The following is an 86711-nucleotide window of genomic DNA, read 5'->3' as shown; positions in this document are numbered from 1 at the left end:
TTCGTTCGCGTCCGAGGTGACTCGTGTCGCTCGTGAGGTGGGGACCGAGGGGAAGCTGGGTGGCCAGGCGAACGTCAAGGGTGTGGCCGGTACCTGGAAGGATCTGACCGACAACGTCAATTCGATGGCCGACAACCTCACCAGTCAGGTGAGGAACATCGCCGAGGTTACGACGGCTGTTGCGAACGGCGACCTGTCGAAGAAGATCACGGTGGACGTCAAGGGGGAGATCCGCGAGCTGAAGGACACCATCAATACGATGGTGGATCAGCTTAGTTCGTTCGCGTCCGAGGTGACGCGCGTCGCCCGCGAGGTCGGCACCGAAGGGAAGCTGGGCGGCAAGGCCGACGTCCAGGGCGTTGCCGGCACCTGGAAGGACCTCACCAACAACGTCAACCTGATGGCGTCGAACCTCACCAGCCAGGTACGTGGCATCGCCCGGGTCGTCACCGCGGTTGCGAACGGCGACCTGAAGAAGAAGCTGACCGTGGAGGCGATGGGCGAGGTCGGAGCGCTGGCCGACACCATCAACGACATGATCGACACCCTCGCCACCTTCGCCGACCAGGTGAGCGGCGTCGCCCGCGCGGTGGGCGTCGAAGGTCGCCTGGGCGGCCAGGCAGAGGTTCCCGGTGCGGCCGGTACCTGGAAGGACCTCACCGACAACGTGAACCAGCTGGCGGCGAACCTGACCACCCAGGTAAGGGCGATCGCCGACGTCGCCACGGCCGTGACGAAGGGTGATCTCACGCGCTCGATCGGCGTTGCCGCCGAAGGCGAGGTGGCGGTCCTCAAGGACACCATCAACGAGATGATCCGCAACCTCAAGGACACGACCGCGAAGAACACCGAACAGGACTGGCTCAAGACCAACCTGGCGAGATTCACGCGGATGCTCCAGGGGCAGCGGGAGATGCTCACCGTCTGCCGCCTCATCCTCACTGAGCTGGCGCCGCTGGTGAACGCCCAGCACGGTGTCTTCTACATCAAGGAGGAGCAGGAGGGCGAGGAGATGCTGGCCATGAAGGCCAGCTACGCCTACCGGGACCGCAAGCGGCTGGCCAAGAAGTTCCGGCTCGGCGAGGGACTGGTGGGGGAGTGCGCCCTAGAGCAGGAGCGGATACTGCTCACCAACGTCCCCCCCGACTACGTCCAGATCAACTCGGGCCTGGGCGAATCGCCGCCGCTCAACATCGTGGTGCTGCCGGTGATGTTCGAACTGGAAACGAAGGCGGTGATCGAACTCGCCTCCTTCGAGCGTTTCAGCCCAACCCACCTCGCTTTCCTCGAGCAGCTCACCGAGAGCATCGGCATCGTCCTCAACACGATAGAAGCCAACTCCCGCACAGAGGCGCTCCTCGAGCAGTCGCAAGCCATGGCCCAGGAGCTGCAGGACCAGCAGGAGGAGCTGCAGCAGACGAACGCGGAGCTGCAGGAGAAGGCGCGACTGCTGGCCGAACAGAAGGCCGAGGTCGAAAGGAAGAACGCCGAAGTGGAGATCGCCAGGCTGTCGCTCGAGGAGAAGGCGAGACAGTTGTCGCTGCGCACCTCGGACCTGCTGGCGCTCAACAGCGAGCTGGAGAGCTTCAGCTACTCGGTTTCCCACGACCTGCGCACTCCGCTCCGGGGGCTCACCGGCTACACCCACATCCTCCTCGAGGAGTACCGCGACAAGCTCGACGACAAGGGGCGCCAGTACATCGAGCGGGTCGGCGCGGCGGCCGAGCGGATGGCCGAACTGATCGACGCCCTGCTGACCCTGTCCCGCGTAGCGCGCGGCGAACTGAAGCGGGAACCGGTAGATCTGAGCAACATAGCCCGTCAGGTCCTCCTCGAACTGGGAGAGCGCCATCCTGAGCGGGATGTTCACGCCCAGGTATCGGACAACGTCGTCGTAACAGGGGACGAGGAACTGTTGCGACTGGTGCTCGAGAACCTGCTAAGCAACGCCTGGAAGTTCACGAGCGCGCGCGAAGGCGCTCAGATAGTGTTCGGGGTCCGCAGGACCGGTGAACGCGAAGTCTACTTCGTGCAGGACAACGGCGCGGGCTTCGACATGCAGTACGCCGAGAAGCTGTTCGTCCCGTTCAAGCGCCTGCACTCACCCGGAGAGTTCCAGGGCACGGGCGTCGGCCTGGCTACCGTCCAGCGGATCGTCCACCGACACGGCGGCAAGATCTGGGCCGAAGGCGAAGTAGGCCGGGGCGCGACTTTCTACTTCACGCTGGATGAGGTGACGCCGCCGGAGGACCTGCGCAACGGCGACCTGGAGATGCTCGGTAAGAACTGAGCCGGCCGGCCACATCTGGCCGGCGCTACTTTGCATGAAGGCTCCGGGAGAACTGGACTGGGCCGGCCCTGCGGGCCGGCCCGATCCGTTCAGAAGCGCTCGGTGACGGTTTTCGCCAGCATGAAGAGGCGGAGGTAGTCGGGGCCGCCGGCCTTGGCGTTGTCGCCAGATAGCTTGAAACCGCCGAACGGCTGCACGCCCACGAGCGCCCCCGTGATCTTCCGGTTCACGTAGATGTTTCCCGCCTCGAGTTCGTAACGGGCACGCTCGATCCGCGCCCGGCTGCGGCTGCAGAGGCCACCGGTGAGCGCGTACGGAAGCGAGTTGGCGATCTCCAGGGAGTGGTCGAAGTCGCGCGCGCGCACCACCGACACCACCGGTCCGAAGATCTCCTCGCAGGCGATCACGGCCTCGGGTGAGACGTCGGCGAAGACAGTGGGCTGGATGAACCAGCCGTTGCCAGCTTCCTTCGCGGCTCCCCCTCCGGCCACGAGACGTCCTTCGCTGCCCCCTTTCTCGATGTAGTCGAGGATCTTCCGGTACTGCCGCTCGTTGATGACCGCCGCGACGTCGTGATTCTCCTCGGCCGGGCCTACTGACAGCTTCGCGACGCCCGCCAGCACCCGCTCGAGCATCTCGTCGTAAACCTCGTCGACCACGATCAACCGGCTCATCGCCGAACACTTCTGCCCCTGGAAGCCGAAGCCCGAGGCCACGGCCGCGTCGGCGGCGAGCGCGAGGTCGGCCGTCTCGTCGACGATGAGCGCGTCCTTGCCACCCATCTCGGCGTAGACCTGCTTCATATGCATCTGGCCCGGCTGCATCCGCACGGCCCGCTCATGGATCCGCAGGCCGGTCCGAAGGGAGCCGGTGAAGTTGATGAAGCGGGTCTGGGGATGGTCGACGAGGGCATCTCCCAGGTCGGCGTCGTCCCCCGTGAGGAGGTTTATGACGCCTGGCGGGAAGCCCGCCTCCTCGACGCACTCCATGAACTTCTGGGCGATTATCGGCGTGTTCGGGGAGGGCTTCACGATCACCGTGTTGCCCACGACAACCGGGCCCACCGTCGTCCCTACGAGGATCGCCAGCAGGAAGTTCCAGGGCGGGATGACCACGCCCACTCCGCGCGGGATGAGGAACGTGGTGTTCTCCTCGCCCGGGTAGTCGTAGGTGCGCAGGGGCTCAGCCAGTCTCAGCGCCTCGCGCGCGTAGTACTCGGCGAAGTCGATGGCCTCAGCTACGTCGGCGTCGGCCTCACGGTAGTTCTTGGCGGCCTCGAACGTCTCCCAGGCGGCGAGCTCGAACTTGCGGCGACGCATAACCGCCGCCAGCTTCATCAGGCATCGAGCCCGGTGCTGCATCGGCAGCTGCGACCACGACCCGAAGGCCTCCCGCGCAACGTCCATCGCGCGCTCTATCTCCGCCGCCTTCGCCTTGGCGGATCGGCCCACCACCCGCTCCACGTTGCACGGGTCGAACGACTCCAGGTACTCGTTCGTCGTCACCCGGTCGGCGCCGATGACAAGCGGGTAGTCGCGTCCCAGTTCGCTCCTGACCGCCTCGAGGCTGGCGCGGTAGGCGCGCAGGTTCGCTTCGTCCCCGAAGTCGGTGAACGGTTCGTTGCGGTACGGCTCGAATAGCTCGGTCATCGTTCCTCGTTCCTCCCGTTCCTGCTTCCCTGGCCCCGGGCATCCGCTGCCGAGGCTCCACTCGTTCAGCCGATGAGGCCCTTCAGCACGAACATCAGGTTGGCCGGCCGTTCTGCCAGCCGACGGCTGAAGTAGCCGTACCAGTCGTGGCCGAACGGCATGTATACCCGAACAGGATGGCCGCGGTCGCGCAGCGCCCGCTGAAGGCCCGGTTTGACCCCGTAGAGCAGCTGGTACTCGTACCGGTCGCTCCCCGATCCCTTGAGATATGCTTCCGCATCGCGCACGATGCGCTCGTCGTGGGTGGCGATGTTGGCGGTCCCGCCCGCTTCGAGCAGCCGGTAGAGCAACTTCCGGTACTGGCTGTCCACCTTGGCCTTCTCCTGGAAGGCGACCCCGGCCGGTTCCCGGTAGGCTCCCTTGACGATCCGCAAGGTCGGCTTGGGATCGAGTTCCAGCAGGGCTTCGAGGTCGTCCTCGCTGCGCCGCAGGTAGCTCTGCAGCACAGTGCTAACGTTGCGGAACCCCTCCTCGTGGAGCGTCCGGTAGAGCTTCAGGGTGCCGTCGACGTATGGGTGGTTCTCCATGTCCAGACACACGTGGGCTCCAGCCTCTTCGGCACAGCGAGCGATGGCCCGTGCGTTCTCGAGCGCGGTCGCGAACCCGATGCCGAGGCCCAACTGGGTCGGCTTGACGCTCATCGCCGGGCTCCGCAGCTCTCTGCCAAGCGGACCGAGGCCCGCAACGATCCCTTCGGTCGCGGCCCGGGCTCCATCCGGGTCGTCGACGAATTCGCCCAGCAGGTCGAGGATCACCTGCAGCCCACTGGCCTCCAGCTCTCGGGCCCTCGGCAGCGCCTCTTCGAGGGTGGCACCGGCGACGAACCTGCCGACACCCAGTTGCATCCCGCGCCTGCGCAGGAACCTCTCTACCGGTTCCGCGCCGGCGAGACCCAGTAGCGACCTTCGATACAAACCTTCCAGCACCAGTTCACACACCTCGATACGATGGGCAGAACCTGCCCCGGCCTGAGTTCGTGAACCAGTCTACCAACGCTCGTGGATGCGCCTTGGGACGCTTCAGGAGCCAACTACCTTAGTAAAACTTCGAACAACCGTGCCCCTGGCAGGCTTGCTACGCTTGGGCGCACGAGGGGGCAGCTCAATGGGGTATTTGGAGATCTCGATGCGTTCAACGTGCGAGCGCCAAGCTTGCGATCCGGTCCACTCTCACGACTCCAACGAGGCAAGTCGCATCCGCCCCGCAGCCGAGGCCCCGGCGTGAAGCTCTTCTTCGTCCGCCACGGCGACACCGACTACAGGCAGGTCGAATCTCGCGGCGTCAGGGGGTGGGCGACTTCGTTCGCGCCGCTCACGAATCTCGGCCGGCTGCAGATAGACACCATCGCCGGCGACTTCCGTTTGCAGGAGACGCAGGGGATACTCTGCTCCTCCTACGCTCGCGCGCTCGAGTCCGCCGCCAGGCTCAGCCGGGCCCTCAACAAGCCCCTCTACGTCGAATACGACCTCCACGAGTGGCTGCCGCAGAAGGACTCGCTCGCCGACCTCGATCCCCGGCTCCTGCACCGAGCCAACGAGCAGTTGCGCAATCAGATGCGTGGGGTCGGTTCGGCGGCAGACGCGCCCTGGGAGACCCTCGACGAGGTGCGCGACCGGGTGATAGGCGTACTCCGTCGCTACGGTCACATGTCCAGCGTGGTGGTCGTCACCCATGCCGTCGTCATCAGCGCCCTGGCTGGTATCGAGCGACTCGTCGAGCACGCCGAGATAGTCCCCTGCGAGATCGATCTGGACGCGCCGGCGGGCCAGGTGGTGGGTGGCTTGCAGCAGTTGCAGTGAACCGAGTCCCGCACCCCACCATCCTCGAGGGCAGGCTGATCCGCCTCGAGCCGATGGCGCCCGAACACATCGCACCACTGCTGGCGATCAGCAGCCGCTGGCCGGAGGAGTACGCGCTGACCTCGACGCCCGTCGACGAGGAACAGGCTTCCGCCTATTTCGCCACGGCGTTCGCCGAGAGGGAGGCTGGCCGCGCCTACCCCTTCACGATATTCGGACGTGCGAGCGGCGAGGTGATAGGCTCAACCCGTTTCGCCGACATCCGCTGGCAGCACCGAAATGCCGAACTGGGCTATACCTGGTTCCGGCCTGACCTGCACCGCAGTGGAACCAACGTGGAGAGCAAGCTCTTGATGCTCGATCTGGCGTTCGAGCGTCTGGGCTGGGTGAGGGTGCAGATACACACCGACACCCGCAACGTTCGCTCTCAACGGGCCATCGAGGCGCTGGGAGCGGTCTTCGAGGGTGAACTGAGGCGACACATGATCGTGAAGGGTGGCTTCATCCGCGACACCAGGGTCTACTCGGTCGTCGACCTCGACTGGCCCCGGGTGAGAGAGCGCCTGCGGTCGCGCCTGATCGCCCGCGGGGTAGAACCAACCGTTTAGCGAGCAGCCGGACCGGAGAACGGTGGAAGCGGAGGGGCGGGCCGCCAGGCGGGCCCGCCCCTCCGTTCGGATCGGCGGCGATCTTCAGCGGATGCCGTGCAGGATCTCCTCCAAACCCTCGGGATCGGTGATGATGATCTCTTTCGGCTTGGTCTGGATGACCCGTTCCCCTTCGAGGGCCTTCAACGCCCTGGTGACGGTCTCGCGGCTGGTTCCGGCGAGGTTCGCCAGCTCCTGGTGGGTGAGGCGCACGAGGGCGCTGCCCCCCTCGGCCAGGTCGATCACGCCGGCCCGGTAGAGCCGCAGCAGCACGTACGACACGCGTCCCTGTGCATCCTTGTAGGAGAGGATCTGCGCCTCGTCATCCATGCCCCGCAGCCGGCGAGCGAGTGTCGAGGTGAGGTTGAGGCTGATGGTCGGGTACTGCTCCATCAGCTTTCGGAAGTCGTCGTTGAAGAGCAGGTAGGCTTCGACCTTGCTCAGCGTCATGGCCGTGGCGCTGCGAGCCTGCTCGCCCAGGAGCGCCATCTCGCCGAAGAACTCCGGAGGCTGCAGGATAGCCAGCGTCTTCTCGTGTCCACCCAGGTCGATCTTGGACAGCTTCACAAGCCCGTTGGAGAGGACGTAGAGCGCTTCGCCCGTGTCACCCTCCTGGAAGATGGTCGTCTGCGGTTCGTAGGTCCGCCGTTGCATCGAGCCGGCGGCGATCTCCAGTGCGCGCTCGGGCGCGTCCGCGAAGAGCGGCACGCTCTTGAGGAACTCCTTCATGTCGGCCATGTGCCCCACCCGCTGTCCATCTGCAAGCCCGGGTCGTACCGGATTGGTAGTGACTGCTTCCGATCGTTCGATGCCCATTGTGATAGCCCCCTTCGATGAAGAACTCTTCGGAATTGCGTCAGAGTAACATGACCCACCTGCGTTTATAGTACCCGTATGGCCCCCGTCCTGAGATGCAGATCGCTCGTCCGGTCGTTCGTCGCCGGCGAAGAGCGCGTCGAGGTCTTGCGCGGCGTCGACCTGGAGGTACGCAGCGGCGAGGTGGCCGCGGTCCTGGGACCCTCTGGGTCTGGCAAGAGCACTCTGCTGCACCTCCTCGCCGGTCTCGACTCCCCCTCGGCAGGCGAGATCTACTGGGGCGATTTCCCGGTGCACGATTATCCTCCGCAGGCTCTCGCCGCCAGGCGGGCGAGCTTCCTGGGGCTGGTGTTCCAGCAGCACTACCTGCTCGAGGACATGGACGTGCTCGACAACGTCACGCTTCCCGGCCGTATCCACGGCCGCCTGGATCGCGCTCAGGGCCGGCAACTCCTTGACAGCGTCGGGCTTTCCGATCGTGCTAATTTTTTGCCGCGACTGCTCTCGGGCGGTGAGCGTCAGCGGGTGGCCGTAGCCCGGGCCCTCTACGGCGAGCCCAGCGTCATCCTCGCCGATGAGCCCACCGGCAGCCTGGACCGGGAGAACGCGCGAACCGTCTTCCATCTGCTCGTGGAGCTGGCGCGCAAGCGTGGAACGTCGGTCGTGATGGTTACTCACGATGCAGGCCTCGTCGCCGAGGTCGACAGTCGCTACCGGCTGGAGGATGGGAAGCTGGTACGTCTGGCCAACGAGGTGGTGAGCCAGGTCTGACCGCTCGGAATCGGGACCGAAGCCGGGTCGTGGTGAGGGCGGAATCCTGACGAAAACGTGAAGCACGCGCGAAAATGCGTGTGCTAGCATGACTCAAAGCTCAGGCCAAGCGGATTAGTCACAGGCAGCGGGCTCCCTGCGCCTGAGCGGTTCCAACTGGAGGTGTCGATGAAGAGGCTATTGGTTGCAATGCTCGCCCTGGCGCTGTTCGGCCTAGTGGGGGCGCAGACCCTGGTATACGGCGTGAGCGGTCCACCCTCGTCGCTCGACTCGGTCGACTCGCAGGACGGGAACTCACTGGTCGTTTCGGGTCAGATCACCGAGACGCTCATAGGCTTCGCCCCCGGCTCGACGGAGCTCATCCCCCGGCTCGCGACCGAATGGAGTTCGAACGAGGACGGTTCCGTCTGGACCTTCGAGCTCCGCGAAGGCGTCACCTTCCACGACGGCACCCCGTTCAACGCCGAGGCGGTGGCCTGGAACTTCAGTCGTTGGAACGACCCGGAACACCCCTACAGCTTCCGCGATCAGGGCAAGACCTACACGCCCTGGACCTGGGTTTTCGGTGGGCCCAAGGGTGACGGCAGCATCCTCGACGAGGTCGTCGCCATCGACGAGAACACCGTCGAGTTCCGCATGAACCAGCCCAGTCCCTTCCTCCCGGCGCAGCTGGCCGCCATCTACTTCCAGATAGACAGCCCTACCGCCGTCATGGAAGCCGGCGTCGACTACGGCACTCCGGCAGTCGGGAGCGTCGGTACCGGACCCTTCAAGTTCGTCGAGTGGCGTGAAGGACAGGGCGTTGTGGTCGAACGCAACGACGACTACTGGGGAGGCCCGGCCAAGGTCGAGCGGGTGTTCTTCCGACCGATCACCGAGCCCACCGCTCGTCTCGCCGAACTGCAGGCGGGCACGATCGACATCGCCGTCCTGCTTGCTGCCGACGACCTCCAGGCGGTCGAGAGCAACCCCGATCTCGAGGCGGTGACCGCCGAGGCCGAACTCAACGTAGGCTACCTGGCCTTCCACCAGGCCAACGAACCGCTCGACGATCCGCTCGTGCGTCAGGCGATCGCGCACGCGATCGACCGGCAAGCGATCGTGGACGCCTTCTATCAGGGCTTGGGCGTCGTCGCCGAAGACCACCTGCCGCCCACTCTCTTCGGCCATGGTGAGCCCTGGCCGTACGACTACGACCCGGAGCGCGCGCGCGAGCTGCTCGCCGAGGCGGGCTACCCGGACGGCTTCTCTACCCAGCTCTGGTACATGCCGGTGAGCCGTCCTTACTACCCGGCCCCGCAGCCGATCGCCGAGACGATGGCCAGCTACCTGGCCGACGTCGGGATCGACGCGCAGCTGATGACCGAGGACTGGACCACCTACCTCGCCGACTACTCGACCGGCAAGTTCCCGATGTACATGCTCGGCTGGAACGCCGACTACGCCGACCCGGACAACTTCCTGATGACCTTCTTCGGGCCGGACGCGCAGGAGAACCAGCTCGGCTGGGACAGCCCCGAGGTCACCGAGGCGCTGACCACCGCTCGGCAGGTCGCCGATCCTGATCGGCGCGCGGAACTCTACTCCCAGGTGGTCAACACCGTGGCGGAAGAGGTGCCTTCTATCCCGATGGCGCACAACCGCTCGCTCAACGCTGTCCGCTCCAACATCGAAGGGTTCGTGATGAGCCCCCTCGGCTACAGCTCGGTGAGCTTGCACGAGGTGAGCAAGGAGTAAGCAGGTCCCTTCCGGCAGGGGCGATCCGTCGCCCCTGCCGCGCTATCTTGCTGTCAGCACGTATATTTACTGCGGGCCGTGGAGCAATCGGGCGCCGAAGCGTCGACGTCAGGAGCAGACGATCCCGGCTTCTATTGGAGTGAGATGAATTGACCGGATATGCCATCCGGCGACTGCTCGGCCTCATACCCGTGCTCGTCGGTGTGACGCTCATCATTTTCGCCATCACCCGTGTCATACCAGGCGACCCGGCAATAGCCATGCTCGGGCAGCGCTCCTCGCCGGCATTGCGCGAACGTCTGCGGCAGGACCTGGGTCTCGAGCGACCGCTGTGGCTCAACATGGCGGCGGCCCGGGAGAGCGGCGATTTCGCCGACCTTTTCGACTCCCAGTACTTCGACTACATGACCGATCTGGTCCAGGGCGACCTTGGGCGCAGCATCTTCAGCAACATACCTGTCGCCACCAGTCTGGCGGCTCGTTTCCCGGCGACGGTAGAACTCACCATCTTCGCGATGCTCTTCGCGACGGCCGTTGGCATTCCGGCCGGCGTCTGGGCCGCTCTGCGGCGCGGCACCGCTGCCGACACGGCAGTCGTCACCCTGGCCCTGTCGGGCGTTTCCTTCCCGGTCTTCTGGCTGGCGATAATCCTCATCTACATCTTCTCGGTGAACCTGGGCTGGTTGCCGCCGGGGCACAGGCTCTCGCCGATAGTCCAGTTCTCGCTCGAGCCCATCACCGGCTTCTACGTTCTCGACTCGCTGCTCAGGTGGAACCTGTCGGCCCTCTGGGACGCCCTCAAGCACCTGGTACTGCCGGCCATCGCCCTCGGCACGATCCCGCTCGCGATCATCGTGAGGATGACCCGGTCGTCGATGCTCGAGGTTCTGGGTCAGGATTACGTTCGCACGGCCCGCTCGAAGGGGTTGGAGGAGCGTCGGGTGGTCAACAAGCACGCCCTGAGGAACGCTCTCCTGCCCGTCGTCACCGTGATCGGCCTGTCGTTCGGAACGCTCCTCTCCGGAGCGATCCTCACCGAGACGGTGTTCAGCTGGCCCGGCATCGGCCGCTGGGTTTTCGACGCCATCTCGGCCCGCGACTACCCGATCATCCAGGGCGGGGTCATCTTCATCGCCACCATCTTCGTCGTCGTCAACCTCGTGGTCGACCTCGCCTACGGGCTCATCGACCCGCGGATCCAGTACGAGTGAGAGGAACGACGTGAGCAGCGCGACCCTAGAAGCATCCACGGCCACCGGCAGCGGTCGCAGCCAGACCAGACGCGCCCTCAGCCGCTTCTTCCGTCACACCACCGGAGTCGTGGGCCTCGGTCTCATCGCCTTCATCAGCATCGCGTCGCTGATCGCGCCGGTCGTCCACCCTTACGACCCGGCGACCGACCGCGACCTGCGGGCTCGCCTCGAGGCGCCGTCGGCGGAGCACTGGTTCGGAACCGACGAGTTGGGCCGCGATCTGTTCACCAGGGTCTGGTACGGGGGGCGCATCAGTCTGCGTGTGGGCCTCATCGCCGTAGCGTTCTCCCTCGTCGCGGGGACTCTGCTGGGCCTTGTCGCCGGTTACCTCGGCCGCTGGGTCGACACGCTGGCAGTCTGGTTCATCGACATCCTCATGGCGTTCCCCGGGATACTGCTGGCTATCGCTATCGTCGCCATCCTGGGACCCAGTCTCACCAACGCGCTGATCGCGATCAGCATCACCCAGGTGCCCATCTACATGCGCCTCACGCGCTCGGTGGTCCTCTCTATCAAGGAGAGCGAGTACGTCCAGTCGGCCAAGGCGTTGGGCGCCCGCGCTCCCAGGGTGGTGTTCAGGCACGTCCTCCCGAACAGCCTCTCGCCGCTGATAGTCCAGCTCACCCTGTCGATAGGGGTGGCGATCCTCGACGTCGCCGCGCTGGGCTTCCTGGGTCTGGGGGCCCAACCACCGGTGCCCGAGTGGGGCCTGATGATCCGCGACGGTTTCGCCCAGTTCGTGCGGGCCCCCTGGATGTCGATCTTCCCGGGCCTCGCGATCTTCCTCTCAGTGGTGGGCTTCAACCTGCTCGGCGACGCGATCAGAGATATCCTCGATCCGCGCCTCCGCAATCTGTGAAGCTGGCTGCGCCGTGCCAGCAGCCGCGTTGTTCCGCTGGAGGTGGAGCAGCCAGGCCTGGATGCGGGGCCGCCATCGTCCTAGCAGGTAGATGGCCGGTATCAGGAGGAGAGCCAGGAGCAGGGCGTTGCTGTCGCTCACCAGCACCTCGTCGCCCAGCCAGGCGCTCGCGATCACCCAGGGGAGGCGCGTTACCATCGCGGCGATCCACAGCTGCCGCAACGACAGGGTGGAAAGGCCGGAGACCATGACCGCGAAGTCGAGATTGAAGATCAGGAAGATGAGACCCCAGACGTAGACGGAGCGGATGCCCAGGAGCGATTCCCACGATTCGAGCACGCTCGGCCTGACGAGTCTGCGAAGCAGGGGACGGCCAACGCCGCGTGCGAGCGTGAGACTGATGACGGCGCCGAGGCCCAGTCCGATGATGCCGTAGAGGACGGCGGGCACGAGGCCGAAGGCCGAACCCCCCAGCGCCGCCACGAGTGGCGTGGGCACCACCGGCAACAACGCCGTTACGACGTACGAGAGGATGTAGTAGAGCGGAGCCAGCAGGCCCGCGCCGTTGATGAAGGCTGTGAGGGCATCGAGCATCAGTTGAACCGGTCCCATCGTAACGCCTGCCCGTGCTCGCCTGATGTGGAGGGCGTGAAGATGAGGCCGATGGTGAACTGCCTCGAGAGGAAATGACGATGAACGAACCTTACCCGTTGCTGCTCGAGAGGCGCCTGAGCAGGCGGCTCTGGGGCGGCTCCCAGATGGCCGACTATCTGGGCATCGAGGATGCGGGGGGTGACGAGCCGCTCGCCGAGTCGTGGCAGGTATACGAGGGAAACGAGATCCGCAACGGCGAGTTCGCAGGCCGCACGCTCGCCGAGGTGGCCCACGCGACCGGCGCCTGGCTACTCGGCACCGCCAGCTTGAGCCGCTACGGGACGAAAGTGCCGCTGTTGGCGAAATTCATCGATGCCGCCAAGCCGCTCTCCATCCAGGTGCATCCCGACGACGAATACGCCCGGCGCTTCGAGCCGACCACCGGGCACCTGGGAAAAGCGGAGGCGTGGTACATCATCTCGTGCGCGCCCGGGGCGCAGGTCGTCTGGGGCTTCCAGGGGGAGATGAGCGAAGGGCGTGTGCGCCAGGCGGTCGCCGACGGCGATCTCGAGAGGTACCTGAAGCGGGTTCGGGTGGCGCCGGGGGACGTCATCTACAACCCGGTGGGAACGGTGCACGCGATCGGCGCAGGGATCCTCCTCTTTGAGATCCAGCAGGCGAGCGACCTGACCTACAGGCTCTACGACTACGGTCGACGGGACGCCCAGGGCCGGGAACGCGAGCTGCACCTCGAGCAGGCGCTGGCGGTGATGAACTACGACGAGGGCGGGATGCCCAAGGTGATGTCGCTCGATATCGAAGTCGGCAGGCGCCTACTGGTGGAGAGCGAGCATTTCGGGATGGAGGCGGTCGAACCGCAGGGTAGGCGGCTGCGGCTGGGGACCAGCCCGGCCTCGCTGGAGATCCTCACGGTCACCAACGGTCGCATCGAACTGGGCCACCCAACGGGCGCGCTCGAGCTAGCGACCGGCACGTCGGTGGTGCTGCCAGCCGCGCTGGGGGAGTACCGGCTGGAGGGCGAGGGGCAGATCCTTCGTTGCTACGTGCCGGTGGTTTAGATGGAGCGTCCGCCCAACGCCCTGCCCGCACTTGGAAGACTGCTCAAGCCGTACCGCTGGCGGGTGGCGGGACTATCCGTTCTCATCGCCATCTCCGCGGCATTGGCCCAGGTGACGCCACAGTTCGTTCGCTTCGTCATCGACACGGTGATACCCGACGGCAGCCTCCGGCTGTTCCTTCTCACCGGGGCAGCGATGGCTCTGTTCTACATCGTCAACGAGGCCCTCTCGTTCGCCGCCATGTACCTGAGCTACGACTTCACCCAGAGAGTCATCCAGGACGTGAGAGCCAACGCCTACAGCCACCTGCTGTCGCTGCCGCTCGGCCGCTTCACCCGCGAGCGATCAGGTTCGCTGGTGTCCCGCGTCGTCTCCGATGTCAATGCTCTCGAGTCGATGATCCAGGCTGGGGCGACTCGCATCGTGGGACAGCTCTTCAGTATCGTCGTGGTCACCGTCATCCTCTTCGTGATGAACTGGCTGCTCGCGACGATCAGCCTTCTGATCGTGGCGGTGATGGGCTTCTTCACCGTCTTCTTCCAAGGCCCTCTGCGCCGTCTCGCCCGTCAGGTCAGGGCGCGGGTGGGGGAGATGACCGCAGTGGCCTCGGAAGCGATAGGCAATATCGCCGTGGTCAAGATGTTCACCGGTGAGGCTGGCGAGTTCCGGCGTTTCGAGCAGGAGAGCCAGCGGTACCGGCAGCTCAACCTCAGGCGGCGCCGCCAGGTCGGCTACATGCAGGCGGGCGTGGGCCTCTCATCCGAGATGGGCGTGGGAGCCCTGGTCCTGGTCGGAGGCTGGCTGATCGCCAGCGGCGGCGGTGGCGGCGCAGCGGGACTGACCACGGGCGAACTGACGGCCTTCCTGCTCTACCTGAACAACCTCGTCGGTCCGGTCCGACTCGTCCTCAACTTCAACAACGTATTGCAGGCCGGAGTGGCGGCCCTCGATCGCGTCGACGAACTGCTGAAAGAGAAGCCGGAGTCCGGCGGGGGTGAGGAGGAGTTCGAGGGCGGAGAGATCCGCTTCCGATCGGTTCACTTCCGCTACCCCGAGGCTGCCGAGGGGGAGTGGGCCCTGCGCGGCCTCGACCTCACGATCCCGGCGGGCACGACCGTCGCGCTGGTCGGCCCCTCGGGCGCGGGCAAGACGACGGTGGGCCGGCTCCTTTCACGGCTCTACGATCCTCAACAGGGCAGCATCACCGTGCGCGGCACTGATCTGCGCGAGTACCGTCTGGAAGCGGTCCGCCGGGCGGTGGCGGTGGTGCCGCAGGAACCCACCCTCTTCTCCGGGAGCGTCCGCGAGAACATCCGTTACGCGCGACCGGTAGCGGAAGACGCAGAGGTGCGCCGAGCTGCCGACCTCGCCAATGCCAGCGGTTTCATCGAGGCGCTGCCCGAGGGCTTCGACACCGAGATCGGCGAGCGCGGGGTGAAACTCTCCGGCGGCCAGAAACAGCGGGTGGCCATCGCTCGCGCCATCCTCAAAGGTGCTTCCATCCTCGTGCTCGACGAGGCGACCTCCAGCCTCGACAGCGAATCGGAGTCCGTCATCCAGGACGCGCTAACAGGCTACTTCTCTCGCCGTCGTGAACTGACCAGCATCGTCATCGCTCACCGGCTCTCGACGATCAGGGGCGCCGACACCATCTACGTGCTGCAGGACGGCCGCGTGGTCGAGTGGGGCGACCACCAGACACTGCTGCAGCGCCGGGGGCTCTACCGGCGGCTGTTCGAGATCCAGACCAGGAGCGCGGTCTCCTGAACGTGGGAAAGCCCCTCGGTTCGATACCGAGGGGCTTCGACGTTCCAGCCGACGCGAGTGGCGACGCTGGCGGTGAGTCCAGGGCCGGCGCGTCGCTCTTCAGAGCCTGGCCGAGGGCGAGGCGCGATCCCCTTCGTCCCCCTTCGGGGGCACGAACGCGGCCTCTTCCTCCTCGGGCAGCAGCATTATCTGCAAGACCTCCTGGAAGTCCTTCACCGGGATCACCTTGAGGTCACCGAGGATCGCCTCGGGGACGTCCTCGAGGTTGGCCTCGTTCGCCTCGGGGAGGATGACCTCCTTGATGCCCGCCTGGTGCGCAGCGAGCAGCTTCTCCTTCACGCCGCCGATCGGCAGCACCCTGCCGCGCAGGGTGATCTCCCCGGTCATGGCCACATCGCCCCGCAAGGGTTGGCCGGTGAGGGCGCTTATCACTGCGGTCGCGATGGCGATGCCGGCAGAGGGGCCATCCTTGGGCGTGGCGCCCTCGAGCACGTGCACGTGGAGGTCGCGGGTCTCATGGAAGTCGGCCGGAAGGTTGAACCTGGCCGAATGATTGCGCAGGTAGGCGATGCCGGCCTGCGCGCTCTCCTTCATCACCTCACCCAGTTGACCGGTGAGCGAGACCTTCCCCTTGCCCGGAACCGAGACGGCTTCGATGTCGAGGGTGACGCCGCCGACCGAGGTCCAGGCGAGGCCGTGGGCGAGGCCAACCTGCGGCTGCTTCTCGGCCTTGTCGTCGCGGAACGGCGGCACGCCCAGGAGCTCGCGGATCTCGTCGGCTCCCACCTTGCGCACGCCCTCCCAGGCTTCGCTGAGGTACTCCTTGGCCGACTTGCGAGCGGCCTTCGCGATCATCCTGTCCATGTTCCGCACGCCTGCCTCACGCGTGTACTCCGTGATGATCCGCCGCACGGCGTCGTCGGTTATCTCCAGCTTCCCCTCGAGACCGTGGTCCTTGAGCTGCTGCGGCACCCGGTAACGACGAGCGATCTGCACCTTCTCGTCGAGCGTGTAACCGGGGATCTGGATGACTTCCATGCGATCGAGCAGGGGCCGCGGGATGCTCTGGAGCGTGTTCGCGGTGGTGATGAACATGACCTTCGAAAGGTCGTACGGGATCTCCAGGTAGTGGTCCGAGAAGGTGTCGTTCTGCTCCGGGTCGAGCACCTCGAGCAGGGCCGAGGAGGGATCGCCGCGGAAGTCAGCGGTCATCTTGTCGACCTCGTCGAGCAGGAAGACCGGGTTGATCTTTCCGGCGGTCTTCATCCCCTGGATGATGCGGCCCGGCAGCGAACCGATGTAGGTGCGCCGGTGGCCGCGGATCTCGGCTTCGTCGCGTACCCCGCCAAGTGACATGCGCACGAACTCACGGTTGAGGCTGCGGGCGATCGACTTGCCCAGGGAGGTCTTGCCGACGCCGGGCGGCCCGACGAGGCAGAGGATCGGCGCCTTGTAGCGAGACTCCTCCACATCTTTGGTCAGCTGCCGTACGGCCAGGAACTCGAGGATCCGCTCCTTGGGCTCCTCCAGCGCGTAGTGATCGTCGTTGAGGATCTTCTCGGTGTGAGAGATGTCGAGCCGCTCTTCGTCGGCTTCGCTCCAGGGCAGATCGAGCAGGACGTCGAGGTAGGTTCGCACCACGGTCGCTTCGGGCGAACCACCGGCCATCTTCTCCAGCCGTTCGATCTCCTTGAGGGCCCGCTCACGGGCTTCCTCGGGCATGTTCTTCTCTTCGACCTTCTTGCGAAGCTCCTCGCCTTCCGATGCCTCGTCGCCGCCCAGCTCGCGCTGGATCGCCTTCATCTGCTCGCGGAGGTAGTACTCCCGCTGGTTCGAGTCCATCTGCTGCTTCACCCGGGCGCTGATCTGCTTCTCGGTGTCGAAGCGCTCCAGGTCGCGGGAGAGGAATCCGAAGACGAGCTCGATGCGCTTGGTGGCGTCGGCTTCCTCGAGCACCGCCTGCTTGTCGGCTACCTCCCAGGTAGCGTACTTGGCGACTACGTCTGCCAGCGGACCCGGCTCCTTGAGACTGCGGAGGTTCTCGAGGTGGAAAGAGTCGAGGCGGAGGTTCTTGTTCTGCTGGGCGTACTCGGCGAAAGCCGACTTCACCTGCTCTATCAGGGCCCTGGTGCGCGCTTCGTCGGCCCCGCCCTGGGTCTCGTTGATGGTCGTGACCCGAGCACGCAAGGTCGTGCCGGGCAGGAAGGAGTCGATGGAGGCTCGTTCACGCCCTTCGACGAGCACCTGGAGGGTGTCGTCGGGCAGGCGGATCACCTGCTTCACCACGGCCAGGGTGCCAACCGAGTAGAGCTGCTCGCCACTGGGATCGTCGATCCGTGGTTCGCGCTGCACCACCAAGAGCACCCGGTTGTCCGCTGCCTGCGCTTCCTCGAGGGCCCGCTTCGACTTGGGCCTACCTACATCGACGTTCTCCAGGGTCCTCGGAAGCACTACCTGGGTACGGAGGGCAATGACGGGAAGTTCCCAATCCATGGCTTAGTAAACCCTGACGCCATGTGCCCTACCGTAAGATGGCTGACCCCGGTCTCAGGCACGGCCGCCGCTCAGGCACGCTCCATCCGGAGGCTGGCGACGAAGAAGCCGTCGAGACCGCCGATGGGCGGAACCACGCCTCCCGCGCCGGCGCTTCGCAGCGGCAGCGGTAGCGCGAGCGCCTCGGGCCGGAACTCCGGATGCCGCCTCAGGAACCGTTCGACCTGGTCAGGGCCTTCCTCGGGCGTGAGCGCGCAAACCGAGTAGACGAGGCGGCCCCCCGGCTCGGTGAGCTTCGCGGCCGTGTCGAGCAGGTCGCTCTGCAACCGTGCCAGCTCGGCTACCGCGGCTCCGTCGAGCCGCAGCTTGATCTCGGGATTGCCGCGCAGGGTGCCGGTACCGCTGCACGGCGCATCGAGCAGGACCTTGGGCGCAGCCTCGGCACCAGGGGGTTGCCGGAGGTCCGCCACATGATGCTCCACCTCGAGTCCCAGCCGGCGAAGGTTGGACCGGGCGCGCTCGACCTTGCGGGGATCGACCTCGAAAGCCTCGACCAACGCCCCGGCGGCGGCCAGCTGAGCCGCCTTGATACCGTTGCCGGACGCCAGGTCGAGGACCCTTTCTCCCTCCTTCGCCCCCAAGGCGATCGCCGGCAGGAGGGACGCCGGGTTCTGCGGTTGAACGAGTCCACCCGTGAAAGCTTCGAGTTCTCCGAGTGGCCGGGACGGGCGGACCGCGAGAGTTCCGGGCAAGGGTCCGGGGCGCACCTCGCAGCCCTGGGCGGCCAGGACCTGTGCCGGATCGTTCCGGCCGTCGCCCGGGAACGCCGTCAGCCAGAGCGGCTCTGGTTCGAGCATCCCCAGCCCGGCTGCGTCGGCCTCATCGCCGAGCAGCTCGCGGAACCGAAGGTAGAGCCACTGCGGTAGTGAGCAGCGGAGATGAGGCGGCAGCTCCTCCGGTATCCGGGCTCTGCGCAGCACGGCGTTGGCGAGTCCGGAGAGCCGGGTGGACAGCGACTTCACGACCTCTACCCACTCGGCGACCGCCGCATGCGGCGCGGTTTTGCGCACGAGCAGTTCGTAGCTGCCCGCCCGCAGCGCGTTCCGCACGTCGGCCGGCAGCCGTTCCGGGTTCCGGAGCAGGGGCGCCAGGCAGGCGTCGAGGAGGATCTCGTGGCGCAGCGTGCCGTAGACGAGGTCGGTGAGCAGAGCACGCTCACGACCGTCGGTGAGCCGGCCCAGCAGGGAAGAGATCGAGGGTGCAGCGAAAGCGCCGCGATGAACGCGGCGCAACGCTTCCACTGCCAATCTTCTGGCCGAACTCGTCGTTCCCGGTGCCGCCGCTACCTCCGGCTCGCGGTGATGAAGTAGAGGAGGTAGGCGATAGATGTCGCCGCCGCGGCCACGTAGGTAAGAGCTGCCGCCGTGAGGACCGACCGAGCGCCCCCCGAGTCCTGGCTGGTGACGATCCCGAGCTGGTCCAGTTGGGCGAGGGCTCGCCGGCTCGCGTCGAACTCGATGGGCAGGGTCACGATGTGGAAGAGCACCGCCCCGGCGAAGAGCCAGATGCCGATGGTGAGCAGAATGTTCGGCCCTCCACCTAGGAACAATCCGAACATGGCGAGCATGGGCCCCCACTGACTGCCGATGCTGGCGATGGGCAGTATCGAGGTTCGCCAGGCGAGCGGCGCGTAGCCCCGCGCGTGTTGCAGAGCGTGACCCACCTCGTGAGCCGCCACCGCCATGCCGGCGACGCTGGCGCGACCGTAGTTGGCCTCCGAGAGCCGCACCGTCTTGTGGGTGGGGTCGTAGTGGTCGGTAAGCTGGCCTTTGACCATCTCGACCTTGACATCCCGGACACCGTTCGCGTCGAGGATCGCCAGGGCCGCTTCGCGCCCGGTGAGGCCCGAGGCGTTGGCCCTCTTCATCCACTTGCCGTAGGTGTTGCGCAGATACCACTGCACCAGCATCGAGCCGATGAAGGCTACTATCGCAATAAAGTAGAATCCCACTCTCAGTCACTCCTCCTCAGAGGTAGAACTCGGTCGGGCTGCCTTCGCGGCCGCCCTCCCCGAGCCCGATATGACAATAGTATACTCAGATTTCCTGGTTCAGGTAGTCGACCGGACGGGTGGCCGCCCGCCACTCTCAAGGCCACTGCCTCGCGGCTGGCGGCGAACGACGCTGCCTGCTTCCCTCCGGCCCGAGCTCCCCTCGGCCTAGAGCTCGATGGGGGAGTGGTTCGCCTCCGACGGCTCCTCGAGGTCGACGCGCTGGACCGCGAAGCGCACCGCCGTACGCTCCTCGCTCTGCAGTTCGAGCTTGACGAACGACGGCCGGGTGGTCAGATCGAGCCCGTCCGCCTCGATATAGCTGCGAGCGATGGCGATCGCTTTGACGGCCTGGTTCACGGCATGCGGCCCGATGGCCTGCACCTCGACCTCGCCCTCGTTCCTCAAAAGGGCAGCGATCGCACCCGCGACCGAGTTCGGTCTCGAAGTGCCGGATACTCGTAGAGTTTCGATCGTCAACCTCCTCGGCTGCTGGACGCAAAAGAGCTACGCGCGACGCTGATCAATCGACGGCATTATGCTGCCTCGGTTTCCGCGAAACGTGGGAGAGGCCCACGAAGTGCCGCAGCGAAACGGGTATCCGGCAGCGTCCCGAAATCGGCAGAAAAGCCTCCGAAAGCGGGTCCGGAGAGCCGCGACTCCCCGAGAAACCGTGCTTGACACTCACATTAGCACCCCTTATACTCGCCGCCAGTGAAACTCGTACCCGCCACCAGGATCGCGCACATCCTAGGCCTAGCGCCGCGGGGTACCGTCGTCTAGTTCCACGACATAGAGACGTTTTCCACCCCGCCAACCACAGAGTTGGCGGGTTTTTTGCTTAGGCACCGGCCGATACGGGCGCCGGGCAACAGGAGGAAGTGATGGGAAAGAGCAGACCCCAGATGACCGGAGCGGCTGCCGTGCTAACGGCGCTCGAGAGGCAAGGTGTAGATACCGTCTTCGGGCTTCCCGGTGGCGCGATAATGCCCATCTACGACGCCCTGTACGACTCCAGGATCCGTCACATCCTCATGCGCCACGAGCAGGCCGCAGCGCACGCTGCTGACGCCTACTACCGTGCCAGTGGGCGCTGCGGCGTCACTTTCGCCACCAGCGGACCCGGCGCCACCAACCTGGTGACGGGCCTGGCCACGGCGATGATGGACTCCTCGGCCCTGGTGGCAATCACCGGCAACGTGGCCAACCCGCTCATCGGCACCGATGCCTTCCAGGAGGCGGACGTCTACGGCATCACCCTCCCCGTCACCAAGCACAACTACCTGGTCAAACGGGTCGAGGACATCCCCAGGATAGTCGCAGAGGCGTTCCACATCGCCACCACCGGCCGTCCTGGACCCGTACTCATAGATATCCCCAAGGACGTTCAGCAGGCGCCGTTCGAAGGCTCCTTCGACGTCACCGTCGACCTTCCCGGCTACCGGCCCACCATCAAGGGGCATGCGGGGCAGATCCGCCGTGCCGCGAAGGCCATCGGCGAGGCGAAGCGACCGGTGATGATGGTGGGTGGCGGCGCCCAGGCCTCCGCAGAGGAGGTCTCGGCCTTCGTGGAGAGGACCGGCATCCCCGTCATCACTACCCTGATGGGGATCGGCGCCTACCCCTACGGCGCCCCCAACTCCCTCGGCATGCCCGGCATGCACGGTACCGTCTCGGCGAACCGCGCCATCACCCACTGCGACCTCATCATCGGGGCCGGCCTCCGCTTCGACGATCGGGTGACCGGCAAGCTCTCGCGCTTCGCTCCCAATGCGACGGTCGTGCACATCGACATCGATCCGGCCGAGATCTCCAAGCTGGTGAAAGCGCACGTGCCCGTCGTCGGAGATCTGAAGGACGTCCTGCCCAGGCTCGCCGATGAGCTCGAGCCGCTCGAGATAGAGGAGTGGTGGAAGCAGCTCGACGAGTGGAAGGGCTCCTACCGGGAACGCTACAAGCGCGACAAGCCGCTGGTGTCGCAGGAGGTCATCGAGATGCTGCGCGACGCCGCGGGCGGGGAGTGCATAGTCACCACCGATGTGGGGCAGCACCAGATGTTCGCGGCGCGGCTCTTCACCACCAACAGGCCACGCTCGTTCATTACTTCGGGGGGACTTGGGACCATGGGCTTCGGGCTGCCCGCTGCCATCGGAGCCGCCTTCGCGCGTCCCGACGAACCGGTGGTCGTGGTTTCGGGGGACGGCAGCATCCAGATGAACATCCAGGAGCTGGCGACGGTCTTCAAGCACCAGCTGCCGATCGTCATCGCCATATGCAACAACGGGGTGTTGGGGATGGTGCGGCAGTGGCAGGAGATGTTCCACGCCCAGCGCTACAGCGAGGTATTCCTCGCCGACAGCAACCCCGACTTCGCCAAGCTGGCCGAAGCGTACGGGGTCGAAGGACACAACGTCTTCGATCGCGACAGCGCTCGCCAGGCCATCGCCGATGCGTTGGCCGCGCGCAAGCCCGTTCTGCTCAACTGTGTCGTCTACGAGTCGGAGAAGGTGTTCCCGATGATCCCTGCCGGCGCCGGCGTCGACGAGATGATCCTTGGCGACCAGGATCCCGAAGATCGTGAGAACGCGCAGGAAGAGGTGGTCGCCTGATGGTGCACCGCCACGTGCTGAGCGTCACCGTGCGCGACCAGCCCGGCGTGCTGGTCCGTATCGCCGGACTCTTCGCCCGCCGAGCCTTCAACATCGAGAGCCTCTCGGTCGCTCAGACCGAGCAGCCGGGCGTTTCCCGTACCACTTTCGTCGTAAGCGGCGAGGACGACACCGTCGAGCAGGTCGAGAAGCAGCTGCAGAAGCTCATCGACGTGATCAAGGTGATCGACCACAGCGAGGCTCCCTACGTTGGCCGCGAGCTAATGCTCATCAAGGTGGCGGTCCGCTCTCCTGACGATCGGGTCGAGATGAGACAGGTCGCCCAGGATTTCCGCGCGCGCATCATCGACGTCCACCGTGACGCCCTGATCTTCGAGGTCACCGGTGACGAGAACAAGATCAGCGCATTCATCGAACAGATGCAGCCGTTCGGGATCATCGAACTGACCCGAACCGGCCGGGTCGCCCTCTCCCGCACCAGCAGCGACAACCGCTCCCACCGCCCCATCCAGAAGGTCGCCTGACCCTCTCCGCCCCCTGAGCTCGCGACCGAAGCGAAGCTCGAACCGAACGAAGGAAGGAATCACACTACCGCGATGCCCAATATTTACTACGACTCCGACGCCAACTTAGAGCACCTCCAGGGACAGACGATCGCCGTCATCGGCTACGGTTCGCAGGGACACGCCCACGCGCTCAACGCCAAGGAATCGGGATGCGACGTGGTCGTGGGCCTGCGCCGCGAGTCTGCGTCGTGGAGGGAAGCCGAAGGAGCCGGGCTCAAGGTCATGGGGGTGTCGGAAGCCGCCAGGGCCGGCGACATCGTGATGATCCTCCTGCCCGACGAGGTCCAGGGGCGCATCTACCGGGAGCAGATCGAGCCGCACCTCGAACCAGGCAACGCCCTCGCGTTCGCTCACGGCTTCAACGTCCACTTCGGCCAGGTGAAGGCGCCCGAGGGCGTGGATGTGTTCATGGTTGCACCCAAGGGACCGGGGCACCTGGTTCGCCGTGTCTACACGCAAGGGGCCGGAGTTCCCTGCCTCCTGGCCCTGCACCAGGACGCCAGCGGCACGCTCAAGGAGCGGGCGCTGGCCTACGCCAAGGCGCTCGGCGGAACCAGGGGAGGGGTCATCGAGACGACCTTCGCAGAGGAGACCGAGACCGACCTGTTCGGCGAGCAGGCGGTCCTCTGCGGTGGCATTACCGCTCTCATGCAGAGTGGGTTCCAGACGCTGGTGGAGGCCGGCTACCAGCCGGAAATCGCCTATTTCGAGTGCGTTCACGAGATGAAGCTGATCGTCGACCTCATCTACGAGGGCGGCTTCGAGCGGATGCGCTACTCGGTTTCGAACACGGCCGAGTACGGCGACTACGCGACCGGCAAGCGGATCGTCACCGACGAGACCCGGGCCGAGATGCGGCGGGTGCTGGCCGAGATCAGGAGCGGCGCCTTCGCCCGCGAGTTCCTCCTCGAGAATCAGGTGGGGCAGCCGACGCTCTCCACCGGAAGGCGCAACACCGAAGAGAGCCTCGTGTCGAAGGTCGGCAGGCGGCTCCGCAAGATGATGCCGTTCATCGCCGCGCCCGAGGAGCAGGCGCGAACGAATCAGGGTTGAAGGAGCGCGCGTGAGCAGGACGAGCAGCGACAGGTGGAAGCGGCGGCGGGAGGGCCGGTGGGGCTTCGGCTCCCTACACCGACTACCCGGGTCGTCCCCTTCGCTCGCCGCCTGAACAAGCCCGCTCGTACCCGAAAGGAGCCATTGCCAGATGGCCCACATAAAGATTTTCGACACCACGTTGCGCGACGGAGAACAGTCGCCCGGAGTAGCGCTCAACACCAAGGAGAAAGTGGAGATCGCCCGGCAGCTCGCCAGGTTGGGGGTCGACGTCATCGAGGCCGGCTTCCCGGTAGCCTCGGAAGGCGACTTCCAGGCGGTGCGGGAGATCGCCCGGGCGATCGGTGAGGAGTCCGACCGGGTGACCGTCGCGGGCCTGGCCAGAGCCAACCACGGGGACGTCGAACGGGCCGCTCAGGCGGTGGCCGACTCGAAGCGGCCCCGGATCCACACCTTCATCGCGACCAGCCCCATCCATATGGAGAAGAAGCTGGTCATGACGCCCGACCAGGTAGTGGAACGGGCGGTAGCCGCGGTCGAACTGGCGAAATCGTTCGTCGACGACGTCGAGTTCAGTGCCGAGGACGCGGGCAGGTCGGACCCTGAGTTCCTGGTTCGCATCTTCACCGAGACGATCGCGGCCGGAGCGACGACGATCAACATCCCGGACACTGTGGGTTACATGATGCCGTGGGAGTACGGCGAGCTGGTGCGGACCATCTGCGAACGGGTACCGGGCATCGAGAACGTGGACGTGAGCACCCACTGCCACGACGACCTCGGCTGCGCCGTCATCAACAGTCTGGCAGGCGTGATGAACGGCGCCACCCAGATCGAATGCACCGTGAACGGCATCGGCGAACGGGCCGGCAACGCCTCGCTCGAGGAGATCGTGATGGCGCTCGAGACCAGACGCGACTTCTGGCAGCACACGACCTCGATCAACACCCGCGAGATCTACCGGAGCTCTCGTCAGGTAGCGATGTACACCGGCATGGTGGTGCCGCCCAACAAGGCGGTCGTCGGCGACAACGCGTTCGCCCACGAGTCGGGCATCCACCAGGACGGCGTCATCAAGGCCGTCGAGACGTACGAGATCATGAGCGCCGAGACGGTGGGACGTGACGCCGGCGTGCTGATCATGGGCAAGCACTCCGGCCGCAGGGCGTTCCGCCAGTCGCTCGAGGAGCTAGGCTACCCGAACCTCGGCGACGAGCAGGTGAACATCCTCTTCCGGCAGTTCAAGGACCTCTGCGACAGGAAGAGCCGGGTGACCAGCGAGGACATCAGAGCGCTCGTCGACGCCGAGACGACCAGGGTGCCGCAGACCTACCGGTTGCTGGCGGTGCAGTTCCAGTCGGGAACCGCCCTGACTCCGGTCGCCACCGTCAGACTGACGACCGACACCGGAACCTACGAGGAGGCAGCCACCGGAGACGGGCCGGTCGACGCCGCTTACAAGGCCGTCGAGCGGATCAGCCAGGTGCCGGTGACTCTCGAATCGTACGAGATCCGCAGCGTCGGCGCCGGCAAGGACGCGCTGGGCGAGGTCTCCATCCGGGTGAGCAGCGATGGCCGCCAGGTGCATGGGCGCGGCCTCTCCACCGACGTGGTCGAGGCCTCGGTACTCGCCTATGTCGACGTCCTCAACAAACTCGCCGCCGGAGTCGCCCAGGCCGAGGAGAAGGTCTCCACCCCCTGAGGTGTGTCCATGAACGAGCCCCTCGAGATCTACGACACCACCCTTCGCGACGGCACCCAAGGCCTCGCCGTCAACTTCACGAGCGAGGACAAGGTAGCTATCGCCAGGCGACTCGACGCCTTCGGGGTCGATCTGATCGAGGGGGGCTGGCCGGGCTCCAACCCGAAGGACGTCTCCTTCTTCGAGCGGATGCGCGATGTACCCCTCGTCAACGCGCGTCTCACCGCTTTCGGGTCAACCTGCCGGCGTGACTCCGCCGCGGAGGAGGACGAGAACCTGATCCGGTTGCTGGAGGTGGGTACCGAGGTAGTAACGATCTTCGGCAAGTCATGGACGATGCACGTAACTCACGCGCTGGGGGTGTCGCTGGAGGAGAACCTCTCGATGATCGAACGCTCGGTCTCGTTCCTCAGGAGCAACGGTCGCGAGGTCGTCTACGACGCCGAGCACTTCTTCGACGGCTACCGCGCCGATCCGGAGTACGCCCTCGCCACACTGGCCGCCGCGGCTGGCGCCGGGGCCTCCACGCTGGTCCTGTGCGACACGAACGGTGGGACCCTGCCGGCCGAGGTAGGCGCCCGCATCAGGGAGGTCAGAGACCGCTTCGGATTGCCGGTCGGCATCCACGCCCACAACGACAGCGAACTGGCGGTGGCCAACAGCCTGGCGGCGGTCGAGGCGGGAGCCAGCCAGGTGCAGGGCACCATCAACGGCTACGGTGAACGGTGCGGCAATGCCAACCTGATCTCGATCGTTCCCAACCTGGCCTTCAAGCTCGGGCGGCCGCAGCCGCAACGACTCTCCGGCTTGCGCGAGCTCTCCCGCTTCGTTGACGAGCGTGCCAACCTGCAGCCGAACGTTCGGGCCGCATTCGTGGGCGACGCGGCCTTCGCCCACAAGGGTGGCATCCACGTGTCGGCGGTGAACAAGAGGCCCGAGACGTACGAGCATCTTGCTCCCGAGCTGGTGGGGAACAGCCGGCGGGTCCTGCTCTCCGAGCTATCTGGACGGGCCAACGTGCTGGCGAAGTCGCAGGAGTACGGCGAGGAGTTCTCGGCGGGCGGCAGCGCCAGTCGCGACGTAGTGTCACGTCTCAAGGAGCTGGAGAACCGCGGCTACGCCTTCGAAGGGGCCGAGGCTTCCTTCCAGCTGCTGTCCCGGAAGGTCCGCGGCGACTACCGCCCCTACTTCACCCTGCACGGCTTCTCGGTCATCATGGACAAGCGTGAAGGGGAGAGCGAGCCCCGCTGCGAAGCGGTGATCAAACTCGAGGTCGGCGGCGTACTGGAGCACACGGCCTCCGACGGGCAGGGTCCCGTCAACGCGCTCGACCGGGCTTTGACGAAGGCGCTATCGCGCTTCTACCCGGCGGTCGAGGCCCTGCGGCTGGTCGACTACAAGGTGAGGGTTCTCGACGGTCCCGAGACCGGGACGGCTGCCGTGGTCAGGGTGCAACTCGAGACGAGCGACGGTGACGAGACCTGGGGGACCGTAGGCGCCAGCTTCGACATCATCAACGCCTCCTACGAGGCGCTGCTCGACGCCCTCGAGTACAAGCTCCATAAGGATGGGGTGGTTCCACTCGAACCGGCAGCAGCGGCTCGGGCCGACGGGGCCGCTCGGGAGCGAGTGGTGGGCCGAGCCTGAAGATCGCGAGTTCGGCCCGCACTCCGAGTCGGTGCATATCTATGTACCGAGGCGCTCCCGCCTTGCCTTCGAAGGGACATCGGTTCGCCGGCCCACGAAATCGTCGGCGGAAACCGGCCGGGGCCGTAGGATGCCGTCGAGACCGAGGGATGTAGCGACCCTCGGTCGATTGACCAACCGCCTCCCACGACGGTAATATCTCCTCCACGGCCGCTGGCGCCCACCCGATCCCGAAGAGAATTGCCAGTCGATGCACGCCTATGCGGTCCATCTGCAAGCCGAGAATCGCCCCTTCCGTCCCTAGCGGACGTCGTGTTCCATCATCAGGGAGAGTAGCCATGCCTGACCCATTCCAGCGCCTGTCCGATTTCACCGAACTGGCCTGGCCGGGGGAACGCGACGCTTGCGGCGTGGGCTTCGTCGCACACTCCGGTGGCCGTCGTAGCCACGACGTGCTGGTTCACGCTCTCGGCGCGCTCCAGAACCTCGCCCATCGTGGCGCGGTAAGCGCCGATGGCCGGTCAGGCGACGGCGCGGGAGTCCTCACGCAGATCCCGCACCGACTCTTCCGCCGCGACCTCGAAGCCCAGGGGATCCACCTGGACCGCGACCGGGACCTGGCAGTGGGCACCTTCTTCGTAGCCAACGACGCCCCCTACAAGAAGATCTACGCGCTCATCCGCGATGAGATCGCCCGCTCACCCCTGCAAAGGCTGATGTGGCGAGTTCCCCCGCTGGACGACAGCGCCCTGGGCGAGGAGTCGCGCAGCCGCCGCCCGGTCATCCGTCAGGTGCTGCTGGGGAGGCCGCAGTGGCTCTCCGACGACGCCTTCGAGCGGACCCTCTACCTCACCCGGAAGCGGATAGAACGGCGGCTCGCCGAGGCCGGCCTGGGACGGGCTTACATCACCTCCTTCTCGAGCAGGACCATCGTCTACAAGGGGCTGATGGTCGCCGATCAGCTCGCCAACTTCTACTGCGACCTGGCCGATCCCGACTTCGACACGGCGATCGCCGTATTCCACCAGCGCTACAGCACCAACACCCTGCCGCGCTGGTCGCTAGCCCAGCCGTTCCGGTTCCTGGCGCACAACGGCGAGGTCAACACCCTGCAGGGCAACGTCAACTTCATGCGTGCCCGTGAACCGCGGATGTCGAGTTACGTGTGGGGGAGCGAGATTCGCGACCTGCTGCCGGTGATCGAGGCGGGCGGCAGCGACTCCGGAGCGCTCGACAACGCCCTCGAACTGCTCGCCCTCTCCGGCCGCGACCTGCTGCACACGCTGATGATGATGGTGCCGCAGGCGTACGAGAACGATCCCGCCGTTACACCCGAGCTGGAGGGTTTCTACCGCTACCACGCCGCCCTGATGGAGCCGTGGGACGGTCCGGCCGCCCTGGCCCTGAGCGACGGCCGCTACGCGGTCGCGGGGCTCGACAGGAACGGGCTGCGCCCGCAGAGGTACTGGATAACGGCAGACGGGCTGGTGATCGTAGGCTCGGAAGCCGGCCTCGTCTCGTTGCCAGACGACCAGGTCGTCGAGAAGGGGCGCCTGGGCCCGGGACGCTTGCTCGCTGTCGACACCCTCGAGGGGAAACTGCTGCGGGACGCCGAGATAAAGGAGCGCTACTCGCGGCGCCGCCCCTACCGTGAGTGGGTCGAGCGCTACCGGATCGACACCGAACGGTCCGAAGGGGCAGGTGGCGAAGGGATGCCCGAGGCAGTAGAGCTGAGCGCTCTGCAGCGGCTCTTCGGCTATTCGAAGGAGGATTACGACCGGATCTTCGAGCCGATGGCGGGCGCAGCCGAGATGCCGGTGGGTTCGATGGGCGACGACACGCCGCTGGCGGTCTTCTCCGAGCAGCCACAGGGACTCTACCGCTACTTCAAGCAGCGCTTCGCCCAGGTCACTAACCCCCCCATCGACCCCCTTCGAGAGCGGCTGGTGATGTCCCTCTCCACCATCCTCGGCCCCCGCGCCTCCCTCCTCGAGGAGGAGCCCGAGGCAGCGCGGGTGATGCGCTTCGAGTCGCCGATCATCGACGACGGACAGCTCGGTTGGCTCAAGCAGCAGGAGTACCTCGGTACCGCGACGCTCGACGCCCGTTTCCCCGTTTCGGAGGGCCCAGAGGGGTTGCTGAACGCCCTCGAGGAGCTCGCGGACCGGGCCCAGGAGGAGGTCGAAGCGGGCGTTTCGGTTCTCATCCTCTCCGACCGGACAGTTGGCCCCGAGTGGGCTCCGGTGCCGATGCTACTGGCGGTCGGCGCGGTTCACCACCGGCTCCTGCTGGTGGGGCGCAGGACCAAGGCGGCGATCGTCTGCGACACGGGCGAACCGCGCGAGGACCATCACTACGCCTGCCTGATCGGCTACGGTGCCGCGCTGATCCACCCCTACCTGGCATTCGCCACGGCTCGCGACGCCGCCTCGGCGAAGGCCGAGATCGCGGTGAGCGGGGAAGAGGCGGTCGCCAACTACGTGAAGGCCGTCGAGAAGGGCCTCTTGAAGATCATGTCGAAGATGGGCATCTCGACCATCAGCTCCTACCGGGGCGCCCAGATCTTCGAGGCAGTGGGCGTCGATCGCGACGTGATCGAGAGATACTTCTACGGCACTCCCAGCCGGATCGGCGGGGCGGGAATCGAGACCTTCGCCATCGACGTCCTGCGACTCCACGCCGAGGCGTTCGGCGAGCAGGAGGGACTCGTCGACCGCGGCATCTACCGCTTCCGGAAAGCCGGCGAGTACCACGCCCATAACCCCTCGGTCTTCAAGGCGTTGCACAAGGCTGTGCGGACCGAGAGCTTCGAGGCGTTCGAGGAGTACACCCGGCAGGTCGAGGAGAGGCCGGCGTGTAATCTGCGTGACCTCCTGACCCTCAAGAAGGCCGAGAAGCCGCTGCCGTTGGACGACGTGGAGCCCGTCGAAGCGATCGTCCGGCGCTTCACTACCCAGGCGATGAGCCATGGATCTGTCTCGAGGGAGATGCACGAAACCCTCGCGATCGCCATGAACCGGCTGGGTGCGAAGAGCAACTCGGGCGAGGGCGGGGAGGACCCCGAGCGGTTCGAGCCGTTCGATCGGGACCGACCGGAGACGTCGCACGCTCCCTGGCATCCCAAGGCCGGAGACTGGGCGAACAGCGCCATCAAGCAGGTGGCCTCCGGCCGCTTCGGCGTTACCGCCCACTACCTGGCCAACGCGCGAGAGATTGAGATCAAGATGGCCCAGGGTTCCAAGCCTGGGGAGGGCGGACAGATCCCGGGCTTCAAGGTCACGGCCGAGATCGCCGGCATCCGCCACAGCGTGCCGGGGGTCACCCTGATCAGCCCGCCACCCCACCACGACATCTACTCGATCGAGGATCTGGCTCAGCTCATCTACGACCTCAAGCGGGTCAACCGTGATGCCAGGGTGGGCGTGAAACTGGTGTCGACCGCTGGAGTCGGAACGATCGCGGCCGGTGTCGTCAAAGGCTACGCCGACAACATCCAGATCTCGGGCTACGACGGGGGCACCGGGGCCAGCCCGCTCTCCTCGGTGAAGCATGCGGGAGTTCCCTGGGAACTGGGTCTGGCCGAGACGCAACAGGTCCTCGTGGCCAACGACCTGCGCGGACGGGTGACGCTACGGGTGGACGGCGGACTCAAGACCGGCCGTGACGTCGTCGTCGCCGCACTTCTGGGCGCCGAGGAGTTCGGCTTCGGCACCTCGGCCCTCGTCGCCGCCGGCTGCGCCCTCATCCGCCAGTGCCACCTCAACACCTGCCCGGTCGGCATCGCCACGCAAGATCCGGAGTTGCGCAAGAAGTTCCAGGGTCAACCGGAGCACATCGTCAACTTCTTCGTCTACCTCGCCCAACAGGTGCGGATGATCCTGGCCGAGATGGGCTTCGCCTCGCTCGACGAGGTGATCGGCCGCGTGGACCTGCTCGGACAGCGTCAGGTGTCTCTGCCCAAGGTGGCGCGCCTCGACCTGAGCGCCATCCTGGCCGACCCGGATCCTTCGGGAGAGCGCGCCCGGCGTTCACTGCAGGCGCGCAACGACCGGCCGGAACCGGAGGTGCCGCTCGACGAGCGGCTGCTGCAGGACGCCCGCAGTGCGGTCGAGGAGGGCCAGCGGCTGCAGCTCGAGTACCAGGTGTCGAACGCCGAACGCTCGTTGGGAGCTCGCCTCTCAGGAGAGATAGCTCGCCGTCACGGCGCCTCCGGGCTGCCTCCCAGCACCGTCCGGGCCACCTTCCGGGGCCCGGCCGGTCAGAGCTTCGGGGCCTTCGCCGTGCCGGGATTGAGTCTCAGACTCGAGGGAGAAGCGCAGGATTACGTGGGCAAGGGGATGTCGGGCGGAGAGATCGTGATCACGCCGCCGGCGGGCAGCCACTTCGAGACGAGCCGCCACGTCATCATGGGGAACACGGTTCTCTATGGCGCCACAGGCGGAGAGTTGTTCGCAGCCGGAGCGGCCGGTGAGCGCCTTTGCGTGCGCAACTCGGGCGCGGTCGCGGTCGTCGAAGGGTGCGGCGACCACGGCTGCGAGTACATGACCGGCGGTGTGGCGGTGATCCTCGGCTACACGGGACGTAACTTCGGGGCGGGCATGTCGGGCGGGAGCGCTTACGTCTACGACCCGGAAGACGAGCTGGAAACGAAACTGAACAACCAGATGGTGGGCGTTGAGAGGGCCGAAGCGGAGTTCGACGGGCAGCTCCTGCGGGCTCTGCTGGAGAGGCACGTTCGTTCGACCGGCAGTACCAGGGCCGCCGCCCTGCTGGAGACCTGGCCTGCGGCCCTGGTCCACTTCAAGCGGGTGGCGCCTCACCCGGAGTTCGAGGACGCCACCGCTGAGGTCGGAGGCGACCGCTCGCTGGAGGCCGCTCTGCTCACTTCTCTGCAGGCGCGGGCGGAGGGTGTGGCGGTTCCCGGTCCTGGCAGGCACTGAGTCGGCTCAGGAGCCGAAGGCGGTGACCGTCCCGTCGAGTGAGGCAACGACCAGAGCGTCGCCCAGCGGCAGCGGACTGGCCTGGATGGGGGAGTGGGAAACCTGCTCACGCCACAACTCTCTCCCCGCCCTGGCGTCGAAGGCCAGGAGCTCACCGCTCTCGGTGGCCAGATAGAGCGTGCCGGCGGCAACGACCGGGGCGGCCGTGACCGGGGCGTCGAGGGAACGCTCCCAGATGTCGTCGCCGCTCCGCAACGAGAGGCAGCGGAGCCTGCGGCCCCAGGAGGCGAGGTAGACGCGGCCGTTCCAGACGGCCGGCGAGCCGTAGATCTCGCCGGCCGTGTCGTAACTCCAGAGCACCTCGCGGCTGTTCAGGTCGAAAGCGTGCAGTTCGCCATCGCGCACGGGGAGCAGCAGCAGGCCGCCATGCGCGACCGGCGGTGAGAGCATGTTGCCGACCTCGACCTTCAGGCGGCCCTTGCCGCTCAGTGCGTCGACCACATGCAGCCAGCCGTCAGAGGTCGCGTACGCGACCTGCCCACGGTGGAGGGTAGGGGGCGTCGCGGCGGGCGCGGCCGCCTCGTAGCGCCAGGCAGGCTGGCGGTCGGCGTTCCGCCGTTCGAGGTACCCGCTCGAGGCCGTGGTGACCACGCCGTCGCCGTACGGCAGCAGTCCCACGACCCCGTACTCCGGGTCCGACCAGAGCGAGCGGCCGGTGGGCCAGGAGATCGCCTGCAGCCCGCCGTCGCGACTGCTTATGTATAGTCTGCCGCCGGCGTAGATGGGGGCGGTGCTCACCTCGTCATCGGCGCTGAAGGTGGTTACCGTTCCGCCGTCCGCGGGCCTGAGGACCGCGGTGCAGTCGCTCCTGAGGCCCACCAGGATGAACCCTTCGGCAGCCCCGATGCCTGCCGGGAACTGGGGTCCGTCGCTCAGCTGGACCTGCCAGCGGCGCCGCGGCGCTCCCGACTGGACCGGCCCGGTGGGGTAGAAGCCGCAGCGGCCGGGGCCGCCGGCCGGCAGGTGGGTAGCTCGAACCCGGCCCGATTCCAGGATGGCCCGCAGCGAGTCGGCGACCGCGTAGGCCGATCCCGGCCTGGACTGCGGCTCCTTCGAGAGGAGCGCGGAGATCAGCCGCGACAGCTCGGGGGGGATCTGGGGATTGAGTTCGGCAGCGGGCGTCAGCTCGCCGTAGACGTGCTGGTAGAGGACCGCCTGATCGTTCTCGGCGTCGAAGGGCGCAGAGCCGGTGAGCGTTCGGTAGAGGACCGCTCCGAACGCGTAGAGATCGGTATGAGCGCCGGTGGCGTCACCGCGCGCCTGCTCCGGAGCCATGTACTGCGGCGTGCCGAGGGTGAGGCCGGTACGGGTCAGCTCTTGGCTGCTCTCGGTCAGCTGAACCAGGCCGAAGTCCATGACCTTGGGGTGGTTGTGGGTGGTGAGCAGGATGTTGCGTGGCGTGAGGTCACGGTGGACCATGCCCAGGTTGTGCACGTAGCCCAGAGCTTCGGCCACCGTTATCGAGGCCCCGAGGAGCCTTTCGAACGCCTCGGTGTCTGTTTCGAACGGTCCAAGGTCGGTGAACGGACCGCCTTCGATCAACTCCATGGCGAAGTAGACGTGCTCGCCCAGCCCCAGGTCGAAGATGGAGACGATACCGGGGTGGTCGAAGCGCGCCAGGGCCTGGATCTCGCGCCGGAATCTGTGGGTGTCGGTCTCCGTCAGATGGGGGCGGAGGACCTTCAGCGCGACCTCCCGCTCGAGGTGACGGTCGCGGGCGCGGAAGACCTGGGCCATCCCACCCTGGCCGAGTGGCCCAAGTATGTCGTAACGCTCGTCAACCAGTTCGCCGGGATGGAACATGCCAGCCGCGGCGGCTCAGGATTCCTCTATGGCCTTGAGGACGGCGGGGTCTAGCTCTCCGGCTTCCACGGCCCGGTTGAGCATCTCGATGCCCAGCCGGACCACTTCCGACTTGGAAACCAGGCGTTCTGGGTTGGAAAGTTGGTATGCGGTCTTGGTGAGCAGCGAGTCTTGCTCTTCGGTTATCACGACCTGTAGTCGCTTGCTCTTCTCTCGCTTGGGCACCCTTGCCTCCAGTTGTGAGGTCCTCGACAGCGTTGCTGATAGTAGCATCTGTAGGATTTCCTTGACAATACTGCACTCGAGCAGTACTCTGCAACTACTCAACGTGTGTATGTTACACACTCTGCCTCACGGTGAGCCCCCACCCGGCGACACCCCGCACCGTGAACGATGCTGGAAGGACGACATGCAAGAGCAGGCCGAGTCACTCGTCATCAAGGGCGGCACCCCCCTCCGTGGTGAGGTGCGCATCAACACCGCCAAGAACTCGGCGCTCTACCTGATCCTCGCCTCGTTGCTCACTCACGAGACGGTCACGCTGCGCGACATCCCCAGACTCAGCGACGTCCTCGTAGCCCTCGAGATCCTCGAGCACGTGGGCGTCGAAGTGCGCTGGGAGGGGCGCGATCTCCACCTCCACGCAGCTCGGATCCGCTCCTGCGGGGCCCCCTACAGCCTCGTCAGCAAGATGCGTGCCTCGTTCGTTGCCATGGGCGCCCTGCTCGCTCGCTGCGGGCGCGCCCGCATCTCGATGCCGGGCGGCTGCGCTTTCGGGCCGAGGCCCGTCGACCGCCACATCACCGCCTTCCAGGCGCTCGGCGCCGTGATCGACGAGGAGGGCGGCGACTTCCACGCCTTCCGCAGCGGACCGCTCGCCGGCCGTGCCGTGTTCGAAGCGCCCACGGTCGGTGGCACCCAGAACGTGATATTGGCGACTGCCCTCGAGGGCGGCAGCGTCACCATCGAGAACGCTGCGCTCGAGCCCGAGATCGCCGACCTCGCGAACATGCTCAACGCCATGGGAGCCAGGATCACCGGGGCGGGCACCAGTACTATCCGGATCGAAGGGGTGCCCGAACTGAGCGGTGTCGACTACCGCCCGGTTCCCGATCGCATCGAGGCCGGCACGCTGATGCTCGCCACCGCTGCGACCCGCGGCACCGTCACACTTCGGGGCGTTGCCCCCGCGCATCTCGAAGCGGTCAGCGCCAAACTGAGGGAGACCGGCGTGAGGATCGTCGAGGTGGCAGATGACGCCCTGCTCGTCGACGCGAGCGGAGAACTGAAGCCCGCCGACGTCACGGCCGCCGAGTACCCCGAGATCCCCACCGACCTCCAGGCTCCCTTCTCCGCCTACCTGGCGACTCTGCCTGGCGCCAGCGTCGTGCGAGACAAGGTCTATCCCGATCGTTTCACCCACGTCGAGGAGCTGCGGCGCACCGGAGCAGACGTCGAACTGTTCGAGCGGACGCTAATAATCCGTGGCGGTCAACTGGCCGGAGCGCGGCTGCACGCCGCCGATATCCGGGCCGGCGGCGCCCTGGTGATCGCGGCGCTCAGCGCCAAGGGCACCTCGACGATCGGGGGCCTGCAGTTCATCGACAGGGGCTACGAAGCGCTGACGGAGAGGCTTTCCCAGTTGGGCGCTCAGGTTTCCAGGCGGGTAGTAACCGCGCCCTCCCCAACCAGCGGCGACTAGCAGCGATAGCGAGAACGGGTTGAAGCGCCGTCAGGGGCGCTTCTTCTCTTCCGTCCTGCCTGGGTCGTCGACCTGACCTGAGTCGAGCGGATCGACCTTCGAGGTTCCCTCGGCGTCCGGGGGGAGCCGCTCGGCCCCTGGAAACGGCGGCGCGGTTTCACTCTCGCCTGCGTCCGAACCTGCCTCGTCCCGGACCACTTCGGGGTCCGCTTCGCCGTCCGGTCGCCGCGGTTCCCCCGGGCCGGTTCGTCTGAACGGCAGCGGTACCGGCCGTTGCCAGGTCCCGGTCTCCTTGCCGCCCGAGCCGACCTTCTGGGCCTGCGGGTGACCGAACTCGTTCTCCAACTCGGCGTCCAGCTCCTCGTCCGACGGCTCGGTCAGCAGGGCCGAGGAGTCCCAGGTGAACGGGCGGCGTTCCGGTTCACTGCCGCTCGCCGCTTCGGGCTTCGGCACCGCCTCCCAGCTCACTGGGTCGGGGGATGTCGGGTCCCGCGGATGCGGACCGTCATCGCCCCCGGGATCGGCGGCTACCGGCCGCGAGAGGACCCGCATCGCAACGCCTGCCAACGACACCAGCAAGCCGACCGCCATCAGCACCAGCCAGAAGGCGCCCGGTATGGGGGAGCTGTTCCGGGCAGGGGGGAGGATCCCCGCATCGATCGCTTGCGACTGTCGCGTCTCGCCCCTGGCCAGCACATCCACCACGGGAAGGCGCTGAGTTTCGCTGGAGAAGGCCCAGGGCGACTCCTGGCGCTCGAGCGGCCGCCAGGGGCTGGCGCCGAACAGGTCGTAGAGTCCCGTGATGGCGTAGACCCGTGGCCGGTCGGGCCGCGGGTAGGGAGTGGTGACCAGCAGCTCGTTGCCCACGGTCGTCACCGTGGCCGGCGCGCTCTCCACGCCTCCGGGCGCGGAACTCGTCCGGTAGGCCGTCGCCTGTGCTCCGGTGAGCCTCACGGCGACCTCCCAACCCTGGCCTTGCGGCAACCGCATCCCCGAGCCGGAGAGCAGCTCGTTCCTGCCCCCTTCTTCGCCCGACACGTAGACCTCGATCACCGGCAGCGAGAACCCCATCGGCAGCTCGAACGGGTCGCTCAGCGAGCCCATCTCGATCCTGAGCGTCAACTGCGGGTCGTCGGTCACGGTAACCTGGCGCAGGTCGAAAGGGGCGAGGTTGCGGTAGACCTCGGCCGAGGGCGGGGTCAGCGAACCGTTCCCCACCGCGTCCCCAGCCGGGTCGCTGAGGGTGATAAGCGCCGCCATCACGAACGCTTCAAACATGAACCCCCGCCTTCAGCGCCTGACCCCGCTTGCAGAAGGCGATCAGCCACTCTGCCAGCGCGTCGGCGTCGTGCTGAGCGTACGGCCCGCTACCGAGCAGGTCGAGGCGCGCCAGGCGGATCCCCTCGGCTGAGAACCGCTCCTGTTCGACGCTCACGACCTCCGCTCCCTCCATCTCGTACGCCGCCAGCCGCTCCTGATCCACCGCGGCCGAGTTGACCACTACCCAGTCGGGCGCCCGGCCCAGGTGCTCACGGAGCTTCACCACGTGGTCGAAGGCGGTGAAACCGTCCGTCTCGCCAGCCTCGGTCATGATGTTGCAGACGTAGAGGAGTGGCGCCCTTGTCTCCAGCAGCGCGCCGCGTACGGCGGGCACGAGCAGAGGCGGGATCGTCGAGGTGAAGAGGCTGCCTGGCCCCAGGACGATGAGGTCGGCTCGAGCGATGTCGTCGATGACCTCGGGTAGCGAAGAGGCCGTCTCGGGCTCGATCGACACGCTCTCGACCGCGCCGGGCGTCTCACGAACGGCGCTCTCGCCCCGTACCACCTGGCCGCCGCTCTTCCTCACGCAGAGCGATACCGGGACGGTGGTTGCGGGGTAGACGGACCCGGAGAGGTTGAGCAGCGAGTTGAGGGCCCGCACGGCTCTGCCGAAGTCGCCTTCGACCTCGGTGAGGGTGGTGATGAGCAGGTTGCCGAAGGTGTGGCCGATCAACTCCCGGCCGCGTTGGAAGCGGTACTGGAGGAGCCGCGAAACCTCGAGTTCGTTGTCCGAGAGGGCGGCCAGGCAGTCGCTCAAGTCGCCGGGAGCGGGCATTCCGAAGTCGAGCCGCAGCCTGCCCGACGAGCCGCCGTCGTCGGCGACCGTTACCACCGCGGTCAGGTTGCTGCTGTGGGCACGCAGGCCGCGCAACAGGTTGGAGAGCCCGGTGCCGCCGCCGAAGGCGACGATCCGCGGACCTCGGGACAACTGCAGGCGCTGGTGCAGGAGGGCGGCTGCCTCGTAAGGGCGAGGCATCCAGTTGGAGAGCAGCGAGCGGTTGAGGCGACCAACCGCGACGATTGCGACGGTGAGACCGGCGGCCAGGAGCACGAGTGAGGCGATCAACCCGTAGCTGAGCCAGAGTCCGCTCACCAGTACACCTTCGATCGGCTGCGAGAGTGCCTGGCGATTCCCGGAGAAGAGCCAGAGCATCGCCCCGATCACGCCCAGAACGAGCAGCAGGGCGCCAGCCACCGCCAGCGCCACGTGACGCTTGACGCCCATCCCCGGGGCCAGCCAGTAGCGCATCGACAGGAGGTAGCGGACCCGTTCCTTGGTCGTCACGAGTCGTGCTCCGCCAATGCCGCCGCCAGGTCCCGGTGTTCCATCCGCGCATCGAACTGATCGCCCAGGTCGCGGCTCAACCTCTCTGCCACCGCGACCGACCGGTGCTGACCGCCCGTGCAGCCCAGAGCCACCGTGTACGAGGTGCGGCCGCTGTCGCGGGCGAGGCCAGCCAGGGTCCTGACCAAGTTCCGCAACTGGGTATAGAGTTCGAGCCCGCCCGGGGTGAAGACGTGCGCCTGGACCTGAGCCTCGCTGCCGCTCAGGCGCCGCAGGGCCTCCTCGTAGTAGGGGTTCGGCAGGGCCCGGACGTCGAGCACCAGGTCGGCGTCGATGGGCGCGCCGCGCTTGAAGCCGAACGATACCAGGCGCAACAGGAAGGAGCGTTCCCGGGCGAAGCTGCGGCGGATGTAATGGTTCAGTTCCTTGGCGCTCATCCCGGTCGTGTCCACCTGATGGTGAGCCCTCCGGCGCACACCCTCGAGGGCCACGCGCTCCGCGGCGATGTCGTGTGAGAGCGTGCCTTCGTTGAGAGGATGAGTCCGCCGGGTGAGACTGTACCGTTTGACTAGCGTCTGTTCCGAGGCGCTGAGGAAGAGGATGGTGGGTTCGAAACCGCCTTGCGCAAGTGCCGCGAGCCCGTCGTCGAGTTCGCCCAGGAAGGCCGAAGTACGCACGTCGACCGAGAGCGCGACCCGGTCCTTGCCCACCGCCTCGGCCCGAGCGGCGAGCGGGGCCCACAACGACGGGGGCAGGTTGTCAACCGCGAAATAGCCGATGTCTTCCAGGGCGTGCAGAGCCGTAGTGGTGCCCGCGCCGCTCAGCCCGCTCACGACGATGAGCCGGGCCCCTGGAGCGCTCCACTCCGCCGGTACGCTCTCGCTCGTTTCGTTGGCTAACCGTTCGATGTCAGGGGTCACGTTGCCGGCCTCTCCTGCGCCCGCGACTGCCGCCTCCCACTCAGGGAGACCCGACCGGCGGGGAATAATCGACCACGCAGGCTATCACGCTGTCGGAACGCTCCACCACGGCAACCCTCCCGCTCTGCCAGAGCAGTTGGCCGCCGCAGGCGTTGACCGGATCGCCGCCCCTCGGCCTGGCCTGCACGAGCGTCACACCGCCGATCTCGACCTCGACGAAGTCGACGGACTGTTCCGCGGGCGCCAGGAGCGGAGCCGGACTCGAGTGGGTGAACTCCCATCCCGCGCCCGTGTGGCGCAGGAACCCCACCTGACCGCCCACCTCGACTCGGAACAGGATGTCTGGCCGGCGGCGCTCGATGCTCCACTCCCGAGGCTTGACGAATCCCACATCCCAGTCGACGCAGGCGGTCACGCTCGCCCCTTCGCTCAGCGGCTGCGGGACGGCTTCGGCGGTGACGGCGCCGCTCAGGTCGCTGGCGAAAGCTTCGGCGGCGCTCCGCCCAGCGAAGCAGCCGATTCGAACCCGGGAGTACTGTTGGCCGTTCGACATCGTGAACTCGCTGTAGGCGTCGAACCCAAGGTCGAGCAGCTGGTCGACCTGCGAGAGCGCCTGACGGTAGTCCTGGAAGGCAGCGGTCTGCACCGTCCAGAACTGCGCCTGCGCCTGAGCCATCGGCAGGAGCAGAATGGCTGCCAGCCAGAGGAGACTGCACCTCACGCGGCCTCCGGCGCCCCCGCACGCACCAGGCGGCTGAAGTTGGCGAGGATCGCCAGCCCCACTCGCTGGCTCTTCTCCGGGTGGAACTGGGTCGCGTGCAAGGTTCCCCGGGATAGCGCCCCCAGGAAGCGCACGCCGCCGTAGGTGGTATAAGCGCCGCTCATCGCCGGCACTGAACCGTCGATCTCCAGGTCGGCGTAGTAGGAGTTGGCGTAGTAGACGTAGGAACCGTCCTCGACCCCTTCGAGCAGGGGCGAATCGCCATGTTTGTGGAGACTGTTCCAACCCATCTGAGGCACCGTACTACCAGCGGGGAACCTCTTCACGGTCCCCGGGAGGATGCCCAGTCCTGCCACCCGCGGCGCTTCCTCGGACCCCTCGAGCAGCAGCTGCAGGCCCACGCAGATGCCCAGGAACGGCCGACCGGACTCAATGTGACGCCTGACCAGGGGTTCGAACCCGGAATCGCGGAACGACCTCATCACCTGGCCGAAGTGCCCCTGACCAGGCAGGATGAGAGCCGCGGCCTCCTCTGCCTGGGCGGGGTCGTGGCTCACGGTGACGTCGAGGCCCGAGCGCAGCAGCGCCTTGTGGACGCTGTGGATGTTACCGGCGCCGTAGTCTACGAGAACGCTCTTCATCGGGTCCTGCTCACCCCCGCAGCAGCCCCTTGGTGCTCGGCAGGCCTTCACCACTCAGCGCGACGGCCGCGGCCAGCGATCGGGCGAACGCCTTGACCACCGCCTCGCAGACGTGGTGGGTCTCCTGACCGGCGAGTACGCGCACATGCATCGTGGCGCCGGCATGGTTGCAGAAGCCGCGCAAAAGTTCCCGAAGGTGATGGGCGTTGAAACCGCCGGCGTCCCCCTCGAAGCCACCGGGTTCGAAGGCGAGGAAGGGCCGCCCCGACAGATCCAGCACAACGTGAGCGAGGGTCTCGTCCATGGGCACGAACGCCGAGCCGTACCGTTCGATGCCGTTGCGGTCGCCGAGGGCTTCGCCTACGGCCTGGCCGAGTGCTATGCCGCAGTCCTCCGCGAGATGGTGGACGTCCACGTGGAGGTCTCCGCGTGCGGCGACCTCCACGTGGAGTCGACCGTGCTTCTGCACCTGTTCCAGCATGTGGTCGAGGAAGCCGTGCCCGGTCGCGATCTCGCCCCCCGGGGCCGCGTCCAGGTCGATACCGATCCGGATCTCGGTCTCGTTGGTGATACGGTTGGTAAGCGCGCTCCTAGGCATGTTCGACCTCCACGAGCGTGGCCCGCAACGCCTCCAGGAACCTCTCGTTCTCCTCGCGCGTGCCGGCCGTGACCCTCAGGCAGTTCTCGAGCCCTGGCCCCGACTGTGGTCGAACCACCACCCCCTTGCCAAGCAGACCTTCGTAGACGGACCTCCCGTCGTCGACCCGAAAGAGCACGAAGTTGGTGGTCGAGGGGAAGACATGAACCCCGGCCACGTCGTTCAACGACCGCTGCAGCCACGCCCGCTCGAGGGCTACCTGGCGGGCGCGTTCCTCGACCTCTGCATTGTGCTCGATCATCGTCAGCGCTGCCGCCTGCTGCAAGCCCGATACGACGAACGGCAGGACGACCTTACGCAGTTCGCCAGCCAGTTGGGGCGAGGTAAGGGCGTAGCCCACCCGGGCACCGGCGAGGCCGAACGCCTTGGAGAGGGTCCGAAGCGAGAGCACGCCGGGCCGCCGGGCGAGCTGACTCGAGTCGCTGCCGGCGAACTGCCCGTACGCCTCGTCGATCACGACGAGCCACCGGTCCCCGGCGGCATCGGCCAGTCGTTCCAGGTCGTCCGAGTCGTGGAGGTTGCCGGTGGGTGCGGCCGGGTTGGCTACGAAGAGCAGCCCCCGCCTGCCCTCCATCTCCCGGAGCAGATCGGCGACGGGCAGACGGAACGCAGGACCCGATGGCACCTCGACCAGTTCGGCGCCCAGGATGCTCGCCTGCATCCGATAGACGCTGAAGGTCGGCGTGGGCAGCAGCACCGTCTGTCCGATTCCGGCGGCTATCACGAGGTTCTGGATGAGGACGTTCGAGCCGGGCGTCACGACTATGCCGTCGGCCGGCCAGTCGTGGAGCCGAGCCAGCGCCGCGCGTAGCTCGCTCGCGTCGAGGTCGGGGTAGCGGTTGAGCGGCAGCGCGGCGATGCGGGCCAGCAACTCCTGCCGTAGCAGTTCAGGCAGGTCGTAGGGAAGCTCGTTCTGGTCCAGTTTCACGCCCTCAGGGTGGGGCGCGAAGTCGTAGGCCGCTAGTTCCCGTATCCGGGGGCGGATGCTCATCGTTCCAAGTCTACAGCAGGCTCAGTTCGGGCCCTGGCCGGCCCGGGCCCGCTCACGGATCTGGGCCAGGTCGTCCTCGAGGGAAGGGTCTATCGCGATCGCCTGCTCCCACTGCTCGAGAGCGTCGTCGAAACGGCCCAGACCGTAGTAGGTGAGGCCGAGGTTGATGTGAGCGCTGGTGTTCTCGGAGTTGGCTTCTACCGCCCGGCTCAGCGTCTGCAGGGCCAGGTCGAAGCGACCGAGCTGCAGCTGGGCGTAGCCGAGGTTGTTCAGCACGGTGTCGCTCTCGGGGTACGCCTCGAGCGCCACCTCGTACGGTTCGAGCGCCTGGCGGATCTCCCCCGAGCGGTGAAGCGAGTAGCCGTGGTAGAAGGCCGCCAGAGGGTGACCGCTCAGCTCGAACGCTCGGGCGAAGGCGCGTGCAGCCGTCCCGGGGTCGTCGCTCTCGAGGGCGTAGAGCCCACGTTGGAACTCGCTCGCGGCTTCGCCTTCGAAGGCGATCGCATCGTCCCCCACGATCTGCCGTTGCTGCTCGAGGAGCGACATAGCCCGGCGGGCGGCTTCGTTGTCGGGATCGAGTTCGAGCGCCCGTTCCAGCGAGGCGAGGCCGTCGTCGATGTGCCCGGTCCTGCCTAGCGCGATCCCGTAGAGGGCGTGGAGTTCCGAGTCGTCGGGCCGTGACTCGAGGAGCGGCTCGAGGGTCGCTATCGCTGCCCTGGCCTGCCCAGCCTGCAACAACAACCGGCCGAGGTTGAGCTGCACGGTCGGGCTCTCCTGTGCGACGGAGGTGAATACCTCGCGCGCCCGTTCGACCTCACCCATCTGCGCGAGTGTTATGGCCAGAGAGTTGGCCACCTCGACGCTGTCGGGGAACTGCTCGCGCAGCTCCTCGAGCAGCGACACGGCTTCCTCCTCGCGGCCGGCCTGCCTTTGCAGCTCCGCCTCGGTGAGCTTCAGTCCGCTGCTCTCCGGGAACCGCTCCCTGCCCGCCATCACGAGCGCCAGGGCCTGCTCGGTCATGTCGCTCGGAAGGGCCGTGGCCTGGGCGAACAGCGCCGGCGAGGTCGACAGCGGCTCCGATGTCACCTGACGCAGGTAGGCGAGAGCGCCCGCCGGATCGCCCGCCTCTATCGCCCGCTCGACGAAGGCCCGGTGCAGAGCCACCGACTCGGGCAGGTTCTCGCTGGCCCGCCGCAGCACCTGCAGGGCACGCTGAGGGCTGCTCTCCAGCTCGGCCAGGCCCAGTACCGCTTCGAGTTGCCGAGGCGACGCTTCAACCGCTCGCTCCAGCAGAGAGCGCACTTCCGCCTGTTCCTCTGCCTGTTCCGCCAGCCCAACGAGGGCCAGGGCGTGATGGGAGTTGAGCGCCAGGGCCTCCTCGAAGCTGCGGCGAGCCAGTTCGTCGTCACCGGCGACGCTCGCTACGATCCCGCGCACCACCTTGGCGGTCACGTCGTCCTGGTTGGCTTCGACGGCTGCGCCGGCGCTTGCGAGCGCCTCGTCGTGCCGGCCCGCGAGAGCCAGCGCCCTGGCTTTCTCGGAAAGCGCCCAGCTCGACTCGGGGTTGAGGTCGGCGGCCGCGGTGAGCTCGCTCAGGCTGGTCCCTAGCCGCGAGGAGGCCCGCGAGACCGCCCCGAGGCTCGTCAACTCGGGGGTTTCCTGAGCCAGGCTCGCTACCCGCGAGCGCGCCTCGGCGGTTTCGAGCTCGAGTTCCGTGAGCGTTGCCAGCGAGACCGCTTCGACCGCGGCGACCGGATCGTTCGGGAGTTGCAGCCGCACCTGTTTCGGCTCCGTGAAGGTCGGCCCGGCGAACGCCAGGGTCACGTCGATACCCGAGCCGCTGCCGCTCACCGCGCCGCTGATCACGGCGTCGACCTCGAACGCGGCGGTCGCCGTTTCCACCGCTTCCAAGCCCGCTTCGAAGGCCCGCGTGACGAAGAGGCCCGCCTCGGCGACGGGTGGTGCGTACACCCCGTCGAGCGAGTTGAGGGTCCGCTGCAATCCGGTGGCGAGCCCCAAGCCGTACGGCTCGAAGGAGCGGTTCGCGTCGAACGGCAGTACCAGCACTCTGAGGGTGTCCTGGGCGAACCCGAGCGTCGCGAGGAGAGCGAACAGTAGTAGGGCGACTTTTCTCATCTGGGGAAGTATAACTTCGTGCCCGTGAGAACCTTGAAGCGCTTCCGGTCGTTGCTGGCGGCTGTTCTAGGCCGAGGGCTCGAGGGAGAAGGCGCCGGGGAGGAGATCGGCTACGGTGGTGGTTACCGTGTCTCCTTCGCTGTTAACGAGGTGCACGACGGCAGTGGGCGAGAACTCGGCGAGGACCTGCCGGCAGGCGCCGCAGGGGCTGGCTGGAGGGTCGCTGTCGGTGTAGACGACGATCTCGTCGAACTCCCGCTCGCCCATCGTGGCCATCGCCTGGATCGCGCTCTGCTCGGCGCACCGGGTAAGACCGAAGGAGGAGTTCTCGACGTTGGCTCCCTTGATGACGGTGCCGCTCCTGGTGCGCAGGGCGGCTCCGACACGGAACTTCGAGTAGGGTACGTAGGCGTTCGCGAAGGCCTCGCGAGCCGCGTCCAGGAGTTCGCGTGGCGCGCCCATCAGCCCACACCCAGGTGACGAAGCAGGGGAGGCCCCAGGACTACCAGACCAACGACGGCGGCACCGGCCGACGCCACGAGCACGGCAGCTGCGGAGAGGTCCTTGGCGGCGGCGGCGAGCGGGTGGTGACCGGGCGAGACCAGATCCACGAGCGCCTCCACGGCGCTGTTCATCAGTTCGAGGGAGAGCACCAGGGCGCTGCTCAGCAGTACGGCCTCTAGGCCAGCGCCCAGCCACAGCGCCAGAAGCGTGGCGCAGGCTCCGATGAACGTTTCGAGGCGCAGGTTGGGTTGTTCGCGCCAGGCCCTCGAGAGGCCGCGGTAGGCGAAACGAGTCGATCGGCGCAGGCGCCGGGCCCCGTTCAAGGCGCGGCTGAGAGGGTGAGGATCCGCTGCTGGGTTGCTCGGAAGATGTTCCATTCTTCCTCCGTCGTGTGATCGAAGCCTCGCAGATGGGTGAGCCCGTGGGCGGTGAGCACCAGCGTCTCGCCGAGGAGGTCGTGACCGTGCTCGACTGCCTGCCTGGCGGCCGTGTCGATGCTGATGATGATATCGCCCAGGTGGGGCACGCCGGGGACGCCGACGTCGTCCGGTTCGGCGGTGGGGTAGGAGAGGACGTCGGTCGGCTCATCCACGCCGCGGTGCTCCCGGTTGAGGCGCCGGATCGCCTGGTCGTCCTGCAGCACGACGGTCAGCTCCCGGTCGTCCAGTCCCAACTCCTCGAGCAGGCGAGACGTGATCCTCTCCAGAGCGTCAACGTGCGGGAAGCGGTTCGTTTCGTCGAGTACTTCCACCACGCGTCTGCCCACCTCCTCCCCGGCGCTCGCCCTGCACCTCTTCCGGCGTGGGGTAGCTCACTCGTCTATGCAGGACGGCGGTGAGCATCCGTTCGAAGGTGTTCTTGATTATCTCGAGATCGTGGAAGTTCAGGGTGCTCTCCGAGAGCTGCCCATCTTGTAGCCGTTGCTCGACCAGCCGCTCGATGAGCGCCCTTATGCTCCCCTGGCTCGGTTCGACCAGCGAACGGGAGGCCGATTCGACGGCATCAGCCAGCATGAGGACGGCCGTTTCCTTGGACCGTGGCCGCGGGCCGGGGTAGCGGAAGTTGAGTTCCTCCAGCCCGGTCTTGTCCTCCAGTGCCCGCTTGTAGAAGTAGGTGAGGACGGTGGTGCCGTGGTGTTCCTGGACGAACGGCTCGATGGCCCGCGGGATCCCGTACTCGTGGAGCAGTTCGATCCCGTCGCGAACGTGCGAGACGATGATCAGGTAGCTCAGGTGGGGGCTGATCTTGTCGTGCGGGTTCTCCTCGGAGAACTGGTTCTCGGTATAGAAGTGCGGCCGCCGAAGCTTGCCCACATCGTGGTAGAGCGCTCCGACCCTGGCGAGCAGCGAGTTGCCGCCGATGTTCTTGACGGCCTGCTCGACGAGGTTGGAGATTATCAGGCTGTGCTGGTAGGAGCCCGGCGCTTCCAGGAGCAGTTTCTGCAGGAGCGGCGTGGTGGGGCTGGAGAGCTCGATGAGCCGGAAGTCGGTGACGAACCCGAAGGCGCTCTCGGCCAGCGGCAACAGGCCGAGGGCCAGCACACCCGCAAGGACCCCGCCGGCAAGGACGATGAGCACGGATGTAACCAGCGCCAGGACGGTGTAGCCTCCCACCGCCAGCGTCATCACCGCCAGGCCCGCCGCTCCCACGAGCCCGCCCACGGCACCCGCCATGAGGAGCGAGGTCCTCGAGGGCAGAGAGCTGGCCAGGAGGCTGGCGGCCACGGCGCCGGAGACGACCGCGACCAGGGTGTAGAGCGGCGCCGACGGCACCATCAGAGCCGTCACCAGAGCGAGCCAGACGGCCCACACGATCGCCGTCTCGTCGCTGATCAGGACTGAGACCACCAGCGGAACCAGCATCACGAAGAGGAACGACGGCGAGATCAGCAGGGCGAGGCGCTGGGCCGTGAGCACCAGGAGGGTGAGGCCCACGAGGAAGCCGAGCTGGGCAAGGCTTATCCGGCCGTGGAGCCTGCGCGCCGCGAACCAGAGGGGCAGGCTGAGAAGGGCAGCAAGGAGCAGGCACCCGAGCACGATCCAGAAGGTCTGACTGAGTTGGGCGTAGCGCGGGCTGTAGAGGCCCACGGACTGCAGCACCCGCAGGTGATCCTCGGTGACGATGTCGCCTTCGCTGATAATCGGCCGGCCCGCTTCGAGGGACTGCATCACGGGCTGGGTGGCAGCGGCGGCAGCGTCGCGAGCGGCCTCGGTAAGGCGGGCGTTGGGGACCGACGTCGCCATGAGCCGGCGATCCAGGATGAGGGCAACCTCCTGGCGCCGCTCGGGCGGCGCCAGCTCGAGCGCACTGTCGGTCAGGGCTTCGAGCTCCTCGGCAGTCACCCCGCGCGGGTCGTTGTAGGCCCGGAGCAGCAGCTCCTGGACCATCTGCGGCAGGCCGGCAGTGGCGACGGAGGAGATGACCAGCTGCTGAAGCCGCGGGTCGCTGGTGTAGATAGGGTCCACCTGTGCCCGCGCAGCCTGGCGCTGGCGCTCGGTGGAGACGCGGTCTATAACGTCTATGTCGACGGGTGCGATGTAGGTCTGGGGGCTTGCCTGGCCCACGGTCAGCGGAGCGTTCTGCCGCTCGCCGTAGACGCTGTAGAGCAGTACGGCCACGCCGATGGTGCTCAGGGCGTAGAGGGCCAGCAGCCGCGGGTACAGCTTCTTAGCCGGCCTGCTCATAAGCCTTGATGATGCGCGCCACGAGCGGGTGACGCACGACATCGCTCTCGGTGAAGTTGATGAAGCCGATGCCTTCGATGTCCTTGAGGATCCGCTCGGCCACCGAGAGGCCGCTGCGCATCGAGCCGGGCAGGTCGGTCTGGGTCATGTCGCCGGTTACGACCACCTTCGAGTTGAATCCCATGCGCGTCAGGAACATCTTCATCTGCTCGGGTGTCGTGTTCTGCGCCTCGTCGAGGATTATGAAGGCATCGTTGAGAGTGCGGCCCCTCATGAAGGCGAGCGGCGCCACCTCGATCGTCCCCTGTTCCAGCAGCTGTTCGAAGCGGTCGGTGGGGAGCATGTCGTAGAGCGCGTCGTAGAGGGGTCGCAGATAGGGGTCTATCTTCGCTTGCAGGTCCCCCGGCAGGAAGCCCAGCTTCTCACCCGCTTCGACTGCCGGCCGCGTGAGGATTATCCGCTTGACTCGCTTGTCCATCAGCGCCTGGACCGCCATCGCCACCGCGAGGTAGGTCTTGCCGGTACCGGCCGGTCCGATGCCGAAGACGATCGGCGAGTCGGCGATGGCGCTCACGTAGCGTCGCTGACCGCTGGTCTTGGGCCTGGCGCGCAGCGGCAGCCGGGGCTCGTCTACCGCACCGTTGCCGCCATCGTCGAGCTTCTCCAGGTCCGTGTGCTCCAGCTCGGTGATGCTCAGCTTGCCGCCGCGCCTGATGGTGGCGAGCAGCGAGCGGAAGGTCCGCTCGGCCTCGGCTACCTCGCTCTCGTCCCCGGAGAGCCGAAGTTCGTCGCCGCGCGCCACTACTCGGGCGCTCAGACGGTTGCGAAGTAGTTTGAGGTTCTCGTCGTTCTGCCCGTACAGCGTGACCGCCTCTGCCGGGCTGCGAAGTTTCAACGTGACCGATGTCGCGATTGTCCCCTCCTGATTCCTCTCTTGGATACGGGCTCGCCCAGGATCTCGTGCCAGATGATGCCGCTCAGGATCGCGTCCGGGGTAAGGCCGAAGCCCCTTCCGACCGCCAGTCTAGCGGTAGGTCGCGACCGTCGGCGTCGCATCGTACGCAATGGCGGGGCCGAGATCACCTCGCCGGTGTCGCTGCGGAGGCTGCTGCGCTTGGGCGGAGCCGCGATGAAAGTCTGCTCCGGGGTTACGACCTCCTGCCAACTCACGCCCTTCTGCTGCCAGTCGACCTGCTGGTCCTTCTGCCAGTCGACCCTGCCCTGCCAGTCGAGCTCCGGCTGTCGCGGTTGCTGACGGGGGGCGGGCCGGGTCGCTTCGCCGGTGTCCTCGCCCATCGCCTCCAGCACTCGACGCCTCGCCTCCTCGAGTCGTTTCGACAGAGGACCTTCGGTTCCGGCGTCGGTTCTGGGCGTGGGAGGACCCGCTTGCGGCCGGTCCGCTCCGCCGCCGGGCGGCCTGCGCCGCTGGCCGCGCCGCTGGAGGAGAGGACCCACGACGAACAGGAGGATGAAGAGGATCGTCGTGAGCAGATCGAAACTCACCTTAGCTCTCGTCCTCCTCGGTCGCGCGCGCGATGTTGCCCCGCATCTGCGTGTCGGATTGCAGGTTCTGAAGGTTGTAGTAGTCCATCACTCCCAGGTTGCCGGCCCGGAACGCCTCGGCCATGGCCAGAGGAACCTCGGCCTCGGCCTCTACCACCTTGGCGCGCATCGCTTCCACCCTGGCGCGGTTCTCCTGCTCAGCGGCTACGGCCATGGCCCGCCGCTCCTCTGCCTTCGCCTGGGCGACCCGCTTGTCGGCCTCGGCCTGGTCGGTCTGGAGTTCGGCGCCGATGTTGCGCCCCACGTTCACGTCGGCGATGTCGATCGAGAGGATCTCGAACGCGGTGCCCGAATCCAGCCCCTTGGCGAGCACCGTCTTCGAGATGATGTCCGGGTTCTCGAGCACCCCCTTGTGGGAAGCGGTCGAGCCGATGGAGGAGACGATGCCCTCACCTACGCGAGCGATGATAGTTTCCTCGCCCGCGCCGCCGACGAGTCGTTCCAGGTTGGCCCGCACCGTGATGCGGGCGGTGGAGATCAGTTCGATCCCGTCCTTGGCGACCGCCGAGACGTTCGGTGTCTGGATGACGCGCGGGTTCACCGAAACCTTCACGGCGTCCAACACGTCCCGACCGGCGAGGTCGATAGCGGCCGCCCTGTCGAAAGGCAACATGATCCGCGCCTTGTCCGCGGCGATGAGGGCGTCTACCACCCGGTCGACGTCACCGCCAGCCAGGTAGTGGGCCTCGAGTTGGTTCTGCTCGACGTCGATGCCCGCCTTGTCGGCCTTGATGAGAGGGAGGATGATCCGGTTGGGCGGGACCCGGCGAAGCCGCATCGCCACCAGCGAAGTGAGGCTCACCCGCACCCCGGCGGCGACGGCCGAGATCCACAACCCCACCGGGATGACGGTGAACAGGATCATGAAGAAGATGATGGCGACGGCTGCGATTATCAGGACACTGATGGACATGGGGGCTCCTTACGCTTCTGCTCCGGCCTCGGTCTCGACCTCGGCCACTACTTCTCGTACGACGATGCGGTTGCCTTCGACCTTCATGACTTCGATCAGGCTGCCGGAAGAGACGAAGTCACCCTGCGTAACTACGTCTACCCGCTCGCCGGCTATGCGGGCGACCCCGGCTGGCCGAAGGTCGCTCGCGGCTATCCCCGTCTGGCCCCGCAGGTGATCATAGGGGCTGTCGGAGGCCAGGGGCGTTCCGGGCGTGTACCCCCCCTTGCCCAGCCTGGTCTCGAGCATCAGGGGCGAGGCTATCCGGAGGTTCGGCAGCAGCCAGATCGCCAGGCCTATGAGGACCCCGGCGAAGAGTACCGTCCAGCCCAGAACCGCAACGAAGTCGTCCTGGAAGATGCGGAAGAGGGCGACCCCGACGGCGGCTATACCCAGCAACCCGGCCACTCCGAAGCCCGGGATGACGAGCACCTCGAGGGCGATGAGGACGATCCCGCCCAGTACCAGCACGACGTCGAAGATGCCTGCAGGCGTGGCCAGGTAAGCTCCTGCCGCGAGCAGTGCCAGGGCGACGATACCGATACCTCCCGGGACGCCGAAGCCGGGGGTGAAGATCTCGACCAGGATGCCGCCTATCCCGAGGACGAGCAGGATGGCGGCGATGATGGGATTCGCGAGGCTCGTGGCGAGCCGTTCGCTCAGGTTCCGTTCGATCCTCTCGATCCGAACTCCGCCGTAGCCGAACTCGGTCAACGCCTCCTCGAGGGTGCTCGCCTGGATGTCGGCGATGTCGTACTCGACCGCCTGCGCGGCAGTCAGGGTCACTAGTTCCTCGGAGGTCGACAACCCCGGGATCTCCACACTAGGGTCGACCATCGCTTCGGCAACCCGCGCATTGCGACCCCGCGCCTCGGCAACGGAGCGGAACTGCCCCCGCATGGCCGAGTTCATCTTCTCTCCGACCGCCGAGACGCCGGTGGGGGAGATGGTTATGGGCAGAGCGGCGCCGATCGATGACCCGGGCAGCATCGCCAGCATCTCGGCGCTCATGGCGATGAGGGCACCGGCGCTGAAGGCGTTCTCGACCACGGCGATCGTGGGCAGACGGGTATCGCTCAGGATGGTGTCGACGATCTCCTGCATCGAGCTCACCTGTCCGCCGGGAGTGTCGATGAGGAAGACGAGGGCCAGGGGCCTCTCTTCGTTGGCCCGTTCGACCCGCGACTGCACGTACTGCGCGGTAGCGGGCGTGATCTCCGTGTCGATGGGGAGTAGCCAGACAGACTCGGAGCTGCCCTGCGAGAAGGCCACCCCCGAGAGCAGGAACACCGCGCCGGCCAGCAGAGCCGCGGAGGCACGGCAAAGGCTTGGTATCACGCCGTGAGGATACCACGGAGGTATCTGGGCCCAGAGTCCGGCCGGTCGGGGGAATGTCTCGACCTGGCGGGAGCCGAGGACCACGGATCCGGGTGATCCAGGCCGCTGCAAGCGAAGAGGCTCAACTCGGGCCGGACGGCTACATCGCCCGGAAGGTCGCGCTCACATCCTTGCTGTCGCGGAACACGAGGTCGCAGACAGGTGTTTGGCTGCCGCTGCAGTCGCCGCCCCAGGAGACGAACTCGTAACCAGCGGAAGGGATCGCGCGGAGCTGAACATGGTCGTCGAAGGCGAAGTCACGCCGACAGTCGTCGCCCCCGTCGCCGCAACTCAGCCGGTCGCTCTCGATCGTTCCTCCGACCGGCTCCTCGATCCGCAGGATGAACTCGAGGTCGCGGGTGTGGAACGAAACGGTGACCGTCCTGTCCCCATCCATCGTGATCGCGCACGTCGGCGCATGCGGTTCGCAATCGACGCCCTCCCAACCGTCTATGTAGCCCCCGCCTGTGGGTTGCGCCGTCAGAGTCACCTTCGAACCTGCCGGGAAGTGTTGGTCGCACGCTCCGTACTGGTCACAGCTCTCGCCGTCCGGGAAGAGCACCTCGCCATCGGCGTTCCCCTCGACCACGACCGTCAGCTCGCGCATCGGCACCCGCCCTTCGAACTCCGCCGAGACGGTGGCGTCGCTGTTTATAGCGAACTCGCAGGTCGTCCCGCTGCTCGCGGCACACGCTCCGGTCCAGCCAGCGAACCGGAAATCGGCCGCGGGCAGGGCTTCGAGCACGAGCGTCTCGCCGCTGGCGTGGTCGCTCGTACAGAGGTCGCTGTCGTCGCCGCAGTCGATCGCTTCGCCTGTGACAGTGCCGCCGTCGGGTACGGGCTCGATGGTCACCAGCAGCGGTTTCTCGTCCAGCCGGAACTGTGCCCGGAGGACTAGGTCCTCCTCCATAGTTACCGTGCAGGTTCCACCGGCTCCCTCACAGGCGCCCGTCCAGTGGGAGAAGAAGGAATCTTGATCGGGGACCGGGATCATCTCGACCGTCTCGCCTGGATCCAGGTTCATGGTGCAACCGCCGGTGCAGACGAACTCCAGGGACGGGACTTCGACTACCCCGCCCCCGGCGCCTGTGAGCTCGAGCGAGATGGTGTAGCGGCCGTCGATGCCGGGTCCCTGGTCGGCTGTCTGGTCGTCATCGCCCGGCGCGGGCCCGTCGTCCCTGCCGGTGCCGTCGTCGATGTCGCCGTCGGTGCCGTCGCCTATGCCGTCGTCGGTGGGGTCCTCGGTTCCTTCGCCGTCGTCCTGACCGCCGACTACACCGTCACCGGCCGGGCCTGTCGTTCCGCCATCGTCGGTCGGGTCTGTCGTCCCGCCGGTGTCATCGGTCGGGTCCGTCGTTCCGCTGTCGTCATCGGTTTGGTCCGTCGTCCCACCAGCAGCGACCCGCTGGAACACGGCGACGAAGTCGACATCGGAGTCGACGAGCACAGCGCATTCGCCCGCTCCACTGCATGAGCCGCCCCAATACCAGAATCGGGCGCCGGGGTCCGGCACCGGCTGTGGGTGCAGAACCGTGCCTAGCGGAGCGTCGAATACGCATTCGTCGCTGCAGTCGACCTGGAACCGGGCCAGCGTGACCCGCCCCGGTCCCTCGGCCCGCACCGTGACCTCGCGGCCGGCGTCGCTCGGGATGAGGTCTCCTAGGTCGCCGATCCCGGCGCAAGCGACCAGCAGCCCCGCGAGAAGCAGGGCCGTCGACAGTGTCGGAACGGTCCGAACGGTCAAGCGACCACCCCCAGAGATCGGGTCGAGTCCGGTTGCAGTGGCCAGCCTAGGCCCCTGACCCGCGGGAGAGTGTGGGCGAACCTCTTTTGGAGAACGGCGCGCTCCGCGCGCGCCGGAAGTGGCTCCGCTCAGTCGGTCAGGAGCGTGGCGCGTAACTCGAAGAGGGCTCGAGCGTGAAGGAGAAGGTGGCGCCTTCGCCGGGTCGGCCGTCACCCCATATCTCCCCGCCGTGCCGATGGATGATCCTCTGCACGGTCGCCAGGCCGATCCCCGTGCCTTCGAAGCGCCCCGGTTCCTGCAAGCGTTGGAAGGGGGTGAACAGCTTCGATGCGTGGGCCATGTCGAACCCGACGCCATTGTCCTTCACGTAGTAGACCCTGGTGCGTCCCTGGCGGCGGCTGCCCAGCACCACTTGCGGAGTCTCCTGGTCGCCCATGAACTTCCAGGCGTTGCTCAACAGGTTCTCCAACGTTATCCGCAGCAGCCTGGGGTCGCCGCGTGCCTTCAGCTGACCTTCCACTACCAGCTCCGTCTTGCGACCGGTCATCTCGTTCAGTTCCGCCGCGATCTCGTACGCCATCTCTCCGAGGTCGACTTCGCTCCTCGTGACCTCCCCACCGGAGATGCTCGAGAGCTCGAGCAGATCGTCGATGAGCTCGCCCATGCGGTTCGCTGCTGCCTTGATCCGCCGGACGTACCCTTTGGCCTCGTCATCGAGCGAGGAGGAGTGCTCCTCCATGAGCAGCTGGCTGAAGCCGTCCATTCCGCGAAGCGGCGCCCTCAGATCGTGCGACACCGTGTACGCGAACGCCTCCAGTTCCTCGTTGGCCGCCTGAAGGCGGGTCGTACGTTCCGCGACACGCTCCTCGAGCGTCTGATTCAGTTCCTCGAGCGCGAGTTGCGCTTCTTTCGTTTCGGTCGTGTCCATCACTATCCCGACCAACCGCTCACGGGAGTCTGCGCCGGCAGAGACGACCTTGCTGACTGCCGAGAGCCACGCGACACGTCCGTCCGGCCGCACCACCCTGAACTCGACTTCCCCTTCGTGCTGCCCTCCGTCGCTGCTCGGCACGAACGGCATGACCAGTGCACGGTCCTGCGGGTGGATCAGCTCCAGGAAATCATCGAGCTGGCGTGGCCGGTTGGTGCCGGGCAGGCCGAAGAGCCGTTCCAGTTCTTCGCTGCCTGTCACCGTCCTCGCTCCGGTATCGGTCTCGTAGGTAGCCATCCTCGCTGCCGTCAGGGCCATCGCGAGGCGGTCCTGTACAAGCCTGCGCTCGTTCATCTCGCGCTTCAGCGCCACCTCCCGGCGCGCCAGTTCACGTAGGGCCCGGTTCAGAGACGTGCCGATGCGGTCGAGGAAGAAGAGCACGACGGCGAGGACCAGCGCGAACTGCCCGGCGAGAAGCCAACCGGGCTCCGAAGGTGGCGCATCCCCGAAGAGCTGACCGTTCGCCTCCAGGTAGGGCGTGAGGAAGAGGATGAAGAAGGTGAAGAGGCCTACCAGGAAGAGCGTGCGCCTTCCCAGCAGCAACCCCGCGAGCACCACCGGGACGTAGTAGAGGAACAGCCAAAGTTCGTTTCCAACCAGGCCCGCCATGAGCAACGGATAGGTGGCTGCGCCGAGGGTAGCGGCCAGCACGGTCCCAACCGCCTGCCTGAACTTCCGCCTGTGGTTGAGCCAGAGCGCGATGCAGATGAGCAGCGCGAACGACAGCCTGGGGATGTCCTCGCTCGCGGAGTACGGCTCATGGAAGAGGATGACGTTGAAAAGCACGCTGAGGAGGAGCACGGCGAGCACGGTCCAGAGGAGACCCTGCAGCATCGAACGTCGTTCCCGCAGCAGCGTAGCTACGACCTGGTTGCCTGCCTCGTTCACCCCGCACCACCGCCCGAAATCAACCGAGGTTCGTGAGGCATCCTAGCGTGAGCGGCCCGGCCCTGCGAGTGCCATTCCTTGCTTCTCTGCTTCAAGGTCAGCCAGCACCCCACTTGCAGGAGGCCCGCATCGCTGCGGGCCTCGCTTCGCTCTTGCGTATGTGGTGGCGGGCGCAGAAGGACTTGAACCCTCGACCTACGGTTTTGGAGACCGCCGCTCTACCGACTGAGCTATACGCCCAAAAACGCACCGGGAAGTATATCAGGCCGGGGAACGACTGCCAACACGAGTCGGTACTGGTCGGCGCTCCTTGCGGGGCAGAAACCCATGGATGAAGACCTGCACGACCGGTCCGGGGTGGTCGATGGTATAGACTCTGTAGTACTGATGCGCTCAGCGAGGAGGTTACTGCGTGAGTAGTGCGGAAGCGATCAGAGAGGAAATGACTCTCACGGAAGCGGCCGCCGGCAAGGCGAGCGAGCTCCTGGCGAAGAACGGCTCCGAAACCGCGGCGATCCGGGTATTCGTCAAGTCGGGCGGTTGCAGCGGTTACAGCTACGGCATGGCGATAGACGACCGCGAACTGGAAGGCGACCGGGTCTTCGTCGACCGCGGCGTGAGACTCGTGGTGGACCAGATGAGTTGGCCCTTGCTGAGAGGCAGTGAGGTCGATTACGTCGAGAACATGATGGGTGGCGGCTTCAGCGTCAACAATCCCAACGCCACTTCGGCGTGCGGCTGCGGTAGTTCGTTCCGTACCGATGGCCGAGCGGCTCCTGACGCCGAGGGGAGCGTCGGCTGCGGCGGCTGACGAAGTAGCGCTGAACGATGAGAAGGGCGGCCTCGAACGGGCCGCCCTTCCGGTTGGAAGACTACGTCACGTCAATAGTCGTAGCGGAGGATCGGCTTCCTCGCAGCCGTGACCTCGTCTAGTCGCCTGACCGGGGTCTCGTAGGGTGCCTGGGCGGCCCACTCCGGATCCTGCCTGGCATGCTCCAGCACCTGCGCCAGCAGGTCGGCATAGCGGTCCAACGTCTCGATCGACTCGGTTTCGGTGGGTTCGACCATCATCGCCTCCTTCACGACCAGCGGGAAGTAGACGGTCATCGGATGCACGCCTTCGTCGAGAAGGGCCTTTGCGAGGTCGACGGTACGGGTGCCGGCCGGCGGCTGGGCTACGAACTCGTGCATGCAGCGGCCATCGAAGGGAAGCCTGTAGCCGGCCTCCTTCATGCGCGCCTGCAGGTAGTTGGCATTGAGCACGGCCATGGCCGAAACGTCCCGCAGTCCTTCCAGGCCGAGGCCACGGATGTAGACGTAGGCGCGCACCAGATTGCCGAAGTTGCCGTAGAACGAGCGGACCCGGCCGATGCTCGATGGCAGATCGTAGTCGAAATCGAACCTGTCGCCTGAGCGCTTCACCACGGGCACCGGCAGGAACCGACGGAGATGATCCTTCACGCCCACCGGGCCGGTGCCGGGACCGCCGCCTCCATGCGGGGTCGTGAACGTCTTGTGCAGGTTCAGGTGGACGACGTCGAAGCCCATGTCGCCCGGCCTCGCACGGCCGACGATGGCGTTCAAATTGGCGCCGTCGTAGTAGAGCTGCGCTCCCGCCCGGTGGGCCAGAGCGCTGATCTCGAGGATGTTCTCCTCGAAGATCCCCAGCGTGTTCGGATTGGTGAGCATTACCGCCGCCACCTCGGGCGAGAGGGCCGAGCGGAAGGCGTCGAGGTCGACCTGTCCGTTCTTCCCGGTAGGAACCTCCACGACCCTGTAACCGGCCATGGCGGCGGTCGCCGGGTTGGTCCCGTGGGCGCTGTCGGGCACCAGGACGACCCGCCGCTGTTCGTCCTCGCCCCTCTGCTGGTGATAGGCGCGGATGATCAGGATGCCGGTGAGTTCTCCGTGCGCCCCCGCTGCCGGCTGCAGGCTCATGGCGTCCATCCCGGTCAGTTGCGCGAGGTCGTGCTGGAGTTCGAAGAGGAGCTCGAGCGCGCCCTGGGCCGAATCGACGGACTGATACGGGTGGAGGTCGAGGAACTCCGCGGCCGCCTCCTCGTGCACCTTGGGGTTGTACTTCATCGTGCAGGAGCCCAGCGGATAGACGTGACTGTCGATGCTGAACTGCCGGTGGGCGAGCTGGGTGTAGTGCCTCACCAGGTCTAGCTCGCTCACCTCTGGCAGACGGGGAGCCTCGCTCCGGAGCTGCTCCTCACCCAACAGGCCGGCCAGGTCCACCTCGGGAGCAGGGGGTGGTGATGAGGCGCGCCGCCCTGTTCGCGAGCGCTCGAATATCAACGGGAAGTCGTGCTCCGCCGGGCTCACCTGGCGACACCGACCGGCGCCACCCGCCCGAGCGCGCTCACGAACTCGCGTCGCTCCCCATCCGTCGTCAACTCGGTCGCACCGACGAGCAGCGCCTCGCCCAAGCGGTATTCCGCCGGCACGGTCAAACCGGCCTGGACACCGGAGGCAGCCAGGCGCTCCACGGTCGATCTGGCGGGCGCGGGCAGCTCCACGACGAACTCGTCGAAGAAGCGGGCGTCGCGTCGAACGCGGTATCCGGCCGCTTCCAGCTCATCCGCCAGGGTGTGAGCGGCAGCTACCGCAGCCGTCGCCGCCTGCTTCAGCCCCTGGGGTCCCAGCGCGGCCAGGTTGATGGTGGCGAGCAGGGCCGTCAGTTGATGGTTGGAGCAGATGTTGCTCTTGGCGCGGGCCCGGCGTATGTGTTGCTCGCGGGCCTGCAGTGTGAGCACGAAGGCCCTGCGACCATCGGCATCGGTCGTCTGACCGACGATCCTGCCCGGCAGCTGTCGAATTAGGGAGTCGCTGACGACCATGTAGCCGAAGTGGGGACCGCCGAAGTTGAGCGGATTGCCGATCGTCTGACCGTCGCCCACCGCTACGTCCGCACCGTATTCGCCAGGGGGCTTCAGCAGTGCCAGACTGAACGGGTCGGCTACGGCGATGAACAGGGCGCCCGAAGCGTGAGCGCGCGACGCCAGCCCGTCCATCTGCTCCAGGTAGCCCAGGAAGTTCGGTTGTTGGGCGATGACCGCGGCCACGTCATCAGCAACAGCCTCGACCCGACTGGTCAACCTTTCGTCCAGGTCCAGGGTGCTCAGCTCTATGTCGAGTGCGCCCAGGTAGGTGGAGAGCACCTCCCGCGTCTCGGGGTGGACGCCGCGTGTCACGATCACCCGTTCACGTCCGGTTTGGCGTACGGCCAGCAGAGCGGCCTCGGCTACCGCGCTGGCGCCGTCGTACATGCTGGCGTTGCTCACCGGCAGCCCGGTCAGTTCGCTCATCATCGTCTGGTACTCGAAGGTCGCCTGCAGGATCCCTTGCGAGACCTCCGGCTGATAGGGGGTGTAGGCAGTGACGAACTCGCTCTGGAACGCCAAGTGCTTGGCGACGGAGGGGATGAAGTGCTTCTTGAGACCCCCTCCAAGCAGGGTGGAGGGCGAGGCGTTCCGGGAGGCCAGCTCCCGGACCCTGTCCAGGAGCGCTACTTCGTCGAGCCCCTCGGCAAGTTCGATCTCAGGGTCGAGCAGTTCCTCGGGGATCTGCGAGAAGAGTTCGTTCACGGAGGAAGCGCCGATAGCCCTCAACGCGCTTGCGACGTCCTCCACCGTCTGAGGCGTGTACTTCAAGAATCCTCCTCTGCGACGGCCCGGTAGGAGTCGGCGTCCAGCAGACCCGACATATCGGCACTCGCCGCCGAGATCCTGAACATCCACCCCTCGGCATAGGGCGACTCGTTGATCAGCTCCGGCTTGCTCTCGAGGAGCTCGTTGACCTCGGCGACTTCCCCGTCCACCGGGGCGTAGATGTCGCTGGCCGTCTTCACCGACTCGACCACCGCCACCGCCTCGCCGGCCTTGACGGCCTGGCCCACGTTGGGCAGTTCGACGAAGACGACGTCTCCCAACTGGTCCTGCGCGAAGTCGGAAATCCCGACCGTGACCATGCCATCGGCCTCCTGGGCCCACTCGTGCGTCTTGTTGTACCTGCGGTCGTCCGGGATGTTCATGTTCACTCCTCGCTGCCGGCGCCTACTGCCGCGACTCGCCGCGGCCCGTCACTTCAGCCTTCGATGAAGGGCATCTCCACTATCGTAGCCGGGACCTTCTGCCCCCTGATCTCGACGCTTACCGCCTGTCCCGGGGTCGCGAAGCGTCGGTCGATCCATCCCATCGCGATGCCCTCGCGGGTCACGGGAGAGATGGTCCCCGAACTGATCTCGCCGATCTGCTGCTGGCCCTGGAAGAGGCGATAGCCATGACGCGCCACCCCGCGCTGATTAAGCTTCAGGCCCACCAGAACCCGCGGACAGGACGCCCCCCAGATCTTCTCGCGACCGAAGAACTCCTTGTCCTTGACGACCCACTTGAAGGGAGTGCAGAGAGGGTTCGTCGTCGCGCTGAGGTCGGAGCCGAAGAGCGCGTAGCCGGCCTCGAGTCGCAAAGTGTCGCGTGCGCCCAGTCCGCAGGGCGTCGCGCCCGCTCGCACCAGGCCACGCCAGACCTCTTCTGCCGAAGCGGCCGGCACGAAGATCTCGAAGCCGTCTTCACCCGTGTAGCCGGTGCGAGCGATGCGCACCGTCGCGCCGAACAGCTCCAGCTCGCGAAGGCCGTTCTTGCGCAGTTCGGTGAGGTCGGTCTTCGCCAGGCGCTCGAGGAGAACCGCCGAGCCTGGGCCCTGGAGCGCAAGGAGCGCCCACTCGTCTGATCGATCTATCACCGTGCAGTCGTAGCCGGTCGCCAGTCGCCGCAGGTGCGACACCACATCTTCGCGGCTGCCGGCGTTGCAGACCAGGAGGTACTCCTCGTCGCCGATCCGATAGAGGTAAACGTCGTCGATCAACCCGCCGCGGTCGTTGGCCAGCATCGAGTAATGAGCCCTGCCTACCCTCAGCTTGGCTGCATCGTTGAGGGCGACGTAACGGAGGAACTCGACCGCGCCGGGGCCGGAGACAACGACCTCGCCCATGTGGCTCACGTCGAACAGGCCGACCCCGTGTCTCACCGCGAGGTGCTCTTCGTTGATCCCGGTGGGGTACTGCAGCGGCATCTCCCATCCCGAGAACTCGACCAGCCGAGCGCCCAGTTCCACGTGCGCGTCATGGAGGGGGGTGCGTTTCATCCGGCCGACGATATCACGCCCTCGCGGGTCCCGAACTTGGCGGTTAGAGCGATGGTGAACAACCGGAAAGGCCGGCGCGAGAACGCCGGCCCGGACTCGACCGAGGAAGCCTCAGGCCTTCTGCGCGAGTTTCTCCAGCACGAGCTTGCTCACCGCACGGAGGGGTTCGAACACTCCCTGGAACTCCTGTGCGACGGCTTCGAACACCGGGTACTTCTGCTGTGGATCGAGCACCTGACGGATCATCTCGACCGGCAGAGCGTCCGGCATGTCGCGCTTGTTGATCTGGATGGTGAGCGGGACGTCGTCCAGGGAGAGGTTGTACTCCTGGAGGTTCTCTCGCAGGCTCCTGAGGCTCTCGGCGTTGGCCCGCAACCGGTTCGGGGCCGAATCGGCGATGAACACCACACCGTCCACACCCCGGAGGATGAGCTTGCGGCTCGAGTTGTAGAAGACCTGACCGGGGACGGTATAGAGGTGGAAGCGCGTCTTGAAGCCGTTCACGCTTCCAAGGTCGAGAGGCAGGAAGTCGAAGAACAGAGTCCGCTCATCCTCGGTCGCCAGGCTCACCATCTCACCCTTCGATTCGCCAGGGACGTTGGAATAGATCTGCTTGAGGTTGGTCGTCTTCCCCGAGAGTCCGGGGCCGTAGTAGACGATCTTGAAGTTGATCTCGCGGGCAGAGAAGTTGATGGTGCTCATGATTTCTCGTTCCCGAAGAGGGTATCGAGGAGAGCACCGGTGCTCTCGCTCCACTCCTGGTCGAAGGTGACATCGGGAGCTTCGCCCTGACTGGTCTCGAGCAACACCTTGATCGCCTGTGCGGCGTTCTTGGTGAACAGCTTCACCCGGCCCAGCGCTGCGCTGCTGTCGAAGACGGTGACCAGCAACGCCTCTTCGCCCAACTCCTCGAGGTAGGTCCCTACCTCGGCCCCCTGCTGGACCATCTCCTGGAAGCCCGTCTCCCCGAACAACTTGGCGATGGCTGTGTTGGCCGAGTAGTTGGAGGCGATAAGGGTAGCGAAAGAGTCGAGGGAAGGAGGCTTGGGAGCCCAAACGGCTCGCGAATGCATCAGCACGAACCCCTTCAGGTCGATGATCATGGCATAGCGGGCGTGGCTCTTGGCCAGCAGCTCCTTGAGCAGAGCATCGACCTTCTCGAAGGTCTCGCCGTAGAGTTCGAGGGACGGCTCGAGCATGGCAAGGACTGTAGCAGGAGGGCTAGCGCCGGTGACGTCGAAGAACCCACTTCGAGGGGCCTCGCGGCGGCAGAGGCGGTGTGCCGCCGGTAGGCCGAAACGTGCTTTCGATCCCCTTATGACTATGTCTTAGCGTATATTCAGCGGCTTCGGCGGGTTGGATACTTTCCACGTGTGTACGGGCGAACAGGGCGTTCTACGCTCCGACGTCGTTCCGGCACGCTCATAGATCCTAAGGGGGGAAACATGAAGGGAAGTCTTTTCACACTGTTCTTGAGTCTGTTCCTGGCGCTCGGATTGGCGTTCGGTCAGGCTGACCAGGACGCCGGAGGCGCGGTTCAGGATCAACCGGCTCAGGAGACGCCTGCCGGCGGGGATGACGGCGCTGCCGACCAGCCGATGGACCAGCCCGCTGATCAGCCAGCCGATCAGCCGATGGATCAGCCGGCCGACGAGCCCGTGGACCAGCCGGCGGATCAACCGGCAGACCAGCCGATGGACCAGCCCGCCGGTGAAGAAGGCGTAGCCGGTGGCGGTCAGGCCGATATGGCGGCCGATCAGTCGATCCTCGAGGCGCTGCGGTCGAACCCCGACTTCAGCACGTTCGCCGATGCTCTCGAGCAGGCGGGCCTCGACATGACGCTTGAACAGGAGGGACCTTTCACCGTCCTGGCGCCCACCAACCAGGCCTTCGAGCAGGCCCAGATCGACCTGGCCAGCCTGGATCAGGAGGCTCTTACCACTCTGGTGCGTAACCACATCGTTTCCGGTATGGTTTCGGCCGATCAGCTGACCACCCTGTCCGGTGTCGTGACGCTACTCGGCAACGAGCTCGCGGTCACGCCGTCGACCGGTCAGCCGGTAGCCGGTGCTCAGCAGCCGGAGGGTGAGGTTGCTGGCGGTGGCGCCGCGGAAGAAGGCGAGCAGGACGAAGCCGCCGCTCCGGAACAGGCCGAAGAACAGCCCGGTGATGTCGATCCTGCTCAGGCCGAACAGGCCCCGATGGGCCAGCCCGGTGCTGGTGGCGCGGTTGGCCTCAGCATCGGCGAAGCCACGGTCACCCAAGAGGCGATCCAGACCGCGAGTGGCGTGATCTACGGCATCGACACCGTCCTGGTGCCTTCGGGCCTCCAGGGCGTCGAAGGCGGCGGCGCCGCCCAGCCTGGCGCTGAAGAGGAACCAGCCGAGCCCGCCGTTCCTGGCCAGGACTCCGCCGCGCCCGGCGAAGAGCCGGCCGCGCCCGCTGAGGAGCCGGTTACTCCCGGCGAAGATCCCGCCGAGCCGGTGACGCCTCAGACTCCTGACGGCGACGACGCCGGCATGGGTGAAGACGCCGGGGCCGATGATGTCGGCGTTGGCGACGACGCCGCGGATGACGACGCAGCAGGCGACGATGCAGCGGGTGATGACGCAGCAGGCGACGACGCCGGCATGGGTGACGACGCCAACTGACGAAAGTCGCGTTCGACCCGGACGAAAGCGGGTCGGCAAGTCGAGAGGGCCGGGGTTCGCTCCGGCCCTCTCCCTTTTCTCGCTCCTGCGAAGCGCGTACCTGCTGCCTAGGTACGCGGCTAACCGGGGGACAATGACTGTGATACTATCTAGCTCACGTCCTACCGGTTGGACTTTCATCCCGACTTCATCGCACCGACCGGATCCGGAGCTGAGGCGAATGGTGATCAGAGAAAAGGCGCCCCTCATCCTGCTGGTCGAAGACAACGAAGACGACGTGCTTCTCACCGTTCGTGCCCTCAGGAGCCTCAACCTCCTGAACAGGGTCGAAGCTGTCAGAGACGGGGTCGAAGCGATCGAGTTCATGCGTTGCGAGGGCCGCCACGCCTCCCGTTCGCCCGACGACATGCCTCAGCTGGTACTCCTGGACGTGAACCTTCCACGGATGAACGGCATCGAAGTCCTCCGCCGGATGAAGTCCGACGAGAGGACCAGCTCGATCCCCGTGATAATGCTGACCACCTCGGGCCAGGAGGTCGACATGCGGGCAGCGTACGAGAGCGGCGCCAATTCGTACATACGCAAGCCGGTCGAGTCGGAGGCGTTCCAGGAGGCGATCAACAACCTCGGGTTCTACTGGTTGGCGGTGAACACCCCTCCACCGCAGGGGAGCAGCAAGCGGTCCGAGTAGTAGCCGTGCTTGTAGCAGGCTGGGCCAACCGGTATATTGTTGAGGCTTGCGAGGGGACACCTCCGCACTCTCCTGGCGATGTAGCTCAGTTGGTGAGAGCGCACGACTCATAATCGTGAGGTCGACGGTTCGAGCCCGTCCATCGCTACCAAGGTTCGATCGATCTCCCGGTCCGCGCGGCCGGGAGCTCCTGTTCCCGCTCTATCCGGCCCGCGGTGAGAGCTTCGCCGGACCATCACAGCTGCGAACTGACCGCAGCAGCTGCTCTGGTTACTCTGTTCCCGGTTCGCACCCGCTGAACCCCGGACGAGACGCGCCGTACCCGGTCACGACAAGACGACGCGAGCCGGAGGTGAAGTAGTGTCGTGGTTCATCCTGATCTTCGCGGGGCTTCTAGAGACGGCCTGGGCGATCGGCCTCAAGTACACCGAGGGGTTCACCCGGCCCCTCGCCAGCGTCCTCACCATCGGTACGATGGCTCTAAGCATGTGGCTCCTCGCGGTAGCGGTCAGGGAGCTGCCGATCGGAACCGCCTACGCAGTGTGGGTGGGCATCGGTGCTCTGGGAGCAGCCGTGCTGGGCATCGTGCTGTTCCAGGAGCCGGCTACCGTGCCCCGGATGGTGTTCCTGCTCCTCTTGCTGGTCGCCATAGTCGGGCTCCGGCTCACCGGGGCGACCGGCGAGTAGCAGCGCCCGGCAGGTTTCTCTGCCCCGAGCGGGCGTGTCATGCTTGAGCGGTTGAGACGACTCCGACCCGGACGAGCCGGAACCGGGCCGGCTAGGAGAGGACCAGAATGCTTGACCTATACGACGTGAACGGGTTGCTCGATGCCGACGAGCGCCAGGTCAGAAGCGTGGCGCGACGCTACCTCGAGAGCGAGGTCATGCCCGAGATCGCCACCTGGTGGGAAGAGGGTGCCTTCCCGCGCGAGCTCGCGAATTCGTTCGGAGAACTCGGCTTCCTGGGCCCGAACCTCCCCGAGGAGTACGGTGGAGCTGGGCTGAGCAACGTCGGCTACGGACTCATCATGTACGAGCTGGAGCGCGCCGACTCGGGCCTGCGCAGTTTCGCCAGCGTCCAGGGTTCGCTCGTGATGTATCCGATTTTCGCCTACGGCTCCGAGGAGCAGAAGCGCGAGTACCTGCCCGAGCTGGCCGCGGGGCGGATGGTGGGCTGCTTCGGCCTCACCGAGGCCGACGGTGGGAGCGACCCCGGTGCGATGAAGACACGGGCCCGACGCGACGGCGACGAGTGGATCCTCGATGGTTCCAAGATGTGGATCACGAACGGCAACATCTCCGACATAGCGGTCGTCTGGGCCAAGGACGATGAGGGAACGGTGCAGGGCTTCATCGTTCCCCGCGACACGCCCGGCTTCCGCGCCAACCTCGTTAAGCACAAGATGAGCCTGCGGGCCTCGGTGACGAGCGAACTGGTGCTCGACGGCGTACGGATTCCGGAGCGTCTGCGGCTGCCTGGGGGTAGCGGCCTCCGCGCCCCGCTCGGATGCCTCACGCAGGCCCGCTACGGCATCGCCTGGGGAGCGATGGGGGCCCTCGAAGCCGTCTACGAGGAGGCTCTCGACTTCGCCGGATCGCGCCGAACGTTCGGAAGGCCGATCTCGAGCCGGCAGCTAGTGCAGCACAAGCTGGTCGAGATGGCCACCGGCCATACCACCGGTATGTTGCTCGCCTGGCGACTGGGCAGGCTCAAGGACGCCAGCCAGATGAGCTTCAGCCAGGTGAGCCTCGCTAAGCGCAACAACGTGAGGTGCGCGCTGCAGGGCGCCCGAGCAGCGCGTGAGATCCTCGGCGGGAGCGGGATCACTCTGGAGTACCACTCGATACGTCACATGCTGAATCTGGAGACGGTCGACACCTACGAGGGCACCTTCGATATCCACACGCTGATCGTGGGCCGCGAACTGACCGGGCAGGGCGCTCTGGAGTAGGGAGCCGGTCCCGGGGAGCGGGGTCGCCAACACGGTGCGGAGGGCACCCGACCAGTAGATTGGGCTGGTGGCAGCGGGGGGAAACAGTGGCCGTACGGCCACGGGGAACGGACTGGAACCACTGTGCAGGCAGATGGCGGGTGGAGAGCGCACGGACGTTGCTACGGCTGGGAGGCCCGAGGCCACCCTCATCTACAACGCTCATGCCGGCAGCGGCGCCGGGCCCGACGCCGAGGAACTGGTTTCGCTCCTGGATGACGCCGGCTTCGAAGCCCGCTACCGGCCCACCGAGTCGGCTGCCGATCTCGATCAGATATTCAAGGATGATGCGGGCCTGGTCGTGGTCGCGGGTGGCGACGGCACTATCCGGGAGGTTGCGAAACGGCTCGTGAACAAGCCGAGACCACTAGCCATCATCCCTTTAGGCACGGCTAACAACACCGCCCGAAGTCTGGGCATCGACGGCAACGTGGCGCAACTGATCGCCGGTCTGAGGAGTCCCCGCAGGCAACGCCTCGACGTCGCCAGAGCTCGTGGACCGTGGGGAGACGAGTTCATGCTGGAGGGGGCCGGCTTGGGCCTCTTCGCCAACGTCCTGGCCGCCTATAACCCCGAAGCGGGCAAGAGCCTCATGCGGGCCGTGGCTGCGGCGGCGAACAATCTGGGGGATGCGCCCGTCCGCTGCCGTATCGAGCTCGATGGAGAACGGCTCGATGGCGACTTCCTCATGGTCGAGATCCTCAACATGCAGGCCGTTGGGCCAAGGCTTGCGCTGGCCCCCGAGGCCGACCCCGGCGATGGCCTCCTTGACCTCGTGCTCGTGCGACACGAGAACCGCGACGCCTGGTTGGCGTATCTGCGCGGACTGGTGACGAAGGGGCTTCGTAAGCTTCCGAGTGTCGAGGTGCTCCGTGGTCGCGAGCTGAAGATCAACTGGCGTGGTTCGGCCTTCCACGTAGATGCTCAGCCGTACTGCGAAGGCGGGCTCGGGTCGGACACCAAGCGGTTCTCGGCGAAGATCGAGCTGGTGCCGGGCGCTATCGAGCTGTGGCTTCCGGGGACGGAAACCGGGTAGGGAAAAAGGGCAAGGAGAATAGGAGTACCGTTCGGTCCTCTGATCGTCCGGAGCGGGTACCAGCCGGCGCCCCATGGCGTCGGAAAGCGGGACCAGAAGTGGGGGCAGGAGGCGCCTCGGGTCGCCTGGGGTATGGGCCGGCAGGCGCCTCCTTCGGCAGGGGATGGCTCACCGGGAGCCGAGTACAGAACCTATGACAGTTGCGCCGGTTCCGACCTGGTTGTAACTCCTATTCGGACCGGTAATCCAGTGCTTACCAGTCCCGTTCTCGCGGTGGTGCCGGGAGCGGGGCTCGAACCCGCACGCCCTCGCGGGCAGCGGATTTTAAGTCCGCAGCGTCTACCATTCCGCCATCCCGGCAGGCCGTCACAGTATACGACGAGGGCGTGAAGGCGCCGGATCGTTTTAACGTCGTAGGCCCCGCAAGAGCCGCTCCGACCGCAAGCACTGCCGGATCGGGGACGCCTAGTCCTGGACCCACTCCTTCGCCCGCTCCAACGCTCGCGTCCAATCCTCCCGCAACGCATCCCGGGTCGACTGCTCCATCCGCGGTTCGAAACGGGCGTCCTCCCGCCACTGACGGGCGATCTCGGCCTCGTCCTGCCAGAAGCCCACCGCGAGGCCGGCGAGGTAGGCGGCGCCCAGGGCTGTCGTCTCGGTGATCTCGGGACGCACGACCGGTACGCCTAGCAGGTCGGCCTGGAACTGCATGAGCAGGTCGTTGTTCGAGGCGCCCCCATCAACGCGAAGTTCACTGAGGCCGCTCCCGCGATCCTTCTCCATGGCCTGGATGACGTCGGCGACCTGGAAGGCGACGCTGTCGAGCGCAGCTCGAGCGATGTGGGCCCGACCGGTTCCCCGGGTCATGCCCACGATCGTGCCGCGCGCGTACTGGTCCCAGTGGGGCGCGCCCAGGCCGGCGAAGGCCGGCACCAGGTAGACCCCGGCGCTGTCCTCGACGCTGCGGGCCAACGCCTCTACGTCGGAAGACCGCTCGATGATGCCGAGCCCGTCGCGCAGCCACTGCACCACCGCTCCGGCTATGAATATCGATCCTTCCAGCGCGTAGGTGACGGCGCCGTTCCGCTGCCACCCCACCGTGCTCAGGAGCCGATTGCTCGACTCGATCCGCTCGTCACCCGTGTTGAGGACGATGAACGCGCCCGTCCCGTAGGTGCTCTTGCCCTGCCCTGGCGAGAAGCAGGCCTGGCCGAAGGTCGCCGCCTGCTGATCGCCTGCGATCCCTGCGATCGGTACAGGCCCGCCGTCCAGCCGGGTTTCGGCGTAGACCTCCGAGGAGGCGCTGACCCTCGGCAGCATCGCGCGCGGGACGCCGAACACCTCGAGCAGCTCGTCGTCCCAGTCGAGCCGATCGATGTCGAACAGGAGAGTCCTGCTGGCGTTCGAAACATCGGTGACGTGGCACTCGCCGTTCGTGAGCCGGTAGATGAGCCAGCTGTCCACGGTGCCGAAGAGCAAATCGCCCGACTCGGCCTTCTGTCTGGCGCCCGCCACGTTATCGAGGATCCAGGCGAGTTTGGAGCCGGAGAAGTAGGCGTCGAGCACCAGGCCGGTTCGCCCGGTGAACAGCCCGCCGAGTCCTCGCTCCTCGAGGGCGTCGATAGCCTGGGCCGTACGCCGGTCCTGCCAGACTATCGCCGGGTAGACCGGCTCGCCCGTGTCCCTGTCCCACACGATCGTCGTCTCGCGCTGGTTGGTGATGCCGACAGCTGCGACGTCACTGCTGCCCACGCCGGCGCTCTTCAGCACCTCCAGCATCACCCCGTGCTGGCTCTCCCAGATCTCCTCGGGGTCGTGCTCGACCCAGCCCGGCCTGGGGTAGTGCTGCTCGAACTCACGTTGAGCGGTTGCGTGGATCCGTCCCTGATGGTCGAAGAGTATCGCGCGCGAGCTGGTGGTCCCCTGGTCGATAGCGAGGATGAAGTCGGGCATAGGCTTCCTTTCGCTGTTTCTCCCGTTGCGGTGCTCTCAGATCGTCAGAGTGCTGTCTCTCAGCCTGACCCTGGCGTAGGAGCGATCTCCCCGCAGCACCCGCGCCAACCTCTCCTCGTCCTTGGGCAACGACTTCGTGGCGTGACCGAGGTGGCTCTCGAAGCGGCCGACGCCGAACCTCTGCCCGAGGTTGCGGGTGAGGTCCGAGAGGAGCACGTCCCGCCGGGAGAACACCTGCAGGCTCAGCACGCCGAGGGCGGGGAAGAGGTGGAGCACGACGTGGGCCTCGTGTCCCAGTACGCACGCCGAGAAGCCGTCCGCCTCCTCGACGACCAGGCTCAGCGCGGGCTTGCGTGGGCCTTCGAGGAGTTCGTTCAGTTCGGCCAGGTAGGCTTCCACGTCGGACCGTCCTATCGGCGTCCACGACCCGGGTCGGGACGCGTCGACGACGAAGCGCCGGCCGAAGTCGACGCCGTACTCAGACATGGCGGTCGAGGCAGAGAGTGGGACGGGAAGGGATACGCATCGTCAAAGGGTACCAGACGCTCCCCGTCTCAACCTTTTACTCCACCGGCCGTGTACTGTCCCGTGAGCGCGTCCTGGAAGGCGTAGAAGAGCACCAGGATGGGCAAGGAGCCGAGCACGGCGCTGGCCGACAACGCCCCCCACTGGGTATCGAAGCGACCCACCGTGAAGTTCCGCAGGCCGATCCCTACGGTCCAGTTCTCCTGACCCACGAGCAGCGTGTTGGCCAGGATGAACTCGCTGTAGGTGCCGATGAACTGGAGCAGGAAGATGAAGAGCAGCATCGGGACGCTCATGGGCAAGATGATGCGCACGAACGCGCCCCAACGGGTCGCCCCGTCGACCAGAGCCGCCTCCTCGAGGCTGGGGCTGATCGACTCGAGGTAGCCCTTGAAGATCCAGGAGGCGAAGGCGATGGCACCGCCGGAGTAGGCGAGGATCAACCCGGTGAAGGTGTTTATCAGGTCGAGGTAACTCATCATGTAGTAGATGGCGACGAGGGCCATGAAGGCGGGGAACATCTGCACGAAAACGAATACCAGTAGGGTCCGGTAGCGGCCTTCGAAACGTAGCCGGGCGAAGGCGTAGCCGGCGGTAGCGCAGATCGCCACCGCGAAGAGCCCGGTACTGCCCGAGACCAGCAACGTGTTGCGGATGTAGAGCAGTATCGTCCGCTCGCTGGAGGCCGGCACCCGCTGTCCGGCTGCATTGACGCCGTAGAACTGCTCCGGCGAGATGGAGACCACCAGCGCGGCGAGCAGCAGGAATGCCGACCACCCTAGCCGGCTCGACCACTTCTCGAGACCGAGACCGCCGGCCCGGCGTCGACGCAGGTTCACCACGAGGAAACCCATTAGAGCCGCCACGACCAGTGCCAGCAGGAGCCACTGATAGCTCAGTATGTGCGTCTGGCTCAGGACCTTCTGGTACTGGACCAGCGAGAACTCGGCAGGATCGGGGAGCACGCCCGAGCGAACCAGCAGTGGACCTTGCGAGGGCAGTGCTCCGGCCAGGGAGTTCTGACGGTTGAAGGAGACCGCGAGCAGATAGACGACCGGGTAGAAGGTGAGGAGTAGGACCGTCCAGAGGAACACGTGCGTCGCCATCGAGAAGGCGTACTGCGATGCCTTCCCCGGCCTGGTCGCGCGACCGTACAGGTAAGCGCCCAGCCCCAGCGACGCGGCCAGTAGCAGGAGCACAGCCAGCAGCCTCGCCCAACCCCAGGGTACGACCAGAAATAGGCCCTCTCGCACCGGTTCGGGCGAGCTCGACAGGAGCCAGGAGATGGCCAGGAGGGTGACGATGCCAACAGCTGCGATCCCCGTGAGAGCGCGCGCTATCATCTGGCGGGCTCCTCCTTCAAGGCTCCGGTGACCCTGAAGTTCACTAGTGAGATGGCGATCGTCACGAAGAAGATCAGCAGTGAGATGGCCGAGGCGAGGCCGTAGGCGTAACCGCCCTGGTTCTTGAAGGCGGTGTTGTAGGCCCAGGAGATGAGGATGTCGGTGCCTCTGGCGGTGGCTGTACCCCAGGCGACGGGTGGACCGCCGTCGGTGAGTAGGTAGATGATGTTGAAGTTGTTGAAGTTGAAGGCGAACGAGGTGAGGGTGATGGGCACCAGGGCGCTGCGGAGGAGGGGGGCGGTGACGCCGGTGAACGATCTCCAGGCGTTGGCGCCGTCCATCCTGGCCGCCTCGTAGAGCTCGCGCGGGATGGCAGAGAGCGCGCCCAGAGTGGCGACCATTATGAAGGGGTAGCCGAGCCAGAGGTTGACGAGCAGCACCGCCGCCCGCGCGGACCATTCGCCGCCCAGAAGCCAGTTGATCGGCTCGGGCGTGACGTCGAGCAACATCAGCAACCTGTTCACGGCCCCGAAGTTCTGGTTGAGGAATCCCTTCCATACCTGGATCGTGATTATGTTCGGAAGCGCCCAGGGCAGGATCAGCAGGGTCCGGTAGAACGCCTTGAAGCGAAGCGCGGGATTGCTGAGGACCACCGCGAGGAGCACTCCCGCGGCCGTGTTCAGGAGTACCGTCGCGACAGCGAAGAGCACGTTCCAGGCGAACACCGGGAAGAGAGCCCGCGAGGCGTTGGCGAAGATCGTCTCGAAGTTCTCCAGGCCCACCCAGCTGGGATCGTTGTAGCGGGCGATCGAGGTGAACTCGAGATCCTGGGGAGGCGGCTCGTCGAGGGTGAGCACGCTGCCATCCTCCTCCACTACCCGTCTGCTCACCGGGATGCGGTCCAGTACGAGCCCCACCTGCTCGAGTTCCACCATCGCCGGATCAGGAGCGTTCTCAAGTATCAGCTCTCTGCCTTCCCCTTCTGACACCGGGAAGCGGAACCGGTCGCCGATCGCGGGCATGAAGAGGGCGACGGCCGTCACGCTGCGGCCTGGCGGCAACGGTTCGGCGAGGGTGAGGGTGGTGCCTTCAAGTGAAACCGCAGCGACTTCGAGTTGGCCGGAGGCGTAGAGCTCGACCCGCGCTCCGCGGCAACCATCGTGGAGCCCGGCGCAGTCGAAGGTTCGGGGGTTGGCTATGGTGACCTGGTTACCTTCGATGCTCACGATCGCCGTTTCCGAGGAGACGTTGAGGTCGCCCTTGCGAACGCCGGCATAGTCCGTGAAGGCCAGGCCGATGGTGAGTAGTACCGGCAGGAACGTGAAGACCAGCAGGAACAGGATCGCCGGCAGCAGGTAGTACCAGGGGATGATCCAGGTGAAGCGCCTGGCGATCAGGCCGAGGATGACGACGAATGCCGCCAGACCGATGACGAGCGAGCTGTAGGCGGGCACTCCGGGCAGCATCGAGCGGAGCAGCAGGTAACCGCCCAGGGCGACGGCCGAGGCTCCCAGGAGCGCCAGCAGCAGCAGCGATATGGACGCCAGAAGGGACGCTTCCCGGTTCCCTTCCGGGCTCAGGAGTTCGCGAGGCGTACGGGAGATGTCTATGGACATGCCTAAGAGGAGTGACCAGGAGCGACGCTCCTGGTCACGTTACCGGTTCAGCAAGCGGGGTTAATGGCCGCCGATTTCTTGCACGGCCTGCTCGAGGGCGGCTTCCACGTCGGCCTCGGCCGACTCGGTGATGACCGACAGCGCGTTCGCCATCGGCTGCCAGACACGTCCCATCTCCGGGATGTTGGGCATCGGCTCGGAGTTCTGCAACGCGGCGCCGAAGCCGGCGACGATCGGGTCGTCACTGACCTGGGCGACCGCCGAGTTGGAGGCGGGGATGCGGCCGGAGAGTTGGGCGAGCGACACCTGAGCCGCGGGCCGCACGAGCCACTTGGCGAGGTTCGCTGCGTTGACCTTTTTGGTGCTGAATTCGTTGAGCAGCACGCCCTGCACTCCCATGAAGCCGCTCCACTCGGAGCCGTCTTCGCGCGGCGGGACCGGCATCACGGAGACAGGTATGCCGGCCTCGCGGAAGCCTGCTATGGCCCACGGGCCGTCGTAGGTCATCGCCAAGGCGCCGTCGATGAAGAGGCCGTTGGCAACGTTGTAATCGGTACCGGCCGGGATGAGACCGTAGTCGAAGCGAAGCGCCTGCAATTCCTCGCCGCCCCGGATAGCGCCCTCGTTGGCCAGGCCGACGTCGCTCGGGTCGAGGTCGCCGCCCGCATCCCTGCCGAAGACGTAACCGCCGAACGAGTGCAGCCAGTTGTACGAGTAGTAGAAGTTGTTGATGTCGTACATGAACCCGAACGTCTCCCCGTTCGTGTTCGCCTGCGCTACCTCGATCATCTCCTCGTAGGTCTCCGGTGCCTCTGGCACGAGGTCGGTGTTGATGATGAGGGCGGGACCTTCCACGTACATTGGCAGGCCGAACAGCTTCCCGCCGAAGGTGTAGGCGAGGCGAGCCTGCTCTGAGAGGTCGGCGAGATAACTGTCGGTAGCGTAGGAGCTCATGTCCTCGAGTACGCCGCCTACCGCCATCTCCCCGATCTGGTCGTGGGGGACGCCTACCAGCAGGTCGCCGGCCTGGCCGGCGGGGGCCGAGAGGAGCATCTGTTCACGCAGCTCGCCCAGCGCCAGGCGGACGATCTCCACTTCGACGCCGAAAGCGTCGCTGAACGATGCCGTCTCCTGCTGCAACCACTCCAGGGACTGGTCGGCGAGGGTCGTCCATACCGTGACGCTCTGGGCAGTCGCGATTCCTCCCAGGGCGAACACCGCCAGCAGGGAGATGAGGGCTTTCTTCACTTCTTGCTCCTTTCGAGTGGCGTCCCACGACGGTCCTCGCGAACGAGCAAGGCGTTCGCGTTCAGGTCCCGAACAGTTCGGTACGCACGCAGATTCTACCCAGCAGGGGAGGCGGGTGTAAATACGGCCGATTGACCATTTCGAAGGTCAGTTGCGGTAGTAGCGTCCGTCCGTACCGCGCCGCACCAACCCGGCCATCTCCAGCCTGCTCAGCCGGGCCAGCAGGCTGGGAGCGGGCAGTCCGGAGACCGCGGCTATGGCGTCGAAGGTGGCTCCGGCGGTGAAGAGCGAACCGTCGTCGCCGAGCTCCACGATCGGCTCCTCCTCGCGTTCCTGAACGCCGAGTCCGAGCTCGGCCGCGACCTCGGCCGAAGAGAGCAGAGGCGTCGCTCCGTCCAGCAGCAGCGGCAGGCTTCCGGCAACCCGGGGATCTCCCGGTCGGCCCGGCATCACGAACAGAGTGCGACCCTGCTCGTTGGCGAACTCTGCCGTCGTGAGGGCGCCCGAACCCTTCCCCGCCTCGATCACGGCGACGGCGCGAGAGAGGCCGCTTATCAGCCTGTTACGACCCACGAAGAAGGCCCGCTGCGGTGAACTCCCCGGAGGGTGCTCGCTGACCAGGCAGCCGCGTTCGCAGAGGGCGAGCGCCAGCTGCCGGTTCACCGGAGGATGCACCCCGTCCAGCCCGCCCGCCAGGACGCCTATCCCCACGCCCTCGCCCTCCACAACGGCCCGGTGCGCCTCGGCATCTATCCCGATCGCCAGGCCGCTCACTATTACGGCTCCAGCAGAGGAGAGTTCGGCCGCGAGCCGGTAGCTGAAGGCCAATCCCTGGTTGCTGGCCTTCCTGGTCCCGACGATCGCGACACTCCTCTGGAGTGGCAGGTCGGACAGCGAACGGCCCCGCACGTAGAGGACGGGCGGGGCATCGAAGATCGCGGCCAGCATGGCAGGGTAGTCGGGGGTGTCGAGGGCGAGGATCTCGATGCCCGCCTCGTCACACCTGGGCAACAGGCCCTGGAGACGGTCCGTCATCCACTCGCTCCTGGCTACCTCCCACAGCTCGCCCGCCACCCCGGATCCCTCCCACGCTCGCCGCGAGGCATGGTAGGCCGCCAGAAGCGTCCCGAACGCGTCACGGAGCTTAACCGTCTTCCTGAGCCCGAGTCGGGGCGTGAGGGCCAGCCTGAGGGCAGCCTCCTTCGGGTCGTTCACGCCGCAGACTACCCAGCAGGCGGCGGGTGCTGTTCCCGCCGCTGGGCAACGGCCCGCAGGCGCTGAGGGATGGCCGAGCCGCAGGGCTATTCCGACGCCGACGCCACCCGAACTCTCCAGCCGGACGGCAGGAAGCGCGGGCCTGGGCGGCGTACCCCGATCCGAACGTCGCCGGCTAGCGGGAGCACCGGCCTCTATACTTGGGCGCGAGTCGCGAGGCGGAGTAGGCCGCCACGGGTTCGCGGGAGGGAGCGAACATGCTGTTCCGCAACCGCCACGAAGCAGGGGAGAAGTTGGCCGACGCCCTCGTCGAGCAGGGAGTCACGGGAGCCGAGCCGCTGGTTCTCGGCCTGCCCCGGGGTGGCGTGCCGGTAGCGGCCCCCGTCGCCAGGAGGCTGGGAGCGCCGCTCGATGTCCTGGTGGTCCGCAAGCTGGGTCTCCCCGGCCACAGCGAACTCGCCATGGGTGCCGTCGCCGCCGGCGGCGTGCGGGTGCTGAACGCTGAGATCGTCAGCGCCTTCGCTGTCGACCCGAGCGTGATCGAGTCGGTGACCGAACGCGAGCTCGCAGAGCTGGAGAGGCGCGAGAAACTCTACCGAGGCGACCGGCAGCCGCTGCCACTGGAGGGCCGCGAGGTCGTCCTCGTCGACGACGGCCTGGCCACCGGGGCGACCATGAGGGTCGCGGTCGAAGCCCTGCGGCTCCGCCAAGTAGAGCGGATCGTGGTTGCCGTGCCGGTCGCGGCCCCGGACGTGTGCGCGGCACTGGGTGCCCAGGCCGATGCCGCGGTCTGCCTGGAGACGCCCCGCGACTTCAACGCCGTGGGCCGCTGGTACCGCGACTTCCCGCAGACGAGCGACGCAGAGGTACAGCGCCTTCTCGTCGACTCCGTCGCCCAGGACTGAGGCGCTCCCGCTCACCCGTCAGTGCAGCTTCCAGCGGCTCCCCTCGGCGCTGTCCTCGACCGTCACGCCCAGGTCGGCCAGGCGGTCCCGGATCGTATCTGCCGCTTGGAAGTCCCTCCGCAACCTCGCCTGATGTCGCTGCTCCAGCAGCAGGTCGATCACGCCTCCGAGTACCTCCTGATCGACCGTCTCGGCGGCGCCGTCCTCGACCGGGAACAGACCCAGCACGCCCACGAACAGGTCGTCGAAGAGCGAACGCGCCTCGGCGAGGTAGTCGCTCCCGGCTCCCGTCTCCAGCGTCCGGTTGATCTCGCGGGCGGCGTCGAACAGTGAGGCCACCGCCTGCGGCGTGTTGAGATCGTCGTTCATCGCCTCGGTGAAGCGATCCCGGTAGTGACCGAGCGTGCTGCCCGCCACCGCCCCTCCGGGCGCGTCTCTCAGTTGCCGGTAGAGGTCCTGCAGCCTGCGCAGGCCCTGGGTAGAGGAGAGGAGGCTCTCCTCGCTGAAGTCGGACACGCTCCGGTAGTGCGACCTGAGCAGATGGAAACGAACCGCCAGCGGGTCGTACTCGCGGAAGAGCTCGTCGAGCGCGACGACGAGACCCTTCGACTTGGCCATCTTCTCGCCGCCGAGGGTGAGCATGTTCCAGTGCATCCAGTAGCGGGCGAACGGCTTGCCTGCCGCCCTGGCCTGCGCAAGCTCGCACTCGTGGTGGGGGAAGATCAGGTCCAGGCCGCCGCCGTGGATATCGAACTCGTCGCCCAGGTATTTGGTGCTCATCGCCGAGCATTCCAGGTGCCAGCCCGGATAACCCGGACCCCACGGGCTGGGCCAGCGCATCAGGTGACCCTTCTCGGCCCTCTTCCAGAGTGCGAAGTCGCGCGGATCGCGCTTCTCCGAGCGGCTGTCGACGCGAGTGCCCTCGATCAGGTCGTCGGGATCCCTGCCCGAGAGTTCACCGTACGGTTCCCAATCGGAGACGTCGAAGTAGACGCTTCCCTCCGATTCGTACGCTACCCCCTGCTCGATCAGCTCCTGGATGAGGGAGATCTGTTCGGTGATGTGGCCGGTTGCTCTGGGCGTGATGTCAGGCTTCCTCACTCCCAGTCTGGCCATGGCGTTCTCGTACGACCAGAAGTACTTGTCGGCCACCTCCATCGGTTCGAGCTGCTCGAGTTTCGCCCGCTTGAGCAGCTTGTCCTCGCCGTCGTCGCTGTCGTCGGTCAGGTGCCCGACGTCGGTGATGTTGGAGACGAGCCGAACCCGGTAACCGAGGTGTTCGAGCCAGCGCCTCAGCACGTCGAAGACGACCGGACCGCGGGCGTGGCCCAGGTGCGGGTCGGAGTAGACGGTGGGTCCGCAGTAGTAGATGCCCGCGTAGCCAGGCGTGATCGGCTCGAAGGTCTCCTTGCGGCGGGTCATGCTGTTGTAGATTTCCAGCGCCATGGGTTACCTCGTAGAGCTATACCGTAGCGGCGTACTGGCCGCAACTCTGCTGTCGTTCGATGGAGTGGGGACCGCCTAGAGGCAGGACCGAACTGCAGACGGACATCGCTGCCGGGTCATCGGCTGGCGCTGATCGCGGTCGCTGGCGTCCACGTTCACGAGTCTAGCACCCGAACTCCTCCCGGACCGCTATGGCGGCGCCGCGGACCGGCTCGTCCCTCGCTTACACTCGCCTCATGGCGCACCGGACCGCGGCCAGAGTCGCCCGACTGGAGGAAACCGTGAAAGGTTCGCGGTTCCTGGCGTTCGTCAGGCCGCTTGCTTGCCCGGAAGAGTTCGAAGGTTGGCTGGCCGGGCTGCGCGACGAGCACGGGGACGCGAGCCACCACTGCTGGGCCTACCGGTTCGGCGCCGACATGCGCTTCTCGGATGACGGGGAACCGGGAGGCACCGCCGGCAGGCCGATGCTGGAGGTGCTCCTCAAGCGTGATCTCGATCGGCTCGGAGTGGTGGTCGTCCGCTACTTCGGAGGCACCAAACTGGGGGCAGGCGGCCTGGTACGGGCATACGGCGGGGCCGTAGCGAAGGCGCTCGACGAGGCGGGCGAGAAGCTCGTCGAAGACGTGGAGTCCCTGGAGGTACACGTCCCGTTCGCGCTGGTCGATGCGCTGCACAGGCTGCTCGCGCAGACCCGACAGGCACGCACGACAGCTGAGCAGTTCGACGGCAGCGGCTGGCGCGTGCGGCTCGAGGTGCCGGCGACCGAAGCGGCCGACTTCCGGGCGAGGTTGGCCGACCTGACTCGCGGTGCGGCCACCGTCGGAACCGCGCTGGAGGAGGGCTCGGGATGAGGCGTTGGTTCTGTTTCCCCCTTCTGCTCGCTCTGCTGAGCGGTTGCTTGCCCGCATCGGCCCCCGATCCCGGTCTCGAGGTGGCGATCGTCAACGCTCCCGCCGGAGAGCGCGCGCCGTTCCTGGCCGAGCGCTTGCAGGAGGAGATCCTCGGCCTACCGGGCTGCTGCTCGTTCGGCTTGATCCGTCCTGCGCCGCTCCGGTTCCAGGAGACCCACCGCGACATGTTCGGGAGCCGGGCAGCGCCGGCGGCGGCGTCGATAGCCAGGAGTCTGGGCGCCGAGGTGGCGGTGATGGCGGCGGCACCGCGCTTCGAGCGTTCGGTGGAGCGGGTGAGGGGCGGCCGCCACGTGACCGGGGTCGTCAGGGTGAACGCCACGGTCATCGACGCCTCGACCGGCATGCCGTTGGGGTCGGCCGGTTCGCTGACCTTCCGGGGGGCACGGTTCGTGCCGGGTGATCGACCGCTGCCCGAACCCGACGAGGATCCTTTGATGATCGCCCTCACCGAGGAGGCGGCGCGCGACCTGGCTCCGCAGCTGACAGCCCTGCTCTCCGGCCTCTCCCGCGAGTCAGGTAGCGTCCGCTAGCGGAAGTAGTTCCTGATTATCTCCTGGTACTCGAGCGGGATCCGTCCCTCGGTGACGGCGCTCTCCACCTCGCGAGCGTACTCTCCGGGCGCACGTCCCGCCGGTAGCTGGACCTCGTCACCACCCGGCAGCTGGATGGTGCCCCCTTCGCTCAACGGCCCCTCGCGCAGCTCGCCGCGCAGCTGCAGGTTCTCTCCGCCCAGCTGTCCGGCCCGCCCCGCATCCTGCTGCGCAGAGGGCAAAGCGCCAGCGCCCTGGCCCTGCCCCTGCTGTTCTGCGCCCGCTGGCGACTCTCCCGGTCCGGCTGCCGGCTCGTCGCCGCCCTCCTCCAGCCGCTCCTCGCCGGGCCCGCCGCCTTCCGGTTGCTCCCCCTCGCCCGGCAGCTGCTCGCCGCTATCCTCGTTCTCGTTGCTGCCAGCCGGAGCGAACGGATTGCGCGGTTCCTGTCGGCCGCCCTGCCCCCCAGACTCCCCAGGCTCCTCACCTTCGTTGCCGCCCTGCTCCGCGGGCCGATCGCCTTCGCCCTCCCCCGGCTGGCCCTCTCCGGAGCGACGCTCTCCCTGCCCGCCCGGGCGCTCCTGACCCGGTCGTGGGGCCGCGCCGGCAGGCGTTCGTCCAGCCCCTTGCTCATCACCCGCGTCCTGCTCCTCCGCCAGAGACTCGGGCCGTTCGCGGATGCCCTGGAGGTAGCGCTCCAACGCTTCCCGCTCGCCGCCCTGACCGTCGCCCTGCGCTTCCGCTTCCTCGCCCTGCTCCTCGTCCGGCGAGCCGTCAGGGGTGCGGCCCAGGCGGGTGGTCTCCTCGCCGGGCAGGTTGGGAACTGGCTCCTCGGCCTCCTCGTCGGAATCCTCGCCTGCGGCCGGGGCGGGCACGGTTGCGCCAGGGGGCAGTTGCCCACCCAGCGAACCGCCTTCACCGCTCAGGGGCAACGCCGGGAGCAGGAGCACACCCAGCGCCAGCGCCAGGAGCGGTAGCCACCAGGCGGAGTGTTCGGGTCGCTCGACGCGGGCCAGGCTCGCGTCGGCCCTGGCCGCCACGGCAGGTGCGAAGCCGTACGGGTCCTCGCCATCTCCGATCTCCAGCGCGGTCTGGTAGGCGAGTCCCGCCCGGTCGCTTATCCAGCGCAGCGCCCACTCGGTGCTCCCGCGGAGCGGTACCAGCCAGGCCAGGGCGAAGGCGGCCGCCACCGAAACGGCCCGGACGGTAAGGTCGAAGCCCAGCAGCCAACCGACGATGGCCGCTGCGAGGGCGAGGAGCGCGCCACGGAACAGGTGGCGGTGACGGTCGCGCGCCCGGGCGAGCCGGTTGTGCGCGTCGAGGTCACGGCTGGCCGGGACGTTCTCACGCTGCCGGCGGCTGCGGCTTATCACCTGTGGGGCGCTCCTCGGCTCCGGTGCTCCAGATGCAGGCCCCTGGCCAGCGCGATGATCAGCGCTGTGGTGGCGGAACCCAGGAGGGCGAGGTGAGCCCAGGAAACCCGTACGGCCGCGGTGAACGGGTTCAACAGGTTGAGCCCCAGGCCCACGTCGAGAGCGACCATGCCGGCGAGGGCCGCGGGTACCGCGATGGGGACGAGCGGCTGCAACCGAAGCAGACCCAGGAACTTACCCAGCAGCAGGCCCAGCCCGTACATGGCCAGCGCGGTGAGCGCAGGCAGGGGGACGACCCAGGGCAGCGGGGTGGCTGGGTAGCTGGCGGCATAGGCGGCCAGTTCGAGCGGCAGCGCCAGCAGTGCGAAGAGGCCGAGCATCGCCGCGGTGAGCGCTTGCTCGGCTGGACTGGCGGCCGCCTTCGAGGCGCCGTAGCCGAGCCCGAGGAGCCCCAGCGCAGCGGCCCGGGTGTAGGCGAGCGTGAACCAGGCGTCGTTGACCGGAGTCGAGTCGGTGGGCCAGGCGGCCATCAGGGCGAAGAGCATCGCGATCAGGTAGAGCGCCAGGTATTGCTGAGCGTCCGGTTGCGCGACCCGCTGCGCGACTCTCCCGGCGAACTTCACAGGCTGCCTCCCGGGTGCGGCGGCAAGGCGACCAGGTAGCGGCTGCCGTCGTGCGCGACGGCCGTGCCCGCTGGCAACAGCTCGAGGAGATCGCCGTAGGCCTCCGGCGATGCCAGCTCCTCGGAGGGCGCGGCATCGCGGACCGTTCCCGGTTCGAGCGGCGGCTGGGGCCCGAGCCCCAGGACGAGCACCTGGCGAAGCGTGGTGGGCCCCTGGTTCTCCAGCTTGCCGTTCGACCAGCGCAGAGATCCGTTGGCGATAGCCGGCTTGCCCAATAGCAACTGCCGCTGCCACCGTTCGAGAGTGAGGGTGGTGGTGCCTTCGCCGACTTCGTAGGCGACCCGCTCCCCTAGTCGCATCTGGGCATCTACGACTACCTCTCCGCCGGGCAGGGACCGGATCGCGAGGCTCGGGACGGAGAGCCCGAGACCACCGGTCGAGATCACCAGCGTGCGCTCCTCCTCGAGGACCGCCTGTTCAGGACGCAGCACCAGCCAGCCGGCGAAGGCGGTGAGTGCGGCGACTACCAGTGCCGCTGAGACGCCGGCCGGCCCGCCGAACCGCAACAGCAGCAGGACGGCGAGGGAGTAGAGCGCTCCCGCAGCGACGATCGTCATGCGTGAGAGGTGCGGCCCCTCGGCCTCCTCGCCTCCGCTCAACAGAGCGGTGGCCGCCCCCTGCACCGGGAAACCCTGGTACCTGGCCAGGGCCGGCCCGACTCCTTCTCTGCCCGTGCTGACGATCCAGCCGGCGCCCAGCCGGTGTACCGAGCCGCTTCCGTAAACCTGCTCGAGCGCCCGGTGACTGGGGGGCAGGGGACCCGCGAGGATCACCACGGCCCCAGCGGTGGCCGCCCGAACGACCGACTCGAGGGTAGGAGCCGTGGCGGTACCATCGACGATCAGGGCCGCCACGCCCGAGTACGCGGCCGCACCTTGGGGAAGCTCGCCGGCGACGACCTCGAGCGCCCGGGCGGTGGGGGGCAGCGACGCGAGCCAGCCACCCGGTTCGTTGGAGAGGAGCAGTGTGAGGGGCCGATCGTCCCTCAGCCGGGGATCGAGGCTTCCCGAGGCGATCGTCCGGTCGGCCGAACGGAGACTCCAGGTGAGCGAGGTCCAGGCAGGGATGAAGACTTCGTCCTCGAAGACGGTCAGGCCTCTGCTGCTGCCGATGGAGGCGCTGTAGACGAGGGGGATGCTGCCGCTGCGGAGGGAGCCCTGGTCGATGCGGAGGTCGAACTCGACGGGGGGAAGGTCGCGAAGCACCAGCCGCAACTGGTTCCAGCTGTTCTCGACCACCGCGCCGCTTATACCCAGTTCGAAGTCGACCTGGTCGGCGGAGTAACGGTCGGCCGGCTGGGCGAACGCCACCGCCGACAGTAGCACCAGCAGCGGCATCAGCGCCTTGCGGCTTCGTTGCATCACTCAGAGTCTACCGACTCTGACGCGCCCCCATCGTGTCGTCCCCGGAGCCGGGGAGGAAGACTATGGCGCTCACGATGTGCCGTTCGTGAACCCGGTTCAGGACCTTGCCGGCCGCGAACAGGGTGGCGCTCGAGCCGCTGTCGAGGCGCATCGCGTCCTCGGCGCCAAGGGAGAGGAAGAGCGGCACCAGGTCGACCGCTCGCATGTTCTCGGCGACGAGGAAGAGCACTGTACCGTCGGGCCGGATGCCCACCGCGGCCTGCTGAGTGTAGGCGTCGAGGATCCGCTCGCCCCGCGAGAACTCCTCGAGGTGCGGTTGGAACGCGCTCAGGCCGTCCTCCACCAGGAGTGGACCCGCCTCGACAGCGTAACGAACCGCCTGGAAGGCGTCCGGCTCGAAGTCCACCTCGATACCCGCCACCTCTCCGGGATCGATGAGCGCGAGTTCCCGGTCGTCCGGCGGGTAGACGACGACGAAGCCGTTGGGCGGCACTCGGACCGGTCCCACCCGGTTGGCCACGATCCGTCCGTGCTGAGCGACGAGAGCGCCCTTGCGGGGGCTGCCGGCGAGCGCTCCCGGCACGGTGCGCACCTGTACGCCGTCGCCGTTGGCCGGGGTCTCACGGCGGTAGATCCGGCCGTCCACCCGTACGTTGACGCTGGCGGTCACCCGATCCATAACCGGACCGGCGTAGCCGAAGCCGATGCTCGCCCGGTTGCGGGAGGGGAGCGACTGCAGGCCGTAGTCGACTCTCAGGAGGCCGATGGTCTGGAAGGTGCTGGTATCGAAGTAGCCGCCGTTGATGGCGGCGAACGCTCCGCTCGCCAACTCGGAGAGGGTGCGGGCGACCTCGCTGGTGCCCACGACCCGGAACTCGCCGGCAGAGGGATCGATCTCCAGCAGATGGACGAGGCTTTCGCCCACCGGGGTCTGGGCGCCGAACGTCCGGTAGACGACGCCTTCGGTCAGCACTTCGGTGGTGGAGGGGTAGTGTCGCTGGCGCAGCGGAACGAGATCCACGACGAGCCTGGTGGGCTCCTCGAGGGTGAAGACCTCGTAGCTGAGGGCGGGACCGCGCAGTTCCAGGGCGGTGCCCAGCGGCGTGTCGACGAGGGTGACGTCGATCCCGTGATACGGATCGGGTTGCTCTCGTGGTGGCTTGGTGTCGGGTAGTCGGAGGGTGAGGGGCTCATCCTCCTCCAGGCGGCCGCGACCTTCGAGGTGGCGCAGCGGCCGGGCGCTGCTCAGGTGGGGCAGATCGACGACGATGCGAACCTGCGAGTCACCGCCGAAGCGTACCTCTGCCCCGCCTGGAGCGCGCCAGGGGCTCTCCTCGGAAGCGGCCGGCAGCTCCGCTACCGGTTCGCCTTCGAGACCGAGGCGCGCCAGGTTGTGAGCGTCGAGGTAGAGCGCGTCGCCAGCCAGCAGCGGGGCCTCGCTGGTGCTTCCCGAGAGCCAGCCGAGTCCGAGGATGAACGTGTCCTCGATCAGGTCGCCGCGGATCGTAACCGCCTCGGCCGAGAGATCGACGCGCCCCGGCGGAACGCGGTAGAGGTCGTTATTGGAGTCTGGTGTCTGTCCGAACGCGGTCAGGGCCAGCAGCATTGCCAGCAGCGTGGGGGCTAGGCGCGGCACGTACTCGAGTTTCGGTTGCGACGGCCTTAGGTTCATGAGATGAGGGCCGGTTGTGACCAACTTTACGCGGGCCGCCCGCTCCCGCTCCTACCCCTGGGGGGTGTCGTGCAGCAGCGCCAGCAGAGGTTCCAGTTCCACAGCGGAGCCCAGGACGTGCCCCAGGCCCAGCGCCAGACGGTGGGCCTGGTAGTCGAGCAGGTTGAAGGTCAGGGCGCCCACGTTGAGCGCCTGCTGCCTCAGCGCGCTCACCCGCTCGGCCCGGAGATCTATCAGGCAGAGGTGGGGCCCCATCGCCTCCTTGGGCACGTCGGCCAACGGGTCCACCCTCACCAGGAGATCGGCCTCGGCGAGGAACCCGTCGACCCGCGGGTCGCTGTGGGCGCTGGCGACGACGGTCGTTGTAGCCGCCAGTTTGGTAGCGCTCCGCTCTGCCGCTGGGCGGTCATCGGCGAGTATGACTATCTGTGCGACCCCCATGCTGGAAAGCTCCCTGGCGATCGCCGCCGCTCGCTTACCGGCCCCGAGCAGCACCGCCCTGGCCCCACGGCCGTCCCAGTCGGCCGCAGCCAGCAGCGATCCGACCGCCCGCCCCGCGTTGTATTCGCCGATGAGTCCCCCGGCGGCGACGCTTACCGTGTCGATCGCACCGAGCTCCTTGGCGTCGAGGCTGGTTCTCTCGAGGAGGCCGGAGGCGGCCTGCTCGAACTCGTCGCCCAGGAGCAGCACGCCGGCGAACTCGAGCGGCACCAGGCCTTGCAGGACCGACTCCACGGGTCCGTCCTGGAGCGGGTGGAGGTGGAATCGGCCCAGCGGGTCGCGAAACCTGGTGAGGGCGTGGTGGAGGTCGTGGTCGCGGCCGAGGACGCCGACAATTTGCATGGCCACAAGTATATCCGCAGCGCGCAGATCGGCCATTTCGCCCCTGTGATACATTGCGGCCATGGAAGCAGTACGGAGTACCGGAGGCATGAACGGCGGCGCTCGGAACGGCATAGCGCTGCGAACGCCTCACGCCGGCTGAGCGACCGGCCGAACGCTGCTCCGACCGACCGGGAACAACACAACCCCTGAACAAGACGAGGTGCTACTCATGCAAGTGATCCTTCCCGACGGCAAACGTCTGGAGGTCCCGGAGGGGGCCAACGGACTACAAGTGGCAGAGGCGATAGGGCCGGGCCTGGCCCGCGCGGCACTGGGAGTGAAGGTAGAGGGCCAGCTCGCCGACCTGCTCACCCCGATAGCCGACGGAGCGCACGTCTCGGTCCTCACCAACCGGGACGAGGAGTGGATCCGGCTCGCTCGGCACACTCTCGCGCACGTGATGGCGCAGGCGGTGCGCGAGTACTTCGTGGACCAGGGCTTCGATGCCGAGAGCGTAAAACTGGGCATAGGGCCGGTCATCGAGAACGGCTTCTACTACGACTTCGACCTCCCGCGGAACCTCACAGCCGAAGAACTGACCGAGATCGAGGATCGGATGCGGAAGATCGTCGAGGCCGACCTCGACCTGCGGCGTTACGAACTGCCGCGGGCCCGCGCCCTCGAGCGATACCGGAGCCTGGGCGACCCGTACAAGGTGGAACTGATCGACGACCTCCCCGAGGATGCGCCGTTGAGCTTCTACGAGCAGGGCGGAGAAGCGGGCTTCACCGACCTCTGCCGCGGTCCCCACCTGCCCCGAACCGGGCTCATCCCCAAGCACTTCAAGCTGATGAGCCTGGCCGGCGCCTACTGGCGCGGGGACGAGAGCAGGCCGATGCTGCAGCGGGTCTACGGCGTGGCGTTCGCTACCAGGGAGGAACTCGAGCACCACCTGTGGCAGCTGGAGGAGGCCAGGAAGCGCGACCACCGCAAGCTCGGCGCGGAACTCGAGCTCTTCACCCTCGACGAGGACATCGGGCCGGGTCTTCCTCTGTGGCTGCCGCGGGGCGCGGTGATGGCCGACGAGATCGAGGAACTCGCCAAGGAGGTCGAGTGGAAGGCGGGCTATCAGCGAGTTCGCACTCCTCACCTGAGCAAGGAGCAGCTCTTCATCAAGAGCGGTCACCTCGAGCACTACGAGGAGGACATGTTCCCGCCCATGGTTCTGGACGACGTCCGTTACTTCGTCAAGCCGATGAACTGCCCCTTCCACCACAAGATCTACGCCAGCCGGCCGCGCAGCTACCGCGAACTGCCGCTGCGTCTGGCCGAGTACGGCACGTGCTATCGCTACGAGGATCATGGCGCCCTGATGGGCCTCATGCGGGTCCGGAGCCTGCAGATGAACGACGCCCACATCTACTGCAGCGAAGAGCAGTTCGAGAGCGAATTCATGCAAGTCATCGGCCTCTACCTCGAGTACTTCGAACTCTTCGGGATAGACGAGTACGTCATGCGCCTCTCGAAGCACAGCAAGGAGGGGCTGGGCAAGAAGTACGTGAACGAGCCCGAGCTGTGGGAGAAGACCGAAGAGATGGTGAGGCGGGCCCTCGTCAACGGCGGCATCAACTTCGTCGAGGCCGAGGACGAGGCGGCTTTCTACGGCCCCAAGATCGACGTGCAGATAACCAGCGCCATCGGCCGCGAGTTCACGCTGGCGACCAATCAGGTCGATTTCGCTCAGCCGGCCCGCTTCGGCCTGGAGTTCGTGGACGACAGTGGAGCCCGCCGCACCCCCCTCTGCCTCCACAGAGCGCCGCTCTCGACACACGAGCGGTTGATCGGCTTCCTGATCGAGCATTTCGCCGGCGACTTCCCGCTGTGGCTTGCGCCCGAACAGGTACGGATAGTCCCGATCGCCGACCGCCACCTCTCGGGCGCTCACGAGATCGCCGAGCAGCTGAAGGCGGTGAGACTCCGCTCCACCGTCGATGAGCGACCCGAGCGGATGAACGCCAAGGTCCGCGATGCCGAGCTGCTCAAGGTCCCCTACACGGTGATCGTCGGGGACCAGGAGCTCGAAGCGGGAACCATCTCGTTCCGTTCCCGCAAGGAGCCCAACCGCAACGGTGTTGCCCGTGACGCCTTCATCGAGCACCTCCGTTCGCACGCCCGGAGCCGCGCTCGCGAGGTGACGCCGCTGGGCTGAGCGGCTTCAAGATCGGTTCCGCGCCTCGCCTCTGCTGCCGCGGCGGAACCCAGAGGGT

At 66.7% G+C, this 86711-nt stretch carries 72 protein-coding genes, 3 tRNA genes and 1 riboswitch; of the genes, 27 read left to right on the top strand and 48 right to left on the bottom strand.

All coding sequences use genetic code 11. The features are described from left to right. Nucleotides 1–2290 (top strand): HAMP domain-containing protein (locus tag VF168_11075; protein ID HEX7004713.1); only part of this gene is annotated, 2290 nt, incomplete at its 5' end. Between the two features lie 89 nt (nucleotides 2291–2379). Here the strand turns inward: VF168_11075 and pruA are convergent. After that, complete coding sequence (gene pruA, locus VF168_11070) at nucleotides 2380–3939, bottom strand: L-glutamate gamma-semialdehyde dehydrogenase (protein ID HEX7004712.1); 1560 nt, start codon at nucleotides 3937–3939, stop codon at nucleotides 2380–2382. 65 nt (nucleotides 3940–4004) lie between these two features. Then, nucleotides 4005–4937, bottom strand: a complete 933-nt coding sequence (locus tag VF168_11065) for a proline dehydrogenase family protein (GenBank protein HEX7004711.1) — start codon at nucleotides 4935–4937, stop codon at nucleotides 4005–4007. Nucleotides 4938–5219: 282 nt separating this feature from the next. Here VF168_11065 and VF168_11060 point away from each other — a divergent pair, with 282 nt between their 5' ends. Continuing rightward, on the top strand, nucleotides 5220–5798 hold the full coding sequence (locus VF168_11060; protein ID HEX7004710.1) for a histidine phosphatase family protein: 579 nt from the start codon (nucleotides 5220–5222) through the stop codon (nucleotides 5796–5798). Beyond that, nucleotides 5795–6406 (top strand): GNAT family N-acetyltransferase, encoded by a 612-nt coding sequence (locus VF168_11055; GenBank protein ID HEX7004709.1) that lies wholly within the window; start codon nucleotides 5795–5797, stop codon nucleotides 6404–6406. The genes VF168_11060 and VF168_11055 overlap by 4 nt, the downstream gene beginning before the upstream one ends. Nucleotides 6407–6490: 84 nt before the next feature. On the opposite strand, the gene VF168_11050 is transcribed toward VF168_11055, so the two are convergent. Then, a complete protein-coding gene (locus VF168_11050; protein ID HEX7004708.1) occupies nucleotides 6491–7261 on the bottom strand; it encodes a Crp/Fnr family transcriptional regulator in 771 nt (256 codons plus the stop codon). Nucleotides 7262–7339: 78 nt separating this feature from the next. Here VF168_11050 and VF168_11045 point away from each other — a divergent pair, with 78 nt between their 5' ends. The 4 genes from VF168_11045 to VF168_11030 all read left to right on the top strand — a co-directional run bounded on the left by VF168_11045 (nucleotide 7340) and on the right by VF168_11030 (nucleotide 11881). Continuing rightward, nucleotides 7340–8032 carry an ABC transporter ATP-binding protein gene (locus tag VF168_11045; GenBank protein ID HEX7004707.1) on the top strand — a complete coding sequence of 231 codons (693 nt, stop codon included), beginning with the start codon at nucleotides 7340–7342 and terminating at the stop codon, nucleotides 8030–8032. A gap of 168 nt (nucleotides 8033–8200) precedes the next feature. Next, nucleotides 8201–9769, top strand: a complete 1569-nt coding sequence (locus tag VF168_11040; protein ID HEX7004706.1) for an ABC transporter substrate-binding protein — start codon at nucleotides 8201–8203, stop codon at nucleotides 9767–9769. Nucleotides 9770–9918: 149 nt separating this feature from the next. Then, nucleotides 9919–10980 carry an ABC transporter permease gene (locus VF168_11035; GenBank protein ID HEX7004705.1) on the top strand — a complete coding sequence of 354 codons (1062 nt, stop codon included), beginning with the start codon at nucleotides 9919–9921 and terminating at the stop codon, nucleotides 10978–10980. Nucleotides 10981–10990: 10 nt separating this feature from the next. Continuing rightward, nucleotides 10991–11881 carry an ABC transporter permease gene (locus VF168_11030; GenBank protein ID HEX7004704.1) on the top strand — a complete coding sequence of 297 codons (891 nt, stop codon included), beginning with the start codon at nucleotides 10991–10993 and terminating at the stop codon, nucleotides 11879–11881. Here the strand turns inward: VF168_11030 and VF168_11025 are convergent. Next, the gene (locus VF168_11025) at nucleotides 11810–12493 is read right to left on the bottom strand and encodes a VTT domain-containing protein (protein HEX7004703.1); all 684 of its coding nucleotides are present in this window, start codon (nucleotides 12491–12493) and stop codon (nucleotides 11810–11812) included. The genes VF168_11030 and VF168_11025 overlap by 72 nt on opposite strands. 80 nt (nucleotides 12494–12573) lie before the next feature. Here VF168_11025 and VF168_11020 point away from each other — a divergent pair, with 80 nt between their 5' ends. Beyond that, complete coding sequence (locus VF168_11020; GenBank protein ID HEX7004702.1) at nucleotides 12574–13554, top strand: type I phosphomannose isomerase catalytic subunit; 981 nt, start codon at nucleotides 12574–12576, stop codon at nucleotides 13552–13554. Beyond that, nucleotides 13555–15321, top strand: coding sequence for an ABC transporter ATP-binding protein (locus VF168_11015; GenBank protein HEX7004701.1), 1767 nt, complete (start codon nucleotides 13555–13557; stop codon nucleotides 15319–15321). It abuts the gene before it with no gap. Nucleotides 15322–15420: 99 nt separating this feature from the next. On the opposite strand, the gene lon is transcribed toward VF168_11015, so the two are convergent. The 4 genes from lon to VF168_10995 form a co-directional block, all read right to left on the bottom strand. Then, entirely contained in the window at nucleotides 15421–17814 is a 2394-nt protein-coding gene (lon, locus tag VF168_11010; GenBank protein ID HEX7004700.1) for an endopeptidase La, read from the bottom strand. A 71-nt stretch (nucleotides 17815–17885) separates the two neighbouring features. Further along, complete coding sequence (locus tag VF168_11005; protein ID HEX7004699.1) at nucleotides 17886–19121, bottom strand: RsmB/NOP family class I SAM-dependent RNA methyltransferase; 1236 nt, start codon at nucleotides 19119–19121, stop codon at nucleotides 17886–17888. Nucleotides 19122–19156: 35 nt separating this feature from the next. Beyond that, nucleotides 19157–19825: a zinc metallopeptidase gene (locus VF168_11000; GenBank protein ID HEX7004698.1), complete on the bottom strand. Its 669-nt coding sequence runs from the start codon at nucleotides 19823–19825 to the stop codon at nucleotides 19157–19159. 207 nt (nucleotides 19826–20032) lie between these two features. Further along, the gene (locus VF168_10995) at nucleotides 20033–20338 is read right to left on the bottom strand and encodes a stage V sporulation protein S (GenBank protein ID HEX7004697.1); all 306 of its coding nucleotides are present in this window, start codon (nucleotides 20336–20338) and stop codon (nucleotides 20033–20035) included. A 410-nt stretch (nucleotides 20339–20748) separates the two neighbouring features. On the opposite strand from VF168_10995, the gene ilvB reads away from it, so the two are divergent. From ilvB to gltB, 6 genes are all read left to right on the top strand, one after another. Next, nucleotides 20749–22473 carry a biosynthetic-type acetolactate synthase large subunit gene (gene ilvB, locus VF168_10990; protein ID HEX7004696.1) on the top strand — a complete coding sequence of 575 codons (1725 nt, stop codon included), beginning with the start codon at nucleotides 20749–20751 and terminating at the stop codon, nucleotides 22471–22473. Then, nucleotides 22473–22997, top strand: a complete 525-nt coding sequence (gene ilvN, locus VF168_10985; protein ID HEX7004695.1) for an acetolactate synthase small subunit — start codon at nucleotides 22473–22475, stop codon at nucleotides 22995–22997. The genes ilvB and ilvN overlap by 1 nt, the downstream gene beginning before the upstream one ends. 72 nt (nucleotides 22998–23069) lie before the next feature. Next, entirely contained in the window at nucleotides 23070–24092 is a 1023-nt protein-coding gene (gene ilvC, locus VF168_10980) for a ketol-acid reductoisomerase (protein HEX7004694.1), read from the top strand. Between the two features lie 151 nt (nucleotides 24093–24243). Next, entirely contained in the window at nucleotides 24244–25794 is a 1551-nt protein-coding gene (locus VF168_10975; GenBank protein ID HEX7004693.1) for a 2-isopropylmalate synthase, read from the top strand. Between the two features lie 9 nt (nucleotides 25795–25803). Further along, on the top strand, nucleotides 25804–27441 hold the full coding sequence (gene cimA / locus VF168_10970; protein ID HEX7004692.1) for a citramalate synthase: 1638 nt from the start codon (nucleotides 25804–25806) through the stop codon (nucleotides 27439–27441). Between the two features lie 338 nt (nucleotides 27442–27779). After that, nucleotides 27780–32381 carry a glutamate synthase large subunit gene (gltB, locus tag VF168_10965; protein HEX7004691.1) on the top strand — a complete coding sequence of 1534 codons (4602 nt, stop codon included), beginning with the start codon at nucleotides 27780–27782 and terminating at the stop codon, nucleotides 32379–32381. Nucleotides 32382–32387: 6 nt separating this feature from the next. On the opposite strand, the gene VF168_10960 is transcribed toward gltB, so the two are convergent. Continuing rightward, nucleotides 32388–34244: a PQQ-binding-like beta-propeller repeat protein gene (locus tag VF168_10960; protein HEX7004690.1), complete on the bottom strand. Its 1857-nt coding sequence runs from the start codon at nucleotides 34242–34244 to the stop codon at nucleotides 32388–32390. 15 nt (nucleotides 34245–34259) lie between these two features. Beyond that, the gene (locus VF168_10955) at nucleotides 34260–34469 is read right to left on the bottom strand and encodes a transcriptional regulator (protein HEX7004689.1); all 210 of its coding nucleotides are present in this window, start codon (nucleotides 34467–34469) and stop codon (nucleotides 34260–34262) included. A 184-nt stretch (nucleotides 34470–34653) separates the two neighbouring features. Here VF168_10955 and murA point away from each other — a divergent pair, with 184 nt between their 5' ends. After that, a complete protein-coding gene (gene murA, locus VF168_10950) occupies nucleotides 34654–35946 on the top strand; it encodes a UDP-N-acetylglucosamine 1-carboxyvinyltransferase (GenBank protein ID HEX7004688.1) in 1293 nt (430 codons plus the stop codon). A 30-nt stretch (nucleotides 35947–35976) separates the two neighbouring features. On the opposite strand, the gene VF168_10945 is transcribed toward murA, so the two are convergent. From VF168_10945 to VF168_10855, 19 genes are all read right to left on the bottom strand, one after another. Next, nucleotides 35977–37224, bottom strand: coding sequence for a glucodextranase DOMON-like domain-containing protein (locus tag VF168_10945; GenBank protein HEX7004687.1), 1248 nt, complete (start codon nucleotides 37222–37224; stop codon nucleotides 35977–35979). Continuing rightward, nucleotides 37217–38551 (bottom strand): uridine diphosphate-N-acetylglucosamine-binding protein YvcK, encoded by a 1335-nt coding sequence (yvcK, locus tag VF168_10940; GenBank protein HEX7004686.1) that lies wholly within the window; start codon nucleotides 38549–38551, stop codon nucleotides 37217–37219. The genes VF168_10945 and yvcK overlap by 8 nt, the downstream gene beginning before the upstream one ends. Then, nucleotides 38548–39471, bottom strand: coding sequence for an RNase adapter RapZ (rapZ, locus tag VF168_10935; GenBank protein ID HEX7004685.1), 924 nt, complete (start codon nucleotides 39469–39471; stop codon nucleotides 38548–38550). Before rapZ ends, yvcK begins: the two co-directional genes overlap by 4 nt. A 40-nt stretch (nucleotides 39472–39511) precedes the next feature. Then, complete coding sequence (locus VF168_10930; GenBank protein HEX7004684.1) at nucleotides 39512–40192, bottom strand: SPOR domain-containing protein; 681 nt, start codon at nucleotides 40190–40192, stop codon at nucleotides 39512–39514. Continuing rightward, nucleotides 40189–40833, bottom strand: a complete 645-nt coding sequence (gene hisH, locus VF168_10925) for an imidazole glycerol phosphate synthase subunit HisH (protein ID HEX7004683.1) — start codon at nucleotides 40831–40833, stop codon at nucleotides 40189–40191. The genes VF168_10930 and hisH overlap by 4 nt, the downstream gene beginning before the upstream one ends. 10 nt (nucleotides 40834–40843) lie before the next feature. Next, entirely contained in the window at nucleotides 40844–41431 is a 588-nt protein-coding gene (gene hisB, locus VF168_10920; protein HEX7004682.1) for an imidazoleglycerol-phosphate dehydratase HisB, read from the bottom strand. Next, nucleotides 41424–42482: a histidinol-phosphate transaminase gene (gene hisC / locus VF168_10915; GenBank protein HEX7004681.1), complete on the bottom strand. Its 1059-nt coding sequence runs from the start codon at nucleotides 42480–42482 to the stop codon at nucleotides 41424–41426. Before hisC ends, hisB begins: the two co-directional genes overlap by 8 nt. A gap of 21 nt (nucleotides 42483–42503) precedes the next feature. Then, nucleotides 42504–44618, bottom strand: coding sequence for a tetratricopeptide repeat protein (locus tag VF168_10910; protein ID HEX7004680.1), 2115 nt, complete (start codon nucleotides 44616–44618; stop codon nucleotides 42504–42506). 66 nt (nucleotides 44619–44684) lie between these two features. Next, nucleotides 44685–45080: a cytidine deaminase gene (cdd, locus tag VF168_10905; protein HEX7004679.1), complete on the bottom strand. Its 396-nt coding sequence runs from the start codon at nucleotides 45078–45080 to the stop codon at nucleotides 44685–44687. Further along, nucleotides 45080–45445: a diacylglycerol kinase gene (locus tag VF168_10900; GenBank protein ID HEX7004678.1), complete on the bottom strand. Its 366-nt coding sequence runs from the start codon at nucleotides 45443–45445 to the stop codon at nucleotides 45080–45082. Before VF168_10900 ends, cdd begins: the two co-directional genes overlap by 1 nt. Beyond that, a complete protein-coding gene (gene ybeY, locus VF168_10895) occupies nucleotides 45442–45873 on the bottom strand; it encodes an rRNA maturation RNase YbeY (GenBank protein HEX7004677.1) in 432 nt (143 codons plus the stop codon). The genes VF168_10900 and ybeY overlap by 4 nt, the downstream gene beginning before the upstream one ends. Then, the gene (locus VF168_10890; GenBank protein HEX7004676.1) at nucleotides 45833–47806 is read right to left on the bottom strand and encodes an HDIG domain-containing protein; all 1974 of its coding nucleotides are present in this window, start codon (nucleotides 47804–47806) and stop codon (nucleotides 45833–45835) included. The genes ybeY and VF168_10890 overlap by 41 nt, the downstream gene beginning before the upstream one ends. Next, complete coding sequence (locus VF168_10885; GenBank protein ID HEX7004675.1) at nucleotides 47790–48701, bottom strand: PhoH family protein; 912 nt, start codon at nucleotides 48699–48701, stop codon at nucleotides 47790–47792. The genes VF168_10890 and VF168_10885 overlap by 17 nt, the downstream gene beginning before the upstream one ends. Continuing rightward, entirely contained in the window at nucleotides 48698–49309 is a 612-nt protein-coding gene (locus VF168_10880) for a hypothetical protein (GenBank protein ID HEX7004674.1), read from the bottom strand. Before VF168_10880 ends, VF168_10885 begins: the two co-directional genes overlap by 4 nt. Before the next feature lies 1 nt (nucleotide 49310). Next, a complete protein-coding gene (gene floA, locus VF168_10875; protein HEX7004673.1) occupies nucleotides 49311–50282 on the bottom strand; it encodes a flotillin-like protein FloA in 972 nt (323 codons plus the stop codon). A gap of 9 nt (nucleotides 50283–50291) precedes the next feature. Then, nucleotides 50292–51659, bottom strand: a complete 1368-nt coding sequence (locus tag VF168_10870; GenBank protein HEX7004672.1) for an NfeD family protein — start codon at nucleotides 51657–51659, stop codon at nucleotides 50292–50294. Nucleotides 51660–51798: 139 nt separating this feature from the next. Beyond that, a complete protein-coding gene (locus VF168_10865) occupies nucleotides 51799–53442 on the bottom strand; it encodes a hypothetical protein (protein HEX7004671.1) in 1644 nt (547 codons plus the stop codon). A 136-nt stretch (nucleotides 53443–53578) separates the two neighbouring features. Then, the gene (locus VF168_10860) at nucleotides 53579–55321 is read right to left on the bottom strand and encodes an ATP-binding protein (GenBank protein ID HEX7004670.1); all 1743 of its coding nucleotides are present in this window, start codon (nucleotides 55319–55321) and stop codon (nucleotides 53579–53581) included. Nucleotides 55322–55485: 164 nt separating this feature from the next. Beyond that, nucleotides 55486–55561, bottom strand: a tRNA-Trp gene (locus tag VF168_10855). Between the two features lie 172 nt (nucleotides 55562–55733). Here VF168_10855 and erpA point away from each other — a divergent pair. After that, nucleotides 55734–56132, top strand: a complete 399-nt coding sequence (gene erpA, locus VF168_10850) for an iron-sulfur cluster insertion protein ErpA (protein ID HEX7004669.1) — start codon at nucleotides 55734–55736, stop codon at nucleotides 56130–56132. Nucleotides 56133–56203: 71 nt separating this feature from the next. Here erpA and gcvPB read toward each other — a convergent pair whose 3' ends face one another. The 6 genes from gcvPB to VF168_10820 form a co-directional block, all read right to left on the bottom strand. Next, the gene (gcvPB, locus tag VF168_10845; GenBank protein HEX7004668.1) at nucleotides 56204–57649 is read right to left on the bottom strand and encodes an aminomethyl-transferring glycine dehydrogenase subunit GcvPB; all 1446 of its coding nucleotides are present in this window, start codon (nucleotides 57647–57649) and stop codon (nucleotides 56204–56206) included. Then, entirely contained in the window at nucleotides 57646–58977 is a 1332-nt protein-coding gene (gcvPA, locus tag VF168_10840; protein ID HEX7004667.1) for an aminomethyl-transferring glycine dehydrogenase subunit GcvPA, read from the bottom strand. The genes gcvPB and gcvPA overlap by 4 nt, the downstream gene beginning before the upstream one ends. Continuing rightward, nucleotides 58974–59357 (bottom strand): glycine cleavage system protein GcvH, encoded by a 384-nt coding sequence (gene gcvH / locus VF168_10835; GenBank protein ID HEX7004666.1) that lies wholly within the window; start codon nucleotides 59355–59357, stop codon nucleotides 58974–58976. The genes gcvPA and gcvH overlap by 4 nt, the downstream gene beginning before the upstream one ends. A gap of 53 nt (nucleotides 59358–59410) precedes the next feature. Further along, entirely contained in the window at nucleotides 59411–60469 is a 1059-nt protein-coding gene (gcvT, locus tag VF168_10830; GenBank protein HEX7004665.1) for a glycine cleavage system aminomethyltransferase GcvT, read from the bottom strand. Between the two features lie 111 nt (nucleotides 60470–60580). Then, nucleotides 60581–61171: an ADP-ribosylation factor-like protein gene (locus VF168_10825; protein ID HEX7004664.1), complete on the bottom strand. Its 591-nt coding sequence runs from the start codon at nucleotides 61169–61171 to the stop codon at nucleotides 60581–60583. Further along, nucleotides 61168–61668 (bottom strand): roadblock/LC7 domain-containing protein, encoded by a 501-nt coding sequence (locus VF168_10820; protein HEX7004663.1) that lies wholly within the window; start codon nucleotides 61666–61668, stop codon nucleotides 61168–61170. Before VF168_10820 ends, VF168_10825 begins: the two co-directional genes overlap by 4 nt. A gap of 246 nt (nucleotides 61669–61914) precedes the next feature. Here VF168_10820 and VF168_10815 point away from each other — a divergent pair, with 246 nt between their 5' ends. The 6 genes from VF168_10815 to VF168_10790 all read left to right on the top strand — a co-directional run bounded on the left by VF168_10815 (nucleotide 61915) and on the right by VF168_10790 (nucleotide 66838). Next, on the top strand, nucleotides 61915–63120 hold the full coding sequence (locus VF168_10815; protein HEX7004662.1) for a fasciclin domain-containing protein: 1206 nt from the start codon (nucleotides 61915–61917) through the stop codon (nucleotides 63118–63120). Between the two features lie 220 nt (nucleotides 63121–63340). Then, nucleotides 63341–63811 carry a response regulator gene (locus VF168_10810; protein ID HEX7004661.1) on the top strand — a complete coding sequence of 157 codons (471 nt, stop codon included), beginning with the start codon at nucleotides 63341–63343 and terminating at the stop codon, nucleotides 63809–63811. Nucleotides 63812–63885: 74 nt separating this feature from the next. Next, nucleotides 63886–63962 (top strand) — tRNA-Met (locus VF168_10805). A gap of 128 nt (nucleotides 63963–64090) precedes the next feature. After that, nucleotides 64091–64157: riboswitch (guanidine-III (ykkC-III) riboswitch) on the top strand. 14 nt (nucleotides 64158–64171) lie between these two features. Next, the gene (locus tag VF168_10800) at nucleotides 64172–64498 is read left to right on the top strand and encodes an SMR family transporter (protein ID HEX7004660.1); all 327 of its coding nucleotides are present in this window, start codon (nucleotides 64172–64174) and stop codon (nucleotides 64496–64498) included. Nucleotides 64499–64605: 107 nt separating this feature from the next. Then, nucleotides 64606–65763, top strand: a complete 1158-nt coding sequence (locus VF168_10795; GenBank protein ID HEX7004659.1) for an acyl-CoA dehydrogenase family protein — start codon at nucleotides 64606–64608, stop codon at nucleotides 65761–65763. A gap of 67 nt (nucleotides 65764–65830) precedes the next feature. Further along, nucleotides 65831–66838 (top strand): diacylglycerol kinase family protein, encoded by a 1008-nt coding sequence (locus VF168_10790; GenBank protein HEX7004658.1) that lies wholly within the window; start codon nucleotides 65831–65833, stop codon nucleotides 66836–66838. Between the two features lie 274 nt (nucleotides 66839–67112). Here VF168_10790 and VF168_10785 read toward each other — a convergent pair. The 7 genes from VF168_10785 to dprA form a co-directional block, all read right to left on the bottom strand. Next, nucleotides 67113–67198, bottom strand: a tRNA-Leu gene (locus VF168_10785). 105 nt (nucleotides 67199–67303) lie between these two features. Next, complete coding sequence (gene glpK, locus VF168_10780) at nucleotides 67304–68791, bottom strand: glycerol kinase GlpK (GenBank protein ID HEX7004657.1); 1488 nt, start codon at nucleotides 68789–68791, stop codon at nucleotides 67304–67306. A 36-nt stretch (nucleotides 68792–68827) separates the two neighbouring features. Then, on the bottom strand, nucleotides 68828–69277 hold the full coding sequence (locus tag VF168_10775; GenBank protein ID HEX7004656.1) for a hypothetical protein: 450 nt from the start codon (nucleotides 69275–69277) through the stop codon (nucleotides 68828–68830). A gap of 68 nt (nucleotides 69278–69345) precedes the next feature. After that, a complete protein-coding gene (locus VF168_10770) occupies nucleotides 69346–70659 on the bottom strand; it encodes an ABC transporter permease subunit (protein ID HEX7004655.1) in 1314 nt (437 codons plus the stop codon). After that, the gene (locus VF168_10765; protein HEX7004654.1) at nucleotides 70656–72275 is read right to left on the bottom strand and encodes an ABC transporter permease subunit; all 1620 of its coding nucleotides are present in this window, start codon (nucleotides 72273–72275) and stop codon (nucleotides 70656–70658) included. Before VF168_10765 ends, VF168_10770 begins: the two co-directional genes overlap by 4 nt. Before the next feature lie 60 nt (nucleotides 72276–72335). Continuing rightward, a complete protein-coding gene (locus VF168_10760) occupies nucleotides 72336–73523 on the bottom strand; it encodes a maltose ABC transporter substrate-binding protein (GenBank protein ID HEX7004653.1) in 1188 nt (395 codons plus the stop codon). Between the two features lie 147 nt (nucleotides 73524–73670). Then, nucleotides 73671–74738 (bottom strand): DNA-processing protein DprA, encoded by a 1068-nt coding sequence (dprA, locus tag VF168_10755; GenBank protein ID HEX7004652.1) that lies wholly within the window; start codon nucleotides 74736–74738, stop codon nucleotides 73671–73673. A gap of 257 nt (nucleotides 74739–74995) precedes the next feature. Between dprA and VF168_10750 the strand changes: the two genes are divergently transcribed. Further along, nucleotides 74996–75643, top strand: a complete 648-nt coding sequence (locus VF168_10750) for a phosphoribosyltransferase (protein HEX7004651.1) — start codon at nucleotides 74996–74998, stop codon at nucleotides 75641–75643. An 18-nt stretch (nucleotides 75644–75661) separates the two neighbouring features. On the opposite strand, the gene cysS is transcribed toward VF168_10750, so the two are convergent. Next, a complete protein-coding gene (gene cysS / locus VF168_10745; protein ID HEX7004650.1) occupies nucleotides 75662–77089 on the bottom strand; it encodes a cysteine--tRNA ligase in 1428 nt (475 codons plus the stop codon). Nucleotides 77090–77325: 236 nt separating this feature from the next. On the opposite strand from cysS, the gene VF168_10740 reads away from it, so the two are divergent. Both VF168_10740 and VF168_10735 read left to right on the top strand, forming a co-directional pair. Beyond that, complete coding sequence (locus VF168_10740; protein HEX7004649.1) at nucleotides 77326–77940, top strand: YigZ family protein; 615 nt, start codon at nucleotides 77326–77328, stop codon at nucleotides 77938–77940. After that, the gene (locus VF168_10735; protein ID HEX7004648.1) at nucleotides 77937–78530 is read left to right on the top strand and encodes a hypothetical protein; all 594 of its coding nucleotides are present in this window, start codon (nucleotides 77937–77939) and stop codon (nucleotides 78528–78530) included. The genes VF168_10740 and VF168_10735 overlap by 4 nt, the downstream gene beginning before the upstream one ends. On the opposite strand, the gene VF168_10730 is transcribed toward VF168_10735, so the two are convergent. The 5 genes from VF168_10730 to VF168_10710 all read right to left on the bottom strand — a co-directional run bounded on the left by VF168_10730 (nucleotide 78527) and on the right by VF168_10710 (nucleotide 84462). Next, nucleotides 78527–79900, bottom strand: coding sequence for a hypothetical protein (locus VF168_10730; GenBank protein HEX7004647.1), 1374 nt, complete (start codon nucleotides 79898–79900; stop codon nucleotides 78527–78529). The genes VF168_10735 and VF168_10730 overlap by 4 nt on opposite strands. Next, a complete protein-coding gene (locus VF168_10725; protein HEX7004646.1) occupies nucleotides 79897–80523 on the bottom strand; it encodes a hypothetical protein in 627 nt (208 codons plus the stop codon). The genes VF168_10730 and VF168_10725 overlap by 4 nt, the downstream gene beginning before the upstream one ends. After that, nucleotides 80520–81944, bottom strand: a complete 1425-nt coding sequence (locus VF168_10720; protein ID HEX7004645.1) for a hypothetical protein — start codon at nucleotides 81942–81944, stop codon at nucleotides 80520–80522. The genes VF168_10725 and VF168_10720 overlap by 4 nt, the downstream gene beginning before the upstream one ends. Nucleotides 81945–81954: 10 nt before the next feature. Then, the gene (locus VF168_10715; protein HEX7004644.1) at nucleotides 81955–83583 is read right to left on the bottom strand and encodes a phosphodiester glycosidase family protein; all 1629 of its coding nucleotides are present in this window, start codon (nucleotides 83581–83583) and stop codon (nucleotides 81955–81957) included. Nucleotides 83584–83670: 87 nt separating this feature from the next. Beyond that, entirely contained in the window at nucleotides 83671–84462 is a 792-nt protein-coding gene (locus tag VF168_10710; GenBank protein HEX7004643.1) for a hypothetical protein, read from the bottom strand. Between the two features lie 211 nt (nucleotides 84463–84673). On the opposite strand from VF168_10710, the gene thrS reads away from it, so the two are divergent. Beyond that, the gene (gene thrS, locus VF168_10705; protein ID HEX7004642.1) at nucleotides 84674–86653 is read left to right on the top strand and encodes a threonine--tRNA ligase; all 1980 of its coding nucleotides are present in this window, start codon (nucleotides 84674–84676) and stop codon (nucleotides 86651–86653) included. Nucleotides 86654–86711 lie beyond the last annotated feature (58 nt).

It is taken from the genome of Trueperaceae bacterium (assembly GCA_036381595.1).
GTDB lineage: Bacteria > Deinococcota > Deinococci > Deinococcales > Trueperaceae > DASVCN01.
This window is presented reverse-complemented; position numbering and strand designations above follow the sequence as displayed.

What these genes read in the sequence shown, in the direction of transcription:
- VF168_10910 (HEX7004680.1), bottom strand. Translation starts at nt 44,618, where the DNA reads ATGAGAAAAGTCGCCCTACTACTGTTCGCTCTCCTCGCGACGCTCGGG.
- VF168_10890 (HEX7004676.1), bottom strand. Translation starts at nt 47,806, where the DNA reads ATGAGCAGGCCGGCTAAGAAGCTGTACCCGCGGCTGCTGGCCCTCTAC.
- VF168_10975 (HEX7004693.1), top strand. Translation starts at nt 24,244, where the DNA reads ATGGCCCACATAAAGATTTTCGACACCACGTTGCGCGACGGAGAACAG.
- VF168_10770 (HEX7004655.1), bottom strand. Translation starts at nt 70,659, where the DNA reads ATGATAGCGCGCGCTCTCACGGGGATCGCAGCTGTTGGCATCGTCACC.
- pruA (HEX7004712.1), bottom strand. Translation starts at nt 3,939, where the DNA reads ATGACCGAGCTATTCGAGCCGTACCGCAACGAACCGTTCACCGACTTC.
- hisC (HEX7004681.1), bottom strand. Translation starts at nt 42,482, where the DNA reads ATGAGCATCCGCCCCCGGATACGGGAACTAGCGGCCTACGACTTCGCG.
- VF168_10750 (HEX7004651.1), top strand. Translation starts at nt 74,996, where the DNA reads ATGCTGTTCCGCAACCGCCACGAAGCAGGGGAGAAGTTGGCCGACGCC.
- VF168_10945 (HEX7004687.1), bottom strand. Translation starts at nt 37,224, where the DNA reads ATGTTTGAAGCGTTCGTGATGGCGGCGCTTATCACCCTCAGCGACCCG.
- ilvC (HEX7004694.1), top strand. Translation starts at nt 23,070, where the DNA reads ATGCCCAATATTTACTACGACTCCGACGCCAACTTAGAGCACCTCCAG.
- cdd (HEX7004679.1), bottom strand. Translation starts at nt 45,080, where the DNA reads ATGGGCGCGCCACGCGAACTCCTGGACGCGGCTCGCGAGGCCTTCGCG.
- VF168_10960 (HEX7004690.1), bottom strand. Translation starts at nt 34,244, where the DNA reads ATGTTCCATCCCGGCGAACTGGTTGACGAGCGTTACGACATACTTGGG.
- ilvB (HEX7004696.1), top strand. Translation starts at nt 20,749, where the DNA reads ATGGGAAAGAGCAGACCCCAGATGACCGGAGCGGCTGCCGTGCTAACG.
- VF168_10815 (HEX7004662.1), top strand. Translation starts at nt 61,915, where the DNA reads ATGAAGGGAAGTCTTTTCACACTGTTCTTGAGTCTGTTCCTGGCGCTC.
- VF168_11040 (HEX7004706.1), top strand. Translation starts at nt 8,201, where the DNA reads ATGAAGAGGCTATTGGTTGCAATGCTCGCCCTGGCGCTGTTCGGCCTA.
- VF168_10810 (HEX7004661.1), top strand. Translation starts at nt 63,341, where the DNA reads ATGGTGATCAGAGAAAAGGCGCCCCTCATCCTGCTGGTCGAAGACAAC.
- gcvT (HEX7004665.1), bottom strand. Translation starts at nt 60,469, where the DNA reads ATGAAACGCACCCCCCTCCATGACGCGCACGTGGAACTGGGCGCTCGG.
- VF168_11045 (HEX7004707.1), top strand. Translation starts at nt 7,340, where the DNA reads ATGGCCCCCGTCCTGAGATGCAGATCGCTCGTCCGGTCGTTCGTCGCC.
- floA (HEX7004673.1), bottom strand. Translation starts at nt 50,282, where the DNA reads ATGTCCATCAGTGTCCTGATAATCGCAGCCGTCGCCATCATCTTCTTC.
- VF168_10735 (HEX7004648.1), top strand. Translation starts at nt 77,937, where the DNA reads ATGAGGCGTTGGTTCTGTTTCCCCCTTCTGCTCGCTCTGCTGAGCGGT.
- cysS (HEX7004650.1), bottom strand. Translation starts at nt 77,089, where the DNA reads ATGGCGCTGGAAATCTACAACAGCATGACCCGCCGCAAGGAGACCTTC.
- cimA (HEX7004692.1), top strand. Translation starts at nt 25,804, where the DNA reads ATGAACGAGCCCCTCGAGATCTACGACACCACCCTTCGCGACGGCACC.
- VF168_10740 (HEX7004649.1), top strand. Translation starts at nt 77,326, where the DNA reads ATGGCGCACCGGACCGCGGCCAGAGTCGCCCGACTGGAGGAAACCGTG.
- gcvH (HEX7004666.1), bottom strand. Translation starts at nt 59,357, where the DNA reads ATGAACATCCCGGACGACCGCAGGTACAACAAGACGCACGAGTGGGCC.
- VF168_10710 (HEX7004643.1), bottom strand. Translation starts at nt 84,462, where the DNA reads ATGCAAATTGTCGGCGTCCTCGGCCGCGACCACGACCTCCACCACGCC.
- lon (HEX7004700.1), bottom strand. Translation starts at nt 17,814, where the DNA reads ATGGATTGGGAACTTCCCGTCATTGCCCTCCGTACCCAGGTAGTGCTT.
- VF168_11015 (HEX7004701.1), top strand. Translation starts at nt 13,555, where the DNA reads ATGGAGCGTCCGCCCAACGCCCTGCCCGCACTTGGAAGACTGCTCAAG.
- murA (HEX7004688.1), top strand. Translation starts at nt 34,654, where the DNA reads ATGCAAGAGCAGGCCGAGTCACTCGTCATCAAGGGCGGCACCCCCCTC.
- VF168_10820 (HEX7004663.1), bottom strand. Translation starts at nt 61,668, where the DNA reads ATGCTCGAGCCGTCCCTCGAACTCTACGGCGAGACCTTCGAGAAGGTC.
- VF168_11050 (HEX7004708.1), bottom strand. Translation starts at nt 7,261, where the DNA reads ATGGGCATCGAACGATCGGAAGCAGTCACTACCAATCCGGTACGACCC.
- VF168_10775 (HEX7004656.1), bottom strand. Translation starts at nt 69,277, where the DNA reads ATGTCTGAGTACGGCGTCGACTTCGGCCGGCGCTTCGTCGTCGACGCG.
- gltB (HEX7004691.1), top strand. Translation starts at nt 27,780, where the DNA reads ATGCCTGACCCATTCCAGCGCCTGTCCGATTTCACCGAACTGGCCTGG.
- glpK (HEX7004657.1), bottom strand. Translation starts at nt 68,791, where the DNA reads ATGCCCGACTTCATCCTCGCTATCGACCAGGGGACCACCAGCTCGCGC.
- VF168_10825 (HEX7004664.1), bottom strand. Translation starts at nt 61,171, where the DNA reads ATGAGCACCATCAACTTCTCTGCCCGCGAGATCAACTTCAAGATCGTC.
- ilvN (HEX7004695.1), top strand. Translation starts at nt 22,473, where the DNA reads ATGGTGCACCGCCACGTGCTGAGCGTCACCGTGCGCGACCAGCCCGGC.
- VF168_11020 (HEX7004702.1), top strand. Translation starts at nt 12,574, where the DNA reads ATGAACGAACCTTACCCGTTGCTGCTCGAGAGGCGCCTGAGCAGGCGG.
- VF168_10720 (HEX7004645.1), bottom strand. Translation starts at nt 81,944, where the DNA reads ATGCAACGAAGCCGCAAGGCGCTGATGCCGCTGCTGGTGCTACTGTCG.
- hisH (HEX7004683.1), bottom strand. Translation starts at nt 40,833, where the DNA reads ATGAAGAGCGTTCTCGTAGACTACGGCGCCGGTAACATCCACAGCGTC.
- VF168_10795 (HEX7004659.1), top strand. Translation starts at nt 64,606, where the DNA reads ATGCTTGACCTATACGACGTGAACGGGTTGCTCGATGCCGACGAGCGC.
- hisB (HEX7004682.1), bottom strand. Translation starts at nt 41,431, where the DNA reads ATGCCTAGGAGCGCGCTTACCAACCGTATCACCAACGAGACCGAGATC.
- thrS (HEX7004642.1), top strand. Translation starts at nt 84,674, where the DNA reads ATGCAAGTGATCCTTCCCGACGGCAAACGTCTGGAGGTCCCGGAGGGG.
- VF168_11025 (HEX7004703.1), bottom strand. Translation starts at nt 12,493, where the DNA reads ATGGGACCGGTTCAACTGATGCTCGATGCCCTCACAGCCTTCATCAAC.
- VF168_10765 (HEX7004654.1), bottom strand. Translation starts at nt 72,275, where the DNA reads ATGTCCATAGACATCTCCCGTACGCCTCGCGAACTCCTGAGCCCGGAA.